101 protein-coding genes and 2 pseudogenes (1 of these 103 only partly in view) are annotated in these 115,343 nt (G+C 63.3%); 53 read left to right on the top strand and 50 right to left on the bottom strand.

The genetic code is table 11. From position 1 onward, the window contains the following. Nucleotides 1-167: 167 nt before the first annotated feature. Nucleotides 168-971, bottom strand: coding sequence for a hypothetical protein (locus tag CK219_RS16280; RefSeq protein WP_141245358.1), 804 nt, complete (start codon nucleotides 969-971; stop codon nucleotides 168-170). 195 nt (nucleotides 972-1,166) lie between these two features. Then, nucleotides 1,167-1,550, bottom strand: coding sequence for a hypothetical protein (locus CK219_RS16285; RefSeq protein WP_095767758.1), 384 nt, complete (start codon nucleotides 1,548-1,550; stop codon nucleotides 1,167-1,169). A gap of 970 nt (nucleotides 1,551-2,520) precedes the next feature. Here CK219_RS16285 and CK219_RS16290 point away from each other — a divergent pair. After that, a complete protein-coding gene (locus CK219_RS16290; protein ID WP_095767759.1) occupies nucleotides 2,521-3,123 on the top strand; it encodes a hypothetical protein in 603 nt (200 codons plus the stop codon). 489 nt (nucleotides 3,124-3,612) lie between these two features. Beyond that, the gene (locus tag CK219_RS16295; RefSeq protein ID WP_095767760.1) at nucleotides 3,613-5,868 is read left to right on the top strand and encodes a hypothetical protein; all 2,256 of its coding nucleotides are present in this window, start codon (nucleotides 3,613-3,615) and stop codon (nucleotides 5,866-5,868) included. Between the two features lie 106 nt (nucleotides 5,869-5,974). Here the strand turns inward: CK219_RS16295 and CK219_RS16300 are convergent, their stop codons facing one another. Further along, a complete protein-coding gene (locus CK219_RS16300) occupies nucleotides 5,975-6,619 on the bottom strand; it encodes a hypothetical protein (RefSeq protein ID WP_176477033.1) in 645 nt (214 codons plus the stop codon). A gap of 251 nt (nucleotides 6,620-6,870) precedes the next feature. Here CK219_RS16300 and CK219_RS16305 point away from each other — a divergent pair, with 251 nt between their 5' ends. Both CK219_RS16305 and CK219_RS16310 read left to right on the top strand, forming a co-directional pair. Continuing rightward, nucleotides 6,871-7,386: a hypothetical protein gene (locus tag CK219_RS16305; RefSeq protein WP_245340498.1), complete on the top strand. Its 516-nt coding sequence runs from the start codon at nucleotides 6,871-6,873 to the stop codon at nucleotides 7,384-7,386. Nucleotides 7,387-7,788: 402 nt separating this feature from the next. Continuing rightward, nucleotides 7,789-8,022, top strand: coding sequence for a hypothetical protein (locus tag CK219_RS16310; protein ID WP_140633997.1), 234 nt, complete (start codon nucleotides 7,789-7,791; stop codon nucleotides 8,020-8,022). A 131-nt stretch (nucleotides 8,023-8,153) separates the two neighbouring features. Here the strand turns inward: CK219_RS16310 and CK219_RS31225 are convergent, their stop codons facing one another. Beyond that, nucleotides 8,154-8,381: a hypothetical protein gene (locus CK219_RS31225; protein WP_141245359.1), complete on the bottom strand. Its 228-nt coding sequence runs from the start codon at nucleotides 8,379-8,381 to the stop codon at nucleotides 8,154-8,156. A 107-nt stretch (nucleotides 8,382-8,488) separates the two neighbouring features. On the opposite strand from CK219_RS31225, the gene CK219_RS16315 reads away from it, so the two are divergent. After that, nucleotides 8,489-8,815 (top strand): hypothetical protein, encoded by a 327-nt coding sequence (locus CK219_RS16315; RefSeq protein WP_095767762.1) that lies wholly within the window; start codon nucleotides 8,489-8,491, stop codon nucleotides 8,813-8,815. Between the two features lie 967 nt (nucleotides 8,816-9,782). On the opposite strand, the gene CK219_RS16325 is transcribed toward CK219_RS16315, so the two are convergent. From CK219_RS16325 to CK219_RS32195, 4 genes are all read right to left on the bottom strand, one after another. After that, the gene (locus tag CK219_RS16325) at nucleotides 9,783-11,216 is read right to left on the bottom strand and encodes an aldehyde dehydrogenase family protein (protein ID WP_095767764.1); all 1,434 of its coding nucleotides are present in this window, start codon (nucleotides 11,214-11,216) and stop codon (nucleotides 9,783-9,785) included. Nucleotides 11,217-11,341: 125 nt separating this feature from the next. Beyond that, entirely contained in the window at nucleotides 11,342-11,725 is a 384-nt protein-coding gene (locus tag CK219_RS16330; protein WP_095767765.1) for an ACT domain-containing protein, read from the bottom strand. A gap of 127 nt (nucleotides 11,726-11,852) precedes the next feature. After that, the gene (locus tag CK219_RS32190) at nucleotides 11,853-12,041 is read right to left on the bottom strand and encodes a GNAT family N-acetyltransferase (RefSeq protein WP_348628336.1); all 189 of its coding nucleotides are present in this window, start codon (nucleotides 12,039-12,041) and stop codon (nucleotides 11,853-11,855) included. A gap of 9 nt (nucleotides 12,042-12,050) precedes the next feature. Then, nucleotides 12,051-12,314: a hypothetical protein gene (locus CK219_RS32195; RefSeq protein WP_245340500.1), complete on the bottom strand. Its 264-nt coding sequence runs from the start codon at nucleotides 12,312-12,314 to the stop codon at nucleotides 12,051-12,053. A gap of 356 nt (nucleotides 12,315-12,670) precedes the next feature. On the opposite strand from CK219_RS32195, the gene CK219_RS16340 reads away from it, so the two are divergent. Then, a complete protein-coding gene (locus tag CK219_RS16340) occupies nucleotides 12,671-13,732 on the top strand; it encodes a YeiH family protein (protein WP_095767766.1) in 1,062 nt (353 codons plus the stop codon). Nucleotides 13,733-13,756: 24 nt separating this feature from the next. Here the strand turns inward: CK219_RS16340 and CK219_RS16345 are convergent, their stop codons facing one another. Then, complete coding sequence (locus CK219_RS16345; protein ID WP_095767767.1) at nucleotides 13,757-14,266, bottom strand: GAF domain-containing protein; 510 nt, start codon at nucleotides 14,264-14,266, stop codon at nucleotides 13,757-13,759. A 189-nt stretch (nucleotides 14,267-14,455) separates the two neighbouring features. On the opposite strand from CK219_RS16345, the gene CK219_RS16350 reads away from it, so the two are divergent. The 5 genes from CK219_RS16350 (at nucleotide 14,456) to CK219_RS16380 (ending at nucleotide 20,860) form a co-directional block, all read left to right on the top strand. Beyond that, nucleotides 14,456-15,352, top strand: a complete 897-nt coding sequence (locus CK219_RS16350; RefSeq protein WP_095767909.1) for a GlxA family transcriptional regulator — start codon at nucleotides 14,456-14,458, stop codon at nucleotides 15,350-15,352. 311 nt (nucleotides 15,353-15,663) lie between these two features. Beyond that, entirely contained in the window at nucleotides 15,664-16,968 is a 1,305-nt protein-coding gene (locus CK219_RS16360; RefSeq protein WP_095767768.1) for a Xaa-Pro peptidase family protein, read from the top strand. Between the two features lie 268 nt (nucleotides 16,969-17,236). Further along, complete coding sequence (locus CK219_RS16370; RefSeq protein ID WP_095767769.1) at nucleotides 17,237-17,914, top strand: isochorismatase family protein; 678 nt, start codon at nucleotides 17,237-17,239, stop codon at nucleotides 17,912-17,914. Nucleotides 17,915-17,919: 5 nt separating this feature from the next. Then, nucleotides 17,920-18,963, top strand: coding sequence for an alpha/beta hydrolase (locus CK219_RS16375; RefSeq protein WP_095767770.1), 1,044 nt, complete (start codon nucleotides 17,920-17,922; stop codon nucleotides 18,961-18,963). 256 nt (nucleotides 18,964-19,219) lie between these two features. Further along, nucleotides 19,220-20,860, top strand: a complete 1,641-nt coding sequence (locus CK219_RS16380; protein ID WP_095767771.1) for an ABC transporter substrate-binding protein — start codon at nucleotides 19,220-19,222, stop codon at nucleotides 20,858-20,860. Nucleotides 20,861-21,189: 329 nt separating this feature from the next. On the opposite strand, the gene CK219_RS16385 is transcribed toward CK219_RS16380, so the two are convergent. Then, complete coding sequence (locus CK219_RS16385) at nucleotides 21,190-21,972, bottom strand: hypothetical protein (protein WP_095767772.1); 783 nt, start codon at nucleotides 21,970-21,972, stop codon at nucleotides 21,190-21,192. Between the two features lie 149 nt (nucleotides 21,973-22,121). On the opposite strand from CK219_RS16385, the gene CK219_RS16390 reads away from it, so the two are divergent. Genes CK219_RS16390 through CK219_RS16415 form a run of 6 tightly spaced genes read left to right on the top strand, consistent with a single transcriptional unit; the run spans nucleotide 22,122 to nucleotide 28,081 of the window. Continuing rightward, a complete protein-coding gene (locus tag CK219_RS16390; protein ID WP_141245360.1) occupies nucleotides 22,122-22,748 on the top strand; it encodes a DUF4129 domain-containing protein in 627 nt (208 codons plus the stop codon). Further along, nucleotides 22,745-23,959, top strand: a complete 1,215-nt coding sequence (locus CK219_RS16395; protein ID WP_095767773.1) for a DUF4350 domain-containing protein — start codon at nucleotides 22,745-22,747, stop codon at nucleotides 23,957-23,959. Before CK219_RS16390 ends, CK219_RS16395 begins: the two co-directional genes overlap by 4 nt. After that, complete coding sequence (locus CK219_RS16400) at nucleotides 23,946-24,902, top strand: MoxR family ATPase (RefSeq protein WP_095767774.1); 957 nt, start codon at nucleotides 23,946-23,948, stop codon at nucleotides 24,900-24,902. The genes CK219_RS16395 and CK219_RS16400 overlap by 14 nt, the downstream gene beginning before the upstream one ends. Beyond that, nucleotides 24,899-26,203 (top strand): DUF58 domain-containing protein, encoded by a 1,305-nt coding sequence (locus tag CK219_RS16405; protein ID WP_095767775.1) that lies wholly within the window; start codon nucleotides 24,899-24,901, stop codon nucleotides 26,201-26,203. Before CK219_RS16400 ends, CK219_RS16405 begins: the two co-directional genes overlap by 4 nt. Beyond that, the gene (locus CK219_RS16410) at nucleotides 26,200-27,216 is read left to right on the top strand and encodes a stage II sporulation protein M (RefSeq protein WP_095767776.1); all 1,017 of its coding nucleotides are present in this window, start codon (nucleotides 26,200-26,202) and stop codon (nucleotides 27,214-27,216) included. Before CK219_RS16405 ends, CK219_RS16410 begins: the two co-directional genes overlap by 4 nt. Continuing rightward, nucleotides 27,203-28,081, top strand: coding sequence for an RDD family protein (locus CK219_RS16415; protein WP_095767777.1), 879 nt, complete (start codon nucleotides 27,203-27,205; stop codon nucleotides 28,079-28,081). Before CK219_RS16410 ends, CK219_RS16415 begins: the two co-directional genes overlap by 14 nt. 15 nt (nucleotides 28,082-28,096) lie before the next feature. Here CK219_RS16415 and CK219_RS16420 read toward each other — a convergent pair whose 3' ends face one another. Next, nucleotides 28,097-28,783 (bottom strand): D-lyxose/D-mannose family sugar isomerase, encoded by a 687-nt coding sequence (locus CK219_RS16420; protein ID WP_095767778.1) that lies wholly within the window; start codon nucleotides 28,781-28,783, stop codon nucleotides 28,097-28,099. A 203-nt stretch (nucleotides 28,784-28,986) separates the two neighbouring features. Between CK219_RS16420 and CK219_RS16425 the strand changes: the two genes are divergently transcribed. Then, nucleotides 28,987-30,045 (top strand): D-TA family PLP-dependent enzyme, encoded by a 1,059-nt coding sequence (locus CK219_RS16425; RefSeq protein WP_095767779.1) that lies wholly within the window; start codon nucleotides 28,987-28,989, stop codon nucleotides 30,043-30,045. A gap of 153 nt (nucleotides 30,046-30,198) precedes the next feature. Here CK219_RS16425 and CK219_RS16430 read toward each other — a convergent pair whose 3' ends face one another. From CK219_RS16430 to hutI, 8 genes are all read right to left on the bottom strand, one after another. Next, a complete protein-coding gene (locus tag CK219_RS16430; protein WP_095767780.1) occupies nucleotides 30,199-30,957 on the bottom strand; it encodes a heme ABC transporter permease in 759 nt (252 codons plus the stop codon). A 266-nt stretch (nucleotides 30,958-31,223) separates the two neighbouring features. Further along, entirely contained in the window at nucleotides 31,224-32,993 is a 1,770-nt protein-coding gene (locus CK219_RS16435; RefSeq protein ID WP_095767781.1) for a glucan ABC transporter ATP-binding protein/ permease, read from the bottom strand. Nucleotides 32,994-33,367: 374 nt separating this feature from the next. Then, nucleotides 33,368-41,947: a glucoamylase family protein gene (locus CK219_RS16440; protein WP_095767782.1), complete on the bottom strand. Its 8,580-nt coding sequence runs from the start codon at nucleotides 41,945-41,947 to the stop codon at nucleotides 33,368-33,370. 270 nt (nucleotides 41,948-42,217) lie between these two features. Continuing rightward, on the bottom strand, nucleotides 42,218-42,805 hold the full coding sequence (locus CK219_RS16445; RefSeq protein WP_095767783.1) for a HutD family protein: 588 nt from the start codon (nucleotides 42,803-42,805) through the stop codon (nucleotides 42,218-42,220). A gap of 115 nt (nucleotides 42,806-42,920) precedes the next feature. After that, nucleotides 42,921-44,594, bottom strand: coding sequence for a urocanate hydratase (gene hutU, locus CK219_RS16450; protein WP_176477035.1), 1,674 nt, complete (start codon nucleotides 44,592-44,594; stop codon nucleotides 42,921-42,923). 31 nt (nucleotides 44,595-44,625) lie between these two features. Then, nucleotides 44,626-45,444 carry an N-formylglutamate deformylase gene (hutG, locus tag CK219_RS16455; RefSeq protein WP_095767784.1) on the bottom strand — a complete coding sequence of 273 codons (819 nt, stop codon included), beginning with the start codon at nucleotides 45,442-45,444 and terminating at the stop codon, nucleotides 44,626-44,628. 220 nt (nucleotides 45,445-45,664) lie between these two features. Next, nucleotides 45,665-47,200 carry a histidine ammonia-lyase gene (gene hutH / locus CK219_RS16465; RefSeq protein ID WP_095767785.1) on the bottom strand — a complete coding sequence of 512 codons (1,536 nt, stop codon included), beginning with the start codon at nucleotides 47,198-47,200 and terminating at the stop codon, nucleotides 45,665-45,667. After that, nucleotides 47,197-48,426, bottom strand: a complete 1,230-nt coding sequence (gene hutI, locus CK219_RS16470) for an imidazolonepropionase (RefSeq protein ID WP_176477045.1) — start codon at nucleotides 48,424-48,426, stop codon at nucleotides 47,197-47,199. Before hutI ends, hutH begins: the two co-directional genes overlap by 4 nt. Before the next feature lie 97 nt (nucleotides 48,427-48,523). Between hutI and CK219_RS16475 the strand changes: the two genes are divergently transcribed. Beyond that, complete coding sequence (locus tag CK219_RS16475; protein WP_095767912.1) at nucleotides 48,524-49,879, top strand: formimidoylglutamate deiminase; 1,356 nt, start codon at nucleotides 48,524-48,526, stop codon at nucleotides 49,877-49,879. Between the two features lie 13 nt (nucleotides 49,880-49,892). Beyond that, the gene (gene hutC / locus CK219_RS16480; RefSeq protein ID WP_095767786.1) at nucleotides 49,893-50,639 is read left to right on the top strand and encodes a histidine utilization repressor; all 747 of its coding nucleotides are present in this window, start codon (nucleotides 49,893-49,895) and stop codon (nucleotides 50,637-50,639) included. A 165-nt stretch (nucleotides 50,640-50,804) separates the two neighbouring features. Here the strand turns inward: hutC and CK219_RS16485 are convergent, their stop codons facing one another. Beyond that, nucleotides 50,805-51,149 (bottom strand): RidA family protein, encoded by a 345-nt coding sequence (locus CK219_RS16485; RefSeq protein WP_095767787.1) that lies wholly within the window; start codon nucleotides 51,147-51,149, stop codon nucleotides 50,805-50,807. A gap of 220 nt (nucleotides 51,150-51,369) precedes the next feature. On the opposite strand from CK219_RS16485, the gene aztA reads away from it, so the two are divergent. The 4 genes from aztA (at nucleotide 51,370) to CK219_RS16505 (ending at nucleotide 54,534) form a co-directional block, all read left to right on the top strand. Then, a complete protein-coding gene (gene aztA, locus CK219_RS16490) occupies nucleotides 51,370-52,197 on the top strand; it encodes a zinc ABC transporter ATP-binding protein AztA (protein WP_095767788.1) in 828 nt (275 codons plus the stop codon). Beyond that, on the top strand, nucleotides 52,197-53,072 hold the full coding sequence (gene aztB / locus CK219_RS16495; RefSeq protein WP_095767789.1) for a zinc ABC transporter permease AztB: 876 nt from the start codon (nucleotides 52,197-52,199) through the stop codon (nucleotides 53,070-53,072). The genes aztA and aztB overlap by 1 nt, the downstream gene beginning before the upstream one ends. A gap of 34 nt (nucleotides 53,073-53,106) precedes the next feature. Continuing rightward, entirely contained in the window at nucleotides 53,107-54,048 is a 942-nt protein-coding gene (aztC, locus tag CK219_RS16500) for a zinc ABC transporter substrate-binding protein AztC (RefSeq protein WP_095767790.1), read from the top strand. Nucleotides 54,049-54,195: 147 nt separating this feature from the next. Next, entirely contained in the window at nucleotides 54,196-54,534 is a 339-nt protein-coding gene (locus CK219_RS16505) for a TIGR01244 family sulfur transferase (RefSeq protein WP_095767791.1), read from the top strand. A 154-nt stretch (nucleotides 54,535-54,688) separates the two neighbouring features. On the opposite strand, the gene CK219_RS16510 is transcribed toward CK219_RS16505, so the two are convergent. Then, nucleotides 54,689-55,156, bottom strand: coding sequence for an Lrp/AsnC family transcriptional regulator (locus CK219_RS16510; protein ID WP_095767792.1), 468 nt, complete (start codon nucleotides 55,154-55,156; stop codon nucleotides 54,689-54,691). Between the two features lie 138 nt (nucleotides 55,157-55,294). Here CK219_RS16510 and hppD point away from each other — a divergent pair, with 138 nt between their 5' ends. From hppD to CK219_RS16525, 3 genes are all read left to right on the top strand, one after another. Beyond that, entirely contained in the window at nucleotides 55,295-56,410 is a 1,116-nt protein-coding gene (hppD, locus tag CK219_RS16515) for a 4-hydroxyphenylpyruvate dioxygenase (protein ID WP_095767793.1), read from the top strand. Nucleotides 56,411-56,472: 62 nt separating this feature from the next. After that, nucleotides 56,473-56,700 carry a type II toxin-antitoxin system prevent-host-death family antitoxin gene (locus CK219_RS16520; protein WP_095767794.1) on the top strand — a complete coding sequence of 76 codons (228 nt, stop codon included), beginning with the start codon at nucleotides 56,473-56,475 and terminating at the stop codon, nucleotides 56,698-56,700. Further along, nucleotides 56,697-57,071, top strand: coding sequence for a type II toxin-antitoxin system VapC family toxin (locus tag CK219_RS16525; RefSeq protein WP_095767795.1), 375 nt, complete (start codon nucleotides 56,697-56,699; stop codon nucleotides 57,069-57,071). Before CK219_RS16520 ends, CK219_RS16525 begins: the two co-directional genes overlap by 4 nt. On the opposite strand, the gene CK219_RS16530 is transcribed toward CK219_RS16525, so the two are convergent. From CK219_RS16530 to hmgA, 4 genes are read right to left on the bottom strand one after another with little or no spacing between them, the layout of a single operon-like run. Then, on the bottom strand, nucleotides 57,050-57,610 hold the full coding sequence (locus tag CK219_RS16530) for a DinB family protein (RefSeq protein ID WP_095767796.1): 561 nt from the start codon (nucleotides 57,608-57,610) through the stop codon (nucleotides 57,050-57,052). The genes CK219_RS16525 and CK219_RS16530 overlap by 22 nt on opposite strands. A gap of 10 nt (nucleotides 57,611-57,620) precedes the next feature. Next, on the bottom strand, nucleotides 57,621-58,634 hold the full coding sequence (locus CK219_RS16535; protein ID WP_095767797.1) for a fumarylacetoacetate hydrolase family protein: 1,014 nt from the start codon (nucleotides 58,632-58,634) through the stop codon (nucleotides 57,621-57,623). Next, nucleotides 58,631-59,530, bottom strand: coding sequence for an MBL fold metallo-hydrolase (locus CK219_RS16540; RefSeq protein WP_095767798.1), 900 nt, complete (start codon nucleotides 59,528-59,530; stop codon nucleotides 58,631-58,633). The genes CK219_RS16535 and CK219_RS16540 overlap by 4 nt, the downstream gene beginning before the upstream one ends. Then, complete coding sequence (hmgA, locus tag CK219_RS16545) at nucleotides 59,527-60,840, bottom strand: homogentisate 1,2-dioxygenase (RefSeq protein ID WP_095767799.1); 1,314 nt, start codon at nucleotides 60,838-60,840, stop codon at nucleotides 59,527-59,529. The genes CK219_RS16540 and hmgA overlap by 4 nt, the downstream gene beginning before the upstream one ends. A 128-nt stretch (nucleotides 60,841-60,968) precedes the next feature. Between hmgA and CK219_RS16550 the strand changes: the two genes are divergently transcribed. Next, nucleotides 60,969-61,412 (top strand): MarR family transcriptional regulator, encoded by a 444-nt coding sequence (locus tag CK219_RS16550; RefSeq protein ID WP_095767800.1) that lies wholly within the window; start codon nucleotides 60,969-60,971, stop codon nucleotides 61,410-61,412. A 196-nt stretch (nucleotides 61,413-61,608) separates the two neighbouring features. On the opposite strand, the gene tdh is transcribed toward CK219_RS16550, so the two are convergent. From tdh to CK219_RS16565, 3 genes are read right to left on the bottom strand one after another with little or no spacing between them, the layout of a single operon-like run. Continuing rightward, nucleotides 61,609-62,643, bottom strand: coding sequence for an L-threonine 3-dehydrogenase (gene tdh / locus CK219_RS16555; RefSeq protein WP_095767801.1), 1,035 nt, complete (start codon nucleotides 62,641-62,643; stop codon nucleotides 61,609-61,611). Nucleotides 62,644-62,689: 46 nt separating this feature from the next. Then, on the bottom strand, nucleotides 62,690-63,133 hold the full coding sequence (locus CK219_RS16560; protein ID WP_095767802.1) for an SRPBCC family protein: 444 nt from the start codon (nucleotides 63,131-63,133) through the stop codon (nucleotides 62,690-62,692). 28 nt (nucleotides 63,134-63,161) lie between these two features. Next, complete coding sequence (locus CK219_RS16565) at nucleotides 63,162-64,349, bottom strand: glycine C-acetyltransferase (protein WP_095767803.1); 1,188 nt, start codon at nucleotides 64,347-64,349, stop codon at nucleotides 63,162-63,164. 287 nt (nucleotides 64,350-64,636) lie between these two features. Between CK219_RS16565 and CK219_RS16570 the strand changes: the two genes are divergently transcribed. Next, nucleotides 64,637-66,706: an EAL domain-containing protein gene (locus CK219_RS16570; RefSeq protein ID WP_095767804.1), complete on the top strand. Its 2,070-nt coding sequence runs from the start codon at nucleotides 64,637-64,639 to the stop codon at nucleotides 66,704-66,706. A gap of 663 nt (nucleotides 66,707-67,369) precedes the next feature. Here the strand turns inward: CK219_RS16570 and CK219_RS31705 are convergent. Both CK219_RS31705 and CK219_RS16580 read right to left on the bottom strand, forming a co-directional pair. After that, nucleotides 67,370-67,666, bottom strand: a complete 297-nt coding sequence (locus CK219_RS31705; protein ID WP_095767805.1) for a hypothetical protein — start codon at nucleotides 67,664-67,666, stop codon at nucleotides 67,370-67,372. 33 nt (nucleotides 67,667-67,699) lie between these two features. After that, nucleotides 67,700-68,137 (bottom strand): MarR family winged helix-turn-helix transcriptional regulator, encoded by a 438-nt coding sequence (locus tag CK219_RS16580; protein ID WP_095767806.1) that lies wholly within the window; start codon nucleotides 68,135-68,137, stop codon nucleotides 67,700-67,702. Between the two features lie 138 nt (nucleotides 68,138-68,275). Here CK219_RS16580 and CK219_RS16585 point away from each other — a divergent pair, with 138 nt between their 5' ends. Then, nucleotides 68,276-68,683 (top strand): hypothetical protein, encoded by a 408-nt coding sequence (locus CK219_RS16585; protein ID WP_095767913.1) that lies wholly within the window; start codon nucleotides 68,276-68,278, stop codon nucleotides 68,681-68,683. A gap of 96 nt (nucleotides 68,684-68,779) precedes the next feature. On the opposite strand, the gene CK219_RS16590 is transcribed toward CK219_RS16585, so the two are convergent. Further along, a complete protein-coding gene (locus tag CK219_RS16590; protein WP_095767807.1) occupies nucleotides 68,780-70,825 on the bottom strand; it encodes an NADH:flavin oxidoreductase in 2,046 nt (681 codons plus the stop codon). A 141-nt stretch (nucleotides 70,826-70,966) separates the two neighbouring features. Here CK219_RS16590 and queF point away from each other — a divergent pair, with 141 nt between their 5' ends. Continuing rightward, nucleotides 70,967-71,428 carry a preQ(1) synthase gene (queF, locus tag CK219_RS16595; RefSeq protein WP_095767808.1) on the top strand — a complete coding sequence of 154 codons (462 nt, stop codon included), beginning with the start codon at nucleotides 70,967-70,969 and terminating at the stop codon, nucleotides 71,426-71,428. A 221-nt stretch (nucleotides 71,429-71,649) separates the two neighbouring features. Here the strand turns inward: queF and CK219_RS16605 are convergent, their stop codons facing one another. The 4 genes from CK219_RS16605 to CK219_RS16620 all read right to left on the bottom strand — a co-directional run bounded on the left by CK219_RS16605 (nucleotide 71,650) and on the right by CK219_RS16620 (nucleotide 76,072). Beyond that, nucleotides 71,650-72,243 carry a YbjP/YqhG family protein gene (locus CK219_RS16605; protein WP_245340501.1) on the bottom strand — a complete coding sequence of 198 codons (594 nt, stop codon included), beginning with the start codon at nucleotides 72,241-72,243 and terminating at the stop codon, nucleotides 71,650-71,652. Nucleotides 72,244-72,247: 4 nt separating this feature from the next. Next, complete coding sequence (locus tag CK219_RS16610) at nucleotides 72,248-72,721, bottom strand: DUF3828 domain-containing protein (RefSeq protein WP_095767810.1); 474 nt, start codon at nucleotides 72,719-72,721, stop codon at nucleotides 72,248-72,250. 92 nt (nucleotides 72,722-72,813) lie between these two features. Beyond that, nucleotides 72,814-74,463 (bottom strand): ABC transporter substrate-binding protein, encoded by a 1,650-nt coding sequence (locus CK219_RS16615; RefSeq protein WP_095767811.1) that lies wholly within the window; start codon nucleotides 74,461-74,463, stop codon nucleotides 72,814-72,816. A 58-nt stretch (nucleotides 74,464-74,521) separates the two neighbouring features. Further along, complete coding sequence (locus tag CK219_RS16620) at nucleotides 74,522-76,072, bottom strand: trimethylamine methyltransferase family protein (protein ID WP_095767812.1); 1,551 nt, start codon at nucleotides 76,070-76,072, stop codon at nucleotides 74,522-74,524. A gap of 89 nt (nucleotides 76,073-76,161) precedes the next feature. Here CK219_RS16620 and CK219_RS16625 point away from each other — a divergent pair, with 89 nt between their 5' ends. Then, on the top strand, nucleotides 76,162-77,064 hold the full coding sequence (locus CK219_RS16625) for a LysR substrate-binding domain-containing protein (RefSeq protein WP_095767813.1): 903 nt from the start codon (nucleotides 76,162-76,164) through the stop codon (nucleotides 77,062-77,064). Between the two features lie 45 nt (nucleotides 77,065-77,109). Then, nucleotides 77,110-78,984, top strand: coding sequence for a DNA mismatch repair endonuclease MutL (gene mutL, locus CK219_RS16630; RefSeq protein WP_095767814.1), 1,875 nt, complete (start codon nucleotides 77,110-77,112; stop codon nucleotides 78,982-78,984). A 50-nt stretch (nucleotides 78,985-79,034) separates the two neighbouring features. On the opposite strand, the gene CK219_RS16635 is transcribed toward mutL, so the two are convergent. Both CK219_RS16635 and CK219_RS16640 read right to left on the bottom strand, forming a co-directional pair. Further along, nucleotides 79,035-79,871 carry a hypothetical protein gene (locus tag CK219_RS16635; RefSeq protein ID WP_141245361.1) on the bottom strand — a complete coding sequence of 279 codons (837 nt, stop codon included), beginning with the start codon at nucleotides 79,869-79,871 and terminating at the stop codon, nucleotides 79,035-79,037. A gap of 40 nt (nucleotides 79,872-79,911) precedes the next feature. Beyond that, nucleotides 79,912-80,805, bottom strand: coding sequence for an EamA family transporter (locus CK219_RS16640; RefSeq protein WP_095767915.1), 894 nt, complete (start codon nucleotides 80,803-80,805; stop codon nucleotides 79,912-79,914). 91 nt (nucleotides 80,806-80,896) lie between these two features. On the opposite strand from CK219_RS16640, the gene CK219_RS16645 reads away from it, so the two are divergent. Continuing rightward, nucleotides 80,897-81,823, top strand: a complete 927-nt coding sequence (locus CK219_RS16645; protein ID WP_095767816.1) for a LysR substrate-binding domain-containing protein — start codon at nucleotides 80,897-80,899, stop codon at nucleotides 81,821-81,823. A 6-nt stretch (nucleotides 81,824-81,829) separates the two neighbouring features. Here CK219_RS16645 and CK219_RS16650 read toward each other — a convergent pair whose 3' ends face one another. After that, on the bottom strand, nucleotides 81,830-82,432 hold the full coding sequence (locus CK219_RS16650; RefSeq protein ID WP_095767817.1) for a hypothetical protein: 603 nt from the start codon (nucleotides 82,430-82,432) through the stop codon (nucleotides 81,830-81,832). Between the two features lie 115 nt (nucleotides 82,433-82,547). Here CK219_RS16650 and CK219_RS16655 point away from each other — a divergent pair, with 115 nt between their 5' ends. The 3 genes from CK219_RS16655 (at nucleotide 82,548) to CK219_RS16665 (ending at nucleotide 84,730) form a co-directional block, all read left to right on the top strand. Then, nucleotides 82,548-82,781 carry a DUF2093 domain-containing protein gene (locus tag CK219_RS16655; protein WP_040986608.1) on the top strand — a complete coding sequence of 78 codons (234 nt, stop codon included), beginning with the start codon at nucleotides 82,548-82,550 and terminating at the stop codon, nucleotides 82,779-82,781. Between the two features lie 93 nt (nucleotides 82,782-82,874). Next, on the top strand, nucleotides 82,875-83,678 hold the full coding sequence (locus CK219_RS16660; protein ID WP_095767818.1) for a glycosyltransferase family 92 protein: 804 nt from the start codon (nucleotides 82,875-82,877) through the stop codon (nucleotides 83,676-83,678). Nucleotides 83,679-83,791: 113 nt separating this feature from the next. After that, a complete protein-coding gene (locus CK219_RS16665; RefSeq protein WP_210200006.1) occupies nucleotides 83,792-84,730 on the top strand; it encodes a UDP-glucuronic acid decarboxylase family protein in 939 nt (312 codons plus the stop codon). A gap of 81 nt (nucleotides 84,731-84,811) precedes the next feature. On the opposite strand, the gene lpxK is transcribed toward CK219_RS16665, so the two are convergent. The 6 genes from lpxK to CK219_RS16695 all read right to left on the bottom strand — a co-directional run bounded on the left by lpxK (nucleotide 84,812) and on the right by CK219_RS16695 (nucleotide 90,476). Further along, nucleotides 84,812-85,840: a tetraacyldisaccharide 4'-kinase gene (gene lpxK / locus CK219_RS16670; RefSeq protein WP_095767916.1), complete on the bottom strand. Its 1,029-nt coding sequence runs from the start codon at nucleotides 85,838-85,840 to the stop codon at nucleotides 84,812-84,814. Between the two features lie 74 nt (nucleotides 85,841-85,914). Further along, nucleotides 85,915-87,231 (bottom strand): lipid IV(A) 3-deoxy-D-manno-octulosonic acid transferase, encoded by a 1,317-nt coding sequence (waaA, locus tag CK219_RS16675; protein ID WP_095767820.1) that lies wholly within the window; start codon nucleotides 87,229-87,231, stop codon nucleotides 85,915-85,917. Further along, nucleotides 87,228-88,007, bottom strand: coding sequence for a lysophospholipid acyltransferase family protein (locus tag CK219_RS16680; RefSeq protein ID WP_095767821.1), 780 nt, complete (start codon nucleotides 88,005-88,007; stop codon nucleotides 87,228-87,230). Before CK219_RS16680 ends, waaA begins: the two co-directional genes overlap by 4 nt. Nucleotides 88,008-88,012: 5 nt before the next feature. After that, nucleotides 88,013-88,258: a DUF4170 domain-containing protein gene (locus CK219_RS16685; protein ID WP_041002569.1), complete on the bottom strand. Its 246-nt coding sequence runs from the start codon at nucleotides 88,256-88,258 to the stop codon at nucleotides 88,013-88,015. 75 nt (nucleotides 88,259-88,333) lie between these two features. Then, the gene (locus CK219_RS16690) at nucleotides 88,334-89,143 is read right to left on the bottom strand and encodes a 3'(2'),5'-bisphosphate nucleotidase CysQ (protein WP_095767822.1); all 810 of its coding nucleotides are present in this window, start codon (nucleotides 89,141-89,143) and stop codon (nucleotides 88,334-88,336) included. Then, nucleotides 89,130-90,476: a TldD/PmbA family protein gene (locus CK219_RS16695; protein WP_095767823.1), complete on the bottom strand. Its 1,347-nt coding sequence runs from the start codon at nucleotides 90,474-90,476 to the stop codon at nucleotides 89,130-89,132. The genes CK219_RS16690 and CK219_RS16695 overlap by 14 nt, the downstream gene beginning before the upstream one ends. Nucleotides 90,477-90,760: 284 nt before the next feature. On the opposite strand from CK219_RS16695, the gene CK219_RS16700 reads away from it, so the two are divergent. Beyond that, on the top strand, nucleotides 90,761-92,581 hold the full coding sequence (locus CK219_RS16700) for a glycosyltransferase (protein WP_176477036.1): 1,821 nt from the start codon (nucleotides 90,761-90,763) through the stop codon (nucleotides 92,579-92,581). Next, nucleotides 92,578-93,684, top strand: a complete 1,107-nt coding sequence (locus CK219_RS16705; RefSeq protein ID WP_095767825.1) for a glycosyltransferase family A protein — start codon at nucleotides 92,578-92,580, stop codon at nucleotides 93,682-93,684. Before CK219_RS16700 ends, CK219_RS16705 begins: the two co-directional genes overlap by 4 nt. Nucleotides 93,685-93,686: 2 nt before the next feature. Here the strand turns inward: CK219_RS16705 and epmA are convergent, their stop codons facing one another. After that, entirely contained in the window at nucleotides 93,687-94,727 is a 1,041-nt protein-coding gene (gene epmA, locus CK219_RS16710) for an EF-P lysine aminoacylase EpmA (protein WP_095767826.1), read from the bottom strand. Nucleotides 94,728-94,856: 129 nt separating this feature from the next. Between epmA and efp the strand changes: the two genes are divergently transcribed. The 7 genes from efp (at nucleotide 94,857) to CK219_RS16745 (ending at nucleotide 104,342) form a co-directional block, all read left to right on the top strand. Further along, the gene (gene efp / locus CK219_RS16715) at nucleotides 94,857-95,426 is read left to right on the top strand and encodes an elongation factor P (RefSeq protein WP_095767917.1); all 570 of its coding nucleotides are present in this window, start codon (nucleotides 94,857-94,859) and stop codon (nucleotides 95,424-95,426) included. Nucleotides 95,427-95,814: 388 nt separating this feature from the next. Next, entirely contained in the window at nucleotides 95,815-97,518 is a 1,704-nt protein-coding gene (locus CK219_RS16720; RefSeq protein WP_245340502.1) for a type I secretion system permease/ATPase, read from the top strand. A 26-nt stretch (nucleotides 97,519-97,544) separates the two neighbouring features. Further along, a complete protein-coding gene (locus CK219_RS16725; RefSeq protein WP_176477046.1) occupies nucleotides 97,545-98,876 on the top strand; it encodes an HlyD family type I secretion periplasmic adaptor subunit in 1,332 nt (443 codons plus the stop codon). A gap of 106 nt (nucleotides 98,877-98,982) precedes the next feature. After that, nucleotides 98,983-100,248 (top strand): calcium-binding protein, encoded by a 1,266-nt coding sequence (locus CK219_RS16730; protein ID WP_095767829.1) that lies wholly within the window; start codon nucleotides 98,983-98,985, stop codon nucleotides 100,246-100,248. Between the two features lie 448 nt (nucleotides 100,249-100,696). Then, nucleotides 100,697-101,905, top strand: a complete 1,209-nt coding sequence (locus tag CK219_RS16735) for a calcium-binding protein (protein WP_176477037.1) — start codon at nucleotides 100,697-100,699, stop codon at nucleotides 101,903-101,905. A gap of 373 nt (nucleotides 101,906-102,278) precedes the next feature. After that, entirely contained in the window at nucleotides 102,279-103,733 is a 1,455-nt protein-coding gene (locus CK219_RS16740) for a winged helix-turn-helix domain-containing protein (protein ID WP_245340503.1), read from the top strand. A 225-nt stretch (nucleotides 103,734-103,958) separates the two neighbouring features. Further along, complete coding sequence (locus CK219_RS16745) at nucleotides 103,959-104,342, top strand: VOC family protein (RefSeq protein ID WP_095767832.1); 384 nt, start codon at nucleotides 103,959-103,961, stop codon at nucleotides 104,340-104,342. Between the two features lie 356 nt (nucleotides 104,343-104,698). On the opposite strand, the gene CK219_RS16755 is transcribed toward CK219_RS16745, so the two are convergent. Beyond that, nucleotides 104,699-105,364 (bottom strand): metalloregulator ArsR/SmtB family transcription factor, encoded by a 666-nt coding sequence (locus tag CK219_RS16755; RefSeq protein ID WP_095767833.1) that lies wholly within the window; start codon nucleotides 105,362-105,364, stop codon nucleotides 104,699-104,701. Nucleotides 105,365-105,471: 107 nt separating this feature from the next. Between CK219_RS16755 and CK219_RS16760 the strand changes: the two genes are divergently transcribed. The 3 genes from CK219_RS16760 to CK219_RS16770 all read left to right on the top strand — a co-directional run bounded on the left by CK219_RS16760 (nucleotide 105,472) and on the right by CK219_RS16770 (nucleotide 108,658). Further along, the gene (locus CK219_RS16760; protein WP_095767834.1) at nucleotides 105,472-106,203 is read left to right on the top strand and encodes an MBL fold metallo-hydrolase; all 732 of its coding nucleotides are present in this window, start codon (nucleotides 105,472-105,474) and stop codon (nucleotides 106,201-106,203) included. Next, nucleotides 106,200-107,462 carry an MFS transporter gene (locus CK219_RS16765; RefSeq protein WP_245340505.1) on the top strand — a complete coding sequence of 421 codons (1,263 nt, stop codon included), beginning with the start codon at nucleotides 106,200-106,202 and terminating at the stop codon, nucleotides 107,460-107,462. The genes CK219_RS16760 and CK219_RS16765 overlap by 4 nt, the downstream gene beginning before the upstream one ends. A 107-nt stretch (nucleotides 107,463-107,569) precedes the next feature. Next, the gene (locus tag CK219_RS16770; RefSeq protein ID WP_095767836.1) at nucleotides 107,570-108,658 is read left to right on the top strand and encodes an acyltransferase family protein; all 1,089 of its coding nucleotides are present in this window, start codon (nucleotides 107,570-107,572) and stop codon (nucleotides 108,656-108,658) included. 25 nt (nucleotides 108,659-108,683) lie between these two features. Here the strand turns inward: CK219_RS16770 and CK219_RS16775 are convergent, their stop codons facing one another. From CK219_RS16775 to CK219_RS16785, 3 genes are all read right to left on the bottom strand, one after another. Beyond that, entirely contained in the window at nucleotides 108,684-109,325 is a 642-nt protein-coding gene (locus CK219_RS16775) for a DUF5074 domain-containing protein (protein ID WP_095767837.1), read from the bottom strand. 96 nt (nucleotides 109,326-109,421) lie between these two features. After that, a complete protein-coding gene (locus CK219_RS16780) occupies nucleotides 109,422-110,426 on the bottom strand; it encodes an NAD(P)-dependent alcohol dehydrogenase (RefSeq protein WP_095767838.1) in 1,005 nt (334 codons plus the stop codon). Between the two features lie 33 nt (nucleotides 110,427-110,459). Continuing rightward, on the bottom strand, nucleotides 110,460-111,680 hold the full coding sequence (locus CK219_RS16785) for a helix-turn-helix domain-containing protein (protein ID WP_095767839.1): 1,221 nt from the start codon (nucleotides 111,678-111,680) through the stop codon (nucleotides 110,460-110,462). Nucleotides 111,681-111,800: 120 nt separating this feature from the next. Here CK219_RS16785 and CK219_RS16790 point away from each other — a divergent pair, with 120 nt between their 5' ends. From CK219_RS16790 to CK219_RS16805, 4 genes and pseudogenes are all read left to right on the top strand, one after another. Next, entirely contained in the window at nucleotides 111,801-112,550 is a 750-nt protein-coding gene (locus CK219_RS16790; RefSeq protein ID WP_095767840.1) for a DUF899 family protein, read from the top strand. 157 nt (nucleotides 112,551-112,707) lie between these two features. Continuing rightward, nucleotides 112,708-112,896, top strand: a pseudogene (locus tag CK219_RS16795) (hypothetical protein); the annotation flags it as partial. A gap of 119 nt (nucleotides 112,897-113,015) precedes the next feature. After that, a complete protein-coding gene (locus CK219_RS16800) occupies nucleotides 113,016-114,074 on the top strand; it encodes an aminopeptidase (protein ID WP_095767841.1) in 1,059 nt (352 codons plus the stop codon). A 38-nt stretch (nucleotides 114,075-114,112) separates the two neighbouring features. Beyond that, nucleotides 114,113-114,760 carry a class I SAM-dependent methyltransferase gene (locus CK219_RS16805; RefSeq protein WP_095767842.1) on the top strand — a complete coding sequence of 216 codons (648 nt, stop codon included), beginning with the start codon at nucleotides 114,113-114,115 and terminating at the stop codon, nucleotides 114,758-114,760. Between the two features lie 75 nt (nucleotides 114,761-114,835). Here CK219_RS16805 and CK219_RS16810 read toward each other — a convergent pair. Continuing rightward, nucleotides 114,836-115,343: pseudogene (locus CK219_RS16810) on the bottom strand (AraC family transcriptional regulator); it runs 425 nt beyond the window's last position.

The following is a 115,343-nucleotide window of genomic DNA, read 5'->3' on the forward strand; positions in this document are numbered from 1 at the left end:
AGAAGGTGTCAAGAAACATCGCACGCGACGTCCAGGTTCTAGACACCCTAAAGCTTGCCGGATGGCGTGTCCTTACAGTGTGGGAATGTGAACTGAACGACGTGAAGACGTTGAAGGAGCGTCTTCGAGGATTTCTCGGCTAGCCGGCAGTGCCGTTCGCTATCGGCTTAGAACGGCCACGGAAGCGCGTGAAGCCAAGCCCACACAGACTCCGTTGCCGTGCCTAATAGTGCAAGGAGACGTTGGGCATACAACGCCACGCCTCCACCGACCCCGAGGGTTATAGCTGCATCGATTTGTGCGTTTGCGCGATCTCTCAGCCACACGGCTATAGAACCCGCCATGCGCCTCAAAAACCCGACGCTTTCATTTACCGTATCAATCGCTGGTTCTGGCTTTTCAGCCTCTGCCTCGATTTTCGCGATCTCATTTAGAGCTTCTGTAGCGTCTTGCGCCGAGACTGGGCTATCCTCTATCGGTCCAGGCGGCCGGTTGTGACCGATCATCCCGTAGCCATGAAGCCCTAGCTGTAATTGCTCTTTTAACTCAGCTAGCTGCGCGAGCATCTCGCTCTTGAGCTGGTCTAAATCCCCCTTTGACGCGGCAGCAGAGTCGCGTCGCGTTCCCACGAAATCTTCAAGGTCAAAAGCGGAGGACTCGAAGCTCGCGTTGTCGTCGGATTGGCTTTCGGCCACCGGAGCCCAGTCGAAGAGCCCGTCACTCTGCACTTCGTCCACCGCTTCCTGCATGAGTTCGAAGCTTGCGACATCTGAGAATTCGCTCTGAATCTCGTCATCTGCGCTATAGGGGCCGCCCCAAATCCATTGGTAACCACCCTCCGCTGACTCATAGGGAAGTCGAACAGCCGGATCCTCGAAATGTTCGTGGAACCACTGAACCATAAGTTCCTTCTTGCGGCTGCGTGACAGCTTTCTAAACGCCGAAGGCGAGTATTCGAACCCGTCGATCACATATTTACGCCGACTTGCCATGCGCCACCGTAACAAACCGTTCAATGAACAGGCCGAGGGCACGCATCCAGTGCACCGCTCTGCCGCCTGTTCTCACGGCCTCCGCGTAGCACCTTGAGGTTGCTCAAGCCAAGGCATGGGCAACCAGCAATGCTGAAATAATGAAGTGCGCGCCTCGATCGCCGGGCTCAGGGATTACCCTCGCCGAGAAACTTCGCCGATCAGTTCCCGCAAGAGCATCCGTGCGATAGTTGCCGGCGGCGAGCCGCCTACCTGCGTCGATTTCGAAGCGCCCTGATAGTAGACCGTCACCATTTTCTTCTCGACCGTATACAGCCCGGTCGCGTTGCCTGCACTTGTTTCGATTGTGATGGTGCCTTTGTCACTCATTACACCTACCTCCGAAAGCGCGGTCGCGCCGCCATTTTCCACCAGCACACTGGATGGCCATATCTCAGCTGCCATGAGCGCCTCGACCATCTGGTAAGGCTCGCGCTTGCCGGTGAATGGGCAAGGCTCGATCGCGGCGAGCCCCTGGGCGAGCCGGGTGTAGGTGTCGTTATCGATGTAGGTGTCCAAGGCGAATGCTCCGTTGCCTGATTGCCCGCACGGTATGAGTCATTCTGCGACGACACGCAAGAGGAATTGCTCAATAAAATCAGTAAGTAAGCGATGACTTGTTTCCGTGATGCTTGTCCCTAGAAAGAAAAACCGCCCGGCGATAAGCCGGACGGTGAAGTTAGGAGATATCGAACGGAAGGCGATAGCTACACTATAGCAGAATCTAGACCGGCGTGTCGAGAAAAACGGAAAATATTCCTAGCCCCGATAATAGGCAGCTGGGTGAAGACAAACACCTCTACTCGGGCGCTTCGCGCCCTCCCTGCGCGGCCTTCGGCCTTGCCCGCGCTTCGCGCGGTCGCTTTGTCTTCTCGGACCGGAAGGTGTTCTTCGTTCTTGTTTGTCTTGCCGGTCAATCCCTGCGGCTAAAGACTTTCCCCCTGTCCTAAAAGTCAGCACGAAAATGATGACGTTTAGGACAGGGGAATCGTTCGAACGTCTGCGTTCAAAAGTGGTGAAGAGCTTAGGTTTGATAAACCGGCGCGGAGGCTTCCATTGCCCGCGCCATAACTCCGATTCCTGATCTTGCGATCAAAGCGGTTAGGGGCCGAAGCCCCGGCACCATGCGCGACTTACCTTCAATCGCTACATGGCCGATGTTGTCGTTCCGCACTCTAGGGACTGACAGAGCACCGTCTTTTTGTTTGGCAGCCTTACATGCTGGTGAACAGCATCGGCGCTAACCGAGCCGGGCGTCCGATAATCGGGGAGCTTGCGGCTAGATCTTCCGTTCAACCTGGCTGTCTGATAGCGCCCGTCCGTATTCCGGGATGTCGCCCTTGGTTGATGATGCCAGTATGGCCCTTGTCGGTTATCAGCCGATTTGCGGACTTTTGTTCTTACGAAATAGTATAGCAGAATCGGGACGGGAAAGCGCAAATACGGCAATTGCGACCGATAATTTTTTTGCAAGCGGACAATCGACCAAATGGATGCGGACAAAATCTTCGATGAACTTGAGGCAGAGTTGCACCGCGAGGTCGGGCGAATGGTCGCAACGTGGTCTCAATTGGAGGGCTGGCTTGCTCATATCTTGACGCTACTTTTGGTAAGAAGCGGGAGGGGCCGCGAGGGGGAAACTATCTACTATGAAGTGCCCAACCTGCGCCCCAGAATCGCAGTGATGAATGCGGCCTTTTTCAATCGGTCTGACATTGGCGAGGACATTCAAAAAAGATGGTCGGCGCTCATTGCAGCGACTGAAAAGGAGGCCGTCGAAAGAAACTCGATAATTCATGGGGATTTTTTGCGCGGGACAGTGGGCAATTCTGTCTTGGCAGTGGCTGTGTCGCCAAAAGTATTTTCGGATATGCGTCGGAAGCATCCTCCCAAAGGAGTGAGCAAAATGGGATTCCACTCTGTCGATATCCGGCGCCACACCGAAAGGGTGGGCCTTCTTCGGGATGCGCTTTGGGCACTCTATGGCGACCTTCCCAACTCAGAAGATGCTAAGCCGGCAAGGGAGGCAGAGGAATACCTGGACGCATGGCGGGTCGCGCGTGGCCAGCGCGAATGGCCCTCAGTCAGTTAACGTAGCCGTGTCCGAGTGTTTGCCAGGTTCCCGGGCCGTGTGCTTTTCCGAAACTCATCCGCGACCACACCGCGCATTGGCTTCCATCTCCCGGGCCATCTTCCTGCCGAGGTGGTTGACCGTAGGTGTCTGTGACCTAGCTTAAAGTTCAGAATGGACCGTCCGGACTCCCCAAAAATGCGGATTGGAACGCCCCGTGGGAGAACTTTTGGGATATTGACGATGGAGAGGTGCGAGTCGGCTTTTCGGAACATTGGCGGCGGGCGACAACCGGCGGCCACTGTATCTTCGAGCTTCGGTTCGAGCGCACATCTTCTGCGCCGGCATCTTCTCCCGGCGTATGACCGCGCTCCGCAACGCAACAAATACACTCGCACGGCACTGCAGGGCCCGAAGCAGTGACAGCTTTGAGAGCAGCAGCAGCTTTAGCCAGCATCGGGGAGAAGACCCAAACACCGCTTCGCGAACTTGAGTTGCACCCAAGACCACATGGGCACGACGATGCCAAATCATCTTGCCGAAATTTACACAAATAACACAGATCTCGCCATTCTGGCCGGGATTGCGATACTCGTACTGGCGGGCGTCTTTCTTGTGCTCCGGCATGCCCTTGTCGCAATGCTGCGGAGTCGCCCGAAACCAAATGCCTACCTGAAAGAATGCAAGCCTGTTCCTCTCGAGGAGGTTCCTTGGGTCTGGGAACGCCCGGTCGACCTTGCAACCGGATCTGGTTCTTCTCAGGCTGTCGTGTCCCCGGATGCGGATGCCCGGCCTCAGGATGCAAACTACCGTCAGTTCGGGGTGCGAATCGAGCATTTCGAGATGATCTCCGAAGCTTATGAGAGTTCGCCAGGCGACCTGCCCAATCCCTTCGCTTCCCCGACAAACAGCGCTACGGCCTCACCTCCCCGTGTTCGCTGGCCTATCGGTCTTGTATCAGGCCTGGGCATCGCCACGATCTGCCTGGCCGTGTCGCTTGGCTATACGATGACGAGACAGAATTGGGTCGAAAGCGCCCCCGCCATTTCGCAGGCCCAGAATCCCTCCCAGCCCGATCTTTCGCGATCCTTCGCGGTTCCGGCGAGTGCTGCATTGGATATGGAGGGACCAGCCCAGGGCGACGGGCGTACGAATGCCGAATCGCCTGGCCCGGATCTCGCGGCTGCCAAGGCTGAAGTCGAGGCTGCTCGTGCTCAGGCATCCGCCGCGAGGAATCTGGCCGGCCAGGAGCACCGAGCTGTGGAAGAAGAGCGCGCCAGAAGCGCCTCTCTGCAGAGTGCGCTCTTGGAATCGCGCAAGCAGGTCGATGCGCTGAGGACAAGCATGGCAGCAGCCGACGACGCATACGGGGAGCGTTTGCGCAACGAACTCGCGGCAGCCCGCACGTATGACGCATTGCAGCGCATTGCGGGAGATGCTCGCAGGCTGCTGGGCGAGAGCATCAACTATGTCGTTACGCAGATGCCGGCTGATCATCTGGAGCGTCAGCGAACTGAATTGATGGCCCGCGACCTATCCCAAGCGCGGGCGCAAATTTCACAGCTTCAGGCCACGGCCGCCGAGGACCGCGCCAGTGCCAAGGCCTCGCTTGCGCAAGTGGACGCATTGCTTGACGACGAGCGCCGGAAGTCGAAGGACCTTCGTGGCGACCTCGCCGCAATGGAACTGTCCAAGGCCGCGATCGCGGATAAGGCTGAGCGGGAACGAACCGGTGCAGCCACAGCGAGAGGACGGGTGGAGCAGACCGCAACCGAGACTGCCCAGACCCTCGCCCGAGAACGCGCTTCCGCAGCATCGATCCGTGAGGACCTCGATAAAGCCCGCCTCGAGCGCGACGCGGCTGAACAGGAACGAGCCAAGGCTGTCAAAGCAAAAGAGCATGCGGAGCAGACCGCAGCCGAGACGGCGCAGGCTCTGACACGAGCACGCGCTTCCGCAGCATCGACCCGTGAGGACCTCGATAAAGCCCGCCGCGAGCGTTACGCGGCTGAACAGGAACGAGCCAGGGCTGTGTCAGCAAGAGAGCGTGCGGAGCAGACTGCAGCCGAGACGGCGCAGGCTCTCGCCCTGGCGCGCGCTTCCGCAGCATCAACCCACGAGGACCTCGATAAAGCCCGCCTCGATCGCGACGCGGCTGAACAGGAACGAGCCAAGGCTGTCAAAGCAAAAGAGCGTGCGGAGCAGACGGCAGCCGAGACGGCGCAGGCTCTCGCCCTGGCGCGCGCTTCCGCAGCATCAACCAACGAGGACCTCGATAAAGCCCGCCTCGAGCGCGACGCGGCTGAACAGGAACGAGTCAGGGCTGTGTCGGCAAAAGAGCGTGCCGAGCAGACCGCAGCCGAGACGGCGCAGGCTCTGACACGAGAACGCGCTTCCGCAGCATCGATCCGTGAGGACCTTAATAAAGCCCGCCTGGAGCGCGGCACGTCCCCAGCACTTTCAGGAGAGGTCACCAGGCTGAACGAAGCTCTGGACAACCAGCGCGAAGCCACTGTTTCTCTGGCCCGCGACCTGGCTGCCAAACGCGCGGACAATGACAAACTCAGAGCTGAGCGCCGCAGCGCGCAAATTGAGCCGCCGCTGCAGCCTCGCTCTGGCCGCGCATCGGCCGGCAACGGTCAGATGAAGGCTGTCAGCCAGAAGACGACTACGCGCAGCAAGCTTCGCAACTCCTCGCAGGTGATCCGCGTGCGTACTATCGCGCTTCCCTTTGCCCTCCGGCCAATACACCCGACGTCGGATTGAATTCAAAACGATTGCGACGGCGGTGAACGCTCCAGTCATTAGCCTGTACCATTCGCAACACACGGAGGCCCGGAAAAGGGGATCGCAAAGAGTTCCGCGCTCTGCGCTATGTCAGACCGATCACGCTGCCTTTCGCGTTCAATTCGCACTCGACCGGCGCCTCACGCGTCTCCACCCGTCCCTGATGCATATAGTCGATGCTGACCTGAATGGGAGCCGAGATCTTGCGTTTGCTCAACCGACGTATGGAACCTGCGCTGCTGACGCGCACGCTGGCCGCACCAAACTTGGCGGCGGCCTGCTCGATTGCGTCCTGACAGGCGCGAACGACCTTATCCGGGACACCGGGCAGCGCTTCGATCGGGTGGACCGCTGATGGAACAGTGTTGTCGTCGAGAGGCTGCAGGGCGGACGGGAGGTCGAGCGAATGTCCGCCGCCTGTGGACAGGTCGACAATGGCAGCTGGAGTTGACGGTATTGAGGCCGTTGGAGTGGTGCTGATCCCGTCATCGTTCGACGACGGACTGCCGCTGGCGCCTACGGGATCAGCGGGATCGCCGGCAGGTCCTTTGCCCTTGCCTTTGCCGTTACCGCCGTTGTCATGGCCGCCATGGCCCCCGTTGTCACCCTGATGGCCGCCACCGTCATGCCCTCCGCCGTGCGGGCCGGCGGCCGCAGTCCCAGCGCAAGCTACCGCGATCGAGCAAGCGAATGCCAAATAAGCCAAGCTGAATCCAAGGGATTGACGCACGGTAGTCTCCAAATGTGCCCAGCTGTCCTTGCGCGGCATGCGGTCAGAACGTCTAAACCGCCGCTGCCTCAAGGCAAAAACTAGCGAATACGGTGCCCGCGGAATTAACTAGTGGATGAATCCGCTGCATCAAGGATGCTGGTTGGGGGGTCGATAGCGGCAACACAGCAATTTTTCCCAAGACCCAGAAACCACAACGCCGCAAGTTATCGCGGCGATGTTCCAGCTCCCTGCTCGCCTTGGAGAAAGCGATGACGACCACAATGTCCCCTTTTCTCACCGCCCTCACCTCCGATGGCCCTTCCACCGACTGGGCGAAAGACATGGACCTGTACGCTTGGCTGATCGGCAGCTGGGACATGGACACGGTCCACCATCTCGACGACGGCACGATCCGGAAATGGGATGGGGAATGCCATTTCGGCTGGGTTCTCGAAGGCCGCGCCATGCAGGACCTCTGGATCAGGCCGAGGCGCCCTGCCCCGTCCACCATGTACGGCACCACCTTGCGCGTCTTCGATCCCGGCATCGACGGCTGGCACATCATCTGGAGCGATCCGCTCAACCAGGATTACTCACGCCAGATCGGGAAGGCCGAGGACAACAACATCGTCCAGATCGGCCATGACTCGCGCGACCTGCAAGCGAGATGGCGCTTCACCGAGATCACGGCCGACAGCTTCCATTGGATCGGCGAGGAAAGGATGACTGAGAGCGATTCCTGGCGGGTGACTTATGAGCATTTTGCCCGGCGGGCAGGTTCCTGACGCACTGTCTGTGGCCGATCGCAGATTTCCAGGATCGCTCCTCCTTCCGCGCGCGCTCGCTGTAACGAACCACGATCATACGGCCGTGACGATGCTGATTGGGAATGCGTGCCGACGCCTATCCGCGTCCCGGCGCATAGGCGGCCTTCAACCGCTTACTTTGAGCCTTTCACCGCAAGTGCCGGTGTCGCTCGAACATCGCCAGCTTGTGCCCATATGTCATCCGCACCTCGGATCGGCACCCCTTCGCATCTGAACGTTGTGACGCTCGATGCGCTTCTTACATTAGCAATCAACGATATATTAATGGCTACTGTGCAGCCTGTTCGGCTCGGGAAATCTCCCGATCGACGATCCGGCACTCGGTGTGCCGAGACGCTCGACCGATGCGGAGCAAAACGCATGAGTGTCGAAACAGCATTGGCGCAGCTACTGCGCATGATCCACCGTCGCGCCCTGAATTTGGCAGCACTACCGGACGATGAGAGAGATCCATACTACGATAGCATCCGCCGGTCCTGTTGCGGAGCGGCCGAGCACATCGGTCAATCCCCCGACAATGCCGCCATCACCGCAAACAGCATGGTCGAATTTACCCGGGCGATGGTCGGCATCATCGAGGCGGGGCGCGGATAAATCGCGCGTCAACACGCTCGCGACGAGCTCGGGAGGTGCCGAGAAGCGCGGCTACGGCGCGTTGCCTGCGGCTCGCGCGGTGACGATTGCCATGCGCAGGTCGACGATCGGGCTTCCAAGCGATCGCTATCTCAGATCCCGCCCCAGATGTTCGAGGACAGATGCTTGGTTGTCGGCATCACCGGCCAGCAAATATCCAGCTGGTTGTCGGACGGCATGCCGTTCCGTATCCGCGTTGGCTTGCGGGCATCCTGCGCATATTTCAACGCCACGCCCATGCGATTCAATGTCTTTAGGATCGACATAAAGTTTATCCTCAATTCGCCATGGCTGTAACGGGGGAATCCCGCCGCCTTCATGATGGCGCCTTAGATGACCAACGGTTGTTTCCGCCGCATTGCACGCAAGCGCAAGGCTCGTAACGAGAAGGACAGGCTTTGAAACATTTGTATGCAAACGAGCCGCCATGGCTTGCGAGGCGTCTGGCCGGCTCGGCTACTGCCGTTGCCGTTTCGAAACAAATTTGCGTTCAAGCGCCATCAAACCGAAACCAAACTGCAGGAAAACCGCCATCGACCGGCTCGACCGGAATTTAAACAAAGGAAAAATCGAAATGTCCAAGATTGTTCGCAATGCAATTTTCGCCATTGTTGCTGTCTTCGGCTTCGCCGGTTCGGCTTATGCTCAGCAGGCGGCCCTCAATTCGTGCAGCAACCATGACGATTACTACGCCATGTGCCTGGGCGCGAACAACGGCGACCACCATGATGGCCGCGGAAGCGATCGCCGTTAATCGACTATCCGCTGAAAAAGCCCCGCAGGCATCTCGCCGGCGGGGCTTTTTCGCGCTTCATCATCCTACCGGAAGACCTATGCCCTCGGGTTGCCAGGTCATTACTTGAAAAGTTCGGAAAGAACGGCATTTTCAAATTGCGACGGGTGGTGAGCCATGCTGGCAACCACGCCCAGCTTGTACGCCGGAAGGCCACAATGATCACGGCGAGTCGGCGGCCGTTAGGGTAGCCGCCGCATTTAATTAGCGTTAACTAATTATAGACCGCGCTGTTCTATTCTGACACAGCGCGGTCTACTGCCACACAATGACCGTGCAGGCGGCTCTGGCCCAATCCACCCCCCCAAGCTGGAGCCGCCACTCTCACCATACTCGGCCCGGTTGAACTAATCCTTACCAAATATCCTTTCTGGTGTGTTTCGCAGAAAGGTGGCCTTGTAGCCAAATGCTCGGTCGGTCGAGCACGATGCTTGGCCCTGATCGCAGTTCGGTTGCCAGGAATCACTCTCGTTACAACGCGGCAGTCTGGCGGTCGCAGGACTGAAACATTGCTACTTTAACGTGCTATCGGTGGGTGCATAGGAGCGTGTGGCAAAATGTCGATTCCTAAAAACCTGAATGAGACAGATCTCAGATTCGAATGTCCAAGATGCCGGCATCCGATTATCCGGAAAGGCTCCTGGTTCAAGTCCGTGGCTACATTCAAATGCGGGGGCTGCCAAACACCGATACGGCTTGGATATCCGGCAAAGCTCCGATTGTTCGAGAAACACAGCCAGTCAGCCAGCCCCAATCGCATCAGCCAAGCCTAATAGATACGCGTCATCTCATCCCGACCAGGCGATGTCTCCGTTGGATCAGTCTTTGAGTATAGTGGCCGTCCCTGGTCGACTTGTTTTCAAAGATAAGAACGCGGTTGAACCGCGCCTTTTTTACTTCAGCGCTGACGATCACTGGCGACAGTGCCCTACTCTGCCGCCGCATACCCCGCGATACCCTTGATCTCGAGAAAATCCTCCAGACCGTATTCGGCATATTCGCGACCGTTGCCGGACTGCTTGTAGCCGCCGAAGGGCAGGCCCGCGTCCCAGGCCGGGTAGTTGATGTAGACGGTGCCGGAGCGCATGCGGGCGGCCGCCTGGCGCGCCTTCTCGATGTCCTTGGCCTGGATATAGGAGGCAAGGCCGAAGACAGTGTCGTTGGCTTGCTCGATCGCCTGCTCGACCGTGTCGTAAGGCATGATCGACAGCACCGGTCCAAAGATTTCTTCCCTGGCGATGCGCATGTCGTGCGTCACGTTGGCGAAGACCGTCGGGCGGACATAGTAGCCGCGGTTGAGCTCGGCCGGGCGGCCGGGGCCGCCGGCAACCAGGGTGGCGCCTTCGTCGATGCCGCTCTGGATCAGGTCCTGGATCTTGTCGAACTGCGGTTGGCTGACCACCGGACCGAGCTTCGACGTGGGCGCATCGGCCGGGCCGACGGTGAATTTCTCTGCCGCCTTCTTCGCATAGCCGGCGGCCTCGTCATGGCGGTCGCGCGACACGAACATGCGGGTCGGCGCGTTGCAGGACTGGCCGCTGTTGCCGAAGCAGCCGGCGACGCCCTTGGTGACGGCCCGCTCCAGATCCACATCGGGGAACAGGATGTTGGCCGACTTGCCGCCGAGCTCCTGATGCACGCGCTTGACGGTGTCGGCCGCCGCCTTGGCGACCAGGATGCCGGCGCGGGTCGAGCCGGTGAAGGACATCATGTCGACATCCGGGTGGCTGGCCAGCGCCTGGCCGACGGTCGGGCCGTCACCGTTGACGAGGTTGAAGACGCCTTTCGGCACGCTGGCCTCGTCGATGATCTCGGCGAAGATGATGGCGTCGAGCGGCGCGATCTCGGACGGCTTCAGCACCATGGTGCAGCCGGCGGCAAGCGCGGGACCGACCTTGCAGGTGATCTGGTTCAGCGGCCAGTTCCACGGCGTGATCAGGCCGACGACGCCGATCGGCTCCTTGACGATGAGCGAGGTGCCCTTGATGTGGCGGAACGGAAAGGTCTTCAGCACCTCGGCCATCTTCTCCAGATGCGCAAGGCCGACGCCGACCTGGCTGTCCAGCGCCATCTGGCGCGGCGCGCCCATCTCGCGCGAGACCGCGAGCGCAAGGTCCTTGCTGCGCTTCTTATAGATTTCGATGACGCGGTTGAGGATATCGAGCCGCTCCTCGACCGAAGCAAAGCCGAACGTGGCGAAGGCGCGCTTGGCCGCCGCCACCGCCTTGTCGACATCGGCCTTGGAGCCCAGCGAAATCTGCGCGAAAGCGTCCTCGTTGGAAGGATCGATGACGTCGAGTGTATTGGGCACAACAGGATCGACCCACACGCCATCGATATAGAACTGCAGATTGTGGGACATGATTTCTCCTTGGGCGGGATATCTGATGTGATTGGGGGGCGATCGCCGGATCGTCGCATCGCGTCAGAGATGACGATGCGGCAAGAGCGATGTCAAACACAAGGGCGGGCAATTGAGCCAGGCGGCTACAGAAGAATGTGCCCCGCCGCGACCAGAAGCCCCCTTGCGGCGGCTTCATCCTCCACTTTGACGAGCAGATGGTCGCCATCGAAGGTGGACACCAGAAAAATGCCGAGTTCGTTTTCCGACAATGGCTTTATTACCGACAGCACGATGCCTGTTTCGTCGAAGGCAAAGGGACCCTGGAGTTTCAGGGCGACCCAGTCCCTGTCGTGCTGCACCCCGTCCGGCACCCGCTCCTGCAGGCAGACGACCGAAAGCTCGTCCTCGGTCCTGGTGATGCTGACGAAACCCGGTCCGTCGGCCCAGCCGGGAATGCTCTCTTTTGCTGCGAGGCGCGAAACCGCATACCGCCCCGAGAGTGGCTTCAACCGGACCCTGATTGCCATCCGAACCTCCTCTGTTTGTCGGCGATCACGGATTCGATGCACGTCTGAGCGGCAGCAATCTGCTCCAAACCGAGATTCTGCGTCAACTTGGGAGCAATCCTACAGAGATCATCGATGGCGTTCTGTATTATGCCAGCTTCTTGCTCATATAGACCGTCGTGCCGTTCATGAACGGTTCTTCGCGGTCGATCGTATAGCCGTGCTTCTTGTAAAGCGACACATTGGCTGCGAAGGCGCCATTGGTCAGCAGGCGCAATTCGAAGCGGCTCGCCGCGCGCGCCTTGTGCTCGGCCCGTTCGAGCAACAGCCGGCCAATGCCCCTGCCCTACGCGTCCGGCGCCACGCAGACATTCTCGATCCAGAGGTGATCCTCCTCCAGCATGGTCTCGATCATGCCGACAATGCGATCGCCCTCGACGGCAAGTTCAAACGGATGCTCGGCAACTGCTCTGTCATAGTCGGCGCGCATCGGCATCGGCTCGCGGCCGATCAACGGCACCCATCTGGAATAGGCGGCGCGCACGATGTCCCTGATCGTGGCAGCGTCAGCACGTTCGGCCGGCCGAAACCGGATGGAAGAATTGGTCACAGCAAGGCTCCAGACATGAAAGCCCCGCCGGCGGATGTCGCGGCGGGGCGGGAAACGAACAAACCGGAATTTATTCGGCCGGTGTTTGTCGTCGCGCAATCGGCTTACCGCTCCCCATCGTATAGAGGCGACGTCGCTTGGTGATGGCGGGTGCAAAAACGAACATGGCGCCACGCTGGAACAGGAAGTTCAGCCCGTCAAGATTTTGAGATTGGCCCAGCCTGTCGAATTCGGGAGGTGTTCCATCGTCAGCTCAAAAACCAATCGTGAAAATCGATCATTCCAACCAGAACAATTCGTTGGAAAGATTTGTTCGGGAATGACATTCCTCCGGCACACTCGCCTGGAGAATTGCATTGTCTTCCGCCACCAACATCGCGAACGATATTCCGACAAGCCCGATTTCTGCCGATCTGGCCGCGGGCCGCAAGCGGCTCGGTTCGGCGTGGAACGGCATTATCCCCGGCATCGTGCTGGTGGCGATGATCACCGCTGTGGCCTTCTCAGCCCACAATGTCTCGGGCTTTGCCTTGTTCAGCCCGATGATCTTGGCCGTGGTGGCCGGCATGATCTATTCCAACGTGCTCGGCCTGCCCGCCCACGCCACGGCCGGCATCGCCTTTTCGCAAAAACGCCTGCTGCGTTTCGCCATCGTGCTGCTCGGCTTCCAGCTCACGTTCGGCCAGGTGGCGGGCATCGGCCTTGGCGGCGTCGGCATCGTCGCGGCCACGCTTGGCGCCACCTTCGTCTTCACCGTCACGCTCGGCAAGCTGATCGGCGTCAATGCCAAGCTGGCCCAGCTGATCGCCGCCGGCACCTCGATCTGCGGAGCTTCGGCAATAGTCGCCACCAACATCGTCACCGACGCGCGCGACGAGGACGTGACCTACGCGGTTGCCGCGATCACGCTGTTCGGCACCATCGCCATGCTCGGCTTTCCGCTGCTGGCGCCGGTCTTCAGGCTCGACCAGCACGCCTTCGGCCTATGGGCGGGAGCCTCGATCCATGAGGTGGCGCAAGTGATCGGCGCCGGCTTCCAAAACGGCACGCTTGCCGGCGAGACCGCGACCGTCGCCAAGCTGACGCGCGTCGCCCTGCTGGCGCCGATGGTGATCGCGCTCGGTGTCATGGCACGCCGCGGCAGCTCCGAAATTTCAGGCGCCAGGCCGCCGCTGCCGTGGTTCGTCGCGGCTTTCGTCGCGGTGGTGGCGCTGAACAGCCTGATCGCGATCCCAGCGCAGATCCATTCGGCGATCGCCCTCGCAGCACAGATCATGCTCACCATGGGCCTCGCGGCCATGGGCTTGCAGGCCGATATTTCGGGGCTTCGCTCGCGCGGACTGCGGCCGCTGATGCTGGCCTTCTCAGCCTTCATCTTCATCGGCTGCTTCAGCCTGATGCTGGTGAAGTTCGTGTAAGGCAGGCCGGGGTCGTCTTAGCTATCAGCCTTCATCATCGTCCTCGAACTCACAGGCCGCGACATAGATCGCGGCGAGCTTCTCGATGCCTGCCTGGTCTTCCTTGTCGAAGCGCCCGGGCAGCGGACTGTCGAGGTCGAGCACGCCGAACGCGCCTTCGGCATCGCGCAGAAGCACGACCAGCTCCGAGCGCGAATCGGCATCGCAGGCGATGTGGCCGGGAAATTCGTTGACGTCCTTGACCAGCATCGACATGTCGAGCTCGATGGCCTTGCCGCAGACGCCCTTGCCGACGGCGATGCGAACGCAGGCGGGCTTGCCCTGGAAGGGTCCGAGCACCAGCTCGTCATCGGAAGCGAGGAAATAGAAGCCGGCCCAGTTGAGGTCGGGCACCATCTGATAAATCAGCGCCGCGGTGTTGGCGGCGTTGGCGACGGAATCGCCCTCGCCTTCGAGCAGCGCCTTCAATTGCGTGGCCAACTCCTTGTAGAAGACCGGCTTGTTGCTTGTGTCGATTGCCGTTGCCGCAAACATCGTGTTGTTGCTCCGTTGCAAGCCAGCCGAGGGGCCGGCTACAGTTTGGTCTTCTCTGCCACCAATGCAGCACGTGGGAAATACAAAAACGTGAGCGACAGCCTCGCCAGCCGAAAACGCGACCGTGCGCCGCCGGAACCGCGCGAAGCGCCCCTCACCTTCGCAGTGCTGGTTTTCCCTGGCTTTCCGATGATGGCATTTTCCTCCGTCATCGAGCCGCTGCGCGCCGTCAACATTCTTGCCAAGCGCGACTGCTATCGATGGATGATCGTCGGCGCCGATAGGGGTAGCGTGGAGGCATCGAACGGCGTCGTCATCCAACCCGGCTTCTCGGCAACCGACGCGCCGAAGGTCGACCGCATCGTCGTGTGTTCCGGTGGCGATGCCGATCATGTCGTGGCCGATGAGGCGATGAGCTGGATCCGCAAAAGCCTGCGCGGCGGCGCACATATCGGCGCTGTCGCCGACGCCGCATTCTTCCTCGCCCGCGCCGGGCTGCTCGACGGCCATGCCTGCACCTTGCACTGGACCAGCCAGGCAGCCTTCAGCGAGGCTTTTCCGGAAATCGAGCTTCGGCGCGATCTGTTCGTCATCGACCGCAAGCGCTTCACCTCGGCCGGCGGCGTCGGCAGCCTCGACATGATGCTGGAAATTATCACGCGCGACTATGGCGCCGAAATCGCGGCGGGCGTTGCCGAATGGTTCGTGCACTCGCCATTGCGGTCGAGCGTCGACCGCAAGCTGATGCCGCTCAGGCTGCGCACCGGCGTCCAGAACGAGCTGGTGCTGTCGGCCATCGCCATCATGGAGGATGCGGTCGAGGAAAGGCTCGGCATGGCGGAGCTGGCGGAACGGCTCGGCGTGTCGGCCGACAAGCTCGAGCGCAGTTTCCGCGCCGAGCTGGATATCTCGCCCAATGGATATTACCGGCGGCTGCGGCTGAAGCGTGCAGCCGACCTGCTGGCGCATTCGACGCTGATGGTGCGCGATGTGGCGCTGGCGTGCGGCTTTGCGTCGATGTCGAGCTTTGCAAGGGCGTTTCGCGAGGAGCACGGGCACGCGCCTAAGGCGATGCGGCGGCATTAGTGTGTTTGTGCGCGCTGACGCGATGAAACGCTGGCGGGACAGCGCCCACCTCTGTCCTGCCGGACATCTCCCCCACTTGGGGGGAGATTGGCAGTTCCGGCGCCAACGCGTCCTTTCGACGTTGAAGATTGGCGAAGCGATGCGCGACATCTGATCTTCCCCCTTGTGGGGGAGATGTTCGGCAGGACAGAGGGGGGCGCGAAGGATCACGGCGTTGCCCGTTCGCCTGCGGCACCTAGCATAACATCTGCGGAATTCCGCACAGCGATCTTACAGCGTCTGGCTATGTTCTCCACAACAGGAGGCCGCACATGAGCATCGTCGTATTCGATCCCGACAGCACCGAGGATGTGGACTTCAAGGACCGCATGCGCCATCCGGCAGCGGCTGATCCGGCCGGCGGCATGTGGCTTTCGGACACGGAGCCGTCCTTCATCGACGCCGACGCGCTGCGCAAGGGGCGGCTGGCCAAGCTGCGCGCCTGGATGCGCGAGGCGGGCTATGGTGGCGTCGTTTTGTTCGATCCATACAACCAGCGCTACGCCACCGGCTCGCGCAACATGTTCGGCTATTTCCTGCGCAACTCGACCCGCTATTTCTTCGTGCCCACCGAAGGGCCGATCGTGCTGTTCGAATATCCGCAGAGCTACCATGTCTCGATGGTGCTCGACACGATCGACGAGGCGCGGCCTTCCAAGCTCGTCTGGTCGTCGGTTTCGGGCCGCGACGACGAGACCGCGGGGCCGTTTGCCGACGAGATCGCCGAGCTTCTGAAGAAGCATGGCGGCGGCTCGATGAAGCTCGGGCTCGACCGCTGCAGCCATCTGCAGGCGCTGGCGCTGGAAAAGCGCGACTGCGAGGTGAAGGACTGCCAGGGCGAGATACTGGCGGTGCGCGCCGTCAAGACGCCGGAGGAAGTCAAATGCCTGCTGGCCTCGATGGCGGGCGCCGAGGCCGCGGTGGCGGCCGTACGCGAGGCGATCAAGCCTGGCGTTTCCGAGAACGAGCTGTTCGCGATCATGTATGGCGAGGTGATCCGGCAAGGCGGCGAGTTCATCGAGACCCGGCTGCTCACCTCGGGACAGCGCACCAATCCATGGTTCAACGAGGCGAGCGGGCGCAAGATCAGGCCGGGCGAGTTGCTGGCGCTCGATACCGACACGATCGGCTGCTACGGCTATTATTCCGACTTCTCGCGCACCTTCCGCTGCGGCCCGGGCAAGCCGACATCCTATCAGAAATCGCTCTACCGCATGGCGCATGACCAGGTGCAGCACAACATCTCGATCGTGAAGCCCGGCATGGCCTTCCGCGAGATCGCCGAGAAGGCCTGGAAGATCCCGGACCGCTTCGTCGACCAGCGCTACACCTCGGTGATGCATGGCGTCGGCATGCATGGTGAGACGCCTTTCATCGCCCATTCCATGGACTACGAGACCTATGGCCGCGATGGCATCATCGTGCCCGGCATGGTGGTGAGCGTGGAAAGCTATATCGGCGAGAAAGGCGGTCGCGAGGGCGTCAAGCTCGAGGATGAGATTCTGATCACCGAGACCGGCACCGAGCTGCTCTCGCGCTTTCCGTATGAAGACGAGTTTTTGGAGCCGCAGGTTTGATACCAGTACACATGATGAGTGCCGACCCGGTATCGCAAGCCTTCGAGATTAGCCGCAGCACCCGCGAAGTCGTCATCCTAGGGCGAAGCAAGGAGCGAAGCGACGCGGCGCAGACCCTAGGATCCATTCCGTGCCGTCTCCGCTTCGCCGCGGTGCGGAATTCTGTTAGGCAGCGGTCGACGATCAAGGTAACGGCATGGATTCCAGGGTCTTCGCGACGCCGCTTCGCGGCTGCTTCGCCCTGGAATGACGAAGTTCGAGCATCCGCATGAAAACACCCATTTCCATCCGACGCGGTACAGTGGCCGCGGTGTTCATCGATCTCCAGGAGGAGCATCGCAAGGACAAGCGCTATCTGGTCGAGGGTTTTGCCGACATCCTCGCCAATGTGCAGCGCCTGCAGGAGGCGGCGCGGCGCAACTTCGTGCCGCTCTATCATTGGGCGTATATCGTCGATCTCGCCGCGGCGCGGCCGTTCCACCCAGTCAATGAAAGCGGCAAATCGGCCTTCTCCGACAAGGACGATCCGCTGACCGCAATCTGCCATGAAGTGGCGCCGCAAAATGGCGAAGCCACGCTGGTCAAGCAGGAAGCTAGCGCCTTCGCCAGGAACGATTTTGGCGACAAGCTCAAGACCTCGGGCATCGAATGGCTGGTGATTGCGGGCGTTTGGACCGAGGCCTGCATCGACGCGACGGTGAAGGACGCGGTAGCGCGCGGCTTTCGCGTGCTTTTGGTCAAGGATGCCTGCGGCAGCGCCAGTGCCGCCATGCACCAGACCGGCATCCTCAACCTCGCCAACCGCCTCTATGGCGGTGCCGTCACCAACACGCTCGATGCCTGCCGGCTGTTGGCGGGAGACACCGTGAAGGTGTGGCAGGTCGAGGGCTCGGTGCCGCTGCGCTTCACCTTCGAGAGCGCTGCGCAGCTATACGCCGAGCTTTGACGGCAGTGACCAGAGCCCAAACCGATCCGTCGAGCCGCGGCCAATATGCCGACCGGCTCGATCCGGAGTTGTGGGATTATATCGACGAGGTCAACAGTTGGTACCCGCCGGAGATCGTCGCCGCGCCCATTACCGAGCAGCGCGCGGTCTATGATCGGATGTGCGTCGCGTTTCACCAAGGTCATCCGGAAGGCGTGACGACCAGCGACGGTCTCGTAACGACGGCCGCGCATGCGATCCCAATCCGATACTACCGCATGGCGGACAAGACGGCGCCGGCGATTGTCGTCTATTACCATGGCGGCGGTTTTGTTCTTGGCGACCTCGACAGCCACGACGACATTTGCGCCGAGATCTGCGCCGGCACCGGTTTCGAGGTGGTCTCGGCCGACTACCGGCTGGCGCCGGAACACCTGCACCCCGCCTCCTTCGACGATGCGCTGGCCGTGTTCGAATGGGTCGCCGCGGCGAGCACGCTGCCGATCGTGCTTTGCGGCGAAAGTGCCGGCGGAAATCTCGCTGCCGCGGTGGCGCAAGCGGCGCGGCGCCATGAACGGCACGCTGTTGGCCAGATGTTGATCTATCCGGAGCTGGGCGGCGACGAGACCGGACGCTCTTATGTCGAGCATGCCGAAGCGCCGCTGCTCAGCGTAAGCGACATCGAGTTCTACCGTCGCATCCGGTCCGCGCCCGGGCAGTCACAGGACGATCCAACGTTCTCGCCGCTTCGAGACCACGATTTCTCCGGCCTGCCGCCGACGATTATCGTCACCGCCGAATGCGACCCGCTATCGTCCGACGGCGAAGTCTATTGCGACCGCATCCTTGCCGCCGGCGGCCACGCATGGTGGCGCGAGGAGAAGCGGCTGGTGCACAGCTTTTTGCGGGCAAGGCCGACTGTTCCGCGCGCGGCGGAGGCGTTCGCGAGGATCATCAGCGACATCTCGAATCTGGGCGCCGGCGATGGAGCGCTAATCTCCCCCCTCGTGGGGGAGATGGCCGGCAGGCCAGAGGGGGGCGCGAAGGAACGCGGCTCCTCGGACTTCTGATCATCTGAACGACTTGAGAAGGTAGCGCTGACTGCCGAAACGCCGGCGGGACAGCGCCCCCTCTGCCCTGCCGGGCATCTCCCCCACGAGGGGGGATTGGCTGTACCCTCTGCGGAACAGCGCACAAGAACTGCGGAAACCCAACCATTTCGTGGCGGAAAGCGGACCTATCATCCCCTCGCAGGCAACGGCGCTCCGGCGGACGCATCCGCCCCCGCATGGCGGCCCGGAGCGCCCAACAACAGAGGGAACGACGATGAAATTCATGCTGACCGACAGAAAACTGCATCCGCAAGCCAAGCCGATCGCCGACGATTTCAGGAAGGGCGCGATCAGCCGGCGCGAATATCTGGCCTTGATGGCCGGCTTCGGCGTCAGCGCCGCCGGCGCCATGGCGCTGGGCGGGATCGCTGCCTCGCCTGCCCGCGCCGCCGAGCCGAAAAAGGGCGGTGTGCTGCGCGTGGCGATGAACGTCAAGGGCTTTAAGGATCCGCGCACCTTCGACGGGGTGGAGATGTCGAATGTCGCGCGCCAGTGCAACGAATATCTGGTGCGCTGGAAAACCGACTTTTCCTTCGAGCCCTGGCTGCTCGAAAGCTGGGAGACCAGCGACGACGCCAAGACGATCACGCTGCACGTGCGCAAGGGCATCACATGGTCGAACGGCGACACTTTCAACGCCGAGGACGTGATCCACAACCTCAACCGCTGGTGCGATGCCTCGGTCGCCGGCAATTCGGTCGCCGCGCGCATGGGCGCGCTGGTCAATGCCGACACCAAGAAGCCGGTCGACGGCGGCATCCAGAAGGTCGACGACTACACCGTCAAGATCAACCTGCCGAAGCCCGACATCTCGCTGATCGCCGGCATGGCCGACTATCCGGCATTGATCATGCACCGCTCCTATGAGGGCGACGCCGATCCGAAGAAGGCTTTGGCCATCACCACCGGCCCTTGCGAGCTGGTGAGTTGGGACGCCGAAACGGGTGCGGAGGTGAAGCGCAAGGACAAGCCGTGGTGGAAGGGCGAGTTCTATCTCGACGGCATAAAATGGGTCGACTACGGCTCCGATCCCAACGCCACGCTGTCCGCCTTCGAGTCTGGAGAGATCGACACCGACCACGAGACCACGGCGGATGCCGTGTCGCAGACCGATCAGATGGGCCTGCAGAATTCCGAGATCGCCACCGGCTCGACCATCGTCGCGCGCTTCAATGTCTCCAACGCGCCCTATGACGACCTCAAGGTGCGCCGCGCCGCCCAGCTTGCCGTCGACAATGCGGCCGTCCTGAAGCTCGGGCTCGACGGCCGCGGCAAGCCCGCCGACAACCACCATGTCGGCCCGATGCATCCGGAATTCGCCGATATCGGCCCGGCCAAACGCGATGTCGAACAGGCCAAGAAGCTTATTTCGGAATCCGGCAAGGCCGACCACGAATATGAGCTGATCTCGGTCGACGTCGAATGGCAAAAGAGCACCGCCGACGCGATTGCCGCGCAAATCCGCGAGGCCGGCCTGAAGATCAAGCGCACCGTGCTGCCGGCAGCGACCTTCTGGAACGACTGGGCCAAGTTCCCCTATTCCTGCACCGAATGGCTCGGCCGCCCCCTTGGCGTGCAGGTGCTGGCTTTGGCCTACAAATCGGGCGGCGCCTGGAACGAAAGCGCCTATTCGAACAAGGAGTTCGACGAGCTTCTCGACAAGGCGCTTGCAACGCCGGATGCCACCCAGCGCAAGGAGATCATGGCCAAGATCGAGACCAACCTGCGCGACTCCGGCATCATCGTCCAGCCCTATTGGCGCTCGGTCTACCGCACCTATCGCAAGGGCGTGCAGGGCTGCGAACAGCACCAGGCGCTTGAGCAGCATTTCGAGACGGTGTGGCTGGAGTCCTGATCCTCCCAGGAGCGAGCGGCCGGCGCGACCTTCCTGTCGCGTCGGCCGTCTGCCATTTGCCAGCGATTGCCTTCAGCTCAGATTGCGTCGGCGGCGCCGATTGCTAGGAAAAGACGGCCAACAGTTTGTCGACGCCACCGCCCTCCTTCGCCCGCCGCAAGGCTATGTATGTGGTCGTCGCGACGACAGGGCGAAAAAGCACACGGCGACCGCCAGCGAGAGAACCGGATTCCGTCCGATGAACGAGAGCGCATTGCCGACTACCCCGCCCAGCCGGAATTTACCGGCTGCACCTGGGCTTTCCAAAGCCATCGGGTGATCTCTGCTGCCTAGGAGAATATCTCCGCCAGTTCGTCGATGCTTGCGCCTTCTTTCGCCTGGCGCAGCTCGACATAGCTCACCGCGGTTGCGATCGAGAGCACCATCGAGACCACCGTCTGCACCAGAGCGGCGCCGATCTCGGCGATGATGCCTCCGAACAGCACCAGAACGAGCAGCATCCCCCACTGGATGATCATCGCGATGATGACGAGAATGAGGAACAGACCGAAAAGTCCCCAGCGGCTGCCCTTGGTGAGGACCCGGCTGCGCGACATCGAGCCGAACACGCCCCGCCGCTCCTGGATCAGGACCGGCACCGACATCGACCAGCCGAGCCAGAGGATAATGCCCGGCACGATCAACAGCATCAGGCCGATACCCGCACCGAGACCGACGAGCAGGCCGATGCCAAGCGTCGGCAGCAGAAAGCGGATCGCAATCTGGATGCAGTCGGCAAAGGACGGACGCTTGCCATTGAGGTCCTCGATGGTCGCCCGCACCAGCGCCGACTGCAGCAGCAGCGCGCACACGAACGAAATCAACCCGGCGATGATGGTGATGTAGGAATTGCGAAACATGGCGCCTGGGTCGGCCATGGTGCCGGGGTCGCGCTGCATCATGGCGTCGATCTGCGGCTGGGTCCACAGCCTGATGAGCAATGCCGGCAGACCCGAAAACAAAGCCGCCAACCCCACGCAAAGTCCGAGGTTTCGGCCAATCACTCCGAAGGTGTTGCTGAATACCCTGCCGATCTCGAATCGGCCGGGTCGTCCCAATGTTGCAGTCGTCATGATAATTTTCCCCCGAGTCACCACTGCGTTCATCGGCGACTTCAAAGTAAATTTGCCAAGATTGAAAGGCTACGTCCAGTGCGCTTGCAATTGTCATGGCGTATTGCCAGTGTCGGCCTCGAACCGCAGGTTGCAGGGGGAACGAGCGGGTGACAGCCGCAGGGACGGAAGAGGCCGGACGGCTGGCGCAGCTGCACAAGCAACTGCTCGGGGACGATTCAATCCAGTTCGCCTTGCCGACCTACGTGCGGCCCGAGCCGCCGCAGTGGCTGAAGCCGCTTCTGGACGGCCTGGCGAAGCTCGGTCCCTACATGATCTATCTGTTCTGGGGCGCGGTGATCATCGGCGTCGCGATCATTGCTTTTCTGCTTTTCCTCGAGGCGAAAGGCATTGCCTGGCGCCTGCCATGGCGGCGAAAACGCGAAGAAACCGAAGCGAAGGAAGAGTGGCGCCCTGACGCGGGCGCTGCCCAAGTCCTGCTCTCCGAGGCCGATGCGCTCGCCGCGCGCGGCGAGTATGACGAGGCGGTGCATCTACTGTTGCGCCGCAGCGTCTCCGATATCGCCACCCGGCTGCCCGATTTCCTGCGTCCATCGCTCACCGCACGCGACATCGCCGCCGCCGGCTCCATCCCCACCCGGCCCCGCGCCGCCTTCAGCGAGATCGCCCGCATCGTCGAGGCCGCCTTGTTTGCCCGCCGACCCGTCGGGGTCGAAGGCTGGCAGCAGGCGCGCGGAGCCTATGAGCGGTTCGCCTTCCGAGATGCCTGGGCATGAGCGCGCAACCGACCGAGGCGGCCGCGGAGCCGTTCAGCCGCAAGACCCTGTTCTGGGGCATTTTCGCCAGCCTGCTGGCGGCGGCCGGATTTTTCCTGCTGTCCACCTATGCGCCGGATTTCCACCAGCCCCAGGGCGGTGCCACGCCTTTCTCGAAGGGCGGCACCGGCTATGCCGGGCTTGTCGAATGGCTGAAGCTCACCAACGGACAGGCGCCGCCGATGGAGCGCGGCGAGAAGGACCTCGCGTCCCCCGTGGCGTCGACCTTCCTGCTCGTCGTCACCATCGCGCCGGGCAGCGACCCGGCCGCGCTCGATCGCCTTATCAAGCTGCGCTCTGGCAAAGACACGCTGTTCGTGCTGCCCAAATGGCAGACCTTTCCCTTGTTCAGCCATGAAGGCTGGGAGGAAAAGGTCGAGCGGCTGCCCAACAACGTCGTCAACGACTGGCTCGGCCGCATCGCCAAGACCAAGCTCGGCGAGGCCAAGAACACGCTCTCGCAGATCAACATCGCCGGCCGCATGGTGGCCGCGCCGGAGGAACTGCAATGGGTGGCGGACGACCATCCGCTGATCGCGGCGGGCGACGGCAGGGCTATCCTGACCGAGTTCGACAACGAACCCTTCTACATCCTCACCGATCCCGATTTCCTCAACAATGCCGCGCTGAAGGACGAGCAGAAGGCGGCCGCCGCGCTCGACATCATCGCCATGCTGGAGCCCGCCAAGGGAGCCGTCATGTTCGACCTGACGCTGCACGGCATCGGCGGCAACTACGATCTTGCCAAGCTGCTGATCGAACCGCCTTTCCTGGCTTTGACGCTGTCGGTGCTGGTGGCGGCCGCGCTCGCCTTCCTGCACGGGCTCGGCCGCTTCGGTCCGCCGCGCGCCGAAGGGCGCGCCATCGCCTTCGGCAAGCGGGCGCTGGTCGACACCACGGCGATGCTTTTGAAGCGCGCCGGACGGCTGCAGGAGCTTGGCGACCGTTACGCAACGCTGATGCGCCAGCGCGCGGCCGTCCTGCTCGGCGCGCCGCACGGGCTGCAGGGCGAGGCGCTCGACCGCTGGCTCGATTCCCGCGACAAGGAAGAACAGCACGGCTTCACCGCCCGCTTCAGGGCAGTACACGATTCCAACAATCTGGCCGCAATGCACGAAGCAGCCGAAAAGCTGCATGACTGGACGGCAAGGAGGCTCATTGAACGTCGATGAAGTGAAGACCCTGGCGAACGCGATCAGGGAAGAAGTGGCAAAAGCGATCACCGGCCAGCGCGACACGGTCGACCTGATGCTGACGGCGCTGTTTGCCGGCGGGCATATCCTGCTCGAAGGCCCGCCCGGCACCGCCAAGACGATGACGGCGCGCTGCTTCGCGCAGGCGCTTGGCGTCGCCTATGGCCGCATCCAGTTCACGCCCGACTTGATGCCCGGCGATATCGTCGGCGCGAACATCTATAATTTCCAGACCGGGCAGTTCACGCTGACGCGCGGCCCGATCTTCTGCGACCTTTTGCTCGCCGACGAAATCAACCGCACACCGCCGAAGACGCAAGCCGCGCTGCTCGAGGCCATGCAGGAGCATGCCGTCACCTTCGATGGCACCACCCATTCGCTCGGCCGGAATTTCATGGTGGTGGCGACGCAGAACCCCATCGAGCATCAGGGCGTCTATCCGCTGCCCGAAGCGCAGCTCGACCGCTTCCTGTTCAAGCATCGGGTGAGCTATCCGGATCTCACCGAAGAGCGCGCCATCATCGTCCATCACGGCGGCGGCTCGGCCTCGCACGATATCGAGCAATACGGCATCAAGGCGCGGACCGACCGCGAGACGCTGGAAGCGGCGCTGGCCACGGTCGGCGACGTCACGCTGGTCGACGACGTCGTCGGCTATATCGCGGCACTTGTGCGCGGCACGCGCGAAAGCCCTGACCTGGAAGTGGGAGCGAGTCCACGCGCGGGCGCCATGCTGGCGAGAGCCGCGCGCGCCCGGGCGACGCTCGACGGCCGCAACTATGTCATCCCCGACGACGTCAAGGCGCTGGCAGTACCGGCGCTGCGTCACCGTGTCGTTCTCTCGCCGGCCGCGCAGATCGACGGGCGGCTGGTCGAGCAGATCGTCTCAGACCTCGTCGACAATACGGAAGCGCCGCGTTGATCTATCCGAGCGGCCGAGCGGTCTGGGCAGCTGCGGCGGGGGCGATCCCCGCCTTCCTGATCGCGCTCGCATTGCCGCATGTCTGGTATCTCGGCCTGTTGTGGATCTGCCTGCTGCTTGCATTCCTGGCGGTGGACGCAGCCGCAGGCAGGGGTCGCGCCTCGCTCAACGCCACGCTGACGGCGCCGCCGCAGGTCGGCGTCGGCGGGCGCTTCACGCTGCACTTGGCGGCCGGTGCCGGCGCAAGGCTGCGCCGCCTGCAGGCGCGTGTCGGCCATGACCAGCGGCTGCAGCCGGTCGCGGGCACCGGCGGCGCGCTGCCGGCCAATGGCGGCACGCTCGACCTCGAATTCGAGGCGATCCGCCGCGGCATTGCCAGCTTCGACCGGCTGTGGCTGCGCTGGCAGGGACCGTTCGGTCTGATGTGGAACCAGGTCATATTGCCGGTCGACCGCAAGGTTGTGGTGCTGCCCAACGTCAACAGCGCGCGCGATGAGGCGATCACGCTCTTGCAGCGCTCGGCCCTTGCCGACGGCCATACGCAGAAGCGCGCCGGCCAGGGCCGCGAGTTCGAAGCGCTGAAGGACTACCAGCCCGGCATGGGCCGGCGCATGATCGACTGGAAGCGCAGCGCCCGGCACGGCAAGCTGCTGGCGCGCGAGTTCCGGATCGAGGAGAACAACAACATCGTTCTGGCCATCGATAGCGGCCGGCTGATGTGCGAGCCGGTCGACGGGGTACCGAAGGTCGACCGCGCGGTGACGGCGGCGCTTCTGTCGGCCTTCATCGCGCTCAAGGGCGGCGACCTCGTCAGCCTGTTTTCCTTCGATGCCAGGCCGCGCGTATCGAGCGGCGCGGTGCGCGGCTCGCCGAGCTTCACCATGATCCAGAAGCGCGCCGCCGAGATCGACTATTCGACCGAGGAGACCAACTTCACCCTGGCGCTCACCACGCTTTCGGCGAAGCTCGACCGGCGCTCGCTGGTCATCGTCTTCACCGATTTCGTCGATCCGATCAGCGCCGAATTGATGCTGCGCACCGTCGGCCGGCTGACCGAGCGGCATCTGGTGCTGTTCATGCTGATGAAGGATGTGGAACTCGAAACGCTGGCCGACATGGCCCCGGCGGCGCCCGAGGATGTCGCCCGCTCCGTCACCGCCGGCGATCTGTTGCGGCAGCGGCAGGTGGTGATCGGCAGGCTCAGGCTGCTCGGTGCGCATGTCATCGAGGCCGACCACCAGCGGCTCGGACCGGCGCTGGTCGAGCGCTATATCCAGCTCAAGGAGGAGAACCTCTTATGACGCTGTCGGCCGGCACCGATTCCGTGCGCCAGTCGCTGGCAAGCTTCCGCCAGGAGCGCGAGGCCGACTGGAAAGCCTTCGAGGCGCTGCTTGCGCGCGTCGAGAAGCGCGCGCCGCGCGCGCTGTCGGAAGACGAATTGCTGTCGTTGCCGCTCCTCTACCGTTCGGCGCTGTCGTCGCTTTCGGTGGCGCGCGCGACCTCGCTCGACAGCGCGCTGATCGCCTATCTCGAGGCACTCTGCCTGCGCGGCTATTTCTATCTCTATGGCGCGCGGCGGAGCTTGAGAACGCGCATCGGCGACTTCTTCCTGCACGACTGGCCGGCGGCGATCCGCGACCTTTGGCGCGAAGTATGGACATCGGTCGGGCTCACCGTCATCGGTGCCATTGCCGGCTATTGGCTGGTCGCTTCGGACAAGCGCTGGTACGACGCCATCATCGCGCCGAGCCTGGCGGGCGGGCGCACCCCGGATTCGTCGGCCGAGACGCTGCGCAGCGTGCTTTACGGCGGCGGCGATCATTTCCTGTCGGGCTTCGCGGCCTATCTCTTCACCCACAACACGCAGGTCTCAATCCTGGCCTTCGCGCTGGGCTTCGCCTTCGCCGTGCCGAGCGTGCTGATCATCCTGATGAATGGCTGCATGCTCGGCGCCATTTTCCAGCTCTATGCCGCCAAGGGCCTGGGTTTCGAGCTCGGCGGCTGGCTTTCGATCCACGGCACGACGGAGCTGTTCGCCATCGCCATCGCGGGTGCTGCCGGCATGCGCATCGGCACCAGCATCGCCTTTCCCGGCGAACTGACCCGCATGGCCGCCGCGGCGCGAGCCGGGCGCGTGGCGGCGACCGCCATGATCGGCGTCACGGTGATGCTGCTTTTTGCCGGACTGCTGGAAGGCATCGGCCGGCAGACGATCACCAGCGACCTCGCCCGCTATTCGATCGGCGGCGGCATGCTGGCGCTCTGGATCTCATATTTCTACCTGTTGCGGATGGTGCGGCATGGCGACCGCTAGGACAGGGAGGGTCAAGAACCCGGCAGCGCTGATCCGTCCGCTGGTGACGCCCGAAGGCGTGGACCTGCGGGTCAAGCTGGCGGATGCCGGCACCCGCGCTTCCGGATTCCTGCTCGACGTGGTGATCATCGTCGTCGCGGCCGTGGTCGTCTCGCTGGTGATGATCTTCGGCCTTGCCGGGCTTGGTATCCAGGATGCCCAGCCGCTGGTCATCGTCTGGATCATCTTCATCTTCTTCCTCCGCAACGTCTATTTCATCGCCTTCGAGGCGGGCCGGCGGGCAGCCACGCCGGGCAAGCGCATGGTTGGCGTCAGGGTCGCGTCGCGCAACGGCGCCGGCCTCACAATCGACCAGGTCATCGCGCGCAATCTGATGCGCGAGATCGAAGTTTTTCTGCCGCTGTCGATCCTCGCCGCGCGCGCCAGCGCCGATGTCGCCGACACGCTGTCGACCATCTTCGGCTTGGTCTGGGCGCTGCTGTTCTCGCTGTTTCCGCTGTTCAACCGCGACCGGCTGAGGATCGGCGACCTGCTCGCCGGCACCTGGGTGGTCGAGGCGCCGAAAGTGGCGTTGGTCGAAGACCTTTCGCAGCGCAAGGACCCGGTCGCGGCCCGCTTCCAGTTCAGCCCCGCACAGCTCGACGCCTATGGTATTGCCGAGTTGCAGAAGCTGGAGGAAGTGCTGCGCCGCGACGATTATTCGGCGCTGAAGGCGGTGGCGGAAACCATCGCCCGCAAGATCGGCGCCAGGGTGGAGCCGGTCGATTCAAAAGCCTTTCTCACCGCCTATTACGGCGAGCTGCGGGCGCATCTGGAGCGCAAGCTGCTGCTGGGGAACCGCAAGGCGGATAAGTACGCGCGGTAGCGGAGCGTCCTTAGCCTACCCTACCCATTTCTCGTAATCCGACACCAGAAGATGCAGCGGGGCGACGTCCTCGTCGATGTTGGAGAAGCGGCCGATCGGATCGCGGAAGACATTGTCGGTGAGGTCGTCATTGACGGTCGAGACCTCGCCGATCAGCACGTCCTTGCCCTCGGCCCAGAAGGCGTGCCAGACGCCGGGCAGCAGCGTCACGCTCTGGCCCGGATCGAGCTTCAGCAGCCCGCCCGCCGGCAGTCTGGTCATGGTGCCGTCGACCGGTACCGAGACTTCGGCCTTGGGGTCGATGCCGCCGTCGCGATCGTGCATGAACAATTCCAGCACCAGCTTGCCGCCGCCTCGGTTGATGATGTCCTCGGCCTTGATGTTGTGGCGGTGCATCGGCGAGAGCTGGTCCTTGCGCGAGATCATGATTTTTTCGGCATAAAGCATGCCCATGCCGAGCTTCATGTCCTCGTAACGGCCGTTGCGCACTGTGAACAAGAACAGGCCGAGCTCGTCGAACTTCTCCTGGCCGTAGTCGGTGATGTCCCAGCCGAGACGGGAGGTGAAGATGGCCGGGGAGTCGCCCTTATGCGCCTTCATCTCTTCCGGCGACCAATAGGCGAAGGGCGGCATGATATAGCCGAAGGAGCGGATGAAGGCGTCGGCTTCGCGGATGATGTCGTTGATCTTGGAGCGCTTCATGGGTTCTCTTCCTTCCGGCCGCCGCCTGCTGAAACCTGTCCTTCCGAATAGCCCAATGCCGGTCCTCTGTCGACGCAAACCGACGGGTCTGGCCCCGTGACATGAGCCGCGTTCGGGGCCATAAACCTAACTGATTTGTTTAACGCAATGTCTTTGTCCTACAGCGGATCGCCGCTCGGAAGACATGCTCGGGCGGTGATCTCATGGCAAGCATAGACGACCTCGACACACCGGCGATCCTCATCGATGCAGCCCGCGCCGAGGCGAACATCAAGAAAGCGCAGGCCCATGCGGATGCTCACGGGCTGAAGCTCCGCCCGCATATCAAGACGCACAAGCTGCCTTACTGGGCGAAGAAGCAGGTGGCGGCGGGCGCCGTCGGCATCACCTGCCAGAAGATCGGCGAGGCCGAGGTGATGGCTGATGCCGGGCTGACCGACATTTTTCTCCCTTACAACATCCTTGGTCGCGCCAAGCTGGAGCGGCTGAAGGCGCTGCATGGGCGCGTCGCGCTTTCGCTGACGGCGGACAGCCACGAGACGCTGGAAGGGCTTGCCGCCACTTTCACCGATGCCGGCCATCCGTTGTCCGTTCTGGTCGAGTGCGACACCGGCATGGGCCGCTGCGGCGTGCAGAGCGCCGACGAAGCGCTGGCGCTGGCGAAGATCATCGACCAAGCCAAGGGTCTCGCCTTCGGCGGGCTGATGACCTATCCGGCGGCGGGGCGCGCCGCCGAAGCGGAGGCATGGCTGAAGGCAGCGCGCGGCGCGCTTGCCGCCGCGGGGCTCGAATGCGAACGCATCTCCAGCGGCGGCACGCCGGACATGTGGCGCTCCGGCGAGGACAGCGTCGTCACCGAATACCGGCCCGGCACCTACATCTATCTCGACCGCTACCAGGTCGCCAAAGGCGTCGGCACGCTGGACGACTGCGCGTTGACCGTGCTGGCAACCGTGGTCAGCCATCCCACGGCGACGCGCGCCATCCTCGACAGCGGCAGCAAGGCGCTGTCGTCCGATACGCTCGGCCTGCCGGAGTTCGGCGAGCTGCTCGGTGTGCCGGGCGCCCGCGTCACGGTCTTGAGCGAAGAGCACGGCACCGTCACGCTTTCGGACGGCGCCAAGCTGCGCATCGGCGAACGCGTGCGCGTCGTTCCCGATCATTGCTGCGTGGTGACGAATTTGTTCGACCAGGTGCATCTGATCGACGGCGACAAGGTGCTGGAAACGCTGCCGGTGGCGGCAAGGGGACGGATGGGGTGAGCGGTCTTTCCTTCTCCCCTTGTGGGAGAAGGTGGCCGCGAAGCGGCCGGATGAGGGGTGCTCCAGGCAACACAGACGTCTCACTCCGCTGGAACACCCCTCATCCGTCTCGGCGCTGCGCGCCGATCCACCTTCTCCCACAAGGGGAGAAGGTTAAGTGCGCTCCGCCTGCCGCGCGGCAACCCTGCGCATCGCGGTCACGCGGCGGCGGAATATCTCCGTGCGCATCGCCATCAGGTGCAGCGCGAAGAACAGCACGGTGAAGCCGAGCGCCATCACGGCCAACGGCCACAGCATAGAGGGATCGATGGTCGGGCCGCCGAGCCGGAACACGGAGGCCGGTTGGTGCAGCGTGTTCCACCAGTCGACCGAGAATTTGATGATTGGGATGTTGATGAAGCCGACCAGCGTGATGATGGCGGCGGCCCAGGCCGCGCGGCCGGCATCATCCAGCGCGCGGGTCAGCGCTATGATGCCGAGATACATCAGGAAAAGCACGAAGACCGAGGTCAGCCGCGCGTCCCATACCCACCAGGTGCCCCACATCGGCTTACCCCAGATGGAGCCGGTGATGAGCGCCAGCGCGGTGAAGGTGGCGCCGATCGGGGCCGCCGCTTTCAGGGCCACATCGGCCAGCGGATGACGCCAGACCAGCGTGCCCAACGCCGAGATCGCCATGACCGTGTAGCACATCATGGCGAGCCAGGCGAAAGGCACGTGGATGTACATGATGCGCACAGTGATGCCCTGCTGGAAATCCTCCGGCGCGGTGAAGCTCATGTAGAGGCCGACGGCGAGCAGGATCGCGGCAACCGCTGCCAGCCACGGAATCACCTTGCCCGCCAAGCCGACGAAGCGCGTCGGATTGGCGAGATCGGCCCAGGCGCTCAAGCGTGAGGTGGTGTCGCTCATGCCGACCTAAATAGACCGGAGATTGGTCTCGGGCAATCGGGGGAGTGTCGCAGGAAGAAGCCCTTGCCTTCTCCCCTTGTGGGAGAAGGTGGATCGGCGCGCAGCGCCGAGACGGATGAGGGGTGCTCCAGCGGAATGAGGCGCCGAACTGTGCGGGAGCAACGCGCCCGGCTGTCGATCGGATGCTGGTGCCAAGCTGGAGCACCCCTCATCCGGCCGCTTCGCGGCCACCTTCTCCCACAAGGGGAGAAGGGAAAAGGCGCTGATTACGCCGCTTCCGTCACCGGACGGCTGAGGCGGCGGACTTCCTCGTCGTTGAGCAGGCCGCCGGCGCGCAGCAGGGCGGCGAAGCGGCCGTTGCGCAGCGACAGCTCGGTGAAGCCGCCCATCTCGACCACCCTGCCCTTGTCCATGAAGACGACGAGGTCGGCGTCGCGGACCGTGGTCAGGCGGTGGGCGATGATGAAGGTCGTGCGGTTGCGGCGCAGCTCGTCGATGGCCTCCTTGACGCGATCCTCGGTTTCGACGTCGAGCGCGCTGGTCGCCTCGTCGAGCACCAGGATCGGCGCATCCTTGAGCACGGCGCGGGCGATGGCGATACGCTGGCGCTCGCCGCCCGAGAGCTGGCCGCCGCGCTCGCCGACGACGGTGTCGTAGCCGCCGCTCTTGGCCAGGATGAAGTCCTGGGCGGCGGCGGCATTGGCGGCGGCGTGAACCTCGTCATTGCTCGCATCGGCGCGGCCGACACGGATGTTGTCCTCGATCGAGCGGTTGAGCAGGCCGGCGTCCTGGAAGACGGTGGCGATCGAATGGCGCAGCGACTTGCGGGTCACCGTGCGGGTGTCGATGCCGTCGATCAGGATGCGGCCGCTGGCGGGCGTGAAGACGCGCTGCAAGAGATTGATGAGCGTCGTCTTGCCGGCGCCGGTCGGGCCGACGATGGCGACCGTCTGGCCGGCCTGGACCTCGAAGGAGACGTCCTCGATGCCGTGGCCCGAATTGGCGAACTCGAAGCTGACATCCTCGAAGCGGACGTGGCCGGTGACGTTGGTCAACTCGCGCAATCCGTCGGGCTCGGCGGTCTCGGCAGCCGAATCCTCGAGGCGATAGAACTCCTCGAGCTTGGCACGAGCCTCGGAAATCTGAGTGGTGAAGGCCGACATCTGGTCGAGACGGGCGATCAGCATTCCGGCAAAGCCGGTGAAGGCAACGACATCGCCGACGCGGAGCTGGCCACGGGTGACGAGATAAGCGCCGATCGAGAGCACGATCATCATCGAGATGGTCGACGACAGACGGTTCAGCGCATTGGCGATCGCCCACCAGTCGAGCACCGGGTTCTGGGCGTCGAGCAGATCCTTCACGTAGCGCTTCAGCGTCGCAGTCTCGTGGCCGATGCGATTGTAGCTCTGCAGCACGGCAACGTTGCTGACGCTGTCGGTCACGTGGGCAAACACGGTGTGGTAGTGGCGTTCGACGGCAGTCTGCCCCGACTTGGTGCGGCGCATGACGAGGCGGCCGATACCGACATAGAGCACGCCAAGGCCAAGCAGCACGACGGACATGCGGATGTCCATGGACAGCGCGGTCGGCACCAGCAGCACCAGCGCGATGGCCGTCGAGAGATGCACGCGCATGAATTCGAGCCACAGGCTGAACAGGGTCTCGACCGCGCGCAGCAGCGTGTGAAGGGAATTGGATGTGCCGCGCTGATGGTGCCAGGCAAGCGGCATGGTGATGACGCGCTCGAAGGACTGGCACAGCACTTCGGAGCGGCGGGCATGGGCGAAGCGGTCGGCGCCGCGCGCCACCAGCACGAAGGCGACGACGTTGAAGGCACCAAGAGCGGCCCAGACGGCGAGCGTCGAAAACACCGCGCCTTTTTCGGAGATGGCACCGATCACCCGGCCCAGCAGGATGGGCTCAAGGATCGCGATCGCCGCGAGCGCGACGTTGGCGCCGCAAATCAGCGCAACGCGCTTCTTGTCGGACGCCAGATAACCCAGCGCTCTAAAGTAGATCTGCAGAAGTGACACTTCAGCTACTCCGCCAAACTCTTGTCTGTGCTCAATGCCCGAATTGTGCACCGCACCATTTTCTGACACGTATCGGTTAACGTGTCGCGAAACAATGCGTCGTCTATCGCTTCCGTTCCCATTTAGCGAACAAAAGATGACGACGGTACGAAATCTGACGTGATCACCTAACGGTTTGAGATAAAAGGTGAAATGTCAGGCTTGCGGCAAAATAATGGCACCTGCGTCGCGCTGCCACATTTTTAATCACAAGCTGCTTGCTTAGGCTGCCCTAAAGGAAGGCGCGCGATCGGGCGTGAGAGGCCGCGCCAAGTAAAAGGGGCGTCGGCCGCGCACCCCGAAAGACGCGCGGCCGACGAACCAAACCTTTGATTTTACGCAGGTATCCTGACGACGACCTCGGTCTTGTCGCCGGCTTTCGGCTCGAAAGAGGCCGATTTTTTCTTCGAACCATCGACTTCTAGCGAGATCGACTTGGTCTTTTTGTCGCGGATAACACGAAGCTTGATCTCGCCGTCGAACATCTTGAGCGTCGCGGCGTAGCCGTCCCAGTGCCCGGGCAGCTTCGGCCTAAACGTGATCTCCTTGCCGCGCCGCTCGATGCCGAGAATGCCCTCCACCGCGGCGCGGTAAAGCCAGCCGGCCGAGCCCGTGTACCAGGTCCAGCCGCCGCGGCCGCCCTTGCCTTCGCCGGCATAGATGTCGGCGGCCACGACATAGGGTTCCACGCGATAGTGCTCGGCCGCCGCCTCGTCCGAAGCGTGGTTGACCGGGTTCAGCATCGAGAAGCAGCGATAAGCCTCGTCGGTGCGGCCCATTTCGGCCAGCGCGATGACGAACCAGGTCGCGGCATGGGTGTATTGGCCGCCATTCTCGCGCACCCCCGGCGGATAGCTCTTGATATAGCCGGGATCCTTCTCGCTTTTCGAGAAGGGCGGCGTGAACAGCTTGACGATCTTGAGCTTGTCATCGACCAGCATCTTGGTCGCCTGTTCCATAGCCGTCGTCGAACGGGCAGGATCGCCCTCGCCCGACAGCACGCTCCAGGACTGGGCGATGGAATCGATCCTGCACTCGTCCGAATTATGCGAGCCGAGCGGCGTGCCGTCGTCGAAGCTGCCGCGCCGGTACCACTGGCCGTCCCAGGCGGTGCTTTCCAGGGCCCGTTTCAGCGCGTCCGCATGCTTGGTCCAGGCCTGTGCCCGCTTGGTGTCGCCCTGCCCTTTGGCGACAGGCGCGAAGTCGGTGAGCGTCTTCAACAGGAACCAGCCCAGCCACACGCTCTCGCCCTTGCCGCCCTCGCCGACACGGTTCATGCCGTCGTTCCAGTCGCCGCCAAGGATGAGCGGCAGGCCGGCGGGGCTGCTGCGCTTGATCGCGAGATCGAGCGCCCGCGCGCAATGTTCATAGAGCGGCGCGGTGTTCTTGGTGATCTCCGGCGTGAAGAAGGCGTCATGCTCGCCCTCGCCGAGCTGCTGCCCGTCGATGAAGGGCAACTGCTCCTTGAGGATACCGGCGTCGCCCGTCACCTCGATGTAGCGGGCCGTCGCATGCGCCAGCCAGACGACGTCGTCCGAGATCATCGTGCGCACCCCGGCATCGGTGCGCGGCAGCCACCAATGCTGCACGTCGCCTTCCGGGAATTGCCGGCGCGCCGCGTTGAGGATCTGGTCGCGCGCCAGCTTCGAGTCATGCGCCAGAAGCGAGAGCGTGTCCTGCAACTGGTCGCGGAAGCCGAACGCGCCGCTCGCCTGGTAGAAGGCCGAGCGCGCGCGGATGCGGCAGGCCAGGCTCTGGTAAGGCAGCCAATGGTTGACCATGGCGTTCATCGCTTCGTCGGGCGTCTCGACCTGGATAGTATCGAGGAAGCCGCGCCAGACGCGCTCGTTATCGGCCAGGCGCTGATCGAAATCCTTGCCGCGATGGGTCTGCACCAGCGCGCTCGCCTCGGCGGGCGTGGCAGCGTCGCCAAGCAGCCAGGACAGTGTCACGTCGCCGCCGGCGGGAATGTCGATGTCGCTGGCGACGACAGCGCAGGGATCGTCGCCCGCCTCGATGCGGCCGGAAAGCGCAAGCCCGCCAAGCACGGCCTGCGGATATTCGGTCGTGCCGTGCCTGCCGATGAACTCGCTGCGGTCGGCGGTTACCGAATGGACAGGATGGCTGGCTGCCAGGAAGGCGACACGCTCGCCGAAGTCGAGGCCATAGGGATTCTGCGCCAGCATGGCGCCGGTGGCAGCGTCGCGCGACGGCACGATGGTCGCCGCCGTGCGCGAGCGATGGCCGCCCAGCACCCATTCGGCATAGGCGTAAATGCGCAGCCGCGCCGGTGCCGGGCCGGCATTCTGGATGCGCAGCCGGGTGATCTTCACAGGATCGCTGGGATCGACCACCTGCGTCAGGTCCATCGACAGCGAACCGCGCCTGGAGCGGAAGGTCGAGAAGCCCTGGCCGTGCCAGGTCTCATAGGTCATCGACGGATCGCGAACCGTCGCGGCCATCGGCGAGAAGGCCTTGCCGCTCAATTGGTCGAAAATATAGAAGCCTTCGCCCGGCCGGTTCGACACCGGGTCGTTTGACCACGGCGTCAGCTGATAGTCGCGGCTGTTGCGGCTCCAGGTGAAGCCGGCGCCTTCGGCCGAGACGTGGAAGCCGAACGAGGCGTTGGAGATGACGTTGATCCAGGGCTGCGGCGTCGAACGCCGGCCGGTCAGCCGCGTCACATAGTGGCGACCGTCGCCGTCGAAGCCGCCAAAGCCGTTCCAGAGGCTGAGACCGCTGCCGTCGGCGGCGATATCGGCTCCGCTTCGGCTTGCCGGCACCGGCAAGGGGAGCGGCGGAACGGGCTCGCGCGGCGTGCCGCCCTCGGCCTGCATCAAGGCGTCGCGAGCCTGGAGCGCCGCCGTCTCGGCACGTTCGAGCTGATCGAAGATCGTGCCGTTGCGGGTGTGCAGCACGACCCGCGCCACAGACAGCAAGGTCTTGTAGGTCGGCTCGTCCATCAGGTCGCGGCGCACCGCGAAGATGTGCTGGCGGGGCCCGAGCTCACGGCCGCGCAGGCGGCTGTTCTCGCACAGCGTCTCCACCGCGCGCTGCAGGTCCTGCACATAGGACGAGGCCTGCTCGTTGACGACGACGAAGTCGATCATCATACCCCGCGCCCGCATATATTCCTGGAAGCGGAGCGCCTGGGCGACGATCTCGAGATCGGCGACGTCGCCGATGCGCACGAGGAAGATCGGGAAATCGCCGGAGATGCTGGTCGGCCACAGGCTCGACTGGCGGCCGAGGCCCGACGCTATGGATTCCGCCGGCAGGCGCAGGAACGGATCGGGATAGATCAAATAGCGCGCCAGCTTCTGCACATTGGCGGCGTCGGTGAGGCTGAGCCCCAGATGGCGCGTCTGCACCTGGCTGCGCGTCCAGGCAAGCATGGCCTGGCGGGCGAAGCTCTCCTGGTGGTCGAGACGGGCGATCGCCTCGTCGAGCTCGCCGCGATTGGCGCCGACGGCGGTCCAGAAGGTCAGCGATATCTTCTTGTTGGCCGGAACGCGCACCTGGCGGCGCAGCGCCGCTACCGGGTCGAGCGTGAAGCCCTGGCTGCCCGAAAGCCTGACGCCGGGGTCGAAGGCGACGGCATCGGCGATGGTGCGGCCACGGCCGATGAAGGCGCGCCGGTCGGTCTCGGCCTCGGCATCGCGCGACGGGCCGGACGGGTCGGTGACGAAATGCACCATGGTGAGATCGGGATCGTTGTTGTCGCGCTTGCGCCTTGTGGCGAAGATCGCGCTGTTGTTCGGCGCGATCTCGGTCTCGACGAACATCTTGGAGAACGCCGGATGCGCGTTGTCCGAAGTCTCGTTGCCGAGCACCAGCTCGGCGAAGGAAGTCACTTCGATGTGCCGGTCGGTGGCGCCGTCATTGTAGAGCGTGATGCGGCGGCCTTCGCCATTGCCTTCTGAAATGACGATGCATTCGACTTCCGAACGCAGCGAACCCACCGTCTTGGTGAAGCTCGCCTTGTCGTCGCCAAACAGCGTCTGGACGCGCTCGCCCTCGGCGCGCTTCGGCTCCGCGGTGGCGGACCACCACTCGCCGGTCGCCGCGTCGCGCAGGAAGATATAGGAGCCGAGGCGATCCTCGCTCGGATCCGGCTGCCAGCGGGTGACGGCAAGCTCGCCGAAGCGGCTGTAGCCGGAGCCGGTGGCGGTGACCATGACCGAATAGCGGCCGTTGGACATGACGTTGGTCGCCCGCAGCGCCTTGATCGGGTCGAGCACGACACGGCTGTCCGGGCTCTCGGCCTCGGTCTCGTCCTTGGAGCGCTCGTCGGCTTCCGTCCTGACGGTCGCCGTCGGAATGTCGCGCGGCGCCTTCTCCTGCAGCAGAAGCTCGGCCGATTCGATCACCGGGTCGCTGTGGAAACGCTCGCGCAGCCGGCCCTCGAAAATAGCGTCGGCTACCGCCGCGATCGTCATGCCGGAATGGTGCGCCATGTAGTTCTGCACCACAGCGTGGTCGGTGCCTTCGGGCACGCGTTGCGGCGTGAAATCGACCGCGTCGTAGAAGCCGTGACGGCCAAGCGCGCCGATCGAACGTAGCCGCTGCAGGTTCTGCACCGCCTCGCGCGGATTGAACTGTGCGGCCAGGATCGTCGCATAGGGCGCGATCACGGTGTTCTGGCCCAGGCCGCGCTTCAGGCCGAGCCCGGGGACGCCGAAATTGGTGTACTGATAGGTGAGCTCGCGGTCGCGGGCGTTGTAGGCCGCTTCCGAAATGCCCCAGGGCACGTTCTTGGAACGCGCATACTGGATTTGGCGCTTGATGATGAGCTTGCTGGTCTGGTTGAGGATCGAGCCCTGCGGCTCCTTCATCACCAGCGGCGGCATCAGATACTCGAACATCGAGCCCGACCAGGACATCAGCGCCCCTTGGAAGCCGATCTCGACGATCGGCCGTCCCAGACGGAACCAATGTTCGGTCGGCAGGTCGCCCTTGGCGATGGCGAACAGGCTGGTGAGCCGCGCCTCGGAAGCAAGCAGGTCGTAGCAGCTCTCGTCGAGCTGGCGCTCCTCGACGCGGTAACCGATCGAGAGCAGCTTACGCTCCTGCCGCATCAGGAAGGAGAAATCCATCTCGAAGGCGTAGCGGCGACAGCGCTCGCGCAAGGCGAGCAGCTTGGCGCGCAGAGCGGCGACCGCGCTATCGTCATTGTGCGAGTCGTGCACATGCGCCTCGCAGGTCGCTTCCAGCCTAGCCGCCCAATCGGCGATGACATCGCTCTTCGGCGACGCCGCCTCGGTGTGGATGGCGGTGGCGAGCTTGCGGATTTCGCCGGCCAGCACCGCAAGGTTGATGGTGCGGATCGACGCCATCTCGGGCTGCGCCTTGATGGTCGCCACCGCGCGGCGCATGCCATCGAGACGGTCGGCAAGGCGCTGGCGCAGCGGCCGCAGTTGCCGACGGTCGTCCGGCAGCTCGTCCAGGCTCTCGTCAAGGATAGTGACGGTGTCGATGATGCCTTCGAAATCGCCTTGCAGATGCACGGAAGGCGCTTCGGCCCATTCGGCGCAGGACGCCGCCACGGCGACGAGATGTCCAGCGAGGTTGCCGCTGTCGACCGCTGAGATGTAGAGCGGATAGAGCGGCTTCAGCGTCGTCGTATCATACCAGTTATAGAGATGGCCGCGATCGCGCGGCATGTTCTCGATGGTCGTCATCGTGGCGTCGATGCGGGTGATGGCGTCCGACAGGCTGATCCAGCCGAAATCGCGCGCCGACACCACCGAGAGCAGATAGACGCCGATATTGGTCGGCGAGGTGCGCGGCGCCACAACCGGCGCCGGGCTTTCCTGGAAATTATCCGGCGGAAGGTGATGCTGCTCGGCCGTCACGAAGGTCTCGAAATAGTGCCAGGTGCGGCGCGCGAAGGTGCGCAGCGCGTGGATGTCGGCGGTCGAGATGCGCAGCCTGTCCTCGGTCTCGGCCGAGCGGCTGATCCAGCAGGCGACGGCGGGCGAAGCGATCCAGAAGATGGCGAAGAAGAATGCGACGAAGGCGCCGGTGGAATCGGCCAGCACGGGAATGGCGAGGCCGACGACGCCGATGATCACCGCGCCGTACATCATGCCGTAATAGGCGCCGAGATCGTTGCCGCCCTTGGCGGCTTGCGAGGCGGTACGCCATTCCAAAAGATTTTGCCGGCTGACGAAGAGCCGATAGATGGTGCGGATGATGGCATCGCCCATCATCCAGGCGAGATGCGCCATCAAAAGCACTTTTAACGCCACGAGCGCGGTGCCGAACACGGTATCGCGGGCCAAGGCGGAGAAATGGCCGCGCGGCGTCTGATCGCCGCTCTTCGGCAGGATGCCGTCCACGATGTCGAAGGTCGGCGCCATGAACAGGCTGAGGATCATAAGAGCCTGCCACTGCGCGGCCTGGGTGAAGGGCAGCAGCGTCCAGCCGGCGACGCAGGCCATGACCCAGAAGATAGGGGTGACCGAGCGACGCAGATTGTCGACCATCTTCCAGCGTGACAGCGCAGGCACGCCGGAACGCGGATCGAAGATGTAGCCGAGCAGCTGCCAGTCGCCGCGCGCCCAGCGGTGGTGGCGCGAGGCGTCGACCGAGTAGCGGGTCGGATAGTCCTCGACCAGCTCGACGTCGGTGACCAGCGCGGCGCGCGCCAGCGCGCCTTCGAGCAGGTCATGGCTGAGGATGGTGTTTTCGTCGATGCGGTTCTTCAGAGCCGCTTCGAAGGCGTCGATATGGTAGAGGCCCTTGCCGGTGAAGGAGCCGTCGCCGAAGACGTCCTGGTAGAGGTCGGAGACGGCGAAGACATAGGGGTCGAGGCCGCGATTGGCCGAGAAGACGCGCTGGAAGAAAGAGGCGTCGTCGCCGCTGGTGAGCGAAGCGGTGATGCGCGGCTGCAGGATGGTGTAGCCGGCGGTGACGATGCGCTTGACCGGATCGAAATGCGGGCGGTTCAGCGGATGGGCGAGCTTGCCGACCAGGTCCGAAACCGCGTCGCGCGTGGTGCGCGTGTCGGCGTCGAGCGTCATCACATAGACGACGTTTTCCGGCAGCGGCACGTCGAGCGGCAGGAAGGTGGTATCGCTGTCGCCGCGCAAAAGAAGGTTCAGCTCATGCAGCTTGCCGCGCTTGCGCTCCCAGCCCATCCAGCAGCCCTGCGCCTGGTTGTAGAGCCGGCGGCGATGCAGGAGGTAGAAGCGCGGCGAACCTTCGGACGGATAGCGGGCGTTGAGCCTGGCGATCTCGTCGCGGGCGTATTGCAGGATCTCGATGTCGGCGACGTCGATCTCGGTCTTGGAATCCGGCCAGTCGGACAACAGCGCGAAACGGATCTCGTCCGCCGTGTTGGCGAGGTGGTGCACCTCGATGTTGCGGATGTTTTCCTCGACGTCGTCGCGCGAGCCGATCAGCGAAGGCACCACGACCAAGGTGCGCGATTCGGCCGGGATGCCGTGCTTGTTGTAATCGTAGCCGACAAGCCTGGTCGGCTTCAGGAACAGCGCTACCACGGTGTTGAAGAAGGCCAGCGCGCCTTCGCTGGCTGGAACGGCGAACAGCGCCAGCATCAGCGTGATCGATTCCACCGACAGGCCGAGATTGACGAGCGCTTTGCCCGACAGCACCAGCAGCAGCGCCGTCAACAGGAAAACCGGCACGACGATGCCCAGCCAGCCGGCGCTGGCAAAGCCTCGTTTGAAGGTCACATAGAAAGGCGGCCGGTAGCCGATCGCCCTTTCCAGCTCCTGCCGGCGCGGGCCGACCAGGAAGAAGCCGACATCGGTGTGCACGGCGGGGTCCGCTGTTTCCGGCACGCCGGACGCATCGGTGAGGCCGGGTGTGTGGCCGGCAAGCTCGATCGCCTTTTCGGCGACGCGGTACTCGGAGAGATGCGAGCGGCGCGCCAGCTGTTCGATCGCGGTGCGGTACTGGTCGCGCGAGAAGAAATCGAGGTTGGCGAAATCGGTCTTGTCGCGCAGCAGCGTGTCGATGCGGCTGACGCCCTCGAACCAGACCGTCCAGTCGACGTCATTGATGAGGCGCAGACCGCGAATGATGTTGCCGGTGGTGACATTGCCCGAGGACAGCGTCTGATGCTCGGAGATGATGATCTCCTCGGCATCGGAACCGGTCTTTTCGAGCTCGCCTTCCAGCCATTCCAGCGCGCGGCCGGCGTTCTGCGATCCGTCGCGCAGGCGGTAGAGCAGTTGGGTGGCGAAGGTGGTGTCCTGCGCATGCGGGCTGTAGTTGGACAGAATCCTGGTGCGGTCGGCATTGTCGTCGGTCGCCAGAACCCGGTCGGCGACCTCGTTGGCGGTCTGGCGCATCTGCCTGGTGCGCTCGACGCGCACGGCGATGCGGCGCAGGTTCTCGATGAGCACGAAGCGCAGCAGCGACGGCAGCGCCCAGAGCTCGCCGATCTTCATCGGCTCGACCGACTGGAAACCCTCGACGATCGCCTTGAACATGTTGGCCGAGACGGAGCTGTCGGAATGCTCGACATAGCTCCAGGCCACGACGAAGGCGCGTGGCAGCACCGTGCCGTCGCCGAGCGTGAGCGTCGGCAACTGCCGGTAGAAGCGGCGCGGCAGGTCGCGCTTGACCTGGAAGATGGTCTCCTCGACGAGGTAATTGTTGTCCAGCAGCCATTGTGCGGCCGGCGTGATGGTCTCGCCCTTGGCCTGCGCCGCATTGGTCGAGCGGTAGACTTCGAGAATTTTCTTGGCGCTATCGCGGATGCGTGCCTGGAACTCGAACGGGGCGAGGCCGAACAATTCCTTGACCTCGCCCTTGGCGAGCGCGACGCCCAAGCCACGCAGCCGGTCCTCAGGCAGGAAATTGGAGCGTATCGGCGCGTCCGTCGCCGCCGGGAAGCCGGCGCTTGTCTGTTCGATCTTGTTGGGATTGGTCTGAATGTTCATTGAAAATTCCGTAAGCGGGGGCGCAATGCGGCGTCACCGCCACGGCAATGGCCCTAAAACCGGTTCAATTGCAATTGGTTGCATCACTGATCGGCCGAAAGTTTGTTTTGCGCACCACAACCGGGGCGTGCCCTTTCGACAGCTCGTGGGCGAACGCCCCTCGCTCTCCGCCCCCGGTTGGATCAGGGCAAGGATTCGGGCTTTTTCGTGGTACATGCAAGGGGCCGGGCGATAATTCGCCCAAGCCGCGATCATGTTTGGCAACAGCCGTTAATGGTTGGCGGCGAGGCGGTGGAGCCCGATCACGAAAAGCAGGCCCGGCCCCTTGGGCTGAAGCCGCATTTCCGGGCTGTCGCGGTCGAGGATCAGCGTGTCGAGCGGTCCGAGGCTCGGCCCATCGTGCGTGAGGAGCGTGGCGCCGGCACCGACGGCAAGAACGAGCGTGGTGTCGGCGCGCGGCTCAATCCGAATCTCGGTGGTGAAAGACCGGCGCTCGACCTCATTGGCCATGCGGCCACGCCGGGTCATGATGTTGAGATCGGTGATCGGGCCGCCGATCAGCGCTGCGCCAGTCGGCACATCGCCCGGAAAGGCGAGCGGCGCCGAGGCCATGGTCAACCGCGCCGGCGCCTGGCCGGCAATGTCGAGAATGATCCCTTCGCCTTCCAGCACCGACAGTGTTCGATCTATGCCTGCGAAGCTTGAGAACGGCCCGCTCGTCTCGACCCGGGCCATGGAGATGCGCCAGTCGAAATCGTCGAGCCCGGCGCCGTCGGGCGAAACGGCGATTTCGGTCGTCGTGCCGCCGCCATTCTTCCACGGCATAACGCGGTAATCGGCGGCACGAAGGATGCGCATTCGGCTCAGACCCGGACGATTTCAGGTCGATTCGACCTGAAATCATCCAGCTCTGTCTTTTTGGTTAGGAGCATGATGTTGCCCGAAAACCGCCTCACACTTTTCGGCATCATGCTCAGCCCAGGATGCCCGGCAGGTTCAGTTGGTGCTCCTTGGCGCACTGGAGGGCGATGTCGTAGCCGGCATCGGCATGGCGCATGACGCCGGTCGCCGGATCGTTCCACAACACGCGCTCCAGGCGCTTTGCCGCGTCAGCCGTGCCGTCGGCGACGATGACCATGCCGGCATGCTGCGAGAAGCCCATGCCGACGCCGCCGCCATGGTGTAGCGACACCCAGGTCGCGCCCGACGCGGTGTTGAGCAGCGCGTTGAGCAGCGGCCAGTCGGAAACGGCGTCGGAACCATCCTTCATTGTTTCCGTCTCGCGGTTCGGCGAGGCGACCGAGCCGGAATCGAGATGGTCGCGGCCGATGACGACAGGCGCCTTGAGCTCGCCCTTGGCGACCATTTCGTTGAAGGCGAGGCCGAGCCGGTGGCGGTCGCCGAGACCGACCCAGCAGATGCGCGCCGGCAATCCCTGGAACGAGATGCGCTCGCGCGCCATGTCGAGCCAGTTGTGCAGATGGGTGTTGCCGGGGGTGAGCTCGCGCACCTTGGCGTCGGTCTTGTAGATATCTTCCGGATCGCCCGAGAGAGCGGCCCAGCGGAACGGGCCGATGCCGCGGCAGAACAGCGGCCGGATATAGGCCGGCACGAAGCCCGGGAATGCAAAGGCGTTCTCGAAACCCTCGTCCTTGGCGACCTGGCGGATGTTGTTGCCGTAGTCGAGCGTCGGCACGCCGGCGTTCCAGAATGCCACCATCGCCTCGACATGCTCGCGCATCGAAGCGCGGGCGGCCTTTTCGACGGCCTTCGGATCCGAGATGCGCTTCTCGCGCCACTCGGCCATCGTCCAGCCCTTCGGCAGATAGCCGTTGATCGGGTCATGCGCCGAGGTCTGGTCGGTGAGGATGTCGGGGCGGATGCCGCGCCTGAACATCTCCGGCACGGTCTCGGCGGCGTTGCCGAGCAGGCCGACCGATTTTGCCTCGCCGGCCTTGGTCCAGCGCTTGATCATGTCCATCGCTTCGTCGAGCGTCTCGGCCTTCTCGTCGACATAGCGGGTGCGCAAGCGGAAATCGATCGAGTCCGGGTTGCACTCGATGGCAAGGCAAGAAGCGCCGGCCATGACTGCCGCCAAGGGCTGGGCGCCACCCATGCCGCCGAGGCCGCCGGTCAGGATCCATTTGCCCTTGAGGTCGCCATTGTAGTGCTGGCGGCCAGCCTCGACGAAGGTCTCATAGGTGCCCTGCACGATGCCCTGCGTGCCGATATAGATCCAGGAGCCGGCCGTCATCTGGCCGTACATCATCAGGCCCTTCCTATCGAGCTCGTTGAACTTCTCCCAGGTCGCCCAGTGCGGCACGATGTTGGAGTTGGCGATGAGCACGCGCGGCGCGTTGGAATGGGTTTTGAAGACGCCGACCGGCTTGCCCGACTGCACCAGCAGCGTCTCGTCCTCGGCCAGCGTCTTCAGCGAAGCGACGATGCGGTCGAAATCGTTCCAGGTGCGCGCCGCCCTGCCGATGCCGCCATAGACGACGAGCTCGTTCGGGTTCTCGGCGACCTCCGGGTCGAGATTGTTCATCAGCATGCGCAGCGGCGCTTCCGTCGTCCAGTAGCGAGCATTGAGCTTGTCGCCGCGGGGGGCGCGCACTTCACGTATGTTGTGACGAGGATCGGTCATCATTGTCCCTTTCAAGCAAGGCGGGCGGCGCGGGTCAGCGCCCGGCCCAGTCAATGGCGGTTTCGAGGATTGTTTTCAGCGTGGCGCGGATCGGCGCGGCATAGCTTGGGTCGTAAGGCACCGGCCAATTTTCCGGCGAACCTTTTTCCGCAGGCTCGCGCATGTAGCCGCGGTTGGAGAGCTCCATCTGCAGCGCATGCACGCCGTTCCCGGGCTGGCCGAAGCTTCTGGTGATCCAGCCGCCCTTGAATCGGCCGTTGACCACCCAGGTCTCGCCGGTCGCGGCCAGGATGGCGGCCACTTTTTCCTGCAGCACAGGATCGGTGCTCTTGCCGTCATTGGTGCCAAGGTTGAAGACCGGCAGCGTGCCGCCGAACAGGCGCGGCAGCACCGAGCGGATCGAATGGCAGTCATAGAGCACGATCTTGTCATGTATGCCGCGCAGCCGGTCGATCTCGGCCTGTAGGGCGGCATGGTAAGGCTCGAAATAGGTCTTGCGGCGCTGGTCGATCTCGGATGGGCTCGGCTCCTCACCCATGCGGTAGAGCGGATCGCCGTCAAACGTGTCTGTCGGGCAAAGGGTGGTCGTCGCCTGCCCGGGATAGAGCGAAACGCCCGACGGATCGCGGTTGACGTCGATAACGGTACGCGAGATGGCGGTGTGCACAACGGTTGCGCCGAGGTCGGCGGCGAAATCATAGAGGTTGTCGATCCACCAGTCGCAGTCGCGCCGGCCGAGCCAAGGCGAGACGAGGCGCGAGTCGAGGCCGGCGAGGTCGATGCCGGTGTGCGGGATCGAAACCAGCAGCGGCGCTGTGCCCTGGGTGACCGTGAGCCAATTGGGTGAGGTCATGAGAGACCTCCATACGTTGGCGCCCTACGGCGCCCCCCTCTGCCCTGCCGGGCATCTCCCCCTCTTGGGGGGAGATCAGATGTCACGACGGCTTTCGCCAATCGCCTGCGTTGAAGGAAGAGCGGCGCCAAAGCCGCTGCTGATCTCCCCCCTAGAGGGGGAGATGGCCGGCAGGCCAGAGGGGGGCGCGAAGGAACTCGATCTAGCCTGGAGAGCACTCTCACGACGCGATCCCCGGCAGCTTCACGGCACCCGCCGCATTCACCGCGGCCCCGCTGCGGACCATGGCGATCGCCTTCTCCATGTCGGGATGGAAATGGCGGTCATTGTCGAGATGCGGGACTTCGGCCCGGACCAATTTGCGCACCGCCTCCAGCGCCTCGCTGGATGCAAGCGGCGCGTGAAAATCGCAGCCTTGCGCGGCGGCCAGCAATTCGATGCCGATGACGGCGGTCGCATTCTCGATCATGCCGAGCAGCCGGCGCGCGCCGTGGGCGGCCATCGAGACATGATCTTCCTGGTTGGCCGACGTCGGAATGGAATCGACGCTCGCCGGGTAGGCCTTCTGCTTGTTTTCGGAAACGAGCGCCGCCGCCGTCACCTGCGGGATCATGAAACCGGAGTTCAGACCGGGCTTCGGCGTGAGGAAGGCCGGCATGCCGGACAATGCCGGGTCGACCAGCATGGCAATGCGACGCTCCGACAGCGAGCCGATCTCGCAGACGGCAAGCGCAATCATGTCGGCGGCGAAGGCCACCGGCTCGGCGTGGAAATTGCCGCCCGAGAGCGCGGTGTCGTCCTCCGCGAAGATCAGCGGGTTGTCGGTGACGCCGTTGGCTTCCGTCTCGAGCGTGTCGGCGGCCTTGCGCAGCACGTCGAGCGCAGCGCCCATCACCTGCGGCTGGCAGCGCAGGCAGTACGGATCCTGCACGCGCTCATCGCCGACACGGTGCGATTCACGAATGGCGCTGCCGGCCATGAGATTACGCAGCGCGTCCGCCGTCTCGATCTGGCCGCGATGCTTGCGCAACAGATGGATGCGCGGGTCGAAGGGGGCGTCCGAACCCTTGGCGGCATCGGTCGACAGCGCGCCGGCGACCAGCGCCGACTGGTAGAGAACCTCGGCCTCGAACAGGCCGGCGAGCGCGAAGGCGGTCGAGAACTGCGTGCCGTTGAGCAGCGCGAGACCCTCCTTGGCGCCTAATGTCACCGCCTCCAGTCCATGCGAGACGAAGGCCACCTTGGCCGGGAACCGGCCATGCGGGGTAAAGCATTCGCCGACACCGATCATGACGGCGGTCATATGCGAAAGCGGCGCGAGGTCGCCGGAAGCGCCGACCGAGCCCTGCGCGGGCACCACCGGAATGACGTCGTTGGCGAGCATTGCTTCCAGCAATTCTATGGTCTGAGGCCGCACGCCGGATGCGCCCTGGGCCAGGCTGGCGAGCTTCAGCGCCATCATCAGCCGCACCACGGCGACAGGCATCGGCTCGCCGACGCCGGCGGCATGCGAGAGCACGATGTTGCGCTGGAGCGTTTCGAGGTCGTCAGCCGGGATGCGGACGCTGGCCAGCTTGCCGAAGCCGGTGTTGATGCCATAGACCGGCTCGCCCTTGGCGACGATGCGGGCGACGGCCTCGGCGCTGTCCCGGATCTTCAGCCGGCAGGCGGCGTCAAGCCGCGGCACGGCGCCGCGATAAATGGCGCGCCAGTCGGCAAGCGTCGCGTTGCCGGGCTTCAGGGTAAGTTCCGTCATTGTCCTCTCCAGATACGGGCATGGAGCGGGTTGAAGCCCATGCGGTAGACGAGTTCGGCCGGACGCTCGATATCCCAGATGGCGAGATCGGCCGATTTGCCGGCTTCCAGCGTGCCGGTCTGTTCAAGCAAGCCCAACGCCCGCGCGGCCTCGCGGGTGACGCCGGCGAGACACTCGTCGACGGTCATGCCGAACAGCGTCGCGGCCATGTTCATGGTGAGCAGCAGCGAAGTAAGCGGCGAGGTACCGGGATTGGAGTCGGTGGCGACAGCCATCTTCACGCCGTGGCGGCGGAAGAGATCGACGGGCGGCTTCTTCGTCTCGCGGATGAAGTAGTAAGCGCCGGGCAGGATGGTCGCCACGGTGCCGGCCTTGGCCATCGCGTAGGCTCCTTCCTCGTCCGTATATTCGAGGTGGTCGGCGGACAACGCGCCATAGCGGGCGGCAAGTGCTGCGCCATGCAGGTTGGAGAGTTGGTCGGCGTGGAGTTTTACCGGCAGGCCGAGCGCCTTGGCCTTATCGAACACGCGCGCCATTTGCTCCGGCGAGAAGGCGATGCCCTCGCAGAACCCATCGACGGCATCGGCGAGCTTTTCGGCAGCGACTTGCGGCAGGATCGTGCCGGCGACCAGATCGATGAAGGCGTCCTTGTCGCCCTTGGCTTCCGGCGGCAGGGCGTGGGCGGCGAGACAAGTGGTGCGGATCGTTACCGGACGCTCACCGGCCAGACGGCGGGCTGCGCGCAGCGATTTCTTCTCATTATCGGCATCAAGGCCGTAGCCGGACTTGACCTCGACGGTGGTGACGCCTTCGGCGATCAGCGCGTCGAGCCGCGGCAGCGTCTCAGCGACCAGGTCGTCCTCGCTTGCGGCGCGCAGCGACTTGACCGACGAGACGATGCCGCCGCCGGCGCGCGCCACTTCTTCATAGGTGGCGCCGGCCAGACGCATCTCGAACTCGTTGGCGCGGTTGCCGGCATAGACAAGATGGGTATGGCAGTCGATCAGGCCGGGCGTGATCCAGCGTCCAGAGCAATCGACCGTCTCGGCGCCTTGCCCGACCGAAGCCGGCATATCGGCCTCGGGGCCGGCATAGAGAATAAGCCCCTCGCGCGCGGCGATCGCGCCTTTTTCGACGATACCGAGACCGGCCGCACCCTCGGCCATGGTCGCCAGGCGCGCATTGCGCCAAACCCGATGGCCGCTCCTGTTGTTTGCTCCACCCATCATCTTTTCCATTTGAAAGGATGGCGATTATGTATATACATATTGAAACGCGACGCAAGCAATATCGTCGCTCACGCATCGAGATTTGGAGACGCAGGTGACGGCGATCTTTGCGGAACAGGCGCTTCTGCCCGAGGGCTGGCAAAGCAATGTGAGGATCGCTTTCGACGGCGGCCGCATCTCGAAGGTCGGGGCCAGCGCCTCCGTGCAAGCCGGCGACGAGCGCCATGCCATCGTCATGCCCGGCATGCCCAATTTGCACAGCCACGCCTTCCAGCGCGGCATGGCGGGTCTGGCCGAATTGCGCGGACCTTCGGCCGACAGTTTCTGGAGCTGGCGCGAAGTGATGTACCGCTTCGCGCTGTCGATGACGCCGGACCAGGTCGAGGCTGTGGCGGCGCAGCTCTATGTCGAAATGCTGGAGGCCGGCTTTTCGCGCGTCGGCGAGTTCCATTACCTCCACCATGATCGCGACGGAAAGCCTTACGCCAATATCGCCGAAATGGCGGAGCGGATCGCGGCTGCCGCCGCAGATACCGGCATTGGCCTGACACTGTTGCCGGTCTTCTATGCCCATTCCGCCTTCGGCGGCGCCGCGCCCAACGAAGGCCAGCGGCGATTCATCAATGATGTCGAGCGCTTCGGACGTCTGCTTGAGAAAAGCCGCGAGGCGGTTCATTCGCTGGAGCAGGCCGTCGTCGGCGTTGCGCCGCACAGCCTGCGCGCCGCAACGCCGGACGAACTCGATGCGGTCGCCGCGATGGCGCCGGACGGCCCGATCCACATCCATGTCGCCGAGCAGATGAAGGAAGTCGAGGACTGCGTCGCCTGGTCGGGCAAGCGTCCGGTCGAATTCCTGCTGGCCAACGCCAAAGTCGACAAGCGCTGGTGCCTGATCCACGCCACCCATATGACCGAAGCCGAGACGATTGCCATGGCCCGGACCGGCGCCGTCGCCGGACTCTGTCCGATCACCGAAGCCAATCTCGGCGACGGTACGTTCGCGGCGCCACTGTTCATCGAGCATGGCGGCCGCTTTGGCGTCGGCTCCGACTCCAATGTGCTGATCGGCCTGTCGGACGAGCTTCGGCAGCTCGAATATTCGCAGCGCCTCGCCCATCGCGCCCGCAATGTGCTGGCCCGCACCGGCGGCTCGACGGGGCGCGCCCTGTTCGACGCCTCGCTCGACGGCGGCAGCCAGGCGCTCGGCGCCGGTCCGGCGCAAATTGCCGCCGGCTGCCCCGCCGATTTGGTCTCGCTCGACGCTGGCCATCCTTCGGTTGCCGGCAAGGCTGGCGACGCGATCCTCGACACCTGGATTTTCGCCAACGGCAGCAAGGTCGATTGCGTTTGGGTGCATGGCAAGAAGCAGGTCAGCGGCGGCAGACATGCCAAGCGCGAGGCGGTTGCCAAGCGGTTCCGCGAAGTCATGACCGCATTGTCGCAGGGCTGAACAGGAACATCCGATGAGCCTTGTCGAGATAGATGACATCGAAGGCGGCGAGATCCTCTCGCTGCATCAACGCATCCTGTCGGATATCCGCGAAAAGATCCTGTCGGGCGCCTGGGCGCCGGGCCATCGCATCCCCTTCGAGCACGAGCTGACGGATCACTACAATTGCTCGCGCATGACGGTGAACAAGGCGCTGTCGCAGTTGGCCAAGGCCGGGCTGATCGAGCGCCGCCGCCGCTCCGGTAGTTTCGTGCGCCAGCCGCAGTCGCAAGCGGCGGTGCTTGAGCTGCATGACATCAGAATCGAGGTCGAGGCGCTCGGCCTGCCCTATCGCTATAAGCGGCTGGAACGCCTGAAGCGGCGCAGTGGCACCGAAGACCGTGCGCTGCTCGGGCTCTCCCAATCAGGTCCGGTGCTCGCGCTGGAGGGCCTGCATTTTGCCGGCGAACGGCCGTTCGCGCTAGAGCAGCGGCTGATCAATCTTTCAGCGGTGGCCGAGGCAGCCGAGGAGGAATTTCTCGACATCGCGCCGGGCCCGTGGCTGATCGGCCGCGTTCCGTGGAGCGAGGCCGAGCACCGCATCCGCGCCATGGCCGCCGACGAGATGATCGCCGATGCGCTAGACATCGACGTGGGCGCGCCCTGCCTGGTGGTCGAACGCCGCACCTGGAGCGCCGAGCATCCGGTGACCCATGTACGGTTCATCTATCCGGCGGAGAGCCACACGCTGGTGGCGCGGTTTACCCCGTCGCAGGGGTGAGCTCTTCTCCTTCTCCCCTTGCGGGAGAAGGTGGATCGGCGCGCAGCGCCGAGACGGATGAGGGGTGTTCCAGCGGAGTGAGACGCTGGCATTCCCTGGAGCACCCCTCATCCGGCCGCTTCACGGCCACCTTCTCCCACAAGGGGAGAAGGGAAAGTCGGCGCCTCAGATCGCCGCAGTCACAATAATCTCGACCAGATATTCCGGGGCGGCGAGCTTGGCCTCGCCGGTGGCGCGCGCCGGGGTATGGCCTTGCGGCACCCACTTGTCCCATTCCGAATTCATTTCGGCGAAGGTGCCCATGTCGGCAAGCCAGATGATCGCCTGGACGATCTTGGTCTTGTCGGTGCCGGCCTTGGCGAGCAATTCGTCGACGGTCTTGAGGATGTCGCGGGTCTGCGAGGCGACGTTGCCGCCGGGCTCGCCGACCTGGCCGGCCAGATAGACGGTGTTGCCATGGATGACGATCTGGCTCATGCGCGGGCCGACATCGATGCGACGAATGCTCATTGGAGGTTCCTTCGTTATGGGGGTCGCTGCTCTTTAGAGTCCGGGCGGACGCGGGGCAAGGCCGGCGGACGCGAAACCAATTGAGCCAAGTGTCCGATCTCTGCCGCCCACCTACACGGCGAGTTGACCGGTCGTGACACAATTGCGCCAGCCTGGCGTGTTGACTAATGTAATAACATCACATATCGACAGCTCACTCGATTTCGCGGACCGCCGCCCGATGACCAATGCCTGCCTGACTTTCCGCGACCTGACGCTGGGCTACAACAGCCACGCGGCCATCCATCATTTGAACGGCACCGTCCGCAAAGGTTCGCTGACCGCGGTGGTCGGCGCCAACGGCTCGGGCAAATCGACGCTGATGAAGGGCATCGTCGGCGTGCTGAAGCCGATGCAAGGCGCGGTGGTCCGCATGCCGGGTGTCCGCACCGCCTATCTTCCACAGCAGTCGGAGCTCGATCGCTCCTTTCCGGCGCGCGTCGTCGATCTGGTCTCGCTCGGCCTATGGCCAAAGCGCGGCATGCTCGGGCGCTACACCAAAGAGGACCGAGAATCCGTCAGCAAGGCGCTGATGGCGGTCGGGCTCGGCGGCTTCGAGAAGCGGCCGATCGATACGCTGTCCGGCGGCCAGTTGCAGCGCACGCTGTTTGCCCGCGTGCTTCTGCAGGACGCCGACCTCATACTGCTCGACGAGCCGTTCAACGCGGTCGACTCCAAGACGGTGGGCGATCTCATCCAGTTGATAAAGCGCTGGCATGGCGAGGAGCGCACGATCATGGTCGTGATTCACGACCTCGACCTGGTGCGGCAGAATTTCCCGGAGACGCTGCTGCTTGCCCGCCAGCCTGTCGCCTGGGGCGACACCAAGGACACGCTGCGGCCGGAAAATCTGCTCAAGGCAAGGCGCTTCCACGAGGCGTGGGAAGAAAACGCGCCGTGGTGCGAGCCGAGTGAGCATGAACACAGCCATGATCGCGCGCACGATCATGATCAAGGGCATGACCACCGACACGACCATCATCACGGCTCCGGACCGAGGGCGGCATGATGGATTTCCTCTACGGCCTGTTCATCGCGCCCTTCGCCGACTTCGCCTTTATGCAGCGGGCGCTGTTCGGCTCGCTGATGCTGTCGCTCGGCGCCTGCCCGGTCGGCGTCTTCCTGATGCTCAGGCGCATGAGCCTGTCGGGCGACGCGATGGCGCATGCCATCCTGCCCGGCGCTGCCGCCGGCTTCCTGCTTTATGGCCTCGAAATCCTGCCGATGACCATCGGCGGGCTGATCGCCGGCATCATCGTGGCGCTCGGCGCGGGTGCCGTCTCTCGCTTCACCATCCAGCGCGAGGACGCCTCGATGGCGGCCTTCTACCTCATCTCGCTGGCCGTCGGCGTGCTGATGGTGTCGATCCGCGGCTCCAGCGTCGACCTGATGCATGTGCTGTTCGGCACGGTGCTGGCGCTCAACGATGAGGCGCTCATCCTGATCGGCGGAATCGTGGCGGTGACGCTCGCCTGTCTCGCCATCTTCTGGCGCGCGCTTGTCGCCGAGTGCCTCGACCCGCTGTTCCTGCGCTCGGTGAGCCGCATGGGCAGCCCGGTGCATTTCATTTTCTTGGGCCTTGTCGTGCTCAACCTCGTCGGCGGCTTCCAGGCGTTGGGCACGCTGCTGTCGGTCGGACTGATGATGCTGCCTGCCGCCGCGGCCCGCTTCTGGACGGCGCGCGTGGAGCCGATGTGCGCGTTCGCCGTGCTGATCGGCTTCGCCTCCTGCGTCGCCGGGCTGCTTCTGTCCTATCACGCCTCGCTGCCTTCCGGCCCGGCGATCATCCTTTCGGCCGGCGTCGTCTATTTCTGCTCGATCCTGTTCGGCACGCGCGGCGTGCTGCGCGCCCGCATCGTGCATCACCGGCACCGCACCGCCTGACCCTCATTCCCACCCCTTAAAGGAGACGTTGCCAATGCTGAAATCCTTCCGAGCCGCCCTGGCGTTGAGCGTTATAACATTAAGCGCCTTCGCAACATCGTCCGCCTTCGCGGCGCCGCTCAAGGTCGTGGCGAGCTTCACCGTGATTGCCGACTTTGCGAAAAATGTCGGCGGCGACCGGGTCAACATCACCACCATTGTCGGGCCGGACGGCGACGCGCATGTCTATGAGCCGAGCCCGGCCGATGCGGTAGCAATGGCCAAAGCCGATGTCGTGCTGGTCAACGGCCTGCATTTCGAAGGTTTTCTCCAGCGCCTGGTCGATGCCAGCGCCACCAAGGCCGCGATCGTGACTCTGACCAAGGGGGTCACCCCGATCGACTTCAAGCCGGAATTCGCCGACGCAGATGCCGCAGAAGGGGCCGGCACCGGAAGCGGCAAGACGGTCACGGATCCGCACGCCTTCCAGTCGATCGCCAACGCCAAGATCTATGTGAAAAACATTGCCGACGCTTTCTGCGCGGCCGACAGCGCAGGCTGCGACAGCTACAAGGCCAACGCCGCCGCCTATACTGCCAAGCTCGATGGGCTGGAGGGCGAAGTGAAGGCGGCGATCCAGTCGATCCCCCAAGCCAAGCGCGTCGTCATCACCTCGCATGATGCTTTCGGCTATTTCGAGCACGAATACGGCCTGACCTTCCTCGCGCCGGAAGGCATCTCGACCGAATCCGAGCCCTCGGCGGCCGATGTCGCCAAGCTGGTTAGCCAAGTGAAGCAGGACAAGGCGGCGGCGATCTTCGTGGAAAACATCACCAATCCGCGGCTCATCGAGCAGATCGCCGGCGAGACCGGCATCAAGGTCGGCGGCACGCTCTATTCGGATGCGCTGTCGGGGTCCGATGGACCGGCCTCGACCTATGTCGACATGATGCGCAACAACATTACGCAGATCAAAGGCGCGATCCTCGGCAGCTGAGCGGCCAACATCCAACCGGACCAGGATCGGCCCGGTTGGATTTTCCGGCCCTCACTCTCTATTTGGCAGAGAAATCCGCTGGCACGGATTGCCGCTCATGCCCCGGAGTGGCATGACTGCCGCCAAAGAGATTGCGAGGACCACATCATGGAATACCGCCAGATCAGCGATGACTATTCGGTCTCCGGCCAGATCCAGCCGCAGGATATCGCCGCCATCAAGGACGCAGGCTTCAAAAGCGTGATCTGCAACCGGCCGGACGACGAGCAGCCGGGCCAGCCTTCGGCCGGAAGCGTTCAGGCCGCGGCCGAGGCGGCCGGGCTTGCCTTCCGCTACATTCCGGTGATCAGCGGCCAGATCACCATGGACAATGTCGAGGACCAGGCCGCTGCGCTCGACGAGCTGGAAGGCCCGGTGTTCGCCTATTGCCGCTCAGGCGCACGCTGCACCAACCTCTATGGGCTGATCCAGCAGCAGCGGGGGTGACGGATTTGCCGCGAAAGTGTGCTGAGATTCAGGTCAGGCCGAGCCGAAAATCGTGGCTTCCGAGAACCGGAGCGGAGCGTACTTAAAGTACGTGAGCACCGGAAGCGCAGGAAGCCGCATTTGCAGGCCGGCCTCACCTGAATATCGGCACACTTTAAATCGGCAGCGCGCCGGTTTCCTTCAGCGTCTCCAGCACGATCGCGGTCTTCACATGCTGCACGGATTCGTGCGGCAGGAGCACGCCGTTGACGAACTCGGACAGTGACTTGAGGTCGGGCGTCACCACCTTCAGGATGTAATCCATCTCGCCGGTTAGCGCGTGCGCCTCCTGCACCTCGGGCAGGCGGGCCACCAGCTCGCCGAAGCGGCGGGCATTGTCGCGGTTGTGGGTGGCTAAAGTCACCGAGATGACGTTGACCAGCGAAAAGCCAAGACGGTCGCGGTCGAGCACGGCACGGTATCCTTTGATGTAGCCATCATCCTCCAGCCGCTGGCGGCGGCGCGAGCATTGCGAGGGCGAGAGGTTCACGCGCTCCGAAAGGTCATTGTTGGTATAGCGTGCATCCTCCTGCAGAAGCGCCATTATCTTGCGGTCAAATTGATCGAGACGCGTATCATCCACGAGCAATCCTCCATTCATGCATAATTTGCGCACATGATGACCATTTCAGGCGGTTGAATGCAAGCACCGTGCGGCTGCTCCGCGCTATTATGGCGAAAGATGGCCAAGCTTGGCCGCAACAGCTTTCGGAGGACTGCCATGGGCCCGTTCCCGCACGACGCCCCGCCCGCCAGGATCAGCAAGCAAAACCCCGCCGGCACCGACGGCTTCGAATTCGTCGAGTTCGCGCATTCAGAGCCGGCAAAACTCGCCGAGCTCTTTGCCCGCATGGGCTATGTCGCGGTGGCCAAGCATCGCAGCAAGGACATCACCGTCTGGCGCCAGGGCGACATCAATTATGTCGTCAATGCCGAGCCCGGCTCGCATGCGATGAAGTTCGTCGAAAAGCACGGCCCCTGCGCTGCCTCGATGGCGTGGCGCGTGGTCGATGCCAAACATGCCTTCAACCATGCCGTCTCAAAGGGCGCCACGCCCTATGAAGGCACCGACAAGGCACTGGACGTGCCGGCCATCGTCGGCATCGGCGGCTCGCTGCTTTATTTCATCGAAGCCTATGGCGAGAAAGGCTCGGCCTATGACGCCGAGTTCGAATGGCTGGGCGAGCGCGACCCCAAGCCCGAAGGCGTCGGCTTCTATTATCTCGACCACCTCACCCACAATGTCTATCGCGGCAACATGGACAAGTGGTGGGATTTCTATCGCGACCTGTTCGGTTTCAAGCAGATCCATTTCTTCGACATCGACGGCAAGATCACCGGCCTGGTCAGCCGCGCCATCACCTCGCCCTGCGGCAAGATCCGCATTCCGCTGAACGAGTCCAAGGACGAGACCAGCCAGATCGCCGAGTATCTGAAGAAGTACAATGGCGAGGGCATCCAGCACATCGCGGTCGGCACCGATGCGATCTACGAGGCCACCGACAAGCTCGCCGCCAACGGGCTGAAATTCATGCCCGGCCCGCCCGACACTTATTATGAGATGTCGCATGAGCGGGTGCACGGCCACGACGAGCCGATCGAGCGCATGAAAAAGCACGGCATCCTGATCGACGGCGAAGGCGTGGTCGACGGCGGTACGACCAAGATCCTGCTGCAGATCTTCTCCAAAACCGTGATCGGCCCGATCTTCTTCGAGTTCATCCAGCGCAAGGGCGATGAAGGTTTTGGCGAAGGCAATTTCCGCGCGCTCTTCGAATCGATCGAGCAGGACCAGATCAAGCGCGGCGTGATCAAGCTGGACGGCAAGGCGGCGTAACGCCTGAGCTTACTTGCGGCCGGACCAATTATGACCTAAATTCTGGTCATAAGAGGTTGGCAATGAACGTTCCGATGGCAAAAGCAAAGGCCCAACTCGCCGAGTTGGTGAAGCGGGCCCAGGCCGGCGAAAAGATCAATCTGACCCGGCACGGGGAGATTGTGGCAACCTTGAGCGCCCCTGCCCGGCCTGCGGGGAGCAAGGGTCTGTTTGGAGCCCTGAAAGGCCAAATTTGGATATCGGATGATTTTGATGAACTCGGCCCCGAATGGGACGAGTACATCAAATGAGCCGCAAATATCTGGTCGATACCCATATTCTACTCTGGGTACTCAACGCGGATTCACGCCTTTCGGACCATCATCGGGACATCTTTCTTGCGAGTGAGGATGTGGTCGTCAGCGCCATCTCGGTGGCGGAGATCGCCATCAAGAAATCGCTCGGCAAAGTCACGCTCACAGGCAATATCGTGGAGATCTTGAAGTCGAACGGCATTCCGATCCTCGGCGTCAATGAATTGCACGCAGCGAGGCTTGAGCATCTGCCGCTTCATCATCGTGATCCATTCGACCGTCTACTCATCGCGCAGGCTCAAATTGAAGATCTGACGATGGTCACTGCGGATCGGCACTTCGCAGCCTACGACGTTGCCTTGGTCTGATCATCCAGTCCCAACCGTTCGACCTCTTCTTTCCTCAGCTTCAGGTCGTACTCGAGCAGGAACTCGTCCAATTGCGGTGGCGGAACGGAAGTGCCGGAAAGCATGGCATGCACCTGCCCGCGGTGGTGGATGTCGTGCAGGAAGACGTGGGCGAGAATGTCGCCGATCCGTTCGGGGATCATGCCGTCCTCGCGCCGGTCGGTGACGACGCGCCGGTCGGGATCGGCTTCCGACAGGCCGTCGCAGAAAGCGATGAGCTTGCGGTCGAAATCAGCCTGTGCCGCTGCCAGGCTTGCGGCGGCGTCTAACGGTATGAAGTCGTCGTAAGCCGCGGCACCCATGCCGCCATCGGTCAGGAAGTCGAAATAGAGAAGGTCGACCGCCAAGATGTGATTGAGCGCCTCCCTGATCGAAGGGAAGAAGCTGACGCGCCCGGCCTCGAACTCGCCGGGCTTGAGCGCGAGCACCGCGCGGTAGAGCCGGTCGTTCGACCACAGATTGTTGCGGGCCATGCGGCGCAGGTGCTCGAGCAAGGTCACCGTCGGGTTCTCACCCCCCGTATTTCTCGACCTTCTGCTCGATGGCGCCGAAGATCGAATGGCCGGCCTTGTCCTTCATCTCGATGCGCACGGTGTCGCCAAAACGCAGGAAGGGCGTTTTCGGTTCGCCGGACTCGAGGGTTTCGATCATGCGCAGCTCGGCGATGCAGGAATAGCCGGCGCCGCCGGCCGAGACGGGTTTGCCCGGCCCACCGTTCAGCTTGTTGGAGACGGTTCCGGAGCCGATGATGGTTCCGGCGGCGAGCGGCCGGGTCTTTGCGGCATGCGCGATCAGCGTCGGGAAATCGAAGGTCATGTCGACGCCGGCATTGGCGCGGCCGAACGGCTTGCCGTTGACGTCGACCAGCAGCGAGAGATTGACCTTGCCGCCGTCCCAGGCATCGCCCAGTTCGTCGGGCGTGACCGCGACTGGCGAGAAGGCCGACGAAGGTTTCGACTGGAAGAAGCCGAAGCCTTTGGCCAGTTCCGGCCCGGTGATGGCGCGCAGCGTGACGTCGTTGACCAGCATAATGAGGCGGATTGCCTCCTTCGCTTGTTCCAGACTGGCGCCCATCGGCACATCGTCGACGACGACCGCGACCTCGGCTTCCATGTCGATGCCGAAGGCCTCGTCGGCCATGCGGATCGGGTCGCGCGGCGCAATGAAGGAGTCCGAGCCGCCCTGGTAGATCAGCGGGTCGGTCCAGAAGCTTGCCGGCATCTCCGCGCCGCGTGCCTTCCGCACCAGCTCGACATGGTTCACATAGGCGGAGCCGTCCGCCCATTGATAGGCGCGCGGCAGCGGGGAATGCGCGTCGTGCTCATGGAAACGCGCCGAGGGAACCGCGTTGGTCTCAAGCGATTCGGCCATGGCCGCCAGATGCGGCGCAATGCGGCGCCAATCGTCGAGCGCAGCCTGCAGCGTCGGCACCAGGAAGGAAGCGTCGGTGAACCGCGTCAGATCGCGCGAGACGACGACCAGTTTTCCGTCGCGCGTCCCGTTCTTCAATGTGGCAAGCTTCATGCGGTTTCCTCTCCTGAAGCGGCCTTCTGACCGCCTAGCCCCACAACAAGGCCGTCGCGGGCAATCGTCAAGTCGCCGGACCAAGTTTTCCTGACGGCGTCGATCCAGTCGTCCTCGCCGATCGCCGGATCGTCGGCTGGAATGAGATGGTTGAGCACCAGCCGCGTCACCCCGGCATCGCTGGCGATGCGGCCTGCTTCGTCGGCAAAACTGTGGCTGGCTAGGAGATGCTCGCGCAGCCGCGCGCCGTTGCCAGTCCGGGCGACCAGTCGCTCCACGCCTTCCTCCAGCATCGCCTCATGGACAAGGATGTCGGCAGCTTTGGCAAACTCAGCCAGTGGCGGAAAGAAGGCAGTGTCGGCGGAAAACACGACGCTCTTGCCGCTCTGCTCGAAACGCAGCGCAAAGCAGTCGGTGACCGGCGGATGGTCGACGCGCAACGCAGCCACCGTCAGACCTCGCTCGTCCAGAACCGCCCCTTCGCCGAACTCCTCGACCGTGATCAGGTCGCGGATGTCCGGCCTGCCTTCGTCGATGATGCGGATCTCGATGTCGAACTCCATCGCCTGGCAGAAGCATTGCCAGTAGTACCCCGTGCCGGGTGGGCCAAAAACGGTCACCGGCGTCGCCAGCCCCGCCGTCCAGGCGGTGTGGATCAGCGGCCCGAGTTCCAGAACGTGGTCCGAATGAAGGTGCGTGACGAAGATCAGGTCGAGCGCGTTCAGGCTGACGCCGGCATCAGTCAGCGCACGCGTGACGCCAAGCCCGCAATCGACGACGATGGTGCGCCCGCCGATTTCAAGCAGCGACGAACTCGGCCAGGGTCCGCCCGACCGGACTGCCGGGCCACCCTTGGAGCCGAGCAGGACGAGCCGATCCACGTTTTCGGTGCTCAAGACCAGTCGCCTTCCGGAGTGCCGTTGAAACGCTTCTTCAGGTCGGCCCAGCAGTCGATGTAGTTCTCCTGCAAGGTGCCGAGCTCGGCGGCGTAGCGCGTCAGCATCTGCGGAAAGCGCGTCTCGAACATGAAGGCCATGGTGTTGTCGAGCTTGACCGGCTTCAGGTCGGCGTGCGTCGCCTTCTCGAAGCCGGAAGCGTCCGGCCCATGCGCCAGCATCTGGTTGTGCAGGCTGATGCCGCCGGGCACGAAACCTTCCTCTTTGGCGTCGTACTGGCCATGGATCAGGCCCATGAACTCGCTCATGATGTTGCGATGGTACCAGGGCGGCCGAAACGTGTTTTCGGCCACCAGCCAGCGCGGCGGGAAGATGACGAAATCGACATTGGCCGTGCCCTCCTCGCCGCTCGGCGCCGTCAGCACGGTAAAGATCGATGGATCGGGGTGGTCGAACAGGATGGCGCCGACGGGCGAAAACGTCGCCAGATCATATTTGTAGGGCGCGTAGTTGCCATGCCAGGCGACGACGTCGAGCGGCGAATGGCCGAGTTCGGTAACGTGGAAGGCGCCGCACCATTTGACGATCAGCCGGCAGGGCGTCTCCTTCTCCTCGAACCAGGCGCAGGGCGTTTTGAAATCGCGCGGATTGGCCAGGCAATTGGCGCCGATCGGGCCGCGGTCGGGCATGGTGAACTTGGCGCCGTAATTCTCGCAGACATAGCCGCGCGCCTCCTTGTCGGCGAGCTCGACCTTGAAGACGAGGCCGCGCGGCAGCACCGCGATCTCGCCGGGGCGAAGCTCGATCACCCCCATCTCGGTCACGAAGCGCAGCGCGCCCACCTGCGGCACGACCAGCAATTCGCCGTCGGCGTTGAAGAAATGGTCGTCCACCATCGACCGGTTGGCGACATAGACATGCGCCGCCATGCCCGACTGGCCGACCGCATCGCCGGCCGTGGTGAAGGTCCGCATGCCGGAAATGAAGTCGGTCGGCTCGGTCGGCATCGGCGTCGGGTTCCAGCGGTATTGGCCGAGCGCGAGCTCGTGGTCGCCGATATTAGGCCCGGTCTTCCACAAGGGGTAGCTGGCGCCCTTGAATCGGCCGGTGTGCTTTACGCTCGGGCGAATTCGATAAAGCCAGGAGCGCTCGTTGGTGCCGCGCGGCGCGGTGAAGGGCGAGCCCGAAAGCTGCTCGGCATAGAGGCCGTAGGCCGGCCGCTGCGGCGAGTTGCGGCCCTGCGGCAGCGATCCGGGCAGCGTCTCGGTTTCGAAATCATTGCCGAAACCCGGCATGTAGGAAAAGCCCATCCGATCCTCCCTGATCCGACTTGCAAGCTTCAAGAATTTGGCCTGCAGGCGATGTTGACCAAACTGGTTTCATTTGTAACCATTGAAAATGTAACTATCAACGGCCACGGTGCATCCCGGAGCGCTTCATGGAACCGGATATCCTTGAACTGGAAAGCTTCCTGCCCTACCGGCTCTACCGGCTTGCCGACACCGTCAGCCGCGAATTTTCGCGGATCTACAAGGAGCGTCACGGTCTGACGCGACCCGAATGGCGCACGCTGTCGGGGCTTGGCGAGCGGGGCACGATGACGGCGACCGAACTCGGTGAACAGTCGGCCATGCACAAGACGAAGGTGTCGCGGGCGGTGGCGGAGTTGGAACGGCGTAGGTGGTTGACGCGGAAGCCGGATGAGAATGATCGCCGCGTCGAACACCTCGCCCTGACCAAGACGGGTTTAGCCGCCTATCGCGAAATGGTGCCGCTGGCGAAGGCGTTTGAAAGGGAGTTGCTGGGGAAGCTGAGTGTGGAGGAGCGGGTGGCGATTGCCAGGGGGGTGGCGGCTTTGGAAGGGACTTTGGAGAGAAAGTAGATGAGAGGCCGGCGGGACAGCGCCCCCTCTGTCCTGCCGGACATCTCCCCCTCTTGGGGGAGATTGGCAGCTTTGGCGACGGCGCTCGTCTTGCAAGGTCCGCGATTGGCGAAGGCCGATGTGACGGCTGATCTCCCTCCTTGAGGGGGAGATGTCCGGCAGGACAGAGAGGAACTCGACATCTCTCCAGAGGCTCTCACCAATCCATCACAACCTTCCCAGAACTCCCACTCCGCATCGCATCGAACCCCACCTGGAAATCGTCGATCCCGATGCGATGGGTGATCAGCCCCGAGACATCCAGTGGGCCTTGCACCAGGGCGATCATCTTGTACCAGGTCTCGAACATCTCGCGGCCGTAGATGCCTTTGAGATGCAGCATCTTGAAGATGACCTTGTTCCAGTCGATCTCGAAGCCGGTCGGCGCGATGCCGAGGATGGCGATCTTGCCGCCATTGTTCATGGTGTCGATCATGTCGCGAAAGGCAGGGGCCGCGCCTGACATCTCCAGCCCGACGTCGAAACCCTCGCTCATGCCGATCGACGGCATCACATCGCGCAGCTTTTCCTTCGAGGCGTCGACGACATGCTGGACACCGAGTTTTCGCGCCAGATCCAGCCGGACCGGGTTGATATCGGTGATGACGACCTTTCGCGCGCCGACGCATTGCGCCACCAGCGCACCCATGATGCCGATCGGCCCGGCGCCGGTGACCAGCACGTCCTCGCCGACCAGATCAAAGGACAAGGCTGTGTGCACGGCATTGCCCAGCGGATCGAAGATCGCGGCGATCTCGTCCGGCACGTCGTCGGGGATCGGCACGACATTGTGCTGCGGTATGGCCACATACTCGCCGAAGGCGCCGGGACGGTTGACGCCGACGCCGAGCGTGTTGCGGCAGAGATGCCCTCGCCCGGCGCGGCAGTTGCGGCAATGGCCGCAGACAATGTGGCCTTCGCCCGACACGCGCTGGCCGACCTTGTATTCGGTGACCGCGGAGCCGAAATCAGCGACCGTGCCGACGAATTCGTGGCCCGTCACCATCGGCACGGGCACCGTCTTCTGCGCCCACTGGTCCCAATTGTAGATATGGACGTCGGTGCCGCAGATCGCGGTCTTCTTGACCTTGATCAGCACGTCGTTGGGGCCGATCTCCGGCACCGGCACCTCTTCCATCCAGATGCCCGGCTCGGCCTTGGCCTTCACCAGCGCCTTCATCATGTTCGACATCAGACGCTCCTCAAAAATCTTGCCTGTCTCGATGGGATCGGTTTCATCAGTGCGCCGCCTCCAGAATGTTCTTCAGCCGGAGCAAGTCTCGATCGGTCGAACGCCGAACGGCCAGGGCGATAAACGGCGCCACAAGACGGGAAAAGCCTGTCGGGGTACCGCGGTTCCGGAGCGCCATATGGGTAGCGCCTTCTCGGGTATCGCGCCATGCATAACTCGTTTCCATGGGAAACGGTCCTTCGGCGGTTCGCATCACCAGCCGCTCGCCCTGCACGAGATCTACAATTTCGTAGGTGTAAACAAGCCGCTGTCCGAGGAACTGCGCTACGAATGCAATTCTCGATCCTACCTGGACCGGTCGGGGCGTCTTCCATTCGACCGATTTGATATTGACGTACCAGCGGGGCACGTTGTCCGGATCGGCGGAAAAGGCGGCGACGACCGCGCGGGGCCTGGCGATCTCGATCCTGCTCGTGACATCGATCGTCATGGCCGACTTCTGTTTTCCTCGGCGTGGGTCAAGCGATTACACCCAGTTCTTTTCCCACGTCGCCGAAGGCCGCGACCGCACGGTCGATGTCGGCGCTGGAATGGGCGGCAGACATCTGCGTGCGGATGCGCGCCTGGCCCTTCGGTACCACCGGAAAGGAGAAACCGATGACATAGATGCCGCGCTTCAGCATGCGCTGCGCCATCTCCTGCGCCAGCGCCGCATCGCCCAGCATCACCGGGATGATCGGATGATCGGCGCCAGCCAGCGTGAAGCCGAGCTTGCCCATCCTGGAACGGAACCGGTCCGCATTGGCATATAGGCGCTCGCGCAACGCGTCGCCATGGCGGATCAGGTCGAAGACCTTGATCGAGGCGCCTGCGATCGCCGGCATCAGCGTGTTGGAGAAGAGATAGGGGCGCGAGCGCTGGCGCAGCCAGTCGACCACTTGGCTTTTGCCCGACGTGTAGCCGCCGGAGGCACCGCCCAGCGCCTTGCCGAGCGTGCCCGTGATGATGTCCACCCTGCCCTCGACGCCGCAATGCTCGGCCGAGCCACGGCCGTTCTTGCCGACGAAGCCGACCGCATGGCTGTCGTCGACCATGACCATGGCGTCGTATTTCTCGGCGAGATCGCATACGCCCTTGAGATTGGCAATGATGCCGTCCATCGAGAACACGCCGTCGGTGGCGATCAGCCGGAACCGGCAGTCCTTGGCCTCCTTCAGCCGGGCCTCGAGATCGGCCATGTCGTTGTTGGCGTAGCGGAAACGTTTGGCCTTCGAGAGCCGCACGCCATCGATGATCGAGGCGTGGTTCAGCGCATCGGAGATGATGGCGTCCTCCTCGCCGAGCAGCGTTTCGAACAGGCCGCCATTGGCGTCGAAGCAGGAAGAATAGAGGATGGTATCGTCCATGCCCAGAAATGAGGAGATGGTCGCCTCGAGCTGCTTGTGTTCCTCCTGCGTGCCGCAAATGAAGCGCACCGAGGCCATGCCGTAGCCGTAGCGGTCGAGCGCGTGCTTTGCCGCATCGCGCAGATCCGGGCTGTCGGCGAGCCCGAGATAGTTGTTGGCGCAGAAATTCAGCACCTTTTCGCCGCCGACCTCGATCTCGGCGGATTGCATCGAGGAGATCACCCGCTCGGACTTGTAGAGTCCGGCCGATTTCAGCCCTTGAAGCTCGCTGTCGATATGGGAAAGGAATGCTTTGCTCATGGTCGGCCCTGTTCGGTTCGAGGCCGGACTGTCGCGCTACGGGCACGAAAAATCCATCGCAAAAGCGACCGCTTCGGTGGCGCTGCGAAAACCCGGTCGCAATCCCTGCGATGGCGTGGCGGCAATAGGATCAAAAAAGAGATGTGCAAGAAAGGACGTGATAACCATCTTGCGAGCTTTTCCGCGCTGCCGCGATCACCTTGCCGACCCGTTAACCCTTTCAAGTTAATCGTTTTCCCGCCACGAATCCTTGGCAGGTATCCGTCGACCGGAGGGGTCACCCAGTTATGTCGCAGCAGCCAGTGCAGAGCGTTTCGCGCAAGCTGATCCTGCTCATCAAGACCGGCTACTGGCTGGCGCTGACGATCATCGCCGCCATGGTGATCGCCTCCTTCATCCTTCTGCAGCAGTTGATGGCGCAGCAACAGCACAACGATGCGTTGCTCGACATCGTCCAGACGCAGAAGGCGTTGTCGCAGCGTATCGTCTTCCTGGCCAGCGCCACGGGTGCTGCCTCGCGCGACAAGCAGCCGGCGCTGGTCACTGCGCTCAAGCAGGCGACGGGCGAGTTCGAGACCAACTACGATCGGCTGCTCAGGGAGACCGGCGCCGATCCGCTCTCGCCGGCGCGCAACGATCCCAGGTCGATCGAATACGTGCTGTTCAGCAAGCCGTTCCATCTCGACTATTTCTCAGTCGGCCTGGTGGCCAACGGAGAGCGACTGGCTTCGTCCTTCGGATCGCAGCTCGGCATGCAAACCGACGGCTATAAGGGCGGCGGCGACCGCGTCGGCCTCGACGCTTCCGTCGCCAACGCCACCATGTCCGGCTATGCCGCGCTCGGCCAGCGCATCAGCGCCTTCGCCGACGAAAAATCCAGCAACATCCTCGACTTGCACCGCACGCTGTTTTTCGCCACGCTCGGGGTGATCGTTCTGGTGGCGCTGTTCATCTTCCGGCCGATGTCCAACGCCATCCTGCGCAAGACGCGCGAGCTGGTCGACGCGCGCAACTCGATGGCCTTCATCGCCGTGCATGACGGCCTGACCGGGCTGCACAACCGCACCTTCCTTACCGACCATTTCGAAACGCTGATCAAAGGCGCTCACCGCCGCCGCGAGCGCCTGGCGGTGATCCAGCTCGATCTCGACCGCTTCAAGCAGATCAACGACACGCTTGGCCATGCCGCCGGCGACTACGTGCTGGTGGTGACCGCGCAGCGCATGCGCGATTCCTGCCGCGCGTCGGATCTGTGCGCGCGGCTTGGCGGCGACGAGTTCGTCATGATCCTCAACGGCGCCGGCAGCACCGAGGACATCCATGCGCTGGCCAAGCGCATTCTCGGCGAGATCAACGAGCCGATCACGTTCCAGGGCACGACCATCATGCCCGGCGCCAGCGCCGGCATCGCCGTCTATCCGGTCGACGCCGACAACGCGCAAGACCTGCTCGTCCATGCCGATCTCGCGCTTTATTCCGCCAAGAAGCTCGGCGGCGGCAACTTCTCCTTCTTCTCCGAGGAACTGCGCCGCGAGCTCGACTACCGCAAGCAGCTCGAACAGGACATCCGCACGGCGATCGCCAACAAAAGTTTTGAGGTCTATTTCCAGCCGCAGGTATCGCTGACCAGCGGCAAGATCAGCGGCATCGAGGCGCTGGTGCGTTGGAAACACGCGACGCGCGGTATGATCTCGCCCGGCGAATTCATTCCCGTCGCCGAAAAATGCGGCTTCATGCCGGATGTCGGCCGCATCGTTATCGCCAAAGCGATCGAGGAAGCCGCCGAATGGAACCGCGCCGGCATCGATTTCGGGCGCATCGCCGTCAATGTCTCGGGCACGGAGCTGCGCGAGCTCGATTTCGACGCCTTCTTGTTCGGCACGCTGGAGCGGGCCGGGCTGCCCCCACAGAAGCTGGCGCTGGAGATCGTGGAATCCGTCATCCTCGATGACGAGAAGACCGGGATCGCCGCCAAGCTGCGCCACATCCGCGCCGCCGGCGTGCATCTCGAGCTTGACGACTTCGGCACCGGCTATGCCTCGCTCAGCCACGTCAACCCCAACGAGATCGACCGGCTCAAGATCGACCGCCGCTTCGTCCAGAACATCAACGAGAACGGCGACAACTCCAAGATCGTGCGCGCCATCACCGAGCTTGCCCGCGGGCTCGGCATCTCGATCGTCGCCGAGGGCGCCGAAACCGAGGCCGAGCTCGACTCGCTGATGGCGATCGGCTGCGACCAGGTGCAAGGCTATTCCATCGCCTTCCCGATGCCGCAGGACAAGGCGCGCGAATGGCTTTTGGCGCGTAGCCCGAAGAAGACGAAGCTGAAGGTGCTGCAGGGCAGCTTGGCTTGAGATGCGCCGATATTCGGGTGAGGCCGACCTGCAAATGCCGGCTTCCTGCGCTTCCGGTGCTCACGTACGTTAAGTACGCTCCGCTCCGGCCTTCGCCGGCCGAAGCCCTCATAGGTATCTCCGCCCTATGAAGGCTACGGCGAGGCTACACCTTCGGCGCGATATCGGACTACGACTGAGGCGGCTGGCGCGCGGCCCCTACAAAAAGCAAGCCGCTATGTTGTAAGCCCTGCGGCGATCGGGATGGGGAAAAAAGCGGGGCGCGTTGGGGAAGGCGCCCCGGTAAGCGGAGTTCCGCGCTCTTATTTGGTGCTGTTGCCAGGCCCAGTCGTCGTGGTGGTCGTATCGCAATTGTTACAGTCGAGCTTCCCATTGTTTATCTGACCGCTTGGTCCGGTCGTTGTGGTGGTCGTGGTCGTCCCATTGTCATTGTTTGGCGGGTTCCCGCTATGTCCCTGTTCAGACGTGGTTGTCGTAGTGCTGCCTTTAGGGTCCGCAAGCGCGGGAGCGGAGGCTGCGAATGCAAGTGCCGTCGTGACGATAAGAAGGGTTCTCATGGTTTTCCTCCCTAGGACGCTTTGTACGCCGCATCATTGGAGGCAGGGCCCTCTGTGCCTAATATAAGCATACTCTAATAAAATTTGAGGACAATCTATAATCGGATTATAGGCGCTGGAAGGCCTCATCGAAGTGAGCAATTTCAAACTGACCCACTACCCAGTGTTCAGCCAACTTGACACGTCGGTTCAGCCATGGCGGCCTGAGAGATCGTAACCGGATCTCGCGGATGCCGCTTCGCCTTATCCTGCCACTGCTGTTGTCGATCGCATCGCCGGCCTTGGCCGCCGATCGCACCATTAAGTCACCTTCGACGACGGTCCGCTGAACGGCACCAGCAACATCCTCGACGTGCTCTTTTGACGGCAAGGCGAAACTGACGGCGTTGATCGCGGCGCTCAAGCTGCGCCACTACGCCTTCGGCGCGATAGCCGGTTACGACTGAGGCGGCTCGGCGTTGCGCCTAAGGGCCGCAAGCACCTGCGTGAATTCGGCGAGCTTGTCATCGGGGATACCAGCCCGCAGACGCTTGTCGAAGGCTACCGCCGCGAGGCGCAACTTTTCGAACAGCGCTTCGCCGGCTTCCGTCAACGCCACCTGATGGACCCTGCGGTTTTCCGGATCGCGGCGGCGTGTCAGCAAGCCTTGCGCTTCCATGGCGTTGAGGTGATGGGTGAGCGTCGCGCCCTGGATGCCGATCATGCCGGCAAGCTCGCGCTGGTTCGCGAGTTCCTTCGACTTGACCGACAGCAAGGTCAGCCAGACCGGCAGCGTGCCGCCGGCCTCGGCCATGGCGGCATCGAAAGCCTGCGCCACCACTTTCGAGGTGCGGGCGAGATTCATGCCGACAGGCGGGCGATCAAACGGTGTCATGACCTGACAGTAGAGCAAAGCGATCGGAACACGAAACTTGGCTTAATGATTGACATCTAACCGTTAGATATCTAACTTTGTCTTATGATGGCGTCGACATGCTGCGACGCGCGGCGGGCGGCAAAGAGGAATGCGGTCATGCAATTTGTCTATATCGTCACCATCGGCCTGCACGTCATGGCCGGCGTGTTCTGGGCCGGCACGACCATTGCGGTTGCCCGCGATCCGGAGATCAGGGCGGAGCACTTCATCCGACCGCAGCTTGGCGCCTCCGGCCTGGCGTTCCTGACCGGCATACTGCTCTGGTATTTCTTCCACGAGGGTGCTTTCGGCTCGATGGAGAAGGTGTTGGCGCTGGGCATTTTGACGGCGCTGATCGCCGCCGGCGTGCAGGGCGCGCTTGTCGCCTCGGCCAGCAGGCGGCTGGCTGGCGCCGACGCTGCGACTCAGACCCAGTTGCGGGCGAAGATGACCAGAGGCGAACGCATCGCGGGCGGGCTGCTGGTCATCACCGTATTTTGCATGGCGACAGCCAAGCTGTTTTGACATCGCACGGCCGGCGAAGCCGACCGGGCGCGGCGCGCAACGGACCGAAGCGGCAGGTGGCTCTCCTTGCAAAGGCCCGTTGCGCGTCACCAACCCTCAAATCCTGATCCCGAACCGGATGCCGTCATAGATGGCGGCGTGGATGTTGCGCGACGCGACCGCGTCGCCGATGCGAAACAGCACGAAGCCACCTTCGGGATTGCGTGCGGGGAAGATGTCGCCGCCACTCACTAACCGCTCATAATCGACCGCGCCGCAATTCTTCGACAAAGGCTTGAGCGCAAGATAGAGATCGTCGAGTGGCGCGGTGCCGTGCTCGACCACCACCTGGTCGACGCGCCGCTCGCCGCGCCAGCCTTCGGCGAAATCCGATGCCAGCTCGGCGATGAGTTGGTTGCCCTCACGCCGCACAGAACGCAGCCTTGTGTTGATGGTGACGGTGACGCCCTTTTCGTGGAAGACGCGCATATAGGGCACGTGGTTCATGCCGCCCATTTCCGGCGCGAAGAAGCGCTCCGGCGAGACTAGTTCCAGCCTGGAGCCGCTGTTGGCGATGAGTTCGGCGGCGCCCATGCCCTGATGGCCGCCATTGTCGTCGTAGAGCAGCACGTTCTCGGCCGGCTTGACGCTGCCGGCCATGATATCCCAGCTCGAGGTGACGAGATTGTCGCCAGCGCTCAGCGGCGGGTTCTGCGGCATGCCGCCGGTCGCCACGATCACCACATCCGGCGACAGCGCCAGCACATCGTCCTTCTCGGCCCAGGTGTCGTAGCGGATCTCGACGCCGAGCCGGTCGAGCTCGGCCAACCGCCAGTCGATGATGCCGATCAGTTCCTTGCGGCGCGGATTCTGGGTCGCCAAGCGCACCTGTCCTCCGGCCTGGCTGGAGGCTTCGAGCACCGTCACCTGATGGCCACGCTCGGCCGCGACGCGGGCGGCCTCCAGGCCGCCGGCGCCCGCGCCCACCACCACGACTTTCTTCTTCGGTCCCTCGCTCTTCGCGATGACGTGCGGAATGGTCGCCTCGCGGCCGGTCGCGGCGTTATGGACGCACAGCGCCTCACCGCCTTCATAGATGCGGTCAAGGCAATAGGTGGCGCCGACGCAGGGGCGGATCTCGTGCTCGCGGCCCTCCATCACTTTTCGGATGATATGCGGATCGGCGATATGGGCGCGGGTCATGCCGACCATGTCGAGCTTGCCGGTGGCGATGGCGTGGCGGGCGGTGGCGACATCGGAAATGCGCGCCGCATGGAAGGTCGGGAATTTCGTCGCCGCCCTCACCTCGCCGGCGAAATCGAGATGCGGCGAGGACCGCATGCCGGTAACCGGGATCACCTTGGTCAGCGACGCATCGGTCTCGATCATGCCACGGATGATGTTCAGGAAATCGACCTTGCCGGATGAGGCCAAGCGCCTGGCGATCTCGATGCCCACTTCCTTCGAGATGCCATTTTCGACATCCTCGTCGGCGACCATGCGGATGCCGACGATGAATTTCTCGCCAACGGCGGCGCGGACCGCATCCAGCACCATGTCGGTGAAGCGCAGCCGGTTATCGAGCGAGCCGCCGAACTCGTCGTCGCGGTGGTTGGTCAAAGGCGACCAGAAGCCATCCATCAGATGGCCGTAGGATTCGAACTCGATGCCGTCGAGGCCGGCTGCCTTGCAGCGCTGTGCGGCCGACGCATAGTCGGCGACGATGCGCTCGATGTCCCATTCCTCGATCGTCTTCGGGAAGGCGCGATGCGCCGGCTCGCGCATCGGCGAGGCCGAAAGCACCGGCAGCCAATCGGCCTTGTTCCAGCCGGTGCGGCGGCCGAGATGAGTGATCTGGATCATCACCTTGCAGTCATGCTCATGACAGGCGTCCGCCAGTTCGGCGAGCCAAGGCACAATGCGGTCGTCATAGACATGCAGATTGCCGAAGGCGGCCGGGCTGTCGCGCGAAACGATTGCCGAGCCTGCCGTCATGGTCAGCGCCATGCCCCCCTTGGCCTTCTCGGCATGGTAGAGCCGGTAGCGCTCCTTCGGCATGCCGTCCTCGGAATAGGCCGGCTCATGGCTGGTCGACATCACCCGGTTCTTCAGCGTCAGGTGCTTGAGCTGATAGGGTTGGAGAAGCGGGTCGTTGCTGGTCATTGTCTTCCTGCCGTTTCAAATTGTGCTAATGAGCGGTCAAACGCGCTGCGCCCGTGAGGACTGCAACGCTTCTTTCAACCTTCGTTTCGCGCCCGCCGCATTGAACTGCGCTTCCAACGGCCGGGAGCAAGGAGCCCGCCCATGACCGACGCCAAAAACCTCACCCAGCTCGGCAAGCACGTCGAGACGCCACAGAGCCCCGAACAGGCGGTCCTGGAAACCGTGCCTTTCAATCGCGGTGACGGCCCGCCGGCGGTCGTGCGCTTCACCTGCCCGGAATTCACCTCGCTGTGTCCGGTCACCGGCCAGCCGGACTTCGCCCACATCGTCATCGACTACGCGCCCGACAAGACGCTGGTGGAATCGAAGTCGCTGAAGCTGTTCATGACCTCGTTCCGCAATCATGGCGCCTTCCATGAGGAGTGCACGGTGATGATCGGCCGCCGCATCGTGGAGGCCACGAACCCGCTCTGGCTGCGCGTCGGCGGCTACTGGTTCCCGCGCGGCGGCATCCCGATCGACGTGTTCTGGCAGACCGGCGCGCCGCCCAAGGATGTATGGCTGCCTGACACCGGTGTTGCGCCCTATCGCGGACGCGGTTGAGATTTGTTGCGAAAGACTGGCGGGACAGCACCCCCCTCTGTCCTGCCGGACATCTCCCCCGCAAGGGGGGAGATTGGCAGCTTCGGCGCCCCGTCTATCCGGCAACGCCGGAGATTGGCGAAAGCCGGCGCGGCATCTGATCTCCCCCCAAGTGGGGGAGATGGCCGGCAGGACAGAGGGGGGCGCGAAGGATCGCCAGCCCTGTTCTTCAATCACCACCATCACTCGCACTGGTACTGGCTGAGCGCCCATTCGCCGGTTACCGACAGAAGGTCGGAAACCTTCCAGGCGCCGCCGATTTTCTTCAGCTTCCATTCCAGCCGGTGCTGGTGGCCCTCGACGACAAAGGCGACCACCACCTTGGCCTCGTCGCCATTGACCGCCTCGATGGTGCGCAGGCTCCGGTCGATGGCGAGCTTGTCGTAATCTGCATTGTCGAGCGCCATGTTGGGGTCGAGGCATTCGCCCTCCCCCGAGGCACGCAGCGCATCGCTCTTGTCGAGCACGGTTTTCGCCGGCTCGATGAAGTTCTTGCGCTGAGCGGGATCGAGTTCGAGACCAAGATGCTCGTAGAACGGCTTGACCACCGCCGTCGGCGATCCGGGCAGGACGGGCGCGGAAGGCACCGGTTCGGCCGGTGCGGTTTGCGGCGCCGGTGTTGTGGCAGGCGGCGCCGCACCATCCGCCGGCGCATTGTCGTCGGGTGAGGCTTTTGGCGGCGGCGAGCCGAAGAGCCCCTGCGCCGAGGCTCCGCCGCTCAGCCCCGCGGCCAGCATCGACAAGCTCGACAGCGCGAGGACGAGAAGGCGAAGCACGGCATCACTCCGTCGAGGCGCCGCATTCCAGCGCGCTGAGCTTCCAGTCGTTGGTCTTGGAGCTGATGTCGGCGATCTTCCACTTGCCGTCCACTTTCTTCAGCGACCACACCATTTCGCGTTTGGAGTCATCGCCTTCCGGGAAAAGATTGAAGCTTGCGGTCACCTCGGCGGTGTCGCCATTGACGGCCTCGGTGAGCTTCAGCGTCTTCGATAGGGTCTTCTGATCGAAATCCTGCGCGTCGAGGCCGGGGTCGAAGTCGATGCAGGACACCTCGTCGGGCTTCTCCTTCTGCGCCTTGTCGTTGGCTTCGAACAGCCTGGTGACCGGCTCGGTGAAACGGTCACGGTATTTGGCGTCCGCCTCGAACTTCACCGCAGGCACATAGAAGAACTTCACGGCGTTGGACGCGGGTCCGGCAAGCGCGGCGCCGGGCAAGGCAATCGAAAGGACAGCGGCAAGCACTACCAGCTTCATGCAGGATCTCCGGGGTTCGGTGCGTGGCGGCAAGCTCGCCGCCACGCATCCTGCATATCGCCTTTTTTGCGGCTCATGAAGTCCAGGCGCGCTCAGGCATCCAGCCAGACGTTCTGGAAGTCCATTTCGTAGGTCTGGTGCATCGAATAGTTCTTCACTTTCTTGTTCATGTGGCAGTAGAGCTTCTGCCAGAAGGGCTGGACGATGACGCCGGAGTCCTGCAGGATCGCCTCGACGTCCTTCATCACTTCCTTGCGCTTGGCGACGTCGATCTGCGACAGCGCCTCCTTGAGCTTGGCGTCGAACTCCGGGTTGGAGTAGGCCGTCTCGTTCCAGGCCTCGCCGGTGCGGTAGCCGAGCGCCAGCACCTGCACGCCAAGCGGGCGCATGTACCAGATGGTCATGGAATAAGGATATTTCGTCCAGTCGTTCCAGAAGGTCGAGCCGGGCAGCACCGTGCGCTTCACCTTGATGCCGGCGTCGCGCAGCTGGCCGGCAATCGCATCGCCAGTGTTCTTCTGCCATTCGTCCTCGACCGTGATCAGCTCATGCTCGAAATCGGCCTGACCTGCCTCCGCCATCAGCTTCTTGGCGCCGGCGGCGTCGCGCTCCTTCTTGGGCAGCGGGTAGTATTCAGGATGGATCGGGCTGACATGGTGGTTCTCGCCGACCGTGCCGCGGCCATTATAGCCGAGCTGCATCACCTGGTTGTTGTCGACCGCCATCTGCAGCGCGTTGCGCACCCGCTTGTCGTCATAGGGCTTATGCGTGATGTTGGTGCGGGCAACGAGCGTGGTCGCCGTCGCGACCTCCGACTTCACCAGATCCATCTTGTCTAGCGGGTCGATGTAGTCGGCCGGCGTTTCGAAGTCGAGGTCGATCTCGCCGGAATCGAAGGCATTCAGCGTAGCGTTGAAGTCGGTGCCGTAGTCGATGAACTCCACGCCGTCGAGCGGCGCTTCGCCGCCCCACCACTTGCCGTTCTCGCGGCGCTTGACGACCGCCTTCTGACCAACCGAATAGGACACCAGCTCGAAAGCTCCGGTGCCGATCGGCTTCTTGATCGGGTCGGCGCCGTCCTTGTCGAAGTCGCGGTGCACGACCAGGGCCGGATAGTCGGTGAGGCCGGGGATGATGGCGATGTCGGCTTCGTTGAGCTTCAGCTTGACCGTGTGGTCATCGACCTTGGTGATCGCGCCGTCCTTGGCCTTGCCAGTCTTGGCATCGATAAGCGCGCCGACACGAGCCGCCATGGAATTGCCGGACGCCCCCTTCTCGCACCAGCGGTTCAGATTGAAGACCACGTCATCGGCGTTGAAGGCATCGCCATTGTTCCAGGTCACGCCCTTGCGCAGGTGCAGCGTGTATTCGGTGGCGTCGTCATTGACGTCCCAGCTTTCGAGCAGCACCGGCTCGAAAGTGAACTGGTGCGTGTAGCGCACCAGCGGTTCCAGCCACGTGCGGGTGACGTTTGCCATCTCCGTCCAGTCATAGGTGCGCGGATCCTTCTGCGCCTTGACCGACATCGCGACATGCAGCGTACCGCCCTTCTTGGGCTCATCGGCAAGGGCCTTGGTCGGCGCGGCAAGGCCGAGCATGCCATAGGCGAAAGCCGTCGATGCACCGAAAGCGCTTGCCAGAGCCAGGAATTCGCGCCGGTCGACACGCCCTGCCCGCGCTTCCTCGGCCATCGCCTCGATAGCGACCGGGACCCGGTCGCCATTGCTTCTGAACAGTGTCATTCTCTTTCTCCCATTGGTTTGAGCGGGTCTTTTGCCCTTTTGCTTGAACTATCGTCTATTAACTAACGCTGTCCGGCAGCTTTTCCTCACGCCGGGCGATCAAATCCCTGAGACCTTCGGCGATGCCTTCGTCGAGCTTCGGCTCCTGATAGTCGGCGAGCATGGCGCGCGCCTTTTCGCGGCCGCGCGTGTCATGATCCTTGGCGCCTTCGGCGCTCCACTGCTCGAAGGAATTGAAGTCCATGATGTTGGGCATGAAGAAGGCGCTCTCGAAATGCTCGAGCGTGTGCTGGGTGCCGAGGAAATGCCCTTGCGGACCGACCTCGCGGATTGCCGCCATCGCTTCCTTGAAATCGTCGAAGGGAACGCCGCCGGCATATTTATACCAGCCGACGAGCTGCTCGCAGTCGGTGGCGAATTTCGAATAGCCGCAGGTGAGGCCCGCCTCCAGCCAGCCGGCCGAATGCCAGATGTAATTGGCGCCGGAAAGGATCGCGGCATGCATCAGCATGTTCGCCTCGTAGCCCGCCTGCGCGTCGTTGAGCTTGGAGCCGACATGGAAGCCGGAGGTGCGCCAGGGCAGCTTGTATTTCCTGGCCAGCGCGCCCATCAGATACATCATCTGCGCGGCTTCCGGCGTGCCGCCCATCGGCGCACCGGTCTTCATGTCGACGGTGACCATGAACTGACCGTAGAGCTGCGGCGAGCCGGGCCGGATGAGCTGCGTGAGCGCCACGCCGGCGAGCGCCTCGGCGTTGACCTGCGCCACCGCGCCGACGGCGGAGGCCGAGGTCGAGGCGCCGCACAGCGCGAAAGGCGCCAGGATCAGCGGCTGGTTATGGCTCGCATAGACCCGCATGGCGTCGATCATGGTGGCGTCCCAGACCAGCGGCGAATTGCAGTTGGTAATCGCCACCAGCACGGGGTTGTCGCGCACGAACTCCTCGCCGAAGACGATGCCGGCCATCGCCATCGTGTCCTCGGCGCGCTCCTTGGATGTCACGATGCCCATGAACGGCTTGTCGGAATGTTTCAGCGCCGAATGGATGATGTGGAGATGCCGCTTCGGCACCGCGATTTCCATCGGCTCGCAGATGACGGAGCTCGAGGAATGCAGCGCCGGCGCCATATAGGCCATCTTGTGGAAATTGTTGAGGTCGGCGAGCGTGCCGTAACGGCGCTTGTTGTCGAGGTCGCGGATATAGGGAGCGCCATACATCGGCACGAAGATCGAGTTCTTGCCGCCGACGCGCACCGTGCGCTCCGGATTGCGCGCGTTGAGCGTGAACTCAGGCGGAACTTTCGAGACGAGTTCCATCAGGAGCGCGCGGTCGATGCGGACGCGCGTTTGCCTGACATCGGCGCCGGCCGCTTTCCAGAGCTCTATCGCCCCGTCGTCGCGGAATTCGCAGCCCACCTCCTCAAGGATCTTGAGCGATTCCTCGTGGATCAGCTCCACCGCCTCGTCGGGCACGATCTCATAGGCGGGGATCTTGCGCACAAGGGTCGGGAAGGATGCGATCGGCGCGCTTCTCAGCGCCTTGCGGCCAAGACGGCCGCCGCCGCGGCGGTGGGTCTGTTCGGTCAATTCAACGGCCGGTGCGTTCATGGAGACTCCTTCTTCCCGCCACTCACGTTAGCGAGGCAAAATATGGCTGTGACGCTGGAAAATCCTGATCTTCTGTATAAGTTCACCTTATGCGAAGCCTGCGCCACCTCCTGCCCTCGGCCGGCAGCCTCATCGTCTTCGAAGCCGCCGGCCGGCTGTCGAGCTTCACCGCCGCCGGGCGCGAGCTCGGCATGACGCAGGCCGCCGTTTCCTATGCGGTGCGTGGACTGGAGGAGCAGCTCGGCGCCAAGCTTTTCCAGCGGCGCCACCGCCAGGTGCTTCTGACGGAAGCCGGCGAGCGCTTCCATGCCGACGTCTCGCTCGGCCTGTCGCATATCCGCAAGTCGGCAGAGGACCTGCGCCTGCAGGCAACCGGCGGCCATGTGACTTTGGCCGCCTCGACGGCTTTCGGCTCGTTCTGGATGATGCCGCGCCTGCAGCAGTTCCGCGACGAACTGCCGGGTATCGACCTGCGCATCCAGACCGCCGACCGCGACCTCGACATCATCGCCGAAGGGATTCCGCTCGGCGTGCGCGGCGGGGTGCCGCGCGACTGGCCGGACTACCACTCGCTGTCGCTCTCCGACGAGGAGATCTTCCCGGTCGCCGGGCCGAACTACCTCGCTAAATTCGGTAAGCCGAAGACGGTCGAGGAACTGGCAACGCACCGGCTGATCCATCTCGAGGAACCCTATCGCGAGGCGCCGAACTGGGACGAATGGTTCGCGTCGGCCGGAACCAGCCTGCGCAATGCGGAGCGCGGGTTGCGCATCAACGATTATGCGCTGGTGATCCAGGCAGTGATGGAGGGACAAGGCATCTCGCTTGGATGGCGGCATCTGGTCGAGCGGCTGGTGGCATCAGGGCTGCTGGTGCCGGTGACCGATCATGTGATGCGGACCGGCATCGGCTTTCACGTCATCTGGCCGAAGAACCGCGACCTCAGCGAGAATGCGCGCAGGGTCAGGGACTGGCTGGTGGCGCAGGCGTGAACTGACCCCTCCCCCACGCCGTTCGAATCCGCCTATAATCGCCTCATGCCTATCCGCCAGCTTTCCGAAACGATGATCAACCAGATCGCCGCCGGCGAGGTCATCGAGCGTCCGGCGAGCGTGGTGAAGGAGTTGGTCGAGAATGCGCTCGACGCAGGAGCCTCGCGCGTGGAGATCGTCACCGCCGGCGGCGGGCTCAATCTCATCCGCGTCACCGATGACGGCTCGGGTATTCCGGAAAAGGAACTGGCGCTGGCGGTCGCGCGGCACTGCACCTCCAAGCTGTCCGACAACATCCACGACATCCGCTCGCTGGGTTTCCGCGGCGAGGCGCTTCCCTCGATCGGTTCCGTCGCGCGGCTGTCGATCCGCTCGCGCACGGCTGGCGGCGACAGCGCGGCCGAGATCGGCATCGACGGCGGGCGCGTCTCGGCGGTGAAGCCGGCGGCGGCAAACCGGGGCACCACGGTCGAAGTGCGCGACCTTTTCTTCGCCACCCCGGCCAGGCTGAAATTCATGAAGGGCGAGCGCGCCGAAAGCTCGGCCACCAGCGACGTGGTGAAGCGTATCGCCATCGCCTTTCCCGCTGTCCGCTTCACGCTGGCCGGCGCCGACCGCTCGACGCTGGAACTGCCCGCAACCAGCGACACGCCGGAGGGCCGGCTTGCCCGCGTCGCGCAAGTGATGGGCAAGGATTTCCCGGACAATGCCATTGCCATCGATGCCGTGCGGGAGGGAGTTCACCTTGCCGGCCACGTCTCGATCCCGTCCTACACGCGTGCCAATGCGCTGCAGCAATATGCCTATGTCAATGGACGGCCGGTTCGCGACAAGCTGATCGCCGGCGCGATCCGGGGCGCCTTCGCCGACGTGCTGCCGCGAGACCGGCATGCGGTGACGGTGCTCTTCCTGTCGCTGGATCCCTCGACCGTCGACGTCAATGTCCATCCCGCCAAGGCCGATGTGCGCTTCCGGGATCCCGGCCTGGTGCGCGGGCTGATCGTCGGCGCCATCCGCGAGGCGCTGGCCGGCGCCGGCATCCGCGCGGCGACGACGGGCGCCGCCGGCATGATGGCGGCATTCCGGCCGGGCGCGGCGCCCTATTCGCATGCCGGCCCGGCCAACGGCCATCGCAGCTATGGCTCGGCCTACAGTGGCTTCAGCTCCAGCGGTTTCGATCCGACACGTTCGCCGCAACGGCCGCTCGATATGGACGCTGGTGAGGCCAGATCGCAAGCCAATGGTTTTGCCGAGAACGAGCAGGCGGCCTTCGACACCGGCCCGCTCGCCAGCGCCGATGCGCGAGCCGGAATTGCCGAGCCGTCCGAGGCGCTGCTCGGCATGGTGCTGGGCGCGGCGCGCGCGCAGGTGCATGAGAACTATATCGTCGCGCAGACGCGGGATTCGCTCGTCATCGTTGACCAGCATGCCGCGCATGAGCGGCTGGTCTATGAGGCGCTGAAGAATGCGCTGCATTCGCGCGCCGTGCCTTCACAAATGCTTCTGCTGCCCGAGATCGTCGACCTGCCGGAAGAGGACGCGGAGCGGCTGGCCATGCATTCCGACACGCTCGCCAAATTTGGCCTAGGCCTCGAGCGCTTCGGTCCCGGTGCGGTGGCGGTGCGCGAGACGCCGTCGATGCTGGGCGAAACCAATGTGCAGCAGCTGGTGCGCGACCTTGCCGACGAGATCGCCGACAACGACACGGTCGAGACGCTGAAGGAGCGGCTGGACAGAATAGCCGCGACCATGGCCTGCCACGGCTCGGTGCGGTCAGGGCGCCTGCTCAAGGCCGAGGAGATGAACGCGCTGCTGCGCCAGATGGAGGCGACACCCGGCTCCGGCACCTGCAACCACGGCCGCCCGACCTATATCGAGCTCAAGCTCGCCGATATCGAAAGGCTGTTCGGGCGGCGGTGAGCGTCCCCTGGCTCGTTGCAACAGCAAGGGTCGGCGCCATACGCTGAATATCATTGCTTGAGGTGGTATTTTCCTGTCTTCGGGTTGAGAACATAGTCGTTCGCGCCTGCGAATTTGCCGCCTCCAAATTCCACCGAAATGATGTCCTTGCCTGCCTCCACCCATTTTTGCACGTTCATATAAATGGGCGTCGTCGACATACCGGCGTTGCAGTCCTCATCGTCGAAGCCGATCTCCTGAACGGCCGTCTTTTTCTTCTTGTTGATCACCAGCATTTTCGTCATGCAGATGCCGGCGTCGGACTTCGTGTAAATCCCCGCAAATCTGTCGCGGGTCGTCTCAGCCCAAAAGGGAATTTCGACGGTCCCGTCGATCTTCAGGTCGCCTGTATTGTCAAGACTCGCGACCTTCCTGAGCGTAACGGGAAATTTGTCCACGCCTTTGCTCCAGCTTCCCGCCGCGCCGCTTTCACTGATCTCGATAGAGAAAGGACATCCGGTGGTGTCGACGGGTGTTTTCGACCCCATCACGAGGACGCGTTGAAATTCCTGGTCGTCCGCGATCTCGCACAGCGTGAGCTTTGAGCCCTCCGCCTTGCCGTAGATCGCGATTGGGCTTTGCTTGGCGTCGTAGAAATAGCTTCCCTTTACACTGATCCCGCTGCCGAAGCTGGCATAGCGCTGCAGGGAGACGTGAACCGGGTTCGGTCCGATGGAACCTTCGTAGTTCTCCACCTGATACCAGCCCGCGAAGGCTTTTTGGCTTAGCAGCAGCAAGCAGCCAACCGCGGCAATGAACCCTCTTCCCACCCCTATCCCTCCGTCAAGGCGGATCAGGATAGCTTGCCTTGCGCCTGCGTCACAGGGGCCGCCGGTAGCCGCATTCAACTTTTCAGCTCGAGCCCGGAAACGGCCGTAAACTTTTGAACTAACGCTTCAAATTGACCACGATCACGCCACCCAGCGCCAGCGCGCCGCCCAGGATGCCGAGCAGCGACGGCACTTCGCCCAGCCAGAAGAAGCCGATCAGAGCGGAGGTCGGCGAGACGAGATAGAGGAAGTTCGAGGCGCGCGCGGCGGGCAGGCGCGACAGCGCGGTCGCCCATGCGGCATAGGCGATCAACGAGGGCACGATACCGAGATAGATGACGGCGCCAAGACCGGCGGTGTCGGCGACCGCTGCCTGCGAAAAAGCCTCGGGCAGGAAGGGCGACAGACAGAGCGCGCCGAGCACCATGTTGGAAGCGGATATCGTCAGAGGATGATGACGGGCAAAGAGCGGCTTCTGCACAATGGTATTGACGGCGGAGCAGAGCGCGGAGCCCAGCACCAGCAGCGCGCCGGCGTTGAAATGAAGGCCGTGCCCGTCGGCCACCGCGATGATGCCGATGCCGGCGAAGGAAATAACGGTGCCCAGCCAGGCAAGCCCCGAGAAGCGCTCGCCGAGCAGCGCCATCGCCATGATAGCGGTGAAGATCGGGCTGACATTGATGATGAAGCCGGCCGCACCCGCCGAGACGGTCAGCTCGCCGAAATTGAGCATGGCGGTGTAGAGCGCGACGAAGATGGCGCCGCCGAAGCCGAAGCGCCACAGCTCGTCCACCCGCGGCAGTGCCGGGCGTTTCACCGCGAGGAAGATGGCGGCCGGAACCGCCGCGATCGCAAAGCGCAGCGCGCCGAGTTCCAGCGGCTGGAAGGCGGCAAGGCCGGCGCGGATCGCCGGGAAAGCCGAAGCCCAGCCGATGACCGTCAGCGTCACCGCGATTGCGGCGGTGGTGTCCATGCGCCGTGTCTCATTCAACGTGCCGGTGTAAGCGCTCATTGCCGTAACCTCGTCTTTCTGCGTCATGGATGCATGAGAACGCCATTGCCGGCCAATTGACAAACGACCAATTCGAGAGTCAGCTGTGAGCATGGATCACAGCTCTGACCAGATACTGCCGCTTGAAACCCTGCGCGCCTTCGATGCGGCGGCGCGCATGGGGAGTTTTTCCGCGGCGGCTGAAAAGCTCAACCTCACCCATGGCGCGGTGAGCCGCCAGATTGCCAAGCTGGAGGACTGGCTTGGCTTGAAAGTGTTCGAGCGCAACGCGCGCGGCGTGACGCTGACGATCGAGGGCAACCGACTGCATTTGAGGACCGCCGAGGCCTTCGCGCTGATCTCATTCAACTCCGACCGCTGGGTCGAGCCGCGCGGCACGGCCGTGGTGCGGCTGGCCTCGATCCCGTCGGTGAGCGGGCTGTGGCTGATGCCGCGCATGGCCGCGCTGGAGAACCATCCGACCAAGCTGCGCATCGTGCTTGACGTCGACAACCGCCAGGCCGATCTCGCCGACGAAGGCATCGATCTTTCGGTGCGCTGCGGGCGCGGCCGCATTCCGGGCCGCATCTCGGTGCAGCTGTTCGAGGAGCATATTTTCCCGATCGCCTCGCCGGAGCTGGCGAAGGAGATCGGACGAGGCGACCCTGCCCGGCTGCTGAAATTCCCGCTGATCAACGATTCCGACGCATCCGCCTGGCGCGCCTGGCTCGCGGCGCAGGACATGGATTATCGCCCGCGTCCGCAGGACCGGCGTTTCGAGGATTATAATCTGGTGCTCGATGCGGCCGCGCATGGGTTGGGCATCGCGCTGGCGCGGCCCCCGCTGACGGCAGACCAGCTCCAATCCGGCCGCATCGTTGCCGTCGACGAGCGCGTTGCGCTCAATCCGGTATCTTATTGGATGGACCGCCCCGTCGGCCGGCCGCGCGCGGCAGCGGCGGACCTTGCCAGGCGCATCGCCGAACAGGCAGGGCTTGCTCCGGAAAAGCTCGAGGCTTTCCTTCAGGACGGCGTTTGAGCGGGCTTATCGAAGCAACAGAACCATGATGGTGGCGGTCACGGCCGAGACGATTGCCGTGACGATCGAGATCGTCCAAAGGGATATCGGCGCGGATTCCGATCTCGGGGCATGACCAGCCGGACCGGCCGCGGCACCGCGCGGCCGCGGCGCGTTGGCGTTGGCCGCGACCAGCATCGCGGCGGAAGCGATGGCCGGCGAAAATGTGGACAATGCAGGCGCAACCGGGGCTCTGGGCGCATTGTCGGCGACCGCTGCCTGCCGTGAGGCGAAGCCGCGCGGTGCCTGATCGGTATCTGTCGCCGCCCTGCCCGTCGAAGGTCTTGCCCGCGCGTCATCCAAGGCAGCATCGGGCTCCATGACGGCCCGGTAAGCGTCCTCGGCCTCGGTGGACGACAGGCGTTGCGATGCCTGGACGGCAGGGCGCGGCTGCGCGCTCTGCAGCGACTGGGCCGCGATTTGCGCCGCCTGCACCATTGATGGCGCCGGCGGCTGGACCAGCGTCTTGATCAAAGCCGCTGTCGCCGGATCGGCCTTGGGCGATGGCACCGCCTGGGGGGTGAGCGCCTCATTGATCAGCGTGTTCAAGCGGGTCGGAGTGATGTCCATGCGGGGGCTCCGGGAACCATTTGTCGCTGCAGCCATACCGGATGAGCATTGCGTCAAGCTTGACGTTGCTTGCGATTTATGGCGATTGAAACCCGATGAACTGCAGCGTCCTTTCATGATGAACCGTTTCGAAGGCCCGGGCGGCAGGGAAGCCCGGATCCGTTATCTCGACGGCGACTTCCAAGTCACCAGTCCCGGCTCCTTCGTGCGCTGTGCGGTGACGGGCGAGAACATTCCGCTCGACGAGCTCAAATATTGGAGCGTCGCCCGGCAGGAGCCCTATGTGAACGCCGCGGTGTCGCTTGCCCGCGAGATCGAGATGCACCCGGAATTGCGCAAGCGCGGATAAGCCTTGCGAGCCCATGGCGCTTGGCAGCCAAGCTCGACCGCTCAGGGTACTACATTGAAAAACTTCAGGAAATCTCTCAAGACACTTCTTCGCATGCCGCTTGTCATGCGCGCGAGATGGCGCGATCGGGCGGTGTCGAGGGCGCCCCGATTCAAGCTGACGGCCTGCGCAATCTTCCGCGAGGAAGCGCCGTTCCTGGCCGAATGGATCAGGTTCCATCAGAATGTGGGATTCGAGCATTTCTATCTCTACAACAACTTCTCGACCGACGACTTCAAAGCCGTATTGAATCCGTTCATTCAGGAGGGCCTGGTCACGGTGGTCGACTGGCCGCGGCCGGTGGGGCAGCTGTCGGCTTATAGGGACTGCATCCGCAGGCGCTGGCGCGAAGCGTTGTGGATCGGATTCTTCGACATCGATGAGTTTCTTTTCGCACCCGACGGACGTGACGTACCCTCGGTTCTGAGGGACTATCGCGACCTGCCAGGCGTTTGCGTCTGGCAAGCTTTCTATGGCTCCTCCGGCCAAGCGGAGCGACCGGAACGGCCGGTGGTCGAGGCCTATACGATGCGAGCCGGGCCGGACATCACGACGGTCAAGACAATCCTCAACCCGCGCATGGTCTACAGAGTGGGCGTCCATCAGTCGAAATTCCTGTCCGGTGAAGGGATGGACACCCGTCGACGGACCATCGCGCCCGGCATGCCTCCCCAGTTCGATATCCTGAGGATCAATCACTATTGGTCGCGATCACTCGCCGACCTCGACCAGAAAATCCGGCGCGGCGACGCCTCAACTTCCGCGCTGCGCGACAGGGATTGGCATTTCGACTTCGAAAGCAAGCTCAATGTCGAGCGCGACGAGGCGATCCTGCAGGCGATGCGGCGCGCAGGATAGCCGTAGCCACTTCTTCCCTTCCCATCGATGGCCCCACTCCGTCGTTTCAGTGCTGACACTTTCGCCTTTCTGGGGCTATAGACAGCAAAGGGCGACGGGTACGGGGGTTTGTTGTGAAGGTTCTTGTGACGGGTGGGGCCGGCTTTATCGGCTCGCATCTATGCGACCTGCTGCTGGCACAAGACCGGCAGGTACTATGTGCCGACAATTTTTCCACCGGCTCGGCGGAAAATATCGGTCATCTTCTGGGCAATCCACATTTCGAGTTTCTGAGGCACGACGTTACCGTGCCTCTCAAAGTCGAAACGGATGAAATCTTCAACCTCGCCTGCCCGGCCTCGCCTGTTCACTATCAGCGCATTCCGATCGAGACGACCAGGACCTGCGTCTATGGGGCGATCAACATGCTCGATCTTGCATGCGCTTCCGGGGCCAGGATCCTTCAGGCATCGACATCCGAGGTCTATGGCGATCCGCAAGTCCATCCCCAGACCGAGGCCTATTGGGGGCACGTCAATCCGATCGGGCCGCGCAGTTGCTACGACGAAGGCAAGAGATGCGCCGAGGCGCTGTTCTTCGACTACCGGCGTCAGTCGAAATTACCCATCAAGGTGGTGCGCATATTCAATACATACGGGCCTCGCATGCACCCGTCGGACGGACGGGTGGTCAGCAACTTCATCGTCCAGGCCTTGCAGAACGATCCCATAACCATCTACGGCGACGGTAGCCACACCCGCAGCTTCTGCTATGTCGACGATCTCGTCGATGCGATGGTTCGGATGATGGTTACGCCCGACGATTTCGTGGGCCCCCTCAACGTCGGCAACCCGACGGAAGTCACGATCCTGGAACTGGCCGAACTTGTATTGAGCCTTGTGGGCGGCAAGTCCAAAATCGAGTTCAAGCCCCTGCCGCAGGACGATCCCCGCCAGCGCCAACCCGACATAGGTCTGGCGCGGTCGACGCTGGATTGGTCTCCTCGCGTCGCTCTCGAGGATGGGCTCGCCGAAACGGTTCGCTACTTCCGCCGCCTCATCAACGGCAATTGACGGTGGGCGCGCCGCTTTAAGTCTTTGTCTTCATGCATGTCGTTATCGCAAAACCGCTGCACATTTTTTGCGCGACATGCATTAGCCCCGCATCTTGCGCAGGCGCCAGGCGTCGAGCGTCTCGTCGACGATGCGTTCGGGCACATGATCGAGCTCGAACACGGCCTCGATGTCGAGCACGTCCAGCTGGGCGAGGAAACCGGCAGGCGTCTCGCCATGGCGCAGCCGCGCGGCGTCCTTTGCGGTGGTGACGAGGCGCAGCCCCTCCTGCCGCGCTAGCGCCAGGAGGTCGGCAAGCTCGTCCTGGGCGTAGAAATGATGATCCGGAAAAGCGCGCGACTGAGCCACTTCGCCGCCCGCGCCGCGCACCGTGTCGAAGAATTTCTCCGGATGACCGATGCCGGCAAAGGCCAGGAAGCGGCCGCCGGCGAAACGCGACGGGTCGGCCGGCTCGACATGCGCCAGGAAGATCGGCCTCCCGGCGCGCGCCGCCTGGCGCACGACGCCGTCGGCGGCGGTCCCCTCGCCCATCTTCAGCAAGCCGCTGGTGAAGACCAGTTGGTCGACGACCTTGGCGCGGAGAGGCCCGCCCGGGATGACTCGGCCGTTGCCAATGCCGAAGCGGGCGTCGACCACGACCAGCGCATAGTCGATATGGATGCGCGCCGACTGGAACCCGTCATCCATGATCAGGAAATCGCAGCCACGTTCTTCGATGAGCAGCTTCGCACCGGCGGCGCGGTTGGCCGTCACCGCGACGGGCGCATGCTCGGCCAGGAGCAGCGGCTCGTCACCGACATGCTTGGCGGCGTCGTGATGCGCATCGACGACATGAGGCCTGGCGAACGAGCCGCCATGGCCGCGCGACAGGAAGCCTGGCGTGAGCTGCATGCGCTTGGCCTGCTTGGCCAAAGCGATGGCGACCGGTGTCTTGCCGCTGCCGCCGACGGTAAGGTTGCCGACGCACAGGACCGGCGCTGCGACCTTCTCGCGCGGCGCGTGGCGCATGCGACGGCCGGCGACCAGCCCATAGATCGCCGATGCGGGCGACAGCGCAAGCACGCGCCAGTCCGGCTTTTCCCACCAGAAGGGTGGCGCTTCGCTGGTCATCGCGCCTGCTCCATGCGTCTCGGTTTCGCGCATGGACTTCTCCAAAAATCGGATCCGATTTCTGGGGTCATGATCTAGCGCCCGTTTGCGCCTTTCAGGCGCGCCTTGACGACCAGAGGCTGGATATAGGGCTCCAGCGATTTCAGCGTGCGGGCAAGCGCGCCACGCATTTCGTCGACGGTGGCGGCACCCGCCGCCATCATCTCGTGGCGCGCCACTTCGTTGGTCAAAAGGAAATTGACGGCGCCGGCCAGCATGTCACGGTCGCGCACCAGCTTGGCGCCGCCGCTGTCGAGCAGGCGCTGATAGGCCTCGCGGAAATTCTGCACGTTACGCCCGGCCAGCACGGCGGTTTCGAGCATCGCCGGCTCGAGCGGGTTCTGGCCGCCTTGCGAAGTCAGCGAGCGGCCGACAAAAGCGATCTCGGTCAGCCTCAGATAAAGGCCCATCTCGCCGATCGTATCGCCGAGCAGGATGTCGGTATCATGGGAGATGCGGTCGCCCTTGCCGCGCCTTGCCACGGACAGGCCCATGCCGGAAATCTGCGCGGCCAGCGCATCGGCGCGATCGGGGTGACGCGGCACGACGATGGTCAAGAGCCCGTGATGGCGCCTATGCAGGCTGGCATGGACCTCCGCGGCCACGACCTCCTCGCCATCATGGGTCGAGATCGCAGCCCAGGTCGGACGGCCGCCGATCTGGCGCTGCAGGGTGGCTAAGGCCCGCTCGTCGACCGGCGGCGGATTGGTATCCACCTTGAGGTTGCCGGAAACGGTGACCGGCCGGGCGCCCAGCGCGCGGAACCGCTCGCCGTCGACATCCGACTGGGCGATGACGTGGGCAAGATTCTCGAACAGCGCCTCGGCAACGCCGGCGCGCTTCTTCCAGGACATGAAGGAGCGGTCCGACAGCCGGCCGTTGACCAGAACCTGCGGCACGTTGCGGGCGCCAAGTTCCAGGATGGTCATCGGCCAGATTTCCGATTCGGCGATAATCGCCAGTTCCGGCCGCCAGTGATCAAGAAAACGGCTTACCGCGGGCTTCAGATCGAGCGGCACATATTGGTGGATGATGCGGCTGCCGAGGCGCTCTTCGGCGACCTTGGCCGAGGTCACGGTGCCCGTGGTCAAAACGATGTTGACGCCATAGTCGAGGATGCTCTCGACCAGCGGCACCACCGCGATCGTCTCGCCCACGCTTGCGGCATGGATCCAGATCACCGGTCCTTCCGGACGGGGACGGCCGGCGATGCCATAGCGTTCTCGGCGGCGGACACGATCCTCCTTGCCGCGCGAGGCGCGCCAGGCGACATAGGGGCCAATCAGCGGATAGGCGGCCGCCCCCGCATAGCGATAGGCAGTCAGGGCCGCACGCGCCCAGCGCTCGCTCATTTGCCGCCGTCCACGAGGCGATAAGCCTCAGCCGTCGCGGCGTTGAGGGAGGCCGTGACCTCCTGGCGCTTGCGCTCCATCTCGGCGTCATCGGCATCGGCGGGCACGAAAACAGGCTGGCCCACGATGACCGCGGAGCGGCCGAACGGCAGGTTGATGGTGGTCTTGTCCCAGCTCTTCTCCAGCACCTTGCGGCGGCTGGTGGCGATGGCCGATGGCAGGATCGGCCGGCCGGAAAGCCTTGCCAGGAGAACGATGCCAAGCCCAGCGTCGCGCGGCGTGCCATTCGGAATATCGGCGATCATGGCGACGTTCTTGCCGGTGGCAAGCGCCTTCCTCAGCGCGATCAAGGCCTTGGCGCCGCCCTTGTCCAAATGCCTCGAATTGTCGCGGCCGCCGGAGCCGCGCACTGCCTCGATGCCGAATTTCTCGATCATCAGCGCCTGGAGCTCGGCGTCGGCGCTGCGCGAAACCATGGCGACCAGCGGCCGGCCCTCAGGGTAATAGGCAGGGGTCAAAAGGTGCTGGCCGTGCCAGAGCGCGATGATGCCCGGCTCAAGATGCGCATAAGCGCCGCCGGCTACCCGGGTCGAGCCTTCGACGAGCGGGCTGGTGACGCGAATCAACCGCAAGAACCAGGCGAACAGGCTGGCGATGAAGTTCTTGACGAAACTCGACTGCGCCAAAGGCTCGCGGATGCGCCGCCACAGCGTGCGCGTTCCGCCGCGTCTGGCGGCGCGCGGCCGGGTCGCCCCTTTCACCGCTTCATGCTCCATCGACGTCAACCGCCGACCTTCGATTCTGGATCGAGCAAGCGGTGCAGATGAACAACGAAATAGCGCATATGAGCATTGTCGACACTTGCCTGCGCCTTCGCCTTCCAGGCGGCGTGCGCCGATTGATAGTCGGGATAGATGCCGACAATGTCGAGCGCGTCCAGGTCGCGAAACTCGGTTCCACCCAGCTTTTTCAGCTCGCCACCGAACACCAGGTGCAAAAGCTGCTTCTTTCCGTCTTCCACGGCCATGCCGATCCTTCGCAGATTCATGAGTTTTGTGAAACGTTTAGCCCAAAGCAGCCGATTTTGGAACTGCGGGCCGACTCACCCTTGGTCAATCCCCGCGATCACCCTGGCGAGCACGCCGAGCAGCTCGCCGCTGCCTGCGGCGAGCGCACCATGGTTGATCACCTCGCCGGCATAGCGCGGCGGCTTGCCGGTGCGGTCGAGCAATGCTCCGCCCGCCTCGGCAAGGATGAGGTCTGCGGCGGCGATGTCCCAGTCATGCGCGCTCGGCTTGACGAAGGTCGCATCGAGCTTTCCGGCGGCGATCATCGCCAGCCGATAGGCAAGCGAAGGGATGTAGGCCGTCCGCCGCAGCCTGTCCTGCCATGCCGGCGGCATCAAGTCGACCAGCGGCTTGGGTCCGCCGATATCGACGCTTTCGCCCAGCGGGCGCACATAGATGCGCTTGTCATTGAGATAGGCGCCCTCGCCCGGCAGCGCCCAATAGGTCTCGCGTTTGGCCGGGCATTCGAGCACGCCGGCGAGCGAGCGCCCGTTCTCGACCACTGCGACGCTGACACACCAGGAATGCAGGCCGTCGAGAAAGCCGCGCGTGCCGTCGATCGGGTCGACCACGAAGGTGCGGCGGGCCGACAGCCTGGCATGGTCATCGGCGGTCTCCTCCGACAGCCAGCCATAATCCGGACGCAGCCGGAGCAAGGTCTCGCGCAGGTAGGTATCGGCGGCGTGATCGGCCTCGCTCACCGGCGAGGTGCCGCCCTTCATCCACACCTGCGGGTTCTTGCCGAAATAGCCCATGGCGATGACGCCGGCCTCGCGGGCGGCGTCGCGCAGCAAAGCAAGATCGTCGCGGGCCTCGCTCGAGTTCAATTGGTCAAGCGCCGGCAAGGGTCATCCCTTCGATCAGGAGCGTCGGCGCCGCGGTGCCGAAATTACGGTCGAGATCGTTCGCCGGAACCATGTTGAGGAACATGGCCTTCAGGTTCGAGGCGATCGTCACCTCGGCGACCGGATAGGCCAATGCGCCGTTCTCGATCCAGTAGCCGGAAGCGCCGCGGCTGTATTCGCCGGTCACCATGTCGACGCCCTGGCCGAATACCTCGGTGACATAGAAGCCGCTCTTCAACGACGCGATCAGATCTTCCGGCGAGCGCTCGCCGGGCTCGATGGCAAGGTTGGTCGAGGACGGCGAAACCGACGAGCCGCTGCGCGAGCCGCGCCCGTTGGTGACAAGGCCGAGCTCGCGCGCGGCCGAGGTGGACAGGAACCAGTGATTCAAGATGCCCTTCTCGACCATCAGCAGCTTCTCGCCCTCGATGCCCTCGCCATCGAAGGGGCGCGAGGCCTGGCCGCGCCGCCGCAAAGGCTCGTCGGTGACGGTGATCGCGGCCGACGCCACCTGCTTACCCATCATGTCGCGCAGGAAGCTGGTCTTGCGGGCGACCGCGGCGCCGTTGATGGCGCCGGCGAGATGGCCGGCAATGCCGCGCGCGACGCGCGGATCGAACACTACGTCGACCGGGCCGGTCTTCGCCTTGCGGGCGCCGAGGCGGCGAACGGTACGTTCGCCCGCCTTGCGGCCGATCTCTTCCGGCGTGTCGAGGTCGGCGAAATGCTGGCGCGACGAGAATTCGTAGTCGCGTTCCATCGCCGTTCCCTCACCCGCAATGACGCTGGTCGAGCGCGAGAAACGCGAGGCGACGTACTGGCCGACAAAGCCATGCGATGTGGCGAGAACCATACCGCCCAGGCCGGCGCCGGCGCTGCTGCCCGAGGAATTGGTGACGCCCTTGACGGCCAACGCGGCCGCTTCGGCGGCAAGTGCAGCTTCCTTCAGCTCGTCTGCCGATACCTCTGTCGGGTCAAAGAGGTCGAGATCGCGCAAATTGCGGGCAAGCAGCGCGGGGTCGGCGAGGCCCTGGAACGGGTCTTCGGGCGAAACCCTGGCCATCGCCACGGCACGCTCGGCGAGCGCCTTCGGGTCGGATGCGGCGGCGGTGGCCGAGACGCTCGCCACACGCTGGCCGACGAAGACGCGCAGCGACACGTCCTCGCTCTCCGACGATTCGGTGCCTTCGACCTTGCCCAGCCGAACCGACACGCCGGCCGAACGGCCGCGCACCGCCACCGCGTCGGCCGCATCGGCGCCGGCGCGCCTGGCGGCCTCGACGAGCGCCGCGACGCGATCGGTCAATTTCGCTGCGTCGAGCTTATCGGTCATGCGGTTGTTCCTGTCTGTTCACGCGGTCTGTCAGGTCGGGATCACGCCCGCACCCATCCATTGATGCTCACGCACCGTCTGCGGATGCTCACGCACTATCTGCTGGATGCTCATGCACCATCTATTGTTCCATTGCCGCTTGTGCAATGGGCTCAGGACAATCAGGATACCGCGGCCAAACCGTCCAAAGCGACCGGAAGGGGTTCCGATCGCTGGAACAGTGTATCGTTCTGACGAAATGGGCTTGGCCGCGCGCGCTTCAGCGCCGGGCTAATGGGGGAAGGATGGATTATTTTGTCGGCGGAGAGTTTACCCATGACTGGACCTCCCATCACCTGAAGCTTTGGGAGGAGCTTCTCGGCGACAAGGCCGGCACGGCGACGGCTGTGCTCGAAATCGGCTCGTTCGAAGGGCGTTCCGCGCTGTTTTTCCTGCAATTCCTGCCAAAATCCCGCATTACCTGCGTGGATAGCTTCCAGGGAAGCGAAGAGCATCTCGAGCCTGGCTCGAAGCATGAATCTGATATGGCCGAGGTCGAACGACGCTTCGACCGAAACCTCAAGCCCTTCGCCGGCCGGGTCGAGAAACGCAAAGGCCATTCGTTGACGATCCTGCCAGGCCTTGCCGGCGAAGGACGGCTGTATGACGTGGTCTATGTCGACGGCGACCATTCCGCCACCTCCGTTTACAGCGATGCCCGACTGGCCTGGGACCTGCTCGACAATGACGGTGTCATGATCCTGGACGATTACCGGTGGAGGCCGGATCTGCCGATGGCCAGACGGCCGCAGGCAGGGATAGAAGCTTTCCTGAGCCAGGTCGCCGGGGAATACGAGCTGTTGCACCGGGGCCAGCAGATCGTCATTCGCAAGAGCGAGATCGTCGCGGCCAAGTCATTCACGATCGCCGGCCGCGACATTGACGGGCTCGCCGGCGGCGCGCTGTCGCCGCCGCTGGTCAGCTTCGTCGTCATCAACTGGAATTACGGCAGCTATGTCGGCGCGACGATCGATTCCATACGCAGGCAGGACTATCCGCATTTCGAGTGCATCATCATCAACAACGGCTCGACCGATGACAGCGCGCAGGTGATTGCCCGGCATGTCGAAGGCGATCCGCGTTTCCGGGTGGAGACGCTGGCGCAGAACCACGGCCAGCTCGGCGCCGCGCTGTGGGCTCTGGACAAGGTGAACGGCGGATTCGTCACCTTCGTGGACGCGGACGACGTGCTGTTCGACAACTACGCTTCGACGCACATTCAGGTGCATATGGCATTGCAACGAAGCGTCGGTTTCACTTCGGCCAACGTCGCAGAGATGGACTCGACAGGCAAAGCCCTGACGGCCTCGTACCAGCAACTCCGGCTGAACAGACCGGGCGCGCAGCGAGGCCTCCGAGGTGAGCGGACCGTGCTGCGACTGCCGACCGTCTCCCCGTCGCAATACCGGCTCCTCGACGCCAGCACGGCGACCATACCGCGTGCGCACGTCGGCTGGTTCTGGGCGCCGGGCAGCGCCAACATGTTCCGCACCTCGGTCCTGCATCTGCTGCGGTTGGACGATGGCAGCAAACCCTTGATGACGTCGGCCGACGGCTATTTCAATACAATATGCCATGCGGTTGCCGGCAGCGCGTTGATCGACATGCCCTTGTCCGGCTATCGCCTGCATTCAAGCAATTATTTCGCCACCGGCGAAAGCGTGGAGGGCATTCGCACCGGGACCAGGGAATACGCGGCCAAATTGCGGAAATTCACATATGAAAGCGTCAAGTATCTGATCGAAGGAAGCGAAAGGTTCGACTGGCTTTTAGGGGGCGAGTTCTGGCCGGTCGTGGACCGGGTCACACGAGAAAACCCCGACAGGTTGCGCGACTATTTCAGCGACGAGATCGCGGTCGAGATATTCAAGCGCAACGCGCTGCAATTGAGGTCTGTTTTCGGTGCCAGGAGGTTCAGCAGAGAGGTGCTGGCCCGGTTTTCCGGAGCCCAGGCAAGATCCATCCTCAGAGCCGGTTTCGGAGGCCGAATTCCAATGCGCGTCCTCTCGAAGTCGCTGTTCCGCGATGTCCGCATCTCTCTGAGGATCGGACGGAAGCGACAATGACCGCGCCGAAGATCAGCTTCGTCATCATCAACCACAATTACGGCCAGTATGTCGGCCAGGCGATATCGAGCGTTCTGTCGCAGGATTACGCCGAGCTCGAATGCGTTGTCCTCGACAACGCCTCGACCGACGACAGCCGCGATGTCATCGCGCGATTCGAGAATACCGACCCCAGGCTGGCGTTTGAATATCTGGATGACAACCTGCACCAGATGGGCGCGTTCCTTCACGTTCTGGATCGCCTGGCGGGCGAATTGGTCTGTATCGTTGACGCCGACGATTTCCTGTTCGCGAACTTCGCGGCCTTTCACGCCCAGCTTCATTGCGATTGCCCGACGATCGGCGCCACGTCGGCCGGCGTTCTTGAAACCGATCATGCCGGGCGGCCGCTGTCTTCCGGTTTCGCATGGTTGCTGCACCGCAAAGTGGGCAGCCCCCTTGATCCCGACCGTTCACACTCAGATCACATGATTCTGGGACGACGGGAGCGCGAGCTGCTCGGGCAACAGTCCACGGTGATAGAGCCTCACGAAGCCGGCTGGCACTGGTCGCCTGGTACGGCGAACGTGTACAAGCGGCATTATCTCGTCCGATGCAAGCCATCCCTGGCTGTGGTCGGCAATGCCGCGACCGACAATTATTTCATGCCGTTCGTGCATGCCTTGGCTGGTTCGGCCTGCATAGACCTTCCGCTTTCGGCCTACCGAATTCACGGAGGCAACGTGCATGGCGCGCAGCCCTCCTTGCCGAACTTGAGGACATTCAGCAAAGCCGCCCATCAGCGTTCGCGCGTGCGGCGAAGTGCTATGGTGCGCGAACTGGCCTCACGTGCCCGGGATTTTGTGTCGACACACGGACATGCTTTCTGGACCCTGATGGATGCTCCCAGCGTGCCGGACGGGATTTCGTTGAAGGCATATTTCAACGACCCTGCAATTCAGGATATTTTGGCTGATCACTTCGACGAGATCCTGGCAGCATGCGGAGAGGCCGAGACGCGCGAGGCGTTACGCGCTCGCATGGGGCGCAAAGGCTATAAGCAATTCCTGGCCTTGCAGGGTCAGAGAAAATCCCGACCTGACTCGAGGGCCGACGGCGGCTAAAATCACGCCACCGGCGCCCAGATCACGTCTTCGACCCTTGCGGCCCCTGTTGCCAGCATCACCAGCCGATCGAAGCCGAGGGCCGAGCCGCTGGCTTGCGGCATGATGGCCAAAGCGGCCAGGAAATCCTCGTCCAGCGGATAGCGCTCGCCATAGACGCGCTCTTTCTCATCCATTTCGGCGGCGAAGCGGCGGCGCTGTTCGGCCGCATCGGTCAGCTCGCCGAAGGCGTTGGCAAGCTCGACGCCGCAGCAATAGAGCTCGAAGCGCTCGGCGACGCGCGGATCTTCAGCGCTCGGCCGGGCGAGCGCCGCTTCCGAAATCGGATAGCCGTATAAGATGGTGGCCCGCCGCTGCCCCAGCACCGGCTCGACTTTTTCGACCATCACCCGGCTGAACAGGTCGGCCCAGTTGTCGTCGGGCGCAGTGCGCAGGCCGGCGCGGACCAGTGCCTCGTGAAGGGCGTCGCGGTCGGTGCTGCCGTCGGCCGATACGGTCGCGAGCAGGTCGATGCCGGCGTGGCGCAGGAAAGCCTCCGCCACGCTCAGCCGCTCCGGCTCGGCGAACGGATCGGCCTCGCGGCCGCGAAAACGGAAACTCTTGGCACCGGCTTTTTCCGCGGCGAGCGCCAGGAATTCGGCGCAGTCGGCCATCAGACGCTCAACTGGATCGCCGACGCGGTACCATTCGAGCATGGTGAACTCGGGGTGATGCAGCGGCCCGCGCTCGCGGTTGCGCCAGACCGGGCCGAGGCTGAAGATGCGTTCCTCGCCGGCAGCGAGCAGCTTCTTGCAGGCGAATTCCGGCGAGGTGTGGAGATAGAGCTGCCGGCGCGATGCGTCGGGCCCGATCGCCTCGGTGGCGAAGGCGGCGAGATGCGCCTCGTTGCCCGGCGAAACCTGCAGGGCCGAGGTCGTCACCTCGACGAAATCGCGCTGCGTGAACCAGCCGCGCAGGGCGGCGGCGACGGCATTGCGCGCCATCAGCCGGGGCCGGCGGTCGGCGTGGACATGCGGCGTCCACCAGGGCGAAGCGGCGGTCATGGGCAGGAAAATCGCCCGACAGGCTGGCGGTTCGGCGCAAGATGCGCTAGGGCGCACGCGATGGCCGCCGTCGCCGCTTCGCGGAAATCGACGCTTGCAGGCCGAAAAACTCGAACGGGATCGAATATCGTGGTCAAGGTCATCGCCAGTTCCTTACGCAAAGGCAACGTCGTCGATAAGGACGGCAAGCTTTATGTCATCCTCTTTGCCGAAAACATCCACCCTGGCAAGGGCACGCCGGTGACCCAGCTCGACATGCGCCGCATCGGCGATGGGGTGAAGGTCTCGGAGCGCTACCGTACGACCGAAATGGTCGAGCGCGCCTATGTCGAAGAGCGCGAGCACACCTTCCTCTATTCCGATGGCGAAGGTTTTCACTTCATGAACCCGGAAAGCTACGATCAGGTCGTGGCCTCGGAAGCCGTGGTCGGCGACATGGCGCCCTATCTGCAGGAAGGCATGGCCGTGCAGCTCGCGCAGTTCAACGGCGTGCCTATCTCGCTGGTGCTGCCGCAGCGTGCCACCTTCGAGGTGGTCGACACCGAGCCGGTCACCAAGGGCCAGACGGCGTCTTCGTCCTATAAGCCGGCGATACTCTCCAACGGCGTGCGCACAGCCGTGCCGCCACATATCTCGGCCGGCACGCGCGTGGTGGTGATGACCGCCGACGGTTCTTACGTCGAGCGCGCCAAGGACTGAGATTTTAGGGCGATTGAAGTGGCTCGCTTGAGCACAGGCGGGCCTGCAATTACACGTAGTTGGCTTTTTTGACCCGTATCCGCCAGTTTCCCTGCGGACGATCGCTTTACGCCTCACTTCAGCGGCGCGAACCACCAATGCCGACACCTGAAAGCTGAAATAGCTCATGGGCATCTGCTGATTGCCCAAACACCCAGCGCACGCTGCGGTTTTATCAAAGGCAGTTACCCCCGAACGTTTAGCGAAAGGCGAGGCACGCTTGTATCGCCGCATCATTCCTTTGATGGATTTCAGAGGCCAAAAAGCAAGATAGCGTGCGGCGCGCGGAACGGGCGCGGTCGCCGTCATGCAAATAAGCAACAAACAGGCTCTTGCTTTGCAGGCAGTAATGAAAGAGGCCAAACGCGCCATAACGCCACTTATCTGGTTCAGCGGCGGCATCAATATACTGATGCTCACCAGCTCGTTCTACATGCTTCAAGTTTACCACCGGGTTCTGTCCAGCCACAGCGTGGAAACTTTAGCAGCGTTGTCGTTAATGGCCTGCGCGGCGATCCTGACAATGGCAGGGCTCGAAATGGTACGCGCCCGCCTGCTGTCAACCGTAGGCGCCTGGATGAACTCGAGGCTGGCTCCAGTCCTGTTGACCGCGTCAGTAGAGCAGTCGGCCGCCGCGCCGGGTCAAGGCAGCACGCGGTCTCTGCGCGATCTCGACCAAGTGCGGAATTTCTTCACCAGCCCGAGCATCTACCCAATTCTCGACGCACCGTGGGCGCCAATCTTCTTCATCGCCATCTTCTTCATGCATCCGTGGCTCGGCTGGTTGGCGCTGGCCGGCGGGTGCGTGTTGTTTGCGCTGGCATTGCTCAACGAACTCACCACCCGCAAACCGCTGACAGAGGCCGGCAACGCACAGGCACGGGCTTTCACCCAAGCCGAGTCGGCAGTCCGCAACGCCGAGGTCGTCCAGGCCATGGGCATGCTGCGGCCGTTGCTCGACAGTTGGCAAGAGCAGCAGGATGAAGCGAGCGCCGGACAAGTCGCCGCCGGCAACCGCGCCAGCGCCATCGCGTCTGTCGCACGTTTCTGGCGGATGGCCTTGCAAATGGCGGTGCTCGGCCTCGGCTCTTACCTGGTGCTGCAAAACGAGGCCTCTCCCGGCATCATGATCTCATCCTCAATCTTGATGGGCCGCGCGCTGGCCCCCGTGGAGCAAGCGATCAGCACGTGGAAGGCGACGCTCGGGGCACGCGCCGCTTACAAGCGTCTCACGGCGTTTGTCGGCCAGCGACCCGAGGCCAAAGCAGTGTGGTCTTTGCCGCGCCCACAAGGAAAGGTCGAGGCAGAGAGTATTGTCCTCGCCCGGCAGGGTGGCGGCGAGCATGTCTTGAAAGGTGTGAGTTTCCAACTCAAGCCCGGTGAAGTGATGGCGCTCATCGGCCCGAGCGCATCCGGCAAGACAAGCCTGGCCCGCGTTCTCGCCGGCGCTTGGCGCCCATCAGCCGGTCGCGCTTTGCTCGACGGCATGGACGTCGCCGAGTGGCCCGCCGAGGACCGTGGTCGGCACGTCGGGTATTTGCCGCAGGACATCGAGTTGTTCGCCGGCACGATCACCGAGAACATCGCCCGCTTCGCGAAGCTCAGTCCCGCGGTCTTCAACAGCGTGATCAAGGCCGCGCAACTGGCGGGCGTTCACGAATTGATCAAGGGCTTGCCGAAAGGCTACGAAACTCAAGTAGGGGATTCAGGCGCATCGCTGTCAGGCGGACAGCGCCAACGAATCGGGCTGGCGCGGGCACTCTACGGCGATCCGACACTCATCATCCTGGACGAGCCGAATTCCAACCTCGATCGCGAGGGCGAAGACGCCCTGATGGCCGTGATCGGCGCGGTCAAGGCGACGGGCACTACGATGATCCTAATCGCGCACCGCCCAAGCATCATGGAGAAAGTCGACAAGGTGCTGGTGCTCAATCAGGGCAGACAAGAATTATTCGGGGCGCGTGACACGGTCTTCAACGAACTCGCCGCCCGCGCCAGGAGAGTGGCTCAGCTGCCCAACACCACTCACGTCACGGCGGTCACGTCATGACCCGCGCAAACCCAGCAGACGACGATATGAACATAGTCGCTCTCCCCCAGCCACTGCCACCCCCGCCGACGTTGCAACCGCTCCGTCTCAGAGCCGTCACGAACGCCGGTTTCTCAATCATGTTCCTGTTCTTCGGCGTGGCCGGCGGCTGGGCGGCCCTGGCACCGCTCGACAGCGCGGCGGTGACGACCGGAGTGGTCAAGGTCGACGGCGACCGCAAACTCATCCAGCATCTCGAGGGCGGTATTATCGCCGAACTGGACGCCGTCAACGGCGATGTCGTCAAGAAAGGCAAAGTCCTCGTCCGCCTCGACCGCACGCAAGCCAAGGCTCAACTGGACTCGATTCAAAACAAGATCGCCACACGCGAGGCGCTCGTCGCCCGTCTCCGGGCCGAACGCGACGGCAAGGACACGATCGAGTTCGACCAGGCATTGCTCGACAACCCGGACCCTGCCGTCAAGGACGCGGTGGCCACCCAACGTGACGTCTTCAACGCGAAGCACCGCAACCTGAAGGACGAGAAGGCAATCCTCGACGAACGCCGCCAGCAGACCGCCGAGCAAATTACCGGACTGCAACAGCTTATCGCGACCGAGGACAAGCGGATCGCGGCATTCGCGAATGAGAACAAAGACCTCGAGACTTTGCTCAGCAAGGGGCTCACCACCCGCGAACGCAACCTGACGCTCACCCAGCAACAACGCCAGACCGAGGGAGAACGCGCCACGAATGTCGCATCGATCGCCCGCGCCCGCAGCTCTATCGCCGAGATCGACATGCAAATCCTCAACCTCACAACTCAACAGTTGAACGAGTCAGTTGACGAATTGAGCAAGGTCGAAGCGGAGCTGTTCGACTTCCGGCAGCAAGCGCGCGCGGCCGAGGATGTCCTCAAGCGCACCGACATCACCGCGCCCGTCGACGGAATCGTAATGGACGTGAAAGTCCACACGGCGGGCGGAGTGGTGAAACCCGGCGACACGCTGATGACGGTCGTGCCGCTCGGCGAGAAGCTGGTCATCGAGACCATGGTCAAGCCTGAGGACGTCGAGACGATCGCCCCCGGCCAGACAGCCTATGTCAGCTTCCCGGCCTTCGCCAAATACAACCTGCCGCAGCTAGACGGCGTCGTGGAAACGGTGTCGGCCGACCGGTTGGTGGACGAGCGCACCAACGCTCCTTACTTCGCCGCGACGGTGGTGATCGACAAGAGCGAACTGGCCAAGCTCGACGGTCGCAAGCTGCTGCCCGGCATGTCGAGCGAGGCCATGATCAAGACCGGTACCCGCACGGTCCTGGCCTATCTCGCCGAACCGCTCACGCAAAACATCCGTCGCTCTTTGCGCGAGAAATGACGTAAAATTGCGTAATCATCTGTGAATAACGTGCGTATCATTCTCACTATACCACACTATAGAGTTTTTCGCACACAATTGTGTGCGCGATAGGGAGGTGAATACCATGACTAAGAAGCCAGACTTAGTATCAATTGGCCCGGATTTCTCGTCGTCGAGCGCCAGTGTCGACTTGAATCTGCACGCCCAAACAGTCCAACTCGAAGAGAACATCCCGCCGAGCGCGACAGTCACCAACGAGGCCGCTTATTTCGCCGGCGGCATCGCCTACACCACCGACTTCACCAACCCCACCGGGGATTATCTCCGTGTTTACACCGGCTCGGAATTCTCAGACCGAATGATCGGCGACGATCTCCTCAACCATCTTCTCGGCGGCGGCGGCAACGATTTCATGTACGGCGGCGGCGGTGACGATTGGATTGAAGGCGGTGACGGTAGCGATTCTATTGCCGGTGACGCCGGCGACGATTCCCTCTACGGCAACGCCGGCGACGACACCATCAAAGGTGGTGACGGTAACGACTTTATCAGAGCCGGTGACGGTAACGATATCATCAACGGCGGGGCCGGTGATGACGCCATCTATACCAGTGACGACAGCCAAGCCCACTACTCCCCCGGTGTCGACATAGTCAATGGCGGTGGCGGCAACGATTTTATCAGGGCCGGCCGTGACGGCGGCATATTCAATGGCGATGCTGGCAACGACACCATCACCGGCAGCGAGGGCCAGGACACTATCAACGGCGGGGCCGGCAACGACACCCTCTACGGCGACAACGGCGCTATGAATAGCAACAGCACCGACACCATCCACGGCGGTGCCGGTGATGATTATATCGAAGGTGACGTCATGTTTCTCCCGTCCGGCAGAGCTAACTTCCTGTACGGTGACGGGGGCAACGACACCATCGTCGGGTTTATCGGTGACGACACCATCAACGGTGGGGCCGGCAACGACACCATCGAAGGGGGTAGGGCAAATTTCTCGATCAATTCCGGCAGCGACACCCTGACGGGCGGCGGGGGTAACGACACCTTCGTCTTCCACAGCCACACCTTCGTCGCCGGCCAACATGACGTCATCACCGACTTCAAACACGGCGACGATAAGTTCGACCTGAGGGACACTCACGACACTGCGTTCCTGCAAGGCCCCACCTTTAACTCGGCACAGTCGGCTATCGATTATCTCCACGCGCACAATCTCTCTGCCGAGAGTACAGTAGTAAAGGTCATCGACGGTTCTGCCGTCGACCTCGTCAGTTTTAGCGACGACGCCGGCACTCTCGACCTTAACGTGTCGGTAAGCGCATCGGCGGCGGCGCATATCACACAGGCGGACTTCCTCTTCGGCGCTCTGGTGTAACCTACAGTGAGGGGCGGCGCACAAGTCGCCCCCCCAACACCTGATAGTGAGATACACGTATGCGGACAGAGGTAGCGAGTGCGCGGTTTAGGGGGTGCCCGAAGCGGTATCAGAGCCGACCTGGCCGCCTCCATACACCTCGGCCTCGGGCGGCGATAATACAGACCGCTTCCAAATCTCCGACGGGCTCGGCGGCATGGACAAAGTCTGCTGCCGGGTATGTCGAGCGAGGCCATGATCAAGACCGGCACCCGCACCGTGCTGGCATATCTTGCCGAACCGCTCACGCAAAACACCCGCCGCTCATTGCGCGAGAAATGAAATCTTCGACAGCTCCATACGCATCCGTCTCACAACAAAAGAGAACCCAGACCAAGGACTCATGGTTGTATCCGCAGTGTAACATCACAACGCGCACAATTTTGTGCGCAACAGGGAGATGAATACCATGACTAAAAAGCCAGTCTTAGTATCAGTCGGCCCGGATTTCTCGCAGTCGACGGCGAGTGTCGATCTGAACCTGCACACCCACACAGTCCAACTCGAAGAGAACATCCCGCCGAGCGCGACAGTCACCAACGAGGCCGCTTATTTCGCCGGCGGGACCGCATACACCACCGACTTCACATACACCGGCACCTGGTTCGGTTCGGCTTTCTCCGACCGAATGATCGGTGACGATCTCACCAACCTATTTTCCGGTGGCCCCGGCAACGATTTCCTCCACGGCGGCGCCAGTGCCGACGCTCTCAACGGCGATGACGGCAACGACTTTATCACCGGCGGGGCCGGGGATGATCTTCTCGACGGCGGTGCCGGCAACGACACGATCAATGGCGGCGCTGACAACGACACACTCCGAGGCGGGATCGACAGCGACGTGATTTACGGCGGCACCGGGGACGACACTATCTACGGCGGCAGCGGGATTCGCCCGAGCGACGGTCAGGATCACACTCCCGGCGACACGAACGACACACTCTACGGCGGTGCCGGCAACGACACGATCTTCGGCAACGCCGGGGACGACTATATCGAGGGCGGTGCCGGCAACGATACCCTCTACGGCGACGACACCGCCACCTCCCCCACCAGCGGTAACGACACCATCCACGGCGGTGCCGGCGATGACGTGGTCGAAGATAGTCGCGGTACCAACACCCTATACGGCGATGCCGGGAATGACTTGATATTGGGTGGAGACCAGAACGACACCATCTATGGCGGCAAAGGCGCCGACATCATCCTCGGCGGCGCAGGCGCGGACTGGATGTCGGCGAACAACGGCATCACCACGGGGGACGGCGCCCAGGACACCTTTGTCTTCTTCTCGGGCGAATCATCGGCAACCGTGCAGGACACCATCCAGGGATTCAAGCATGGCGAGGATAAAATCGATCTGCATGAATCGCGGCACGTCGCTTTGATCCTTAACGACGCTCCCGGTACTAGCGGAACTTTCGCCTCGTCTCAGGCAGCTCTCGACTATCTTCACGCACACAACATATCCGCCGAAGGAGCAGTGGTGAAAGTCGACACCGGAAGCAGCGGGCTCATTGTCGGTTTCAGCGACGACGCCGGTACAATCGACCTAAACGTGGCGGTGGGCGAGACGGCGGCAGCTCACATCACCGAATCAGACTTCCTCTTCGCGTAGAAAAGTTGCGCCTGTAAAACTTGCAGTGGAGTACGAGCGCCAATTCTCGGTTACTGAGGTCAGCCCATTTGGAACGCGGCGCTCTGGGGAGGCGGCTGCATAATGCCGATAACAGAGACCCTCCCAACGCCGATCGAGAAGGCTGGCTGGCTGCGCGACTATCCCGCCCTTGAACCGAACCCAAGGGCGGGCATCGGCAGCGCCCGGCGCCATGAGCAGAGTTGCGCCATAGCAAATTGATGACGCACTTTCCCGGAAAGTTCGCCGTTAGATTTGCGCGGCGCCGGAACTGTTCCGAAATTTCCGAAACGTCTACTATGCCTGCGTGCACGGGACTCGCATCGCTTTTGGTCCGTTCGTACTCGACCCCGACATGGGGACGCTCCTTAGAGAGGAGATCCCGGTCGCTGTTGGGCATCGTGGACTGACGCTGCTTGCTGCGCTTGCGGCACGGCCTGGCGAGATCCTGACCAAGGCCGAACTGCTGGATGCTGCCTGGCCGGGAACCGCCGTCGAGGAAGGCAACCTTACCGTTCAAATCGCGACACTAAGAAAGGCTCTCGGTCCGGCTGATAATGGCGGTGAGTGGATCGCCACGGTGCCTCGCGTCGGCTACCGCTTCACCGGGACTGTCAAGCCGGTGGCGAGCGCATCCTGCAAACCGATACCGCCGTCCGGCAAGCCTTCGATCGCGGTGCTGCCTTTTGCCAATCTGGGCGGCGATCAGGACCAGCAGTATCTCAGCGACGGCATAACCGAGGACATAATCACGGAGCTGGCCAGGTTTCGCTCCCTCCTCGTCATCGCGCGCAATTCGTCTTTTCAATTTCGCCATCCGGCAATGGACATTGCCGAAGTACATCGCAAACTCGGAGTTCGCTATCTCGTCGAAGGCAGCATAAGAAAACTCGGTGATCGCATTCGGATCACCACACAGCTGATCGACGCCGCCACCGGCACCCATCTATGGGCCCAACGCTACGATCGGGCCCTTAACGACATCTTCGCGTTGCAAGACGAGGTTGCGGCGCTTATCGCCTCGATGGTCGAAGGGCAAGCGGAGGCGGAATCGGCGACCCGTACCAGACGCAAGCCACCCGCCGATTGGGATGCATACGACTACTACCTGCAGGGGCGCGCGCACTTTTACCGATATGAACTGGAAAAGTCCGAGCCCCTCTTCGTTCGGTCCGTGGATCTCGATTCGTCGTTCGCTCAAGCCCACGCCTTCCTCGCGCAGGCCCTCGTCGGCAGATTTTGGTACGACAATGATCCGCGGACGCTACAGAAGGCCTGGGACTCGGTACGGACGGCGCTCTCTCTCGACAGAAGCGATGGCGTCTGTCACCAGAGCATGGGGCTGGTGCTTACACACATGCGCCAGCATAGCGATGCAGGAGTGCATTTTGAGCTCGCGCGCTCGTTGAACCCGCTAGACGTGAATATAGCGGGGGATTACGCAAGCTGGCTCAACTACGGCGGACGGGCCGAGACGGCACTCAACGTGCTCGAAACCGCGCTCCTGCGCGAGCCGTTACCACCGGTGTGGTTCTGGGAGGTGAAGGGCAGCTCTCTGTTCCTGCTTGGAAGGTACTCGGAAGCTGTCGCTTCGTATCGGAAGGCCGGTGACCAATTCTTCATCCATGCCTTCCTCGCAGCGTCATACGCACATTTGGGCGAGATGGAGAAGGCGCGCGCTGAGGTCGAGGAAGCACTGACAAGGAAACACGAGCTGACTGTCCGGCTGATTTCAGGTCTCCCGTTCACCGATCAAGTCGCCCTTGAGCTTTTCACGTCGGGCTTCAGAAAGGCCGGTTTTCCCGTGTGAACGTATCTACGATCCCAGCCTATCTCGATTTTGGTAAATACGCGGACGATCCTGATGCCCCGCAGGACAGCAGGCCCGCCTGCAACCAAGCGAGCCACGGTCAGCACGGTTGCCCGCCGTCTGGATGTTAGGCTCTGACCAAAAGCGATAAGGCGATCCTGCCAGCGATGACAGCAACAACGTGGTGACCTTGGCCCCAAGGCCCAGCTTGGCTAGAGTTCGAAGATGCTGGACGCCATTCACCACGTCGCGCTTATCTGCACCGACTACGATCGATCGCGACGGTTCTATGTCGAGCTTCTCGGCCTGGACCTGATCTGCGAGGTCTTTCGGGAGGAGCGGCAGTCCTGGAAGGCCGACCTGCGGATCGGATCCGCCCAGCTGGAATTGTTTTCCTTCCCTGCCCCAGCGCCGCGGCGGTCTTATCCAGAGGCGACAGGGCTGCGGCACTTGGCGTTTGCTGTGGGGAACCTTGACCTCGTAGTTGCGCGCCTGGAAGCCGCCGGCGTTGCCGTAGAGCCAATCCGGATAGACCCATATACGGATCGGCGCTTCACCTTCTTTAGCGACCCGGACGGATTGCCGTTGGAACTCTACGAGGCGCAATAGAGTACCGTTTATACGACAGTCTGCGTATTGCACGACGGAACCATTCGGCACTTCTGGGACGCGGAATTGGGTTCGAGTAAGCCGATCCAGGCAAAGACCCGACAACCGAGCGGACCTGATGATGCTGTGGAACGTCCTGGACTGGACGCCGGAAGGTCGCGGGACCGACTGGTACCCGAAGATCACCTACTAAGCGGTCGAGATGGTTTTCCAGGGTCTGGCATTGCGTAAAAGGGTGGAGACCTGCCAATCCGCTCACGGCTCCGCTTAAGGCATTCGCGATGTTGTCAGCGTCTGCAACTGGCGCTCAGTGGCATTTCGCGCGCGAGCGTTCGGCGCTGTCCAATTGGCCACGATCAGGCCGCCACTTCCACCGGCAGGCCGGCGGCTTTCCATTCCGGCATGCCGTCCTCCAGCCGGCGCGCGGAATGGCCGAGCGCGCGCAGCGCCGCGACAGCCTCGAAGGACATCACGCACCACGGGCCGCGGCAATAGGCGACGATTTCGCGGCCGATAGCGGCGTCGGCTGACCAGGCCCTGACTTTCCCCAGCGGGACATTGATGGCGCCCGGCACATGGCCGAGCGCGAACTCGTCGGCCGGGCGCACATCGATCAGCGTCACCAGTCCGTCGCGCATCAGCCTCCGAAGCTCGCGGCGCGTGACCGGCTGCATGTCGTCACGCGCATCGAAATAGCCGCGCACGATGCGGTCGACCTCGGCGAGCTGCCGCTCGGCGACGCCGCGCACGGCGGCGAAGGCGGAAAGCACGCTGTCATCGGCCAGCGAATAATGCACGAACTTGCCATCGCGCTCGGCCGAGACGATGCCGGCGCGGCGCAGCGCCTGCAGATGTTGCGAGATGTTGGCGACGGGCCGGGCGAGCTTCGCCGCGAGCACCTCGACGCTGCGCGCGCCTTGCGCCAGATGCTCGATCATTTCCAGGCGCAGCGGATGCCCGAGCGCCTTGGCGACGATCGCGAACTGCTCGTACAGCGCCTGTTTCGGATTGCGGATTGACATCGACCTTTCTGCCGTCATTCAATGGAATAATTGAATGACGGTTTCGACCATTGCTGTCAAGCAGAGCGGCTCCCCGGGGCGCAGCCGCTCGTTCGGAGGAAAAAGCGATGATTCTCAGGCAGTTCCTGCACAACGATCCGGTTGCCGCCTCCTATCTGTTCGGCTGCGGCGGCAAGGCTTCCGCGGCCGTGGTCGACCCGGTCGGCGACATCGCGCCTTATGTCGATGCAGCGCGCGCGACCGGCATGCGGATCCTCTATGTCGTCGACACGCATATCCATGCCGACCACATCTCGGCCGGACGCTCGCTGGCCGAGGCGACGGGCGCCGAATACGTGTTGTTCGAAGGTGCTGCGGCCGACTTCCCGTTCCGGCGAGTGAAGGACGGCGAAGTGCTGGAACTCGGCAATGTGACAATGACGGTGATGCATACACCGGGCCATACGCCGGAGCATCTGAGCCTGTTGGTCACCGACCGGACGCGGTCGGCCGAACCCTGGTTCGTGCTCACCGGGCACACGCTGATGGTCGGCGATCTCGGTCGCACCGAGCTTGCTTCAAGCGCCGAGGACGGGGCGCGTGCGCTTTATGCCAGCGTGCGCCGCCTGAAGGAGTTGCCCGACCATATCGAGGTGCTGCCCGGCGCCTATTCGGGCTCGGTCTGCGGCCGCTCGCTGAGCGGTAAGCCTACATCGACCATCGGCTTCGAGCGGCGCTTCAACAAGGCGTTCCGCATCGAGGACGAGGGTGAGTTCGTCGCAGCCATGACCGCCGACATCCCTCCCCCGCCGCCGCAGGCCGCCCGGACCCGGGCGCTCAACGCCGGAGCGAAATCTTGAGCATAGCGGCATCCGCCGTCGCGCTCGGCCTCAAGGCCAACTGGAAGCAGTTTTCGCTCCTGGTGCTGATCAACGCCTTTGTCGGCGGCATGGTCGGCATCGAGCGGACCGTGGTGCCGCTGATCGGCGCGGAGGAGTTTGGCGTGGCGTCGACCACGCTGGTCGTCTCCTTCATTGTCAGCTTCGGCGTGGTCAAGGCTTGCGCCAACCTTGTCTCCGGCCAGCTTGCCGACAGATGGGGCCGCAAGCGCGTCCTGATCCTCGGCTGGCTGTTCGGCCTGCCGGTGCCCTTCATCATTATCTGGGCGCCGAGCTGGGGCTGGATCGTCGCCGCCAACGCGCTGCTCGGCATCAACCAGGGCTTCGCGTGGTCGATGACCGTGATCATGAAGGTCGACCTGGTCGGACCGAAGTCGCGCGGGCTCGCCGTCGGCCTCAACGAATTCGCCGGCTACCTCGCCGTCGGCGTCACCGCTTTCCTGACCGGCTATCTTGCGAGCCGCTACGGCTTTCGTCCCGTGCCGATCTATCTCGGCGCCGGCTACGCGATCCTGGGTGCGGCGCTGTCGATCCTGCTCGTGCGCGACACGCGCGAGCATCTGCGGCTGGAGCTGGCCAACCATCCAAGACAAGCTTCCCCGCTCAGCTTCCGCGAGATCTTCATGCTGACCTCGTTCAGCGACCGCAATTTGTTCGCAGCCTCGCAGGCCGGCCTGGTCAACAACCTGAACGACGGCATGAGTTGGGGCCTGTTTCCGCTCTTCTTCGTTGCCAACGGCCTCGGCATCGAGCGCATCGGTGTCCTCAAGGCGGTCTATCCGGCAGTGTGGGGCATCCTCCAGGTCGCGACCGGGCCGTTGAGCGACCGCTGGGGCCGCAAGGGGCTGATCGTCGCCGGCATGTGGGTGCAGGCGGCGGGGCTTCTCACCACCGCCATGACGCGCGAATTCGGCTGGTGGCTGCTGGCCAGCCTTTTGCTCGGCCTCGGCACGGCCATGGTCTATCCGTGCCTGATCGCGGCGGTGTCGGACGCATCGCACCCTTCCTGGCGGGCGCGCTCGCTCAGCGTCTATCGCTTCTGGCGCGACCTCGGCTATGCGATCGGGGCGCTGTCCGCCGGCCTGATCGCCGACTTCTTCGGCTTCGTTGCGGCGATCGCGGCCATTGCCGCATTGACCTTCCTGTCGGGCGCGATCGTCGCGGTGACGATGCGTGAGCCGCGTTCCGCCACCGTGGTTCCGACATCGGGCGATCGTTGAGACCGCCTCGGAAACGAAGGCCGTGTTTACGTTAATGGAAGCTTGATGCTGCGCGGGATGTGCCTGTCCGCTACAATCTGGACAAGTACATTTCCTCGAGATCGTTCATGAGCAACCCGAACCGCATGCCGTGGGTGGATACGGCAAAAGGTCTTTCCATCATTCTGGTGGTGATGATGTATGCCGCCTACAACACCGGCGAATACACCGGCGGCATCGGCTTCTTGCATTATGTCATCGGCTTCGCGACGCCGTTCCGCATGCCGGAATTCTTCCTGATCTCGGGCCTGTTCCTGTCGCAGGTGATCGACCGGCCATGGCGGCGCTATATCGACCGCCGCGTCGTCCACTACCTCTATTTCTACGTGCTTTGGGCGATCATCTCGATCGGACTGAAGATCGGCATCTTCAGCCGCGACCCCGCCGGCATGCTGCATGATCTCACGATGGCCGCCGTCCAGCCATACGGCGTGTTGTGGTTCATCTACATGCTGGCGGTGTTCGGGATCGTCATCCGCATGCTGCGCGAACTTCGCGTGCCGCACTGGATCGTCATCTTGGCTGCCGCCGCGCTGCAGATGTGGGCGCCGAAGCCGGACAGCTACGCGCTCGAGCAGTTCGCGGCCTATTTCGTGTTCTTCTATCTCGGCTTCGTGCTCGCGCCGTTGATATTCCGGCTGGTGGAGTGGACGCAGGCAAGGCCGGCGATCGCCGTTCTCGGCCTGCTCGCCTGGGCGATCGTCAACGGCCTGCTCGTCTATTCGCCGGGCTATGCGATGCAGCCGGTCGGCATGCAGATGGGATTGGCGGCATGGCCGCCGCTGCATCTGTCGCTTGCCGTCGCCGGCGCCGTGGCGCTCTGCGTTGCCGGCGGTTTCCTGTCGAAATTCGCTTCCATGGAATGGCTGCGCTGGCTCGGCGAGCATTCGCTGGTCGTCTATGTCGCCTTCACCATCCCGATGTCGATCTTCCGGGGCGTCATGCTGGCGAGCGGTCTCCTGACCGATACCGGCATGCTCAGCCTGGCGGTGCTGCTGGTCTCGGTCATAAGCCCGGTGGTGCTCTACTTCGTCGTCCAGCGCGTCGGCTTCGGCACCTTCCTGTTCGAGCGGCCGGCCTGGGCGCATTTCGACAGGCCGACAGCCGCCAAGGCCTCCAGCAAGCCCATGACCCGGCCGGCGCGCGAGGCGGCCTGACCGGGCCGCCCGTTCCGGCCATCCGTTATTTGCTAGCGTCGTATCCCGGCCGGCGCACGGCCCTGATCTTGCCGCTGCTGCCGCCGCCGCAGAAGAAGCAGCCGTCGCCATCGGATTCCAGTCCCGACACACCGGAGGGCATCGCTACCTCCTGCAGCACGTCACCCGTCTCGGGATCGATGCGCAGCAGATCGCCCTCCTCACCTTCCCAAGTGGCATGCCAGAGTTCGCCGTCGATCCAGGTGACGCCGGTGACGACGCGTTTCGACTCGATGCTACGGATCACCTCGCCCGTTTCAGGATTGATCTGGTGGATCTTATGGGCCCTGTATTCGCCGACCCAGAGCGAACCTTCGGCCCAGGCCATACCTGAATCGCCGCCATTGCCCGGCGCGGGAATGGTGGCGACGACCTCGCCGGTCTTTGGGTCGACCTTGTGAATGCGATCCTCGGCGATCTGGTAGAGGTGCTCGCCGTCGAAAGCGGTTCCGGCATGCGAGGCGACGTCGATCGATTGCACGATGGCGCCACTCTCCGGGTCGAGGGCCTTCAATTTGTCCCCGGTGGCAAACCAGACATTCTTGCCATCATAGGTAACGCCATTGACGCGCTCGGTGTCCGGAAAGGGTCCATATTCGCGCAGGATCTCGGCAGCGGCTCTTTTCATTTTCCAATCCTCATCGGTCTCTTGTGTCAGCTTCGACTTTAGCCGCTCTGCTGCAAACCCGGGAGCAACAACACAGTCGGGAATTTATGAACCGCCTCAAAGCTCGATGCAGACCTTGCCGAAATGCTTCTGGCTCTCATACGCCCGGAAAGCCGAGGCAATATCGCGCAGCGGAAAGCTGCGGCCGATAACAGGCCTCAGGCCGTTGGCCGTTATCGCCCGGATCATATCTTCCTGGTCAGCTCTGCTGCCGATCGAAATTCCATTGATGCGGATCTGATTGGAAAACAGCGCCGGGATCGACACTTGCGCGGCAAAGCCGGTCAACACGCCGATCAGCGCGATCTGGCCGCCCATCCTGCAGGCCGTTATCGACTGCGCCAGCGTGCCGGGGCCGCCGACCTCGACCACGTGATCGACACCGCGTCCATCGGTCAGGTCCCTGGCCTTCCGGCCCCAGTCCGGCACGGCCTTGTAATTGATAAGATGATCGGCGCCGAGCCGCCTGAGCTTTTCGAGCTTGTCATCGGAGGAAGATGTCGCGATGACACGGGCGCCCGCCATCTTGGCGAACTGCAGCGCGAACAACGACACGCTGCCCGCGCCGAGGACCAGCACCGTATCGCCAGCCCTCACCTGACCGCACACCACCAGTGCCCTCCAGGCGGTTACCCCGGCGCAACTGAGTGTAGCCGCCTCCACATGGGTGTAACCCGCCGGCGCTTTCGTGAAAGCATGCCACGGCATCGAGGCATATTCCCTTGCATAGCCATCGACATCATCGCCCAGTTCGCCCTGCTTGGTGGCGGGCGTAGCCTCGCCACCCAGCCAATTGGGCCAATAGCAGCTGACAACGGCATCGCCGGTCTCGAATGCGTCGACGCCCTCTCCGACGGCAATCACCTCGCCAGCACCATCGGACAGCGGAATGCGGCCGTCGGCGCAGGGCTTCTTGCCCGTTGCAACCATGCTGTCGTGGAAGTTCAGCGAGCATGCCCGGATTCGGACAAGCAACTCGCCCGGTCCGGGCTCGGGCCGATCCTCCTCGACCAACGAGAGTTGTTCCAGGCCGCCGGGCGCTCTTAATCTGATCAGTTTCATGACGTCTCTCCCTCGATGCCGAGTACCGGCAAACTAGTCGCTCGGCAGCGGACCGGGGAGTAACAAGACAGTCGGGAATCCGGTGACCGGCGGCATCATCCAGCGGCGCGCCCGGCCGCGGCCCACCGCCTGCACCTTGTGCTCGGCCGACAACTGCTCCAGCGCCCGCTGCACGGTGCGCGCGCTGGCGCCAAGCGCGATCGCCAGCGCCGAGCTCGACCAGGCCTCGCCATCGGTCAGGAAGGCAAGCACCGCGCCATGCTCATCCTCGACAGGCGGCGCCAGCACGACGATCTCGGCGGCGTTCAGCGGCGTCAACGCAAAGCCGCCGGCGGTCGCATTGATCTCGGCCAAGCCGGCGAGCTCGGCCCGGAGCCGCCCCATCTCGACCCTGAGCCGCGCACGATGCGATTCATCGGCGTGCTTCGCCCGGAAGGCGCGCCTCAGCAATGTCTCACGCGAGGCATCCGCCGGCCAGGTTTCGGCGAGCGTGCGCGCCAGCGCAAACAGCACCGGCCGGGTCGCCAGCGAGACCACGGTGCCGCCTTCGCGCACGACGTTGCGGCAAGCATCGATGACCAGCGCGCCGGACCCCAGCAGCGCCTCGACCTCGTCGAGCAGCAACTCTTTCTCCGCGCCGCGCGCGAGCAGCCGGCCGACCGGCGTGTTCAGAACCAGGGATGCCGCTTCGACTTCGGCCTTCAATGCCGGGATGTTGGCTTGATAGGCGGCGAGCGATGCGCGGCCGAATGCCGAGCGCGCCGCCTTCGTCCTGAGGCGCCGGACGGCGATGCCGGCCGCCGCCAGTTCATGGGCGACGCGCGCCACCGGCGGCAGCGGCGCCGGATCGAAGTCCGCCAGCAGGCGCTCGGCCTCGTCGAGCCGGCCGATCAGGATGAGGCGGCGCGCCTCGAGGCTGCCGGCATAGGCGGCGTTGAGCCTATCACCATGTGCCGCAAGCGTTGCACGGGCGGACCGCAGCGCCTTCTCCGGCCAGCCGAGATCGCGCGAGACCAGAGCGATCTCGGCCTCGGCGACGACACAGCGGGCGCGCGCCACCGCTTCCCTCGGACTGAAGGCGCGGGCGGCGTCCTTCAGCAGCGCCTTGGCCTTGGCGAAATCGCCGAGCTGCGCCATCGCGATGCCGCGCAGGGCCAGCGCCGGCGCGTCGTCGCGCAGCGCGACGCGCTTCAAGGCGCCGAGCGGATCGCCCGCGGCGAGCGCGCGGCCGGCGGCATTGATCAGCGAATCCATGCCACCGTCTCAGCGCCCCCCGCAGCAAATCGCGTCACACTTGTAACTCTCACCATCGCAGTGCGCTGTCCTATGTCTGTCCTCGTCACCCCAACCAAACCCAAGAACGGGACAAGAGCAATGACCCAACATATGAAGACACCGCCGGTCGTTTCGCAGGAAGCGTGGGAAGGCGCCTATGAAGAGATGCTCGTGAAGGAAAAGGCGCTCACCCGCGCCCGCGACGCTTTGGCCGCCGAACGCCGCCGCATGCCGTGGATGGAAGTCAAGAAGGACTATGTGTTCGAAGGCCCGAACGGCAAGATGAGCCTGCTCGACCTGTTCGAAGGCCGCCGCCAGCTCGTCGTCTACCGCGCCTTCTTCGAGCCCGGCGTCTATGGCTGGCCAGAACATGCGTGCCGCGGCTGCTCGCTCGGCGCCGACCAGGTCGGCAACCTAGCCCATCTCAACGCCCGCGACACCACGCTTGCCTATGCCTCGCGCGCGCCGCAGGCCGACATCCAGCGGCTGAAGCAGCGGATGGACTGGAAGATGCCCTGGTACACCATCACCGATAGCTGGGATAAGGATTTCGGCGTCGACGAATGGCATGGCCACAACGTCTTCATCCATGACGGCAAGCGCATCTTCCGCACTTATTTCGTCAACAACCGCGGCGACGAAGCCTTTGGCACCGTCTGGAGCTATCTCGACGTCACCCCGCTCGGCCGCCAGGAGGTATGGGAGGATTCGCCCGAGGGCTATCCGCAGACCCAGACCTACAAATGGTGGAACTGGCACGACAATTATGAGGAAGGCGCCGCCCCCGACCAGAGATGGGTCGAGGTCTCGGATGCCGGCGAAGCGGCGTTCCGCAACAAGAACGCCTGAGCGTGAAGCGGTTCCGGCGGCGCAAACCGCGCGCCGCCGGAGCCGATCGCCTCGCGCTTGTTCCAACGGGCTCGAACCCTGCCCGCATCAGAAGGTGGATATCATGAGCATCGACAATCCTGCCCCTCGCCCAAACGGCCTGATCGGCTTCAGCCTCGCCGACTGGCTCTGCCTCGCCGCGACGCCGACCTTCGCCACGATGGCGCTGCTCACGGCGGCCTATGGCGGCCAGGACATGATGTGCATGTCGGGCGCCTCGGCGCTCAGCGGCATGGTGCCGATGTATCTGTTGATGGCAGCGTTCCATCTGGCGCCGTGGCTGCGGTTGGCGGCGCGGCGGGGGTGATGGCCGCTGAGCAATCTAAAGTCCGACCCTGCCCCTCCAGGTCTTGACGAAAACAGGCGCGCCTGAGACACGGGAGCAGGCATTTGCTCCATGGGAGACGGGCACGCGGTGGGCAAGCTGTGAAGCGCGTTTTTCGATTGCTTGCCGCGGCGATCCTGGCGTCCGGCGTGACTGGATGCACCAGCATTTCCTACTACGCGCAGTCGTTGGAGGGCCATGTCGAGATCATGGCCGCGCGCAAGAACGTTGGAAGACTTATCCGCGATCCGTCGACGCCACAGGCGTTGCGCGCCAAATTGACCTCCGCCAGCGCCATACGCCGCTTTGCCACGGAAGAGCTGGCGCTGCCCGATAATAACAGCTACCGCAGTTATGTCGACGTCGGTCGGAACAATGTGACCTTGGCCGTGTTTGCTGCGCCGCAATTCTCGCTTGCGCCGATAACTTGGTGCTTTCCAGTCTTCGGCTGCGTTCCATACAAGGGATATTTTTCGCGCAAAGACGCGCTCGAAAGTGCTGCTGAACTGCAGCGGCAGGGGCTGGACGTCTATGTGTCGGGCGTCACCGCATATTCCACGCTGGGCTGGTTCAGCGATCCGCTGCTCAGCACCATGCTGCGTCAGGACGACACCTACCTCGCAAGCCTTATTTTCCATGAGCTGGCGCATCAGAAAGTCTATGTGAACGGCGACTCCGCATTCAACGAGGCTTTCGCGGTTTCCGTCGAAACCACCGGTACGAGGAAATGGCTCCGCGCCACCGGCAATCGCGCCGGATTGCGCAGCTACGAAATCGATCGCAAGCGCAAGGCCGATTTTCTCGGACTGATATCGAAAACCCGGGATGAGCTGAGGCAGGTCTATGGAAGTCCCCGCAGCCCGCAGCAGATGGCGGCCGCCAAAGCAGCCGCCATCGACAGGCTGCGGATGCGCTACCGGCAAATGCGCGACAGGCGATGGGCTGGATACCGGGGATATGATGCCTGGTTCGATAGCCCTATCAACAACGCAAAGCTCGCCGCGACCGCTGTCTACGGCGAACAGGTCCCGGCGTTTCTTCGCTTGTTCGACTTGTGCTCCGGCGACTACCCGAGGTTCTACGCTTCTGTTCGACGGATCGGAAAGTTGCCCGCACCTTCCCGAGCCGAAGCGCTTAGAACCGTGGCTGCGTGCAATTGACCTTATAAGGAATTCGGCACCCGGAGGCCGCGCGGACAATGTTGGACAATTATGAGGTGGACAGGTTCGGCGTGATCCACCAGATCGACTTCACACCGATCAAATACGACAAGAAATACATCTCCTATTATGAAGACCTGAGCGACCGGACCATCAAGCTCGGTTATCAGCGGCTTGGCTGGGTGCTTGGTATCACCGGCGAGATTCCTCGTTCCGTGCTGGAAATCGGATATGGCACGGGCACGTTCATCGAAGCCGCGAAGATAACCGGCGTCGCCGATTGCGCCGGCTGCGATATCGCCGAATTCCCACTGCCCAAGGGTGTCCGCTTCGTCGATTGGGATGAGGCGCTCGCCGGCGCCTGGGACCTCGTCGCCATGTTCGACGTGCTGGAGCACATCCCCGATCTCGGCTTCCTTTCCCGGCTTCAGGCCCGCCACCTGGCTGTCGCCGTCCCCTATTGCCGCTGGCGCGAGCTCGGCGCCGAGGGCGACGCGTGGTTCGCCAAATGGCGCATGCGTCTGCCCAACGAGCACCTGCATCACTTCGACCGCGACTCGCTGGTGGCGCTCCTCGCGGCCAACGGTTTCGAATGCGTGACGCTGAACTGCTTCGAGGACGGGATCAGGCTGCGGCCAGGAGAAGCAGGTCCGAACATTCTGTCGGGTTTTTTCAGGAAGCTTTAGGCCGGCGGCCTTGCCGACCGGCTCTAGCGCGCCGCGACACTGTGCCGACCCGTGACCGCCGAGCGGCAATAGGGACTACTCTTCCGAGGCGAGCTCGCCCAGATGGCGACGGACCCAGCTCATCTCTTCGGAAGCCGTGCGTCCAAAATGCCGCTTGAAGTCGCGGCTGAACTGAACCGCGCTCGCATATCCGACCAAAGCCGCGACCTGAGCGATCGTTGTCTTGCGTGCGATCATCAGTCTTGCCTCGTGCAGCCGCATGGCTTTCACGTACTGCATCGGGCTGCTTCCGGTCATTTCCTTGAAATGAACGTGGTAAGAAGGCACGCTCATGCCTGCTTGTCCCGCGAGCTCGGCGACCGAGATTTCGGCGCTGTAGTTTTCCCGCAGCCATGCGAGGCTCCGCACGATCCTTCCCGACCTGCCTCTTTGCTGCAAGGCAGCGATCATCGCCTCGCCTTGCGGGCCAATCAGGACGCGGTAATGCAGCTCGCGCAGAAGGCTTGATCCAAGAACGGCGGTCTCGGCAGGATTGCGAAGCGCCGTCAGCAGGCGCAGCAGGACATCCTAGATGTCGGAGCCG

The sequence above is a fragment of the Mesorhizobium sp. WSM4313 genome, assembly GCF_002294725.1.
Classification (GTDB): domain Bacteria; phylum Pseudomonadota; class Alphaproteobacteria; order Rhizobiales; family Rhizobiaceae; genus Mesorhizobium.

Coding starts and splice junctions, on each gene's coding strand:
- CK219_RS16415 (WP_095767777.1), top strand. CDS start 27,203: ATGGCGACCGCTAGGACAGGGAGGGTCAAGAACCCGGCAGCGCTGATC.
- CK219_RS16570 (WP_095767804.1), top strand. CDS start 64,637: ATGTCGCAGCAGCCAGTGCAGAGCGTTTCGCGCAAGCTGATCCTGCTC.
- CK219_RS16520 (WP_095767794.1), top strand. CDS start 56,473: ATGAACGTTCCGATGGCAAAAGCAAAGGCCCAACTCGCCGAGTTGGTG.
- CK219_RS16345 (WP_095767767.1), bottom strand. CDS start 14,266: ATGTTTGCGGCAACGGCAATCGACACAAGCAACAAGCCGGTCTTCTAC.
- CK219_RS16420 (WP_095767778.1), bottom strand. CDS start 28,783: ATGAAGCGCTCCAAGATCAACGACATCATCCGCGAAGCCGACGCCTTC.
- epmA (WP_095767826.1), bottom strand. CDS start 94,727: ATGACCGCCGCTTCGCCCTGGTGGACGCCGCATGTCCACGCCGACCGC.
- CK219_RS16350 (WP_095767909.1), top strand. CDS start 14,456: ATGATGGCATTTTCCTCCGTCATCGAGCCGCTGCGCGCCGTCAACATT.
- CK219_RS16550 (WP_095767800.1), top strand. CDS start 60,969: ATGGAACCGGATATCCTTGAACTGGAAAGCTTCCTGCCCTACCGGCTC.
- CK219_RS16585 (WP_095767913.1), top strand. CDS start 68,276: ATGCAATTTGTCTATATCGTCACCATCGGCCTGCACGTCATGGCCGGC.
- CK219_RS16740 (WP_245340503.1), top strand. CDS start 102,279: ATGGGGACGCTCCTTAGAGAGGAGATCCCGGTCGCTGTTGGGCATCGT.
- CK219_RS16410 (WP_095767776.1), top strand. CDS start 26,200: ATGACGCTGTCGGCCGGCACCGATTCCGTGCGCCAGTCGCTGGCAAGC.
- CK219_RS16785 (WP_095767839.1), bottom strand. CDS start 111,680: ATGGATTCGCTGATCAATGCCGCCGGCCGCGCGCTCGCCGCGGGCGAT.
- CK219_RS16305 (WP_245340498.1), top strand. CDS start 6,871: ATGACGACCACAATGTCCCCTTTTCTCACCGCCCTCACCTCCGATGGC.
- CK219_RS16380 (WP_095767771.1), top strand. CDS start 19,220: ATGAAATTCATGCTGACCGACAGAAAACTGCATCCGCAAGCCAAGCCG.
- CK219_RS16775 (WP_095767837.1), bottom strand. CDS start 109,325: ATGAAAAGAGCCGCTGCCGAGATCCTGCGCGAATATGGACCCTTTCCG.
- CK219_RS31225 (WP_141245359.1), bottom strand. CDS start 8,381: ATGAAGGCGGCGGGATTCCCCCGTTACAGCCATGGCGAATTGAGGATA.
- CK219_RS16655 (WP_040986608.1), top strand. CDS start 82,548: ATGATGAACCGTTTCGAAGGCCCGGGCGGCAGGGAAGCCCGGATCCGT.
- hutU (WP_176477035.1), bottom strand. CDS start 44,594: ATGATGACCGATCCTCGTCACAACATACGTGAAGTGCGCGCCCCCCGC.
- aztA (WP_095767788.1), top strand. CDS start 51,370: ATGACCAATGCCTGCCTGACTTTCCGCGACCTGACGCTGGGCTACAAC.
- hutI (WP_176477045.1), bottom strand. CDS start 48,426: ATGGGTGGAGCAAACAACAGGAGCGGCCATCGGGTTTGGCGCAATGCG.
- CK219_RS16295 (WP_095767760.1), top strand. CDS start 3,613: ATGGGCACGACGATGCCAAATCATCTTGCCGAAATTTACACAAATAAC.
- CK219_RS16645 (WP_095767816.1), top strand. CDS start 80,897: ATGGATCACAGCTCTGACCAGATACTGCCGCTTGAAACCCTGCGCGCC.
- CK219_RS16760 (WP_095767834.1), top strand. CDS start 105,472: ATGATTCTCAGGCAGTTCCTGCACAACGATCCGGTTGCCGCCTCCTAT.
- CK219_RS16695 (WP_095767823.1), bottom strand. CDS start 90,476: ATGACCGATAAGCTCGACGCAGCGAAATTGACCGATCGCGTCGCGGCG.
- aztB (WP_095767789.1), top strand. CDS start 52,197: ATGGATTTCCTCTACGGCCTGTTCATCGCGCCCTTCGCCGACTTCGCC.
- hutC (WP_095767786.1), top strand. CDS start 49,893: ATGAGCCTTGTCGAGATAGATGACATCGAAGGCGGCGAGATCCTCTCG.
- CK219_RS16790 (WP_095767840.1), top strand. CDS start 111,801: ATGACCCAACATATGAAGACACCGCCGGTCGTTTCGCAGGAAGCGTGG.
- CK219_RS16370 (WP_095767769.1), top strand. CDS start 17,237: ATGAAAACACCCATTTCCATCCGACGCGGTACAGTGGCCGCGGTGTTC.
- CK219_RS16535 (WP_095767797.1), bottom strand. CDS start 58,634: ATGAAGCTTGCCACATTGAAGAACGGGACGCGCGACGGAAAACTGGTC.
- CK219_RS16745 (WP_095767832.1), top strand. CDS start 103,959: ATGCTGGACGCCATTCACCACGTCGCGCTTATCTGCACCGACTACGAT.
- CK219_RS16705 (WP_095767825.1), top strand. CDS start 92,578: ATGACCGCGCCGAAGATCAGCTTCGTCATCATCAACCACAATTACGGC.
- CK219_RS16565 (WP_095767803.1), bottom strand. CDS start 64,349: ATGAGCAAAGCATTCCTTTCCCATATCGACAGCGAGCTTCAAGGGCTG.
- hmgA (WP_095767799.1), bottom strand. CDS start 60,840: ATGGGCTTTTCCTACATGCCGGGTTTCGGCAATGATTTCGAAACCGAG.
- CK219_RS16720 (WP_245340502.1), top strand. CDS start 95,815: ATGAAAGAGGCCAAACGCGCCATAACGCCACTTATCTGGTTCAGCGGC.
- CK219_RS16385 (WP_095767772.1), bottom strand. CDS start 21,972: ATGACGACTGCAACATTGGGACGACCCGGCCGATTCGAGATCGGCAGG.
- CK219_RS16625 (WP_095767813.1), top strand. CDS start 76,162: ATGCGAAGCCTGCGCCACCTCCTGCCCTCGGCCGGCAGCCTCATCGTC.
- CK219_RS16425 (WP_095767779.1), top strand. CDS start 28,987: ATGGCAAGCATAGACGACCTCGACACACCGGCGATCCTCATCGATGCA.
- CK219_RS16730 (WP_095767829.1), top strand. CDS start 98,983: ATGACTAAGAAGCCAGACTTAGTATCAATTGGCCCGGATTTCTCGTCG.
- CK219_RS16360 (WP_095767768.1), top strand. CDS start 15,664: ATGAGCATCGTCGTATTCGATCCCGACAGCACCGAGGATGTGGACTTC.
- tdh (WP_095767801.1), bottom strand. CDS start 62,643: ATGTCGAACATGATGAAGGCGCTGGTGAAGGCCAAGGCCGAGCCGGGC.
- CK219_RS16725 (WP_176477046.1), top strand. CDS start 97,545: ATGAACATAGTCGCTCTCCCCCAGCCACTGCCACCCCCGCCGACGTTG.
- hutH (WP_095767785.1), bottom strand. CDS start 47,200: ATGACGGAACTTACCCTGAAGCCCGGCAACGCGACGCTTGCCGACTGG.
- CK219_RS16290 (WP_095767759.1), top strand. CDS start 2,521: ATGGATGCGGACAAAATCTTCGATGAACTTGAGGCAGAGTTGCACCGC.
- CK219_RS16650 (WP_095767817.1), bottom strand. CDS start 82,432: ATGGACATCACTCCGACCCGCTTGAACACGCTGATCAATGAGGCGCTC.
- CK219_RS16315 (WP_095767762.1), top strand. CDS start 8,489: ATGGCTTGCGAGGCGTCTGGCCGGCTCGGCTACTGCCGTTGCCGTTTC.
- CK219_RS16430 (WP_095767780.1), bottom strand. CDS start 30,957: ATGAGCGACACCACCTCACGCTTGAGCGCCTGGGCCGATCTCGCCAAT.
- lpxK (WP_095767916.1), bottom strand. CDS start 85,840: ATGACCAGCGAAGCGCCACCCTTCTGGTGGGAAAAGCCGGACTGGCGC.
- CK219_RS16525 (WP_095767795.1), top strand. CDS start 56,697: ATGAGCCGCAAATATCTGGTCGATACCCATATTCTACTCTGGGTACTC.
- CK219_RS16780 (WP_095767838.1), bottom strand. CDS start 110,426: ATGAAACTGATCAGATTAAGAGCGCCCGGCGGCCTGGAACAACTCTCG.
- CK219_RS16620 (WP_095767812.1), bottom strand. CDS start 76,072: ATGAACGCACCGGCCGTTGAATTGACCGAACAGACCCACCGCCGCGGC.
- CK219_RS16755 (WP_095767833.1), bottom strand. CDS start 105,364: ATGTCAATCCGCAATCCGAAACAGGCGCTGTACGAGCAGTTCGCGATC.
- CK219_RS16660 (WP_095767818.1), top strand. CDS start 82,875: ATGCCGCTTGTCATGCGCGCGAGATGGCGCGATCGGGCGGTGTCGAGG.
- CK219_RS16445 (WP_095767783.1), bottom strand. CDS start 42,805: ATGCGCATCCTTCGTGCCGCCGATTACCGCGTTATGCCGTGGAAGAAT.
- CK219_RS16395 (WP_095767773.1), top strand. CDS start 22,745: ATGAGCGCGCAACCGACCGAGGCGGCCGCGGAGCCGTTCAGCCGCAAG.
- CK219_RS16680 (WP_095767821.1), bottom strand. CDS start 88,007: ATGGAGCATGAAGCGGTGAAAGGGGCGACCCGGCCGCGCGCCGCCAGA.
- CK219_RS16615 (WP_095767811.1), bottom strand. CDS start 74,463: ATGACACTGTTCAGAAGCAATGGCGACCGGGTCCCGGTCGCTATCGAG.
- CK219_RS16505 (WP_095767791.1), top strand. CDS start 54,196: ATGGAATACCGCCAGATCAGCGATGACTATTCGGTCTCCGGCCAGATC.
- CK219_RS16560 (WP_095767802.1), bottom strand. CDS start 63,133: ATGACGATCGATGTCACGAGCAGGATCGAGATCGCCAGGCCCCGCGCG.
- CK219_RS16310 (WP_140633997.1), top strand. CDS start 7,789: ATGAGTGTCGAAACAGCATTGGCGCAGCTACTGCGCATGATCCACCGT.
- CK219_RS16485 (WP_095767787.1), bottom strand. CDS start 51,149: ATGAGCATTCGTCGCATCGATGTCGGCCCGCGCATGAGCCAGATCGTC.
- queF (WP_095767808.1), top strand. CDS start 70,967: ATGACCGACGCCAAAAACCTCACCCAGCTCGGCAAGCACGTCGAGACG.
- CK219_RS16770 (WP_095767836.1), top strand. CDS start 107,570: ATGAGCAACCCGAACCGCATGCCGTGGGTGGATACGGCAAAAGGTCTT.
- hppD (WP_095767793.1), top strand. CDS start 55,295: ATGGGCCCGTTCCCGCACGACGCCCCGCCCGCCAGGATCAGCAAGCAA.
- waaA (WP_095767820.1), bottom strand. CDS start 87,231: ATGAGCGAGCGCTGGGCGCGTGCGGCCCTGACTGCCTATCGCTATGCG.
- hutG (WP_095767784.1), bottom strand. CDS start 45,444: ATGACCTCACCCAATTGGCTCACGGTCACCCAGGGCACAGCGCCGCTG.
- CK219_RS16700 (WP_176477036.1), top strand. CDS start 90,761: ATGGATTATTTTGTCGGCGGAGAGTTTACCCATGACTGGACCTCCCAT.
- CK219_RS16580 (WP_095767806.1), bottom strand. CDS start 68,137: ATGACACCGTTTGATCGCCCGCCTGTCGGCATGAATCTCGCCCGCACC.
- CK219_RS16590 (WP_095767807.1), bottom strand. CDS start 70,825: ATGACCAGCAACGACCCGCTTCTCCAACCCTATCAGCTCAAGCACCTG.
- CK219_RS16325 (WP_095767764.1), bottom strand. CDS start 11,216: ATGTCCCACAATCTGCAGTTCTATATCGATGGCGTGTGGGTCGATCCT.
- CK219_RS16330 (WP_095767765.1), bottom strand. CDS start 11,725: ATGGCAATCAGGGTCCGGTTGAAGCCACTCTCGGGGCGGTATGCGGTT.
- CK219_RS16805 (WP_095767842.1), top strand. CDS start 114,113: ATGTTGGACAATTATGAGGTGGACAGGTTCGGCGTGATCCACCAGATC.
- CK219_RS16685 (WP_041002569.1), bottom strand. CDS start 88,258: ATGGCCGTGGAAGACGGAAAGAAGCAGCTTTTGCACCTGGTGTTCGGT.
- CK219_RS16440 (WP_095767782.1), bottom strand. CDS start 41,947: ATGAACATTCAGACCAATCCCAACAAGATCGAACAGACAAGCGCCGGC.
- aztC (WP_095767790.1), top strand. CDS start 53,107: ATGCTGAAATCCTTCCGAGCCGCCCTGGCGTTGAGCGTTATAACATTA.
- CK219_RS16735 (WP_176477037.1), top strand. CDS start 100,697: ATGACTAAAAAGCCAGTCTTAGTATCAGTCGGCCCGGATTTCTCGCAG.
- mutL (WP_095767814.1), top strand. CDS start 77,110: ATGCCTATCCGCCAGCTTTCCGAAACGATGATCAACCAGATCGCCGCC.
- CK219_RS16610 (WP_095767810.1), bottom strand. CDS start 72,721: ATGAAGCTGGTAGTGCTTGCCGCTGTCCTTTCGATTGCCTTGCCCGGC.
- CK219_RS16640 (WP_095767915.1), bottom strand. CDS start 80,805: ATGAGCGCTTACACCGGCACGTTGAATGAGACACGGCGCATGGACACC.